Source organism: Geomonas oryzae (assembly GCF_004117875.1).
Classification (GTDB): domain Bacteria; phylum Desulfobacterota; class Desulfuromonadia; order Geobacterales; family Geobacteraceae; genus Geomonas; species Geomonas oryzae.
On the sequence record NZ_RAHW01000001.1, the window covers coordinates 626,527 to 741,869 of the forward strand.

Below are 115,343 nucleotides of genomic sequence, written 5' to 3' on the forward strand. Positions count from 1 at the left end.
TGGTGTACGCCTGGCTGAAATCAGAGCTCAGGGCCTACCGGCTCGTCTGATTCATGAACGCTGGGCAACACGCACTTTCATAGTAGAATGTGCTGCATGGCCGCCACCATGCCGACATCATTTGCCGTTTCTCCTTCCCCCCTCCCCGAGCGGACGCCGCACTCTCGCCTGCGGGACTCACCGCGCCTCTTTTCGCTCCGCCTGATTCTTTGCCTCGCACTGCTATGCATGGTTTCCCTTACCTGCCGCTTCGCCTGGGCTGCTCCCGGCGCCACGCTGTACTACTTCTGGGGCGTCGGCTGCCCGCACTGCGCGCAGGCAAAGCCTTTCCTCGAGGAGCTGAAGCGCAAGTACCCCGACCTCAAGGTCGAGGCGACCGAGGTGCTGCAGCATAGGGAGAACATCCCGCGCCTCATGCTCATGGCGAAGGAAAGGGGCCGGGAAGCAACCGGGGTGCCGGTCTTCATCATCGGACCGCACTACCTGAGCGGCTTTTCGGAGCAGACCCGCGCGCAGTTGGAAAACGCGGTCCGCGAGGCTCTCACCCCGGCTGGGGGAGCGTCGTCCAAAGCACCCCGGGCCGCAGCGCCGCAGCCGCCGCTTGCCTTCCCGGGACTTGGTGAGCTCGACCCGCAGCGCTACTCGCTTCCCGTCTTCACCCTGGTGATCGCGGCGCTCGACAGCTTCAACCCCTGCGCCTTCTTCGTTCTCTTCTTCCTCCTGAGTCTCCTGATCCACGCCCGGTCGCGGCGCCGCATGCTCCTCATCGGCGGGGTCTTCGTCGGCGCCTCCGGCGTCCTCTACTTCCTTTTCCTCGCGGCATGGCTGAACCTCTTCCTGATCGTCGGTTCGCTTCCGGCCATCACCGCGGCTGCCGGACTCCTCGCGCTCTTCATCGCCCTCGTCAACATCAAGGACTTCTTCCTGTTCCACAAGGGGATCTCCCTTTCCATCCCCGAAGACAAGAAGCCCAGGCTCTTCGCCCGCATGAGGCGGCTTTTGAAGGCGGAATCGCTCCCTTCCCTGCTCGCCGGAAGCACCGTGCTAGCCGTGGCGGCGAACAGCTACGAGCTTCTCTGCACGGCAGGGTTCCCCATGGTCTTCACCCGCGCGCTCACGCTGCACGAGATGGGCAGGCTCGCGTATTACGGATACCTCGCCCTGTACTGCGCCGTCTACGTCGTGCCTCTGGCGGTGATCGTCGTGATCTTCACGGTGACGCTCGGGGGGAGGAAGCTGAGCGAATGGCAAGGGAGGGTGCTGAAGCTGGTATCGGGGGTGATGATGCTCGGGCTTGGGGGGGTGCTCCTCACGCGGCCGGCGCTTCTGAACGACCCGACGACCTCGCTGTTCCTTCTGCTGGCGACCCTGGCGCTCGCCGCGGGTGCCGCCTGGCTGTTCCGGGAGGCGGGGGGGGGAGAGGACCGGGAGGACCGGGATTAGCCTATCGCGAAGCTTTCTGAGAGTACGGATTTTATCGTCGCGTTGAGACTCGCCATGTCGAAAGGCTTCTGCAGGAAGTTGACCCGCGCGCTGTCCACCCCTTTTTGGAGCAGGGTCTCCGCCGCGTAACCGGACATGTAGATGATCTTGAGCCCCGGACGCAGCGCGAGGATCCTTTCCACCGCCTCCCTGCCGCTCGCCCCGGGGAGCATCACGTCGGAGAGCACCAGGTCGATTGCGGTCCCGCGGTCGCGGCAGAGTTCGATCGCCTGGGCCGAGTTCTCCGCCATGAGCACGCGATACCCCATGTGCTCGAGCATCTTCTCCGTCATCCTCCCCACGATCTCGTCATCCTCGATCACCAGCACGGTCCCCGAGCCGTGCGCCGCCGGGAGCGCCCGGTGCTCAGCCGCGCGATCCACGAAGCTCGGGAGGTAGATCCTGAAGGTCGTGCCCGCCTCGGGCGCGCTGGCAACGGTCACGAAGCCGCCGTTTTGGGTGACCATGCCGTAGACCGTGGCGAGCCCCAACCCGCTGCCGCTCCCCACCTCGCGCGTGGTGAAAAATGGTTCGAAAATATGCCGGCTGGTCTCGGCGTCCATGCCGTGGCCGGTATCGGCGATGGCAAGCTCGACGTAATCCCCCGGGAGGGCGTCGAGATGGCTGCTGCAGTCATCCTCGCTGAGGGTTACGTTGCGGGTGACGATGGTGAGATCCCCTCCGTCCGGCATGGCCGCGACGGCGTTGCGCACGATGTTCGACAGCACCTGCTCCATCTGGGCCGGATCGATCTTCACCTTCCACAGGCTCTCGTCCAGGGATAGGGAGACCCGGACCCCGGCGCCCCACACGGCGGACCACCTGGCCGCCAGCGCGGACACCGCATCGTTTATGTCGAGGGTCTTGGGCGAGATCAGCTGCTGTCGTGAAAAGGAGAGAAGTTGCGCGGTGACGTCGCGGGAGTGCTCCGCCGCCTTGCATATCTCGCGCAGACACTCCGTGATGCGCCGGTTGCCTTGGAATTCCATGAGGAGCAGCTCGGCGTACCCGATGATCACCGAGAGCATGTTGTTGTAGTCGTGCGCCACCCCCCCTGCCAGCCGGCCCACCGACTCCATTTTGACGGACTCCCTGAGCTTGTCCTCGAGGAGCTTCTGCTTCGTGATGTCGTTGATGATCAGGCCGCAGTAACCCGGCTTCGCCCTGAAGAGCCAGACCTGGCAGCACCTGGCGTCTATCGTGTAGCGCTCCAGCGCGATCGGTTTTCCTTCCTGCACCAGCCGCCCCAGGCTCTCCAACTGCGCCGTGTCGAACCCGGGGAACACGTCCAGCAGGGTGCGCCCCACCAGCTCCTGCGCCTTCTTGCCGGTGAAGGACTCGAAGGCGGGGTTCACCTCCACGAAACGGAAGTCCGCCGCCCTCTCCCCGGGTCCCAGGAGCATCTGCAGGAGCGCGAAGCCGTTACCCATGTTCTCGAAGAGCAGACGGTACTTCTCCTCGCGCTCCTTCAGGTCCCGGTGTACCGACCGGGCCGAGGCGATGGCCATGGCGCACACGTCGGCCGCCGTGACGGCGAGGTCCAGGTAGCTGCGCGTGTGCTCGGGGGTCGCGAAGCCGCCGAACCAGAGCCAGCCGACGACGTCGTCGTGGGAAAGGCGCACCATGAAGCAGCGCGCGGCCTCCTCGATGTGGAAGGGGGCATCGATGATGCGTTGCGCCAGCGCGCGCAGGGTCTCCTCCCCGGTCGCGCGTGCCCCGTAACGCCTGAGCGCTTTCTCCTTGGCGGCGGGGATGTAGGCGAGTTCCTCTGCCCCGAAGAGAAGCGAGAAGAAGGCCAGCATGTCGTCGACGACCCGCTCCTCGCCGGCCGATTTGGCGACCCGGGAAAGCATGTCGAGAAGGAGCGCGTAGTCGGAGGCGGGGGCGCCCCCCCCGGCCTCAGCCTCCAGCCGCTGCAGTTCTCCCCGCGCCTTCTCCAACTGCAGGGCGAGAAGCTCCGGGGGCACCGGCAGCACCTCTACCGGGCGCTGCACGAAAGTACCGAACGCCCGGACCGCTTCCTCCCCCTCCGGGTTGCATCCGGTGTCGAGAAGGGTTATTCCGGCGCAGCTTTCGGCGAAGAAATCGACGGCCGTGGTGCGGTCGAAGCCCCACCCGTCGAGGAAGCCGCGCCAGTTCGCGGCCCACCCGGAGGTAACCACGAAACTCCCGGCAGCGGTGAGGCGGTCGAAGGTGCGCTCGCCGCAGACAAGTGCGGCACAGTGCGGCTTCTTCAGGACGAAAACCCGGTGGAGGTCGTCCGGAACGGAGCCGAGGGAGGCAAGGCACTCGCCGCCGACGAGGATGGCGGGCTGGCCGTCGCAGATGCGCCGGACGTCTTCCCAGTTGAGGGGGGGACGACCGCAGCAGCCGTGGAAGGTCCGGCAGTCGAACCCGGCGAGGCGCCCCTGCACGATGGCGCCCTTCACCTCGGGTCCGAGGGTTTCGCAGCAGCAGACCAAAGTCGTCTCCATGCTCACCCCCTTCCGCCTTGGAGCGGGTAGCGCCCGTATTCCCGCGCCGCCTGTGCTACCTGCTCCAGGGTCCGTTCCGGCACCTGCCAGGGGATCTCTCCGTGCTGGTCGGACAGGATGAAGCCACCCCCTTGCGCGGCGGCGTCGATGGCGCCCTTCACCTCGGCTATCGCAGCCGCTTCGTCCCAGGAGCGCATGGCGATACCGTTCAGATTCCCGAAAACGGTCAGCCTGCCGCAGCAGCGTTTCTTGACCGCGGCGAGATCCTCCTCCCCGCCGACGCCTACCATCACGGTGCCGCTACCCGCCAGGTCCTCTACCACACCGAGACACGGTCCGGAGGCGAGGTGGGTGGCGGTGGGGCCCTTGATGGCATTGAGAGCCCTGCGCGCTGCAGGCCAGCCGAAGCGACGATAAAGGGAGGGGTCTATCATCTTCGGAGAGGCGAGCGGATCGAAATAACAGATGGCGTGGGCCCCGGCGGCGAGCTGTTCGTTGCCCCATGCGGCGCAAAAGGCGGCGTTCACCTCCATGAGACGTTGCATGAGGTCGGGGCGGTCGAACATGAGGTCCAGGTACGCGTCGAAACCAAGTTGCATGACCGGGAGGGAGAACGGCGACATGACGACCCCGATGATCGGTACGGAATCCCCCACCGCCTGCCTCAATCCGCGCTGCGCCTCGAGGACCCGGACGAGACCGGGGACATCGGTCACCCGCGGCGGGGCGAGCGACTCGATGGCGTCCGCCTTCAGCGGAGGGGCGCCCGCGTTGGGTGGTCCGTCGTCCCTGAAAATGGTGCTCCCCCCCCAGGCTTCCGCCTCGAGCGAGGCATGGAAGAAGGCATAGATGCAGTCGTGTCCGTAACGCCGGAGCATGGCGAGCTGCCCGCGCACCACGTTTTGCGAGCTGGAGAAGTATTCCTCGATGGAAAGCCCGAGCTCCCTGGCGCCATGCAGGGTGAGGAGCAGGAAGAGCGGGACCCGGTCCGGTTCACGGTGCGACAAGGCGGTAAGGACGCGTTCCATGCTGGTCACGGCTCACCTCCGGATACCCGTTTGAGTGCCGGGAGCACCTGAGAGGCGGCGGCGCAGCAGAAATCGGCGCCTACCTCGTCGCAAAGCGACGGGTCGAGCCGGAAAGGAGCCCCTCCGACGATGATACGGCAGCTGACTCCTGCCCGGTCCAGCTTGTCGCGCACCTCGCGCACCTTGAGGGCCGAGGGGAGCATGAGCGCCGAGATGAGGAGCACCCGGACCGAGTCCTCCTGCACCCGCCGCACCAGTTCCGCGGCGGTCACCGTGCCGTAGTCGAGGTAATCGACGCCGCCCCCCCTGAGCACGAACCCTACGAGACGCTTGCCGAGGAGGTGGTAGTCCTCCAAAACCGCGAGGGCGACGCGGTCCTCACTTTTACGGTTCGGGGGAGCGCCGCGGAAGGATTGTTCCATGAAATCCTCGCACAGCCGCCCGCTCATGTACACGTGGGACAGCGAGAGTTCGCCGCGATCCCATTTCTCGCCGATGCCGGCAAGGGCCGGGGTGATGAACTGTTCGCAGAAAAAAAGGGGGGTAAGACCGGAGGCCGAGTAGATCCGCTGCAGGGCGAGCCGGTCCATGTTGACCAGGGCGAGCTCAAGGAGATCGGCGGATGGACGGGCAGATACGTCAGATAGGTGGCCGGTGGGGTACGACACAATCATGTATCACTCCGGATAGCAAGTTGCGCAGTAAGAACTCAGTCAACATCTGTCAAAACGTAGGAAGAACGGAAAGCTGTGTAGGATTTTGTAACAAGGTACACCCGCCTCTACCAATAGTCCATCTAAAAATCGTCCAATGTTCCAATAATCGCCGGTGCTTATCGTGGCTCTGTCACTTTTTTTCATTTCCTGTGAGTGGAATCACGATTCAGAGACAGTGACTTCGGGCCTAGGCCTCCCTTTCAGGTCGCGTCGAAGCCGAGACGGGCAGAACCATAGGTGGAAATTCCCCCAGGGAGTGCGGGAAAACCTATCCAAAACATTAAAGATCACGGTGCAATGTCCGATAGGAAAAGAACAGGCACCGGTTTTGGTCATTCCGAGCGGGCGCCAACTGAAGCGGCGTCGGGTTCCGGCGCGAAGGGAGCTTATTACATGAAACTCTTCGGCAATTCCTGCAAGACGCAGGTCGACGATCAGGCTGCGGAAATCGCGAAGCTCACACAGATGCTCGACAACGTCGACAACATCGTCATGCTCTGCGACACCACCAACGACAACAACATCTTCTACATGAACCGGCAGGCGCGGGCCCTCATGCAGCAGCACCGCACGGCTCTGAACGCGGGGTTACGCGGGGCCGACGTGGCCAACGCGGAAGGGAAGAGCATCCACCAGTACCACAAGGACCCGGGGCGCATCCGCAACATCTTCGCCAACGCCCGCGCCAAGATGCCGCACAAGGCGGAGATCCCCATCGGGGATGTGACGCTGCGCACCACTACCTATCCCATCTGGGACAGCAAGGACCCCTCGAAGGTGCTCTGTTTCATGGCGTGCTGGAACGACATCACCGCGGAGAAGGCGGTGGAGCAGCACCAGCGCGATTCCATAGAGCGCAAGGAGTACCTGGAAAACCGGGTTACCCAGATCGCCACCGCCATGGAAGAGATGAGCATGACGGTGAACGAGGTGGCGCGCAGCACGGTCGACGCCGCCGATTCGGCCACCAAAGTGCTGACTAACGCACGGGAGGGGCAGGACGTGGTGAATCGTGCCGTCACCGAGATGCGCAAGGTGGCTGAGATCGTACGGAGTTCGGCGGGGATCGTGGGAAACCTGGGGGACAAGTCGGCGCGCATCGGCGAGTTCGTCGCGGTGATCAACGACATCGCGGACCAGACGAACCTCCTTGCGTTGAATGCAGCCATCGAGGCGGCACGCGCCGGCGAACAGGGGCGCGGCTTCGCGGTGGTGGCCGACGAGGTGCGCAGTCTGGCCGACCGCACCGTGGCCTCGACGAAGCAGATCCGGCTCATGGTCGACGAGATACAGAAGGAGACCGCCCTGGCGGTCGATTCGATCGAGAAGGGTAAGAACGAGGCGGAGGTAAGCGAGGCGCTCTCGCACCAGGTGGACGCCTCGCTGACGAACATCGTGCTCTCCATAGAGGAGATCGAACACGTTATCGCGCAGATCGCCACGGCGAGCGAGGAGCAGGCGGCAACCTCCACCACCATCGCCAGCAACCTCGAGGAGATCGTGCGCGGCTAGAACCCACTCCCGCCTCTAACCTCCTTGAGACGGGCTTGGGGAACCCCCGCCGGACCCGGTATCCGGCGGGGGTTCTTTGTCTTTTACTCGCCCCCTTGGTAGAAACAGCAGCCTTCAGCCCCACGAAGTGCCGCACATGACCTCGCGCTCCCCCCTTCGCAAAGGGGGGGACGTGCGGCCTACTGCTCCTCTTAATGGGATCGGTCGCCCTGTATACCCGAAATTTCCTGATGAACCTTCGCAAAGGGGGAACCTGCCCCACGTAGCCTTGGCGAATGGGGGAACGTAAGGGCCTTATCTCTACCGCTGGGCGTCGCGCAAAAGGGTTAGGAGGCGCTCCAGGTCTGCCGGTTCGAGGGGGACCGGGCGCATCGGGGTGAAGGGACGCTCCCGCCTCGGGTTTTCGAGCCACTTTTTCAGCGACCGCTCCTCCCATGCTGCTCCATTTGGGGCCGTCTTCGGGTAGTAACGGGTGAAAAGCCCGGAAAGGTTCGGCGCCACGCTGCCGCGCCCCAGCCCCCCATGGGTCGCGGTGAGGGCACGGTGGCAGGGTCCGCACCGCTTGCCGAAGATGTCCTCCTCTTCCCGCTCCCGCTTGAAATGCACCACCTGGGGCGGCTCTCCCCTCTTTTCTCCATTTACCCCCGCCCGGCGCGCTCCCGCGAGTATCGCACTCACCAACGCCGCTCTTTGCGCCTCGTCGAACTGGAACTGCGGCATCATGAGCGCCGGCACCCTGATCGCCTCGGAGATCTCCTGCGCCGTGGTCCCTTCCGGAAGCCGGTCCAGGTTGCCGGCCAGGCGGTTCCCGTCTCCCGCCGAGGTATGACAGCGACGGCAGGCGAAGGTGTCCATGAGCCGGCGCCCCTTTTCCAGCGGCGCGGACCCCGGCACGGCAAACCAGGCGAAGCGTCCCTGAATCAGACCGTGGTGCGCGATGCGCGCGCGATCGGATCGGGGGTCGCCACGGTGACAGTCGACGCATTTACCGAGCTTCTGGTAGTGGGGACGATGGCACTTGAGACAGGAGATCCCCGCACCCTGGGCAGCACCGCACAGGCACAGAAGCAGTGCGAGCGTGATCAGAAGGGGGCGACGAACTGCCAATTGGCACCTCGGAAGTACATGGCGACTGCGGTAAGTGCGAGAACGGCGGCAAAGACGGTAAGGGCGAGGAGATCGAGGGCGCGCCGCTTTCTCGCAAACCAGGAGGCTCCCTCGGTCGGGGCACCGGGGACGAGCCAGGGAAGGGCAACGAAGGAGGCGGCGAGGAGCACGACGAGGTAGATCAGGTATTTCGAGTAGCTGACCAGTTCCTGAATCCAGAGGAGAAACCATGCGGACTTCACCGGATTCGGAACCCGGGCGAGGTTCGCCTGCTCCTGGAGGGGAGCCGGTACCAGAAAGGCGAGCGCCAGGAGCAGCAGGACGGTGAGCGCGAAGGCTGCCTTGACCGGCCTGAAAAAATGCGGTGATGACTTTAGGTAGCCTCGTTTCATAGGTAGGGGAGCACCCCCTTGTTTTTCCTGATCCGGTAGAAGTGCAGGGCACTCAAAAGGAAGAGCGCGCCCGGGATCATGAGGATGTGCAGCACGTAAAAGCGCAAAAGCGACATGGCCTCACCCACCCCGTCGGGCACGAGCACCGAGCGGAGCGCGCCCCCAAGCGGCATGATGTGCAAAAGCTCCATGCCGGTCTGCGTGGCCCAGAGGGCTAGTTGGTCCATCGGGAGGAGGTACCCGGTGTACCCCTCGAACACCGCCAGGAAAAAGAGCGCGCAACCGATCACCCAGTTCATCTGGCGCGGCTTTTCGTAGGCACCGGTCAACACGACGCGCAGCGTGTGCAGCATGATGAGCACCAAAAAGGTGTGGCTCGCAAGGCGGTGCAGGCTCCTGAGGTAGCGCCCCCCCCACACGGACGACTCCAAAAGGAGAATGGACGGGTAGGCCGCGGGGGGCGTCGGCTGGTAATAGAACAGAAGAAGCCCTCCCGAGGCGACCAGTAGGACGAGGCAGGTGAAGGCGAGCCCTCCCAGGCAAAAGGTGTAGGAAAGGGTCAGGTTCCTCTCGAGCACCGCACGCGGGAATAGATGTTTGATGAAATCCTTGATCACGTGTAGCTGCTCCAATTCCGTGATTTTACTCCGCTGCTCACTTGGATGCCGTGGCTACCTCGGCTAAATCCCCCCTGCCCCCCCTTCGCAAAGGGGGGAACGTAAGGGCCTCATTGTTTGGAGACTGTTCGCCTCTACACCTTTACGTGGTAGCTGTCTCCCACTTGCGTCACCTCGTAGCGTTTGAGCGCCCGATCGGCGGGGCCTTTCAGCACCCTCCCCTCCCGGTCGAAGGCCGAGCCGTGGCAGGGACAGACGAGTCCGGTGGGAGTCACGTTCACCGTGCACCCGAGATGGGTGCAGACGAGGTCCAGGGCGTAGACCCTCCCGCCGTCGCGCATCAGAGCGATACGTGCCTCGCGGAAAACGAGCGCTCCGTCCTGCGGCAGCTCTTCCCGCGTCACGGTGAGGATGGTCTGCTTGCGCTTTACCCGCGGCGTGAGGAACCTGGAAAGGCCCCATCCCCCGACGGCGAGCGCGATCAGGGCGCCGAGGAAGTTTCGACGTGATTGACGAGGCTCTGCCATTTCTCCAGGTATCCCCTTTGGTACGCGGTCGTCTTCCTGCTCATCTCCCGGTAGCGCGCCTGCGGGTAGAAAGCGCCGTTTGCCACCTCTTGTCCCGTCGCATCCCAGAAGGAGGGAAGGGTCATCCCCTCGGCGGCCGGACGGTAGATCCGCTCCTCCTCGCGCTCGAGCACGAAACGGCGCGGGTTGTCGTGGCACCCCTCGCACATGACGCTCCCGCGCCGCACGGTGTGCGGGAAGAACGCCTTCCACTGCGCCGCGAGGAGGCGGTTTTCATCCCAGATGGCCCGGTCGTGTCGGATATCGGTGAAGTACGCGATGAACTGCGGCCGGATCGGGCTCACCCTCCCCTGCCGGTTCAGACCGAGCGGCGGCGCGTCCTGCCTTCTCAGGTAGGTGCTCTTCACGTACTCCTCGGCGGCCTGGTCCCGGCGCACCCGGTACCGCTCTTTCGACGGGCTGTCGCTGTCGAAGCGCAGGTAAAAGGTGCCGTACTCCTGGGGCGACCAGGCGGAGTGGCAGGCGTAACACTCCATCTTCTCCAGGTGGGCCGCGATGCGGTGCTCCGGGATGTTTCGCTTCGGCTCGTGGCACTCCCGGCATCCCTTGGCGCTCTTTTTACCCGCGGCGAGGCTCGCCATGGTGTGACAGGCGGCGCAGGCAAGCCCCGCCTCGGCGTGCACGTCCGGGGTCATCTTCAGGTACGCCTCGCCGTAGGCCACCTCGCCGCGCTGGTAGCGCATGCTGTCCTCGCGCGGCGCCATGCCGTAGTAGTCGGTCCCGACGAAGTACCCTTTGTGGCAGGTAAAGCAGTCGCGGTCCTTCGGTTTCGCGATCTCGTGCCCCTTGGCGCCGTGGCAGTCGGTACACCCTTTCAGGTGGCAGGCGTTGCAGTTCTTGGCGAAGAAGTCGGGGTCGGCTTTGCCCCAGCTCCGGGCGACGAAGTCGCGCTCCCCCTTGCGGCTCCCCATGGCCTTGCCGAAGAGCGCCGCGTATCCCTTGTGGCAGCCGACGCAGCCGGCGGCACCGCTCTCGCGGGAGGCGGGGTCGGCAAGGGTCTTAGCCTCGTCCAGATGACAGGATAGGCAGGGAAGACCGCGGTGCGCCCCCTTCACCGTCTTCTTGTGGCAGACGGTGCAGTTCTCGGCAGCGAGCGCGGGGAGCGCGCTAAGGAGCAGAGAGAAGGCGACGATGCAGCGCATCATGAAGCGCACCATGGTCCAGCTCCTTTTTATAGATGGGATCGGCCGCCTTGTCGTGACAGACGAGGCAGAGGTTCACCGCCAGGGCGCGCCGCACCTCGACGCCGTTCAAGGGGCGGGAGCGCTCACGGGTGATCGCCGAGTAGGCGCGCACCTTGCCGTCCTGCAGGGTGAGAAAGCCGTCCAGCGGCTTGTCCGCCGACTGCTCGCAGATCATGGTCCCCTCGATGCTGCGGCCGGAGACGACGTGCTGGCCGAAACCGAGGAAGGCGGGGTTGCCGTGGCACTCGCCGCACCGTATCGCTTTCTTGCCGGTGTTGTGGGAGTAAAAGGGGGCGAAGCGGAGCTGCTGCTTCCCCTTGAAGCGCGCCACGTACTCGTTTTTCGAGACGCTGCCGTCCGGCTCCACCACAGAGACGAAGGTCTGGCACCCCGGCGTCACCGTCGAGATCTTGCCGCGCTGGTTCAGGGCGAGCGGGAAGGGGTAAAGCATCCGGTAGTCCTCCTTCTCGCTGAAGCGCCCCTGGGTTTCAACCCCCTTCACGAAGTCCATGGCGGTGCCGGACCTGTCGTAGGTCGTGTGGCAGCCGTAGCACTGGACCACGGTGCGGGAGTGGCACGAGTAGCACTCAAGCCGCCCGTGCCCTACGACGGTATGCTCCGGCGTTCCGGTGACGACCCGGCTTTTGAACAGCTTGCCGCTGCGCTTGCCCAGCACCCATACCGCACCGTCGCGGTAGAAGACGTTCGAGTAGCTCCTCCCCTTCGCGGTGACGATCATCTTCATCCCGGGGCGCATCGGCATCCGGTACCCGGCGGACTCGCGCAGCGCCTCGTCGTGCTCGGAGACGATCTCCCTGTAACGCGGCGGTTTCGCCCCGCCGTGGCAGTCCTCGCAGGCGATCTCGGTCTGCAGGTACATGTTGCGGTAGGAGTAGCCGTCCCCCATCAGATCGCGCGAGGTGTGGCAGTCGATGCAGTCCATCCCCGCCGTAAAATGCACGTCCTGTGCGATGTGGGTCAGGTTCCTGTTGCCGCTCGCCATGACCGGGCCGGGGCGCCCTCCCCTGGTAGGCACGAGCGAATTGTTGCCGTCGTTCAGCCCCTGGTAGGAATAGGCGATGCGACCGCTTCGGTTGTGGCAGCGCGAGCAGACCTCGTTGCCGGGCAGCCGCTCCATGGCGTGGCTCGCCGCGTAAGGTCCCCTACCCCGCACCGTGGCGTCCTTCCCTTCGTACTGCGCCCGCTCGTTGTACGGGAAGTGGCAGGCGGCGCATCCCGAGGCGTGGCTTGCACCGTAGACGTCGCCGCTCTCGCGTGCCACGTGGCACTGGGAGCAGAACTTCCGGTAGAGCTCGCCCGATACGTGGTTAAGCTCGGCGACCGGCTTCAAGCGCTGCGCCTTTCCTTCCGGGTCGTAGACCTCGCCGCCGCGGCTGCTGAAGAGTTCCCCGTCCGGTCCTTCCCAGGTGAGGTTTATGTTCCGGATCATCCCGGTCGTGGTGTACATGAGGTTCGACTTGACCCGGTCGAGCTGGTAGAGGTGGCAGGAGCCGCAGGTCCCGTCCCAGTGCTCGGGTGCTGAGGGGTTGCTCCGCCCGTGCATGCCGCGGTGCGCCGCCTCCTTCTCCCGGGCGAGCGGGTCGCCGCCGTGACACGGGACGCAATCGGGGTGCGCGGCAGAGACATGCTCGATCTTCGCGTGGCAGGAGAGGCAGTTCTCCCGTTGCGTCCCCTTTCCGGCGCAGCCGGCGGCGGTAAGAACGAGGAACGCAAGGAGCAGTTTGCCGAACCTCCCCCCTCCCGACCTCCCCCCGGAGGGGGGAGTCCGATATTTTCCGCTCTCTGTCACCTTCATGTCGCCCGCTGTTTCTTTCCCTGGAGTCCCGCGCATTATAGTCAACTAGGCCCGGTTCTCCAAAACCTTTCATGAGGCCAAGGATAAAAAAAAGCCGGCATCGCGGGGATGCCGGCAATCACAACCAGGATCTTTTTTAACCCCCTGCCCTATTTGCCGCTCTGGCTGATGCTCACCCTCTTGGTGAACTCCTTCCAGACGAAGGGATCGCTGTTCGGGGTGCCGAACGGGAGGTAGGTAAGTTTCACTTCGATATCGAGGTCGTAGGCCGAAGGCTTCTCGACCGTCTTGCCGTTCACTTCAACCTCTTCGAGCGGATAGAAGATTTCGAAACGCTCCTTCACGAGCTTGCCCGGCGGCAGGCCGGTGTCCTCGATGAGACCGCTCTTCTCGTAGGGGCCGCGCCCCATCCTGTCGCCGCGGGCCAACTGCTGCGGGACCGGCATGTAGATCTTTTCCTGATTGAACACTTCCTTGCCGTCTTTCGTCTTTCCGATTACCGACAGAACCAGTCGGTTGGGGGTCGGTCAGCCGTCGGGTATGGAATGGCCGGCCTTGTTCACCATCTCGACCTTGACCACGGCCCTCGGCCTGATCTTCGCGCCGTCGCGCCAGTAGTAGCCGAACGCCTCGGCCTTGAACTCGACCGCCTTCTCGGTCATGGCCGCGTCACGATAGGACTGGATGTTATGCCCGAGCTTGGAGTTCTTCATGTGGCAGTCCTGGCAGTTTTCCTGCCCTACCTCGGCCTTGTAGGCCCAGAGGTAGCTGCCGTACGAGGTGCAGCACTGGGTCGGCTCGTCGAGTTCGAGGTTCGGCCCGAGACCGTGGCACTGCCCGCACTGGATCGCCTCCTTCATGATCGGCGAAACGGCCATCTTGGGGAACTTCTGCGAGTCGTGCGCCCCTTCCTTGGAGCCGTACACCACACCGGCCTTGGGATAGCCGTCCTGCCATTTATGGGTGATGGCGTTACGGTTGTGGCAGATAAGACAGTTGATGGAGACGCTTTTCAGCTTTTCCTCCATCTTCTTGGCGGTCTCCTTGTCCTTCTTCTTGAGGGCGTCCTTCCAGCCGTAGAGGGTATCGACCAGTTCCTGCGCCACCGAGTCCTCGGCGTCGGCAAGCTGCGGGAGGTGGCACTTCGCGCACCCCATCAGGTGCTCGACCTTGACGTCCTTCCTGCTTTTCACCCCGGAATAGGGCTCCTCCATCAGGCCGTTCTCGATAGTGGTCATTATGGTCATCGCCGTGCGCCCGGTACCGAAGACGGAGCGCGAGTGAATTGATTTCTGAGCCTGGTCATGCTGCTCCTGGTGGCACTCAACGCAGGAGCTCGAGTCGTACATCTTGGCCAGCTCGGCCATGGTCTTAGCCTTGCCCGATTTGGCAACAATGGTGTCCTGCCAGCCGATACCCGCCTTCCCCGCGAACGCCGGCACCGCCAGCACCCCGAGGAGCAGGGCAGCCGCCAGGCTTCCTTGCACTGTCAGTTTTTTCATGGGTTCCTCTTCTCGTTACGGTTGACGATACAGGCGGGCGCCCCGCGCAGGCGGGACGCCCTTTGCAAATCAGCAGCCCTGCAGTTCATCCCCTTCGCACTCGGTGAGGGAGATGGGGGAGTCGACCTTGATCTTCTCCGCCTTGGCCTTGCCGAACTTCAGGGTCACTTCGTTCCCCTGCACGGCGACAACCTTGGGGCTGCCGCCAAGGGCGGACACCATGCCCCCCTTTTTCACGAAGGCGGGTGCCGCGGCTTCCAGGGTCACCGTCACCTGCTCCCCTTCCACCTTGGTTACCTTCCCTTTGGCGGGACCGGCCGCGAAGGCCGTCGCCGCGAGGGCGATCGTCATCACGGCGGCAGCCGCGATCTTCATAGCTTTACGAAACATCTTCATCCTCCTTTGTCATGCCGGCTTTGCTGCTTATGCAGCCAGGCTGCGTCTTGTCAGGCCGTCGAAAAGCCTCCCCCCGGAGGGGGGAGGTTGGGAGGGGGGGAAACTCGCAAGCCCCTCCCTGTCCCTCCCCCTCCGGGGGCGGGGACGCCTCGACGACTCAAACGATCGGTACCACCTGTCATCACCTCTCCCGGAGGGAGAAGGGATGACAGGCTGTGGTTTGCGGGGTTAGAAGATGACCTGCAGCTGGGTCACGTAGGTCATGAAGTCTTCCGTCTTGTCGGTCGAGGTCCCGGTCCCCTTGTTGAAGGAGGTGGAGTTCGCCTCGAAGGTGAGCTTCAGGTTCTGGTCGCGCAGGTAGTAGTTCACACCGCCGCCGTACCAGTCGATTTTCTGGTCGTAGATGCCGTTCAGGTTGGCGAAGCGCCATTTCTCGTAACGCACGAAGAACTGCAGCGGCATGTTGGGAAGCATGTAGCCCCCCTTGAAGTAGTAGCCGTTCTTCTGGCCGTTGATCCCGATCACGTCCGCGTCCGGGTTGTCCCCGAGGTACGCGTCGTCCAGATCGATCTTCTCGTAAGCGCCGGAAGCGGTGAAGGTGCCGACCCCTTCCACCGGGTACTCGAAGAAGCCGTCAAAGGTGTACGCCTTGTAGTCCTTCGCGTCGGTTTTGAGAACGGTGTTGCCGTAGGCGACGTCGGGCTCGAACTGGTAGGCGGCGCCGATGGTGGCGACTTTCTTCTTGCCGAGGTAGGTTCCCTTGTAGCCGTAGTCGTTCTCAGGATCGAGCAGCGTCACGTGGGCGCGTGCCGAGTAGCGGAACTTGGAGCCGGGCGTAGTGTCGCCGGAGAGGGCCTTGCGTCCTTCCATGGCGTCCAGGCGGTACTGGAACATGTCGTTGAAGAGGTTGCCCCAGACCGCGACACCGGTGTCGCGGGTCGTGGTGAAGGGGGCGCGGATGAAGAGCGAGCGGTCCAGGGTGAGCGGCATCTCGCACGCCTCGAGGTTCTCACGGGAGAGGTTGTACTTGAACTTACCGACGTTCACGCGGAAGGCGTTGTCCAGCTTGAAGCGCACCACCGCATCCAGGAGCTGGAAGTTCGATCCCTGGTTCTCGGCGGCGACGTCCAGCGGCGTCAGGTTCTGGTCGTCGGTGTACTCGGTCTGCACGTAGATCGACATCATGTCGCCGTACTTGCCCATGAGGGCGAGACGGTTGCGGCGGAAGTTGAAGTTGGCCGTGGTGTCATCGTTGTTGTCGCCCGAGCCGGTGTCACGGAAGGTCATCTGGAACTGTCCCTTGTAGTCCAGTTGCAGCGCCCCTTCGTCGTTAGGACCAAACGTCATTCGCGGGCCGGCGAAAGCGGTGCCGGCCATCAGTACGGTACCCAGGGTCAAAACAGAGAGGGTCGGTATTTTGAGCATTTTCAGCATAAGTTCACTCCTTTTGTTGTAGGTCAGCCCCCGCAAGGGCGCGAAGCGTCTCCAGCCTAGCAACCGCCGCCACCAGCGGAACCGCCGCCGCTCGTGCCGCTGACTGCGCTGCGATACGCCTTGTCTTCCTTCTCGATCTGGTTGCCGTCAGCGAAGGAAGGTTCGACACCGTAGACGCGCGATGCGTAGTTGACGATGGTGCGCTGGGCGAGGTTGGTTGCGCTGACCGTACGGCTCACGTTCCAGGTGAGGTTGTCCATGAGCGAGGTGGTGTCCCAGATGGAGCCGACCGCAAGTTTGCCGCCTGCGTTGACCGTGGCGCCGGTCGTGTCCACCGCGGTGTGGTCGGAACTTGCCAGGAGGTTCCACTGCCCGAGGGAGCCGTCGTACCATTTGACGTCCACGTTCGGGTCATCGTAGTAGGCGATGCCGTCGAGCGCGAAGAAGCCGACCGAGGCGTAGTTGCCGGCGCGGCAGAAGGAGATGAAGGTCTTGGTGGCGTTACGTGTGGTGTCACCCATGGCGGTGGTGCCGTCGGTGCCGAGGGCCGCGCTCAGGTCGGCCTTGATGGTGGCGGCGTCCTTGAAGTAGAGGGTCGAAGCCGGCGAGGTCATGCTGGTGGCCACGTAGGAGTACGACCCCTTGATGGCGCCGTCGAAGGGGGTGTAACCGGTTGCAAGCAGGTCGGTGGTCGAGGAGATATTGGAGGCGCCGCGCACGGTGTCCACCAGGGTCACCTTGGCGGTGTTGCCCGCTACGATCCCATTCACATAGGCGATCATCTCAGGAAGCGATACGCGCATGTCCGTGTTGACGTTGCTGACACCGTTTTGTGCCACGCCGTAGGTAGACTTTTTGATGGTCGGGGCAACGGTTGTCAGGTCGTAGGCGGCGTCCCAGGCTGCGTTGCCGCCGTTCAGCACCTTGAGGCGGGTTTTCGGGAAGCCCCAGTAGCGGAAGGTCGTGTAGGCACGCGCCACGTTGACAAACCCGGCAGGGTTCGCGCTGGTAAGGACGATGGTCGTGTTCTGGTCGATGCCCGCGTTCTGGACGATGCCGTCGATGGTTGCGCCGTTGCAGACCATGCTGCCGGTGACGCTGAAGGGACCTTCAGGGCGCGTGTTGTCCATGAAGGCGGCGGAGCCGCCGGAAATCAGCTGCGCTCCCGGGATGTGCCCGACCGTGTTGTACTTGTTCGAGCCGTCGGTCTCATTTGCGTTTACGTCGAGGATGACCACGCGGTCGTATCCCCCCGACTTGTTGACCAGACCGGCATCCATCCAGCCTTTCAGCTCGCCCGCGGTGATGAGCGCGCTCGTAGTCTTAGTCGTCACCGCCTTCTCGGCCGGGGTATCGTAGGTGGTCGACCCGCAGCCCCAGATGGTGAGGACCGTGAGGGCAATGCTCAGCAGCCCTACAAGCATCAGTTTGCTTTTCTTCATCATCTTTTCCGACATACAACCTCCTTTGGCTGGTTAGTTTGCGACGCAACAAGGCTTAGCTACTACTAATCCTCCTTTCCGAATAGTTAACCCGGACATATGTTTCTACGGTTGAAATTAAAATATTTTCTTGGATTGTCAAGAATGTGACTTCTTGAGCTGGAGGTCCACTGAGATTGGAACGCGAGGAGGTTCAAACTCTGAGAGAGATGTAGCAACATCTGTGTGAAGCTTCGTATTCGCATGATACTTATAGGTTTTTCCTTCATACAATATTTTGACGCGCTGGACCGCTGCAATGAGTTCCCTTTCGGACACTGGGGTGAACTACTCAAGTGAAAGATACTCATAGCGTCATGCGCAACACGCATGGTAATTAACATCCGCCAATGCAACTCGTTTCGAAGTACAGCCACTGCGTCACTCCAGGAACAGCTCAAAGCCGGAACCTATGATTTTTAAATCATATATTTGCGCTAATACATTTCGTAGTTGCAATGTATAAATGTTTTTTGCAATATGCACAAACGACATATTCTCACACAGCCTATGCGTTTTTCGCATAGCACACGTATGCGAGCCTTACATGGATTTCGTCACTCTAAAAACCCTCATCGTGTCAGTTGAGTGCGGCAGCTTTTCCAAAGCGGCCGAGATTCTCTGTGTGACGCAGTCAGCGGTATCGAGAAGGATCAAGCTCCTCGAGGACCACTATGAGCAGTTACTCCTGGACCGCACCGGAATGTCCCTGCGCCCCACGGCGGCGGGGCAGTTGCTCCTCGACAGAGCCCGTCAGGTCCTTAAGATCGAACAGGACTTCATGCACGACCTCGAGGTCCTTGCCAGCAAGCGGAAGATATCCTTCTGCTGCACGCCCCCCTTCGGCATGTCGTACCTTCCCGACGTCTTCACCCGTTTCATGTCCCGCAACTCCGGCACTAGCGATCTGAGCTTCGTGTTCGACATGCCTGAGGGTGCCCTCAAAGGGCTGACGGGAAACGTCTACGATCTGGTGCTGATCGAATTCTGCGAGGACCTGAACCTCGATGACTTCGACACCTACGTTCTTCCGGATGACGAGATGGTTTTCGTGAGCGCCCCCGGATTCGGCATAGAGGACAAGGTGGTGGGGATTGAGAGGATATTGAGCGAACGGCTTTACTGCAAGAAGAGCGGCTGCTGCGCACGCCGCTTCCTGGAAAAGAGCATGACCGACCTCGGCAGGGATGCCGGTGAATTCAACAATACGATATTTTTCGACGATATCCCATTCATCATCAGGGCGGTCATGTCGGGAGAGGGGATCACTTTCATCTCGCGCAGCCTGGTGGCCGAGCACCTCGCCAACGGCTCACTCATCAGCCACCACGTCGAAGGATTCGCCACATCGCGCCCACGACGCCTGGTATTGCAGAAGAACAAGAACCTCGACCCGTCCATGTTCGACCTGATCGCGGGGATCTTCCTCAGGTTCTCGATCACCCCTCCAGCGTCGCTCGTCTCCCGCTAGATTCCACAAGCCCGGGGGCTTCGCCGCCTCCTCTTCACTTCCGCGTCCTTTTCCGGTTCTCCCCCTCTTTTGGCCGGAGGGGATGGGTGAACTTCGCGAGGCTAAATCCCCCCCAAAAGCACATCCCGCTCCTTCCCTTGAAACGAAACGGTGGTAGCATATTAAACTTCGTTAAGACAGCCCGGCGCCGGCTCACATTGGTACGGCGAGTGCCGCCGGGCGCGGGTTTCCATATCTCGGGAAGGGGGACAGTTCACATGAGCGGAACCAGGAAAACGATGGACGGCAACACGGCGGCGGCGCACGTAGCCTACGCGCTGAGCGAGACGGCGGCAATTTACCCCATCACCCCTTCGTCGACGATGGGGGAAGTGGCGGACGAATGGGCCGCGCAGGGGCGCAGGAACATCTTCGGGCAGGTGCTGAACATCAAGGAGCTGCAGTCGGAGGCGGGCGCCGCCGGGGCCGTGCACGGCTCGCTCGCCGCGGGGGCCCTCACCACCACCTTCACCGCGTCCCAGGGGCTTTTGCTCATGCTCCCCAACATGTACAAGATCGCCGGCGAGCAGCTCCCCGGCGTGTTCCACGTCTCGGCGCGCGCCATTGCGACGCACGCTCTCTCCATCTTCGGCGACCACCAGGATGTCATGGCGGCCCGGCCGACCGGTTTCGCCATGCTCTGCTCCTCCTCGGTGCAGGAGGTGATGGACCTGGCCCTCGTGGCGCACTTAGCAGCCCTGGAGGGAAGCATCCCCTTCCTGCACTTTTTCGACGGCTTCCGTACCTCGCACGAGGTGCAGAAGATCGAGGTGATCCCCTACGAGGAGATGGCGCGCCTGGTGAACTACGAAAAGCTCGCCCTCTTCCGCAAGAAGGCGATGAACCCGGAGCACCCGGACCTGCGCGGCACGGCGCAGAACCCCGATATCTACTTCCAGGGCCGCGAGCGGGCAAACCCCTTCTACCAGGCCCTCCCCGAGATCGTCACCGCCACCATGGAACGGGTCGGACAGCTCACCGGGCGCCGTTACCGGCTCTTCGACTACGTGGGGCACGCCGAGGCGGACCGGGTCGTCATCACCATGGGTTCTTCCTGCGAGTGCGCCGAGGAGGTGGTGCGCCACCTGAACGGCTCGGGCGAGCGGGTGGGGCTTGTGAAGGTACGCCTGTACCGCCCCTTCGACGCCGGCGCGCTTCTTTCCGTCATCCCGGAAAGCGCTCGGAAGATCACCGTGCTCGACCGCACCAAGGAGCCAGGCGCCCAGGGGGACCCGCTCTACCAGGATGTCTGCACCGCTTTCATGGAGCGCGGCGGCAGCGTCCCCGAACTCTACGCCGGACGCTACGGCCTGGGCTCGAAGGAGTTCCGCCCGGTGCACGTGAAGGGCGTCTTCGACAACATGAACGGCAATCCCGGCAAGCGCCACTTCACCGTGGGCATCGAGGACGACGTGACAGGCTCCTCGCTCCCGGCACAGGGGACCCTCTCCACCACGCCGGAGGGGACCATCCAGTGCCGCTTCTGGGGGATGGGGGCCGACGGCACCGTCGGGGCGAACAAGGCGGCGATCAAGATCATCGGCGACAACACGGATCTCTACGTCCAGGCCTACTTCTCCTACGATTCGAAGAAATCCGGGGGGATCACCGTCTCGCACCTGCGCTTCGGCAAAAGCCCGATCCAGTCCACCTATCTCGTCGACGCGGCAGACTTCATCTCCTGCCAAAAGGCGCCGTACGTGCAGATCTACGACCTTTTGGAGGGGATCAAGGAGGGTGGGACCTTCCTGCTGAACTCTCCGTGGAACACGGTCGAGGCGATGAAGGAGCACCTGCCTGCGACGATGCGCCGGGCCATCGCGGCGAAGAAGATCCGGTTCTACAACGTCGACGCGATCAGCATCGCGCAGTCGGCCGGGCTTGGCGGACGCATCAACATGATCATGCAGACCGCCTTCTTCAAGCTGTCGGGGGTGCTCCCCTTCGAGCGGGCCGTGGAACTGCTGAAGGACTCCATCCGCAAGGAGTACGGCAGGAAGGGAGAGCAGGTGGTGGATATGAACCTCGCCGCGGTCGATCTGGCGGTGCAAAGCCTCGTTGAGGTCGGTTATCCCGACTCCTGGCGCGAAGCGGACGACGAGCGCGGCACGGACTTCCGTCTGCACCAGGAGATGCCGGGCTACATGCGCGACATGGTCTTCCCGATCCTGCGCCAAAAGGGTGACGAGCTGCCGGTCTCCTCCTTCACCCCGGACGGCGTCTTCCCCTTCTCCACCGCGCGCTACGAGAAGCGCGGCGTCGCGATCAACGTGCCGGAGTGGATCAAGGAGAACTGCATCCAGTGCAACCAATGCTCCTACATCTGCCCGCACGCAACGATCCGCCCCTTCCTCGCCACCGACGAGGAGATGGCCGGGGCGCCGGAAAGCTTCGAGACGATTCCCGCCCAGGCCCGCGAGGTGAAGGGGCACCGCTTCCGCATCCAGGTCTACACCATGGACTGCATGGGGTGCGGCAACTGCGCCGACATCTGCCCCGCCAAGGTTCCGGCCCTCGTCATGAAGCCGATCGACACCCAGTCCGCGGTGCAGGAGGAAAACCGCAAGTTCGCCGAGACCCTCGCGCCGAAGGGGCACCTGATGAAGCGCACCACGGTGCTCGGAAGCCAGTTTCAAAAGCCGCTTCTCGAGTTTTCCGGGGCCTGCTCCGGCTGCGGCGAAACGCCGTACGCGAGGATCATCACCCAGCTCTTCGGCGAGCGGATGATGATCGCCAACGCCACCGGCTGCAGCTCGATCTGGGGCGCCTCGGCACCGGTTTCCCCTTACTGCGCCAACGCCGACGGGCACGGCCCGGCCTGGAACAACTCGCTTTTCGAGGACGCCGCCGAGTTCGGTTTCGGCTACCACATGGCGGTCACGCAGAGAAGGGAGCTTCTGGCGGACCAGGTGCGCCACGCCGTGCAGAGCCTGCCGGAAGGGGAGTTGAGGGGCGAGCTCGAGGCATGGCTTGAGGGCATGATGGATCCGGAGCTCTCCCGGCGCCACGGCGACCGGCTGAGGGAGCTTTTGCCGCAAGCGGGCAACAACGAGCTTTTGCAGCAGATCGCCGGCTGCGCCGATCTCTTCACCAAGAAGTCGATCTGGATCTACGGCGGTGACGGCTGGGCCTACGACATAGGCTTTGGCGGCCTGGACCACGTGATCGCCGCGGGGGAGGACGTGAACCTGCTGGTCATGGACACGGAGCTCTACTCGAACACGGGGGGGCAGTGCTCCAAGGCGACCCAGTTGGGCGCCATCGCGCGCTTCGCCGCCGCCGGGAAGCGGACCTCGAAGAAGGACCTCGGGCGCATGGCGATGACCTACGGCTACGTCTACGTAGCCTCGGTCGCCATCGGGGCCGACAAGAACCAGACCATGAGGGCGATCGCCGAGGCGGAGGCGTACCCGGGGCCGTCGCTCATCATCGCCTACTCCACCTGCATCAACCAGGGGATCAGGAAGGGGATGGGGAAATCGATAGAGGAGAGCCAGCTGGCGGTCAAGTCCGGCTACTGGCCGCTTTACCGCTACAACCCGCTTTTGAAGCGGGAAGGGAAGAACCCGTTCATCCTGGAGTCCAAGAAGCCGGACGGCTCGCTCGCCGAGTTTCTCTCAGGGGAGGTCCGTTTCCAGGCACTCGAGAAGCAGAACCCGGAGGTGGCGAAGCTGTTGCGCGAACAGATGGAACAGGAGGCGCTGGAGCGCTTCCGCACGCTGCGCGACATGGCCGACTGGCAGCCCACCAAGGGGGACGTGCCGAAAGACGGGGGGAGAACTCACGACCGCGTCCCGGCCGCCGCGGGTGCCGTCGAGGAACCGTCGCCGGTCTGCGTGAGCGCCACCAGCGACCCGCGCTACAGCCGTCCCGGCGAGCCCGAGGAGGAGTGCGACGACGGCCGCGCGGGGATCGACAAGAAGATCGAGGAGTAGGCATCACGTCCCACCGACTGCCAAATCCCCCCTGCCCCCCCTTCGCAAAAGGGGGGACGCGAGGCCACCTGCGGCGCTTCGTGGATAAAATCTCGATGCTGCCGGCATTCCCCGAACCCCTAGGGGGACAGGCACCTGGCGGAGCCTGTCCCCTCCTTCTTCAGGGTGCTCGCGGCGAAGAGGACCGCCGCGGCAAGGCCTATCCAGCCGGCGGCGTAGAAGACGGAGGTAAGCCCGAATCGGCTCTGCAGCCACCCCCCGAAGAGCGGTCCCACCAGGAAACCGAGGTTCAACGCCGCATTGAAAATCCCGACGGCGAGCCCCGTCCCGTGACGTTCCCCCTGCTCGAGAAGAAGTGCGGTGCTGGCAGGCTGCGAAAGCACGCTGCAGAACCCGATCCCGCCACCCAGCATAAGCACCTGGTGGAACCCGTGTGCCGCGGGAATCATGAAGTAGAGCAGCGACACCGAGATGCCCCCCAGGAGCACCAGGGCCTTTCGTGAGCGGCAGTCGGACAGCCTGCCGACCGGGCGCAGCAGCGTCGTGATGACCAGGGTGCTGGAGGCGAGCACGAGACCGGTCTGGGTGCCGGTAAGCCCGAGCCTGGCGTTCAAGAGGATGGGAAGAAACCCCGCCAGAAGCGAGATGCCGCACCCCCTTCCGAAAATGAAGACGAGAAGCCCTCCCATGGCGCCGTGGCGCGCCACTTCGATGGCCGCGGGAAGCGTCAGTGAGGCCTTGTCTTTTCCGGACGAAGTCCCGCCGCACAGGGCGGAAGGGATGCACCGCAGCGCTACGGCGAGCGCCAGCAGGCACAAAAGGGCAAGGCTCGCGAAGATGCCGTAGAAGCCCCACAGGTCGTGCAGCACTCCCCCCAGGACCGGCCCCACCCCGATGGCAAGGTAGAAGGAAATGTCGAAGGTCCCGGCCGCCCGCCCCTCCCCCTTCGTACCGCTCGCCGCACCGAGCAGGGAGAGCATCACCGGGCGAAACATCGCGCAGGCAACCCCCTGGATCAGGCGCAGCGCCGTAATGAGCATCAGGTCGGAACTGAAAAGGTAGCCAAGGGATACCAGGAGGTACAGGGCGAGGCTGAAAGTTACGGCGGCCCTCGGGCCGAAGCGGTCCACGCAGGCGCCCATCACCGGGCTGAAGAGGATCTTCGAGAGTGAGAAAAGAAGCAGAGGCAGCCCCAGCAGGATGCCGCGCCCCCCGAGGCTGAAGAGGTAGGTGGAGAAGAAGGCGTCGGCGATGCCGAAGCCGAGGCTCGTTGCGAAGTTGATCAGAAACAGCGACTTGAAAAGTTTTCCGTTCTTCATGCCGGGTTCCCTGCGGCACGCCCTTTCGGGGGGCGCACCAGCCTGCGCCGAAGGCGGAGGCCTTGTACCTAAGTTGAGCGCCCTGCGGATACGGTCACGCAGGGCGCTCCTTTTCAAGCTGTCACCTTACTTGGCTGCCTTGACGAACTGCGCCGCGTTGGCACCGGCGATCCGGCCGAAGACGACCGTGTCGGTGATGGCGTTACCGCCCAGGCGGTTCCAGCCGTGCACCCCGCCGGTTACTTCGCCGGCAGCGTAGAAGCCGGTCAGCGGTTTCCCGTCCTTGCCGATCACCTGGGCCTCGGTGTTGATCTTCACGCCTCCCATGGTGTGATGGCGCCCCGGTTTCACCCAGATGGCGTAGTATTTCGGCCCGCTTACCGGCCTCGGGATATCCTGACGCTGGAACTCAGGGTCCTTCTTCGCGGCGAACGCCTTGTTGTAGTTCTCCACGGTAGCAGCTAACGCATCGGCGGGGACCCCCATCTTGGCCGCGAGGGCAGCAACGCTGTCGGCCTGCTGGACAAGCCCGAGCTCGATGTAGCCGTCGATCTGCACGTTACTCTTGCGGATTTCCTCGCCGAGCACCAAGAAGGCCGACTTCTCGGGCTGCGCCAGGATGGCCGCGGAGGCCTTGTCGCGGGTGGTCAGCTCGTTCACGAAGCGCTTGCCGGCATGGTTCACCAGGATCGCGCCGCTGCCGCGCACGGTCTCGGAGATGAGGACCTTGGTCTCTCCACCCATGGTCGGGTGGATCTGGATCTGCTCCATGTCGATGAGCTTCGCCCCTGCCTTTTCGGCGAGGAACATCCCTTCACCGGTTGCGCCGGGCTGATTCGAGGAGGCGGTTTCCTTGAACTGCGGCTTGTAGGAACCGACCAGCTCGTTGTTGGCGGCGAAACCGCCGGCCGTGTCGATCACCGCCTTGGACTTGATGGTATAGACGCCGCTGTGCTTGCCCTTCACCTGGACGCCGGTGACGCGCCCGTTGCCGTCGGAGAGGATCTGCACGACCTCGGAGTTCACCCTGACGTCGATGTTGCGCTTGGCTGCGTTCTCACGATACACCTTGATGAGATGCGGCCCTACCGCCGCGCCGCCTACCGGACGGTGGGTACGGTCCACGGCTACCCCGCCGGAACGGACCAGGTCGGTCATGTCGGCACCAAGCGAGACGAGGAAGTCGACCGCGTCGGCGGATTTGTAGGCGAGCACCTTCACGAGTTCCGGGTCGTTCTTCTCCCTTCCCCCCTTCATGGTCTCCTTCACCATCTCGGCCGGGTCGTCATGCATCCCGAGCCTCTCCTGGTAACGAGTCCTGGCCGCATTGATCCCGCCGGCCGCTAGCATGCTGTTGCCGCCGGTGATGGGCATCTTCTCCAGGAGGATCACCTTCGCCCCCGCGTCATGTGCGGTGATGGCCGCCACGTACCCGGAGCCACCCGCACCGATCACGACGACATCGGCGGATTCCGTCCGCACCGACTTCTGGTCCTTCGCCCCCTTGGAGGTTTCCTGCACCCACTTCTTGTCCGTCGACTCCTTTTCCGTGCCCATCGCCGGGATCTTCATGGCGAAGCTGTGGCAGTAGTTACAGTACGCCTTGGAGGCGACGTGCCCCTTGTGGCAGGCGGTGCAGTTGGTTTCGCCGAGGTGCGACCTGTGCGGGTTGATGTGCTCCTTCGTTTTCGCCGCCAGATCGGCAAAGCCGCCGTGGCACCCCTTGCAGTTCTTGTTGAGCGCGGTCTCGTTGTCATCGACCGCGATCGATTTCCCGTGGCAATCGGCACAGGTCACGTTGTTTTTCTTGTGAATCCCCGAAAGAAACGCGCTCTTGGAGGAGTCCGCTCCCCACCCCAGCGAGGCCCCGACCAGCAGGGCTGCCGACATCATCAGCGCCAGTACGATTTTTTTGTTTCTCATTTTTTCTCTCCTGTAACTTCGTCGTCAACGCCGCCCTAGAAGAGCAGCTGCACCTGGGCGCGCGCCATGAGGTCGTCCGTCTTGTCCTTGTAGGTGTGGCGGTTGCCGACGTCGCCCTGGATCTTCAGGTTGTTGCCGTAGAGGAAGTAGTTGACCGCTCCCTGGATTTCGGAGATGGAGTCGTTGGAAATGTTGCGGTTCGGGTCCATCCAGGCGTAGCGGACGGCAAGCTCAAGACGCTTCGGGATCACGAAGTAGCCGGCCTGCAGGTAACCGCCCCTGGCGATCAGCTCCTTGTCCGAGATCTCGCCCACCGCCTTGCCCCAGAAGTACTCGCCCTGCATCGAGGCGCCCAGCCACTTGCACGCGAAATCCGCTTCCCAGGAGTCGATGCTGATGTCCTCGGCGGCCGCGGTCCCGAAGTATTTGCCCTTCACCGCCTTGCCGAGCCAGCCGTTGGTGTCGGTAACGAAGTTGGAATTGTTGTTGTCGATGGCCGAGGTCGCCGAGGTGCCGGTGCCGGAAACGGTCTTCTTCACGGTGTTCAGGTAGTAGCTGCTCCCAACCGAGACCAGGGGCTTGGCGGAATATTCGAGGTCCCCCTCGCCGTACTTCATGTCGCCAAGCGGGTTGACGGCAACCCTGAAGTTGTACGCGTTGTCGTTGGTCTTGTTCTTGGTGTTCTGGCCGGCGCCGCCGAACAGGCCCGCGTCGTACTTGACCACGCCGGACCAGAGGTCGCCGTGCAGGTTGATGCCGGTATCGTACCCCTGCATGAAGGCGTTCCTTACGAAGGAGCCGTCCACGAACTGCTGCGCGGTGTTGGAGGTGATCCACTGCCTGGAGTACTGGATCTTCTCCTGTCCCAGCATGATCTGAAGCTCGTCGGCGACGCGGTACTTCATGTTCACCTCTTCCATCGCCTTGGAATTCTCCTTCACCACGTTGGCCCAGTTGTACGTCGCCTTGTAGGTGAGGTCCTTGGTGAACGCGTAGCCGCTCAGGAGGGTCTTGACGCGCCGCAGGTTGAACTGGCTCACGTCCTGTTTGCTCGCGAGATCGTAGTCGTCGAATTCATACTGCGCCTGGATCTGCCCGCCGATCTGCAACTGGAACTTCTGGTCCGGCGAGGTGAGCACGAACCCTTTGCCGAGTTTGTAGTCGAAAGGGTTGGCTTTGGATGCTTCCTTGTACTCCGCCTCAGTAATGACACCTTTTTCCTTCAGGATGTCTTCAAGGCTCTTAGCCTGGACATCGTGCCCTGCAGCCATCACCGCCAGAAAACCTGCCATTACCACCGCCGTCTGCTGTTTCATGATCCTCTCCTTCAGAGTGTTGGGACGCGAGGCCCCGTGATTGCTTTTGGTCTTACCTAGAGCAGGATCGATACCAAAGTTTGTCGAAGGAGATAAGCAGCCTGTTTCGTTAGGTTTTTCGGTGCAGCTGAGCTTGAAGCAGGCTGCATCCGCTATAGCCGCAGGCTATTGGAGTTTTGAGGCGGGTTTTAAAACCATCGGGGATTCGGCAGGTTAGGCAGGTATTGCCGGAATCTATAGCTATAGACTCCGGCAATAGGGGTTCAGCCGCGGGCCAGTTTCAGGCGCTTCCAGAGGGAGGGTTGGGATATGCCGAGCAGCCTGGCAGCCAGCGTCTGGTTGCCGCCGGCGCGGTCCATCGCCTCCTCGAGGAGGTAGTTCGCGGCGTTGGCGAAGGTGGGGAGAGGCTCGAAACCGGCAAAGGGATTCTGGTCCGGCACCCGCTCGGAAACGCCTCCCCCGGCGCTGATCGCTTTCACGAAGCTCTCCATGGAGAGCATGCGCTCCTTATGGGTGCTGACGGCATCGAAGACCATCGCTTTCAGCTCTCTCACGTTCCCCGGGAAGCTGTAGGTGGAGAGAAGCTGCACGAGGCCGGGGGGAGGAGTCGGCTTTTTCTTACCCAGCATGCCGGCCGCCTCCTCGAGGAACAGGTCGAGCAGGTACGGGATGTCCCCCTTGCGGCTTCTCAGCGGCGGCACCTCGACGTGATGGGTGCGCAGCCGGTAGAACAGGTCGCACCGGAAGGTTCCCTGCGCCACCTTTGCTTCGAGGTTCTGATGCGTCGCCACCACGATGCGCGCCTTGAGGCGCCTGGGCTGGTCGCTGCCGAGCGCGAAATATTCCCCCTCCTGCAAGAGCCGCAACAGTTTCACCTGCGAGGCGATGCTCAGGTCCCCGATTTCATCGAGGAAAAGGGTGCCGTTGGCGGCCGCCTCGATCATGCCGCGGCGCACCCCTTCCGCGCCGGTGAAGGCACCGCGTACGTGCCCGAAAAGGGTGTCGGAGAAGACGGTATCGTCGAGCCCCGCGACGTTCACGGCGACGAGTTCGCCCCGGCAGCCGCTCAGCCGGTGCGTCGCCTGGGCGAGGAGTTCCTTCCCCGAGCCGCTCTCGCCGGTGATCAGGAGGGGAAGCGGACTTACCGCCACCGCCTCGATGTAGGCGAAAATCGCCTGCATGGCGCGGTCGGCGGTGCAGATGGCGGAAAAGGCCTCCGGGTGCTGCAGCTCGCACGAGACGAAGCGCCGGGTCATCTCCTTGTTGTCGCGCTGCAGCTCCAGGTGTTTGATGGCGCGCTGTACGCCGCAGACGATGCGCTCTTCGTCATCGGTCTTAACGTAGTAGTCGTAGGCGCCGAGCTTCATGCAGTTGACGACCTTCCCTACCTGGTTCAGCCCGCTGACCACGATGACCGCCACACCCGGATGGCTCTCCGCGATCCGGACCAGGAGGTCTTCGCCGGAGACGTGGGGCATGGTGAGGTCGAGCAGCACGAGGCCTACCTCCCCCTGCGCCATGATATCCATGACCTTCCGGCTGTCGCTGCAAAGCTCCACGTTGGTGATGCCGCAGCTGCTCTCGAGCGCCAGCGACAGCGAGCGCAGCCAGGCCGGTTCGTCGTCCACCAGGAGGACCCTGAAAGACGGGTAGAGCTCACTGTCCATTTTTTCTCCCTGCCACTGCGGCCGGCAAGGCGAGGGTGACCGTGGTCCCCTCTCCCAGGCCGGACTCGAAGACGATTTCGCCGCCGTGGTCCTTGATGATGTTGGCGGATATGGAGAGCCCGAGTCCGGTCCCCCCGCTCTCGCGCTTGGTGGTGAAGAAAGGGTCCGTCAGGTGCTTCAGGTGCTCCGGCGAAATCCCGGCACCCTCGTCATGCACGGACAGCATCACCCTGCCGGTCGCGGCGTCATGCCAGGTCCGCAAGGCTATCGCTTTGCTCGGGTCGGTGAGGGCCTGCCCCGCATTCATGACGAGGTTCACCACCACCTGCTCCAACCGCTGCTCGTTGCCGAATACCGGGGGGAGCCCGTCCTCATACGATGCGGTGAAATCGCTGGTGAACTTGCGCGTCGCCACGTCCACGAGGCGTACCGCCGTCCGCACCACATGGTTGAAATCGAGCATCTCCTTGCGGGCCTCGTCGTCCTTCCTCGCGAAGTTCTTGAGATCCTCCACCGTTTTCTTGATGCGCTGGGCGCCGTCCTGGATCTCGTCCAGCATGAGCGGCACCTCCTTGCGCACCCTCTGGTACCGGATCCCTCCGAGGGCGAAGTCACCTTCTTCCTCCTGGTAACGGTCCAGGATCCGCTCCGCGTCCCGGAATATCTTTTTCAGGGTGGGCATGTTCATCAGGATGATACCGGTGGGGTTGTTGATCTCATGGGCCACCCCGGAGACCAGGATGCCGAGCGCCGCCATCTTGTCGGCCTGCACCAGTTGCTGCTGGTTTCTCTGCAGCTCCGCCAGTGCGTTCGAGAGCGATTCGGTGCGCTGAGCCACCTGCCTGCGCAGCGAGTAGGACCAGAGCACGGTGCCGAGCAGGACGAGTGAAAGCGGTATGACGACCAGTGCCGCGTATTTGGCCACGACAAGCCATGAGGTGCGCTGCGGTTCGAGGACGCCGATCCACTTATCGTAGATCCGGTTGAACTCCCCGGTCTTCTTGAGGATGGAAAGCCCTTCGTTCATCTGGGCCACCAGTTCGGCGTTCCCCTTTTTGGCCGCGTAGCAGTAGTAGCGCTGCGGGGCGACGTTGGTGGCAACCGGTACCAGGTTTGCGAGCTTCTCTTCCCGGATGATGTACATCGCAGGGAGCAGGGCCACGATGGCGTAATCGCAGCGCCCGGCTGCCAGCTCTTGCAGGGTTTCACGCGGGCTGTCGGTCAGCACGAGGTCCGCGTCGAAATGCTTTTCATGCAGGTAGCCGTGCATGCCGCCGCCTCTGTGCACCAGCACCTTTTTCCCCCTGAGCTGTTCCAGGCTCTTGACCGCCGGCGTTCCTTTCCGGGCAAAGATGGCCTGCACGATGATGGAGTGCGGCGTAGAGAACTCGTACTCGCGGGCCCGCGCCTCGGAATAGGAGAGCCCTTCCAGGATGTCGATGTCGCCGCTGTCGAGCCCCTTGAGGATATTCCCGAAATCGTCTAGCTTGATCTCGACCTTCATCCCCATGACGCGGGCGATGGCCCTGGTGAGGTCGACGATGTAACCGGCCGGCTGGCCGTTTTTGTCCAGGAACTGATATGGAGGGTAGTTGCTGTTACCGCCAACGACGATGACACTCAGGTCGCGGCCCGCTACCGGCTCGGCTTGTACCTCCGATACGGTGAGGCTTATGGCAAGCAACAGCAAAAGGAATCTGGTAAGCATAGTGGGGCTCCTGGACGCAACATGCCGGTGTAATGCCAGGAAGGAGCACGGAAAACGAGGGAGTTCGCGGCACTTATAGCACCAGCGGCAAGCCCCCGTCAAAGCAAATATCCTTTCCCACCCTTCCGGCGCGCGCTCTCAGGCCGTTTCCCGGCAACATTCCCGCATTGATCGTGCGAGAAAATGGCATCTTTCCTTTAAAACCTGTTGACATATTGTTTTCTGAATGTTAGTTGTGCCGTGTGCATATACACAATATCGCCCGGAGGTAAGGATGAAGATCTGTTTCCCCGTCGAATGCAACGAAGGTCTTTCCAGCTCAGTTTTCGGCCATTTCGGCTCCGCTCCCGGGTTTCTCGTGGTGGACAGCAACACCGACGAATGCACCGCCATCAACAACGGTGACCGCGTGCATCAGCACGGCGCCTGCAACCCGGTGGCCGGGCTTGGCGGCCATGAAGTCGACGCGATCGTGGTAGGCGGGATCGGCGGCGGCGCACTGTACAAGCTGAACGCCGCAGGGATGCGCGTATTCCAGGCCCGTCCGGGAACGGTTGCCGAAAACATGGCCCTTTTCAAGGCGAACGAACTGCCGGAGTACCTTCCCGGCCACACCTGCGGCGGGCACGGTCACAGCCACGGCTGCTCGCACTGATCATGCCGCGTCCCCGCAAGCCGAGAACCTGTATCTGCCCGCACCGCGCAGGTTTCGCCGCTGTCTTCAAGCCTGCCGGCACGCCGCTCAAGGAGCTTGAACTTTTGCGGCTCGCCCACGACGAACTGGACGCCCTCCACCTGTGCGACGGGCAGGGGAAGACCCAGGAAGAGGCCGGAGAGTGCATGGGGATATCGCGCGGCACGGTGCAACGTCTGCTGGCCTCCGCCCGCGCCAAGGTGGCCGAAGCGCTGGTCCACCAGAAAGCACTCGCCATCGCCGGCGCCCCCGCAGAGTTGGCCCCCCTCCCCTGCGGAGACCTTTCCTAGAGGAGCATGCATGGAAGTGGTGGAGAGACTGGCTGAGGCGGCTCGGCGGCAGCATGAGGAGGCCGACCTCCCCGCGTCGCTTCTCAATGAGATCCTGGAGATCGCAAAAGGTCAGACGCCAGGTTGCGACGTGGCACTGATCGAGCTCCTGCTGGAGCAGGTCGAGGCGTTCGACAGCTATGCCGGGGCGGGATGTTTTGGTGACGCCGTGAGTGCCGCCACGATCCAGGCGACGCTTGACCGGGTGCGCGGAAAAGTTTGACCGGATCCCTCCCCGTCGCCGTACGGCGGGTCCGACATTTAAACCGTAATCCTGCAATTTGATGATATTTAATTTTCGAGGTGAGTCATGGCGTGTGAACTCGTCGAGTGCTGTCAGTTCTTCAAGGACAACATGAAGGACCTTCCCAAGGCGGCCGAGTACATCCAGAGCAAGCTCTGCTTTGGAGACTATAAAAGCTGCAACAGGTACCGGATCTACAAGGAAAGCGGCGGGGAAAACGTTCCTTTCGCGCTTTACCCCGACGACCAGGAAGCGGTCAGGAAGGTAAAGCAGTGCATGCTCAAGAAGCAGCACTGTCAGGAAGGGCCGGCGGACGACAAAGAAGAATGATGCAACACCACTGAAATGTTCCACATGGAGGGCACCGTGCTGGTCAAAGGAAAAGCCGCGTTCATCCTCGCCACAGCGCTTGCATTCGCCACGCTGGCCGGCTCCGCCATAGCCGCGTCACCGGTCTTCGACGTCGACCGCGAGTTCTACCCCTACTACCCCTCGCTCATCAAATGGAACAAGTCCACCCTCGATTTCACCCCGCCGAGCGTCTGCCAGGGTTGCCATGAGAAACAGTACAAGGAGTGGAGCGCGTCCGTGCATCAGCTCGCCTTTCAGGACCCGGTCTACCAGGGGGAGCTGAACAAGGCGGTGAAAGCGGTCGGCCACGAGATCTCGCGCCAGTGCGAGGGGTGCCACTCCCCCGCGGGCGTGGTCACCGGCGAGATAAAGGGTCCCGGCAACGCGGGGCTGAGCGAGATGGCGCTGGCCGGAGTCTCCTGCGACATCTGCCACTCGGTAAGCGGCGTAACGCACTGGCAGACGCCGTCCCACGAGCCCGAGAACGGCTCCTTCATCCTCACCCCCGGCGTGGAGACCAAGGACGGCCCCCGGTTCGTCAAGCGCGGCCCCTTCAAACCGAGCGAGGAGTGCGGCGGCGGCTTCCACGACTGCGCCGAGAGCTCGCTGCACCTGCAGGCCGACCTCTGCGCCTCCTGTCACCAGGTCTACCACTACGATGCGCACTTCCCGCTCGAGGCGACCTACCTGGAGTGGAAGCACGGGCCGTACGCCCAGAAAAACGTCCTCTGCCAGGACTGCCACATGGTCGACACCGCCTCTTTCAAGAAGGCGGCGGATCAGTTCGTGAAGCCCGACCGCAAGGAGTACCGTCATTACTTCAACGGCGCGAACTACCTGTTGAGCTACCTCGCCGCCGGCGCCGCGAAGAAGGCGGGAAACCAGGAGCAGGCCGATCTTTTCATGAAGCAGTACCAGATGGCCGTCGACCGGCTGAAGTCCGCCGCGGACATCGAGATCACCCCGAGCTACCAGAAAGGGGAGCTGAAAGAGCTGCAGGTCCGGGTAAGAAACGTGCGCGCCGGGCACAACCTCCCCACCTCGCTCACCAACGTGCGCCAGATGTGGCTTGAGATCGTGGCGAAGGACGAGGCGGGCAAGACCGTGCTGACGAGCGGCCAGGTCGGCCCGGAGGGGTCACTACCCTCCGATGCGCGGCTCTTCAACTCGGACGGCATGGGGGACAACTTCCATTTCGCCATCGACCCATGGGTGGTGACCTCGTTCTCGCGGCACGACACCATCCCTCCCCGGGGGTACAAGGACGTGTACTACGGCATTCCCGCCCTCAAAGGGGTCAAGAAGTTGAACGTCGAGGTGAAGCTGCGCTACCGGCAGGCGGACCAGAAAGTCGCCGAGGCGCTGCTGAAAGCGGTCCCCAAAGACATCGATCTCGAAAAGATTTACGGCCTTAAGGCCGTCCCACCGTTGCCGGTCGTCGACATGGCGCTGAAGAAGGCGTCGCTCTCCACCCGTCAGGCCAGCCGCTAATCCCTTCATCAACCTCTCCGTAAGTCTCTTGCCCCCGCACTCCGGGGGCTTTTTTTTGCGTTCATCAGGAAATTCCGGGGAGCAGGCGCCTTTAGTCCCCCTCCCCTTGCGGGAGGGGGTTAGGGGGTGGGGGAAGGTGCCATCATTTACGTACCTTGCGGCTTCACCCACCCCCCGGCCCCCTCCCGTCAAGGGAGGGGGAGGACTTAAGGGCGATTCTCCCGGAATTCCCTGAATAGCCTTCGCGAAGGGGGGAGCGCCAGGGCACCTGCGGCGCTTCACAGCCGCCAGACATGCTATCGACACAAGCGATAACTTCGACAGTTTGTATCGAAACTATCGGTTTGACTTATTTTCCCTCTGCACATATACAGATATTCATACCTTTGTCTTTTTCTAATCGGGAGGGAATGCGATGAGTGATGAATTTGTGGTGAAATCCGACCCGGAACTCTGGGAAAAACTCGGCATGGACGTGGCGCGCTTTTCGGGCATGCCCCCCATGCTGACCAACGCCTACCGGAACATCTTCCTTTCACAACAAAACCGGCCGGAGCGGATGGCCTACTTCGACGACATGGTCGCCAACATCCACACCGGGCGCATCCGGGAGATCTGCGACGCGAAGGACGGGGGAAAGCCGGTGATCGGCACGTTCTGCGTCTATGTCCCCGAGGAGTTGGTGGTGGCGGCGGGCGGCATCTGCATCGGCCTTTGCGGCGGCGCCCAAGGCTCCATCGCGGACGCCGAAAAGATCCTGCCGCGCAACATCTGCCCGATGGTCAAATCCGCCTTCGGCTTCAAGGTCGGCAAGATCTGCCCGTACTTCCAGGTAGTGGACCTCGTGTACGGGGAGACCACCTGCGACGCCAAGAAGAAAACCTGGGAGCTGCTGGACCGCTACGTCCCGACCCACGTCATGGAAATACCCCAGATGAAGCGCGAGCGCGACAAGCAGCTCTGGAAGGAAGAGGTGAAGGACTTCAAGGTTGCCGTCGACCGCATCACCGGCAACGAGACCGATTTCGAGGCAGTTGCGGACGGCATCAGGACCATCAACGCGAAACGCGCCGCGCTGCAGCGCCTTAACTCCCTGCGCCACCACAACCCCTCTCCGATCAGCGGCAAGGACATGCTCATCATCCAGCAGATCGCCTTCTACGACGAACCGGTGCGCTTCACCCAGAAGGTCCACGACCTCTGCGACGAACTCGAGAAACGGGTGCAAGCCGGTATCGCCGTGGCTCCCAAGTCCGCGCCGCGCATCCTGGTCTCGGGAACGCCGATGGCGCTTCCGAACTGGAAGCTGCACAGCATCATCGAAGGAGCCGGGGCCCTAGTGGTCAACGAGGAGAGCTGCATCGGCACCCGTTATTACAAGGACCTGATCGACGAGGGATCGTCGGATATGGACCAGCAGTTGGAGCGGCTGACCGAGCGCTACATGAAGATAGACTGTTCCTGCTTCACTCCCAACGACGACCGCATCGAGCAGGTGCTCAAAGAGTACGAGGCTTCCGGTGCCGAGGGGATCATCGACTACTGCCTGCAGTTCTGCCACACCTACAACATCGAGGCGGTGAAGCTGCGCGAGGCATGCGAAGCGCGCGGCATCCCCTTCATGGCCATCGAGACGGACTACTCACCCGATGACGTCGGGCAGTTGCAGACACGCGTCGAGGCGTTCATCGAGCAGATCAAGGGGTAAGCGATGCAGGTAGGGATCGATCTAGGTTCGCGCACCATCAAGACCGTCGCCCTCATGGGGGGAACCGTTCTGCATCGCCGCGTCGTGGAAAGCGGCTTCGAGCCGCACCGTCAGGCGTTGCAGATGCTCGGCGAACACCCCGGCGCGCGTGCCGTCGCAACGGGTTACGGGCGGCATCTCATGCAGCAGCAGGCGGGTCTCGACATCATCACGGAAATCAAGGCGCATGCCCTCGGTGCCCGGCATCTCTTCCCCTACTGCAGGGCGATCCTCGACGTCGGGGGGCAGGACAGCAAGGTAATCCACCTGAGCGCGGACGGGCGCATCGTCAATTTCCAGATGAACGACAAGTGTGCCGCAGGCACCGGGCGTTTCCTCGAGATGATGGCCGTTTCGCTGGGATACGACTTGCGTGGATTCGGCGAAGCCGCGGCTGTGGCCGAAGGCAGCACCCCGATAAACAGCATGTGCGCCGTGTTCGCCGAATCCGAGGTGGTGTCGCTGAAAAACCGCGGCGTGCCGCCGGAGGAGATTGCCCGTTCCGTGCACCTAGCCGTCGCCTCGCGCCTTGCTGCGATGGTATCGAAGACCTGCCAGTGCCAGCACCTCGTCTTTACCGGCGGGGTCGCCAACAACAAGACGCTCGTTTCCCTGCTCGAGACGACGCTTGGGGTGCCGGTACTGGTTCCGGAGGATCCTTCGGTCATTGGGGCCCTGGGTGCTGCGCTGCACGCGGGGAACTCCTGAAAGGATCCCCCTCCCCCACCCTCCCCCTCCAGGGGAGGGAGTGTCTGACACGAAGAGAGGAAAGTTCACGCTTCCGTTGAAGCGGACTACATCAACAATTTGAAACAGGAGAAGCAAAGCATGAAGAGAATTATCGCCCTCGTCCTCGCAATGGTGACCATCCTCGCCGCGTCCGCGGCCCTGGCCGTCCCCTTTTTCGGCGGCAACTACCAGTACGTGGCTCCCGAGGATTTCAAGAAGTGGCTTGAGACGAGCAAGAAGGTGCAGATCGTCGACATCCAGGTCCCGGCCGAGTTCCAGCAGCACCATTTCAAGGGTGCGCTGCAAACCAACGCCTTTCCGGTGAAATCGGCCGAGGAGAAGTCAAAGCTCGACCGGGTGCTTCCCCAACTGAAGGCAACCCGCGAGGAGATCGTCATCGTCTGCCCGCGCGGTGGCGGCGGCGCCAAGAACACCTACGATCACCTGAAGAGCAAGGGGATCGCAGAGGCGCGCCTGCACATCCTGGAGGACGGCATGCAGGGGTGGCCTTACAAGGAGCTGGTGGTGCAGGGGAAATAATCGAAAAGGATGACGAATCAGGAAGCCGCTTCTCTCAATTTTGGGGGGAGCGGCTTTTTTATTGAAGGATTGTGGAAGAGCGACAAGAGCGCCCGTTTAGCGCCACACGTGAATTATGGCTCCCCCTTCGCAAAGGGGGGAACGTTCGGGCTCATGCTGCGCTTCGTGAACAGCTGTACTCCTTAGAACCGAACATTTGTATTTTTACCCGCCCCCCTGCGGCTGCGCCCAGAAATCGCCGATATCCTTCAAAATGGCTCCGGAAACGAGCTCCGTCGCCTGCGTTTCGAACCAGTCGGCCGGCATGGCGGCGCTGTACTCGTTCTCCAGGAAGCGGTCGTCCATCAGGACGATGACGCCGCGGTCGGTCTCCGATCGAATCACCCTTCCCGCCGACTGGATCGCCTTCGCCATCGCCGGTATGGTGTAGGCGTACTCGAACCCCTTGCCGTAGTGACGCTGGTAGTAGCCCCGCATCTCCTCACGCTCGAGATCGAAATTCGGCAGCGGCGGCCCGATCACGAAGGCGCCGATCACCATCTCCCCCGCGTAATCCACCCCTTCGGAAAGCGATCCTCCCTGCACCGCGAAGACCACGGTCGGCGTCCCCCCCTGGCGGAGGTGTTCGAGCATCTCCGCGGTGCGCGCTCCCTTCATGTTGCGCTCCTGCCGCAGCACCTCGAAACCCTCCGGCGCCCTGAAGAGTTCGGCCACCCGCTCCTGAAAGACGAAGCTCGGGAAGAAGGCCAGGTAGTTGCCAGGGCGCAGGGCCACGATGCGGGCGAGCGCATCGGCTATTCGCCCGTAGTTCCGCTCGCGCCTGGAATACCGGGTCGATACCTGCGGGATGATGAGGAGTTTGCGCCGCTCTTGCGGGAAGGGGCTCTGGAACTCCGCGGTGTGCACCTCCTGCGGGTCGAGGCCGGAAAGCCGGGCGTAATACTCGAACGGTTTCAGCGTCGCCGAGAATCCGACCACCTGCTGGTATTCCGCGTACCGCTCGGCGATGAGGTCGGAGGCGTCGCAGCAGGTGACCTTGATGCTGCCGCCGCTCCCCAGCGGCTGGTACAAGGTGAAGAATTCCTGCCGCTGCGAGCGCACCGCAAGTTCCAGCATCTCCGTGAAACCGGTCCAGTAATAGCAAAGACGCAGTACCGGGTCTTCCTGGCGGATTTCGACGTCCGCCTCGAGGTAACGCGACAAAAGGGAGCGCAGCCTGCCGTCCAGTTCCAGGAACGCGGCCATCGGAGGCTCGATCCGCGCGGCGCTCTCCCCCTTCCCCGCACGGCAGGAAAGGACCGCCGCCACGCAGTCGTCCAAAAGGGAGGCGGCCTCGCGCCTGAAGAGATGCGGCACGTTCGCGAGCTCCTCCCGCATCCCCTCCAGCACATGGCTCGAGAGGCTCGGCGAGTAGTAGTCCATGGCGCGCGACGGTAGGTTGTGGGCCTCGTCGATCACGAGGTTCGGCTTGCCGCTTTGTTCCACCGCGAGCCCCCCCGCCCTTCCCAGCGCCGAGCGGGGCGCGAAGACGTAGTTGTAGTCGCAGATAACGACATCGGCGAGCTTCGCGCAGTCGATCTGCAGCTCGAAGGGGCAGACCTCGTACTTTTCCCCGAACTCGCGGAAGGTCCTTGCCTTCAGCGTCCTCTTCCTCTCCAAAAGCTCGACGACGCCATGGCGGGCGAGCTTGCCGTAGTAGTCCTTCGCGTAGTCGCAGTACTCCGGCGTGCAGATCGGCTCGTTCTGGAAGCAGATCTTCCCTTTGGCGGTGACGGTGAGGGAACGAAGCTTCGCCCCCGCCTCGCGAAACCTCGCCACGGCATCCTCGGCCACCTCGTGCTGACTGTTCTTCGGGGTCACGTAGCAAACCGTCTGCCCCCGCGCGAGCCCCTCTTTCAGCACCGGATGCAGCACCCCCACCGTCTTGCCGAGCCCGGTCGGCGCCTGGATCAGCATGCGCCGGCCGAGGGCCATCCCCTGCTCGATCTCCGCCATCAGCTCCACCTGCCCGCTGCGCGGCTTGGTAAATGGAAAGGGAAAATCCGCCGCCATCGCACGCCTGCGCACGGCGCGCTTTTTGGCACGGCCCGCCTCCGCGGCCAGCTCTTCCAGCCTCGCCTCGAGCCAAATCTCGTAGCGTTCCACGTCGAGGCCGATTTCAAGGTCCGCCGAGTGGCCGTTTCGTGATGAAACCAGGTGGAAGGTGAGGCGCGGCACCCGACCGTGCTCGAGCCAGTGGAAGTAACCGTAGGTGAGAAGCTGCAGGCAGTACGGCTCCAGGAAGGGATCGCCCGCCAGGCGGCGCTTCAGCTCGCCCAGGGCGAAGCAGCTCTTGATCTCCTCGATGCAGGCGTAGTCGTCCCCGGAGATGCCGTCCATGCGCCCGTTGACCTGGAAGAGGAAGCCTCCCCGTTCGAGAAGGCGCCCCACAGGCACCTCCGCGCGGTAAGACGGGTCCACTTCGGCACGCCTTTTCTGCACGCGCTGGTGGATTTCCCGCCCGTCGGCGGTGGAGCGGTCATAGCCGGAGCGGGGCTCGATGTGCCCCGAGCGCGGGACCGGGAGGGCGAAGTACCCGACCGGTACGTTGATGATGTCGTTTGCTGGTTTCATGTGGCCTTAGTCCGTTGATTCTCCGCCACTTTCTAATGACAGCGTCTTCTTTGTCAAGCTAAGAATCCCCACCGCGTTGCAATGCCTCGCATAACCGGTATCCTCTTGTCTGTGTTTTTTCATTACATGCATAAAGGAGAAGAGAACATGAGAAGAGTCGTAGCTGCCGCGGTACTGTCCCTTTTCTGTGCCGGTTTCGCCTTTGCCGCCGATGAGGCCGTGGTTGTGCTCCCGGCAAAGAACGGCAACGTCACCTTCCCGCACAAACAACACAAAGACATGCCGGAGATGAAGTGCACCAACTGCCACGAAACGGACAAAGGGGGGAAGATCGCCGACCTCGGCAAGGACTGGGCGCACAAGACCTGCAAAGGGTGCCACACGGAGAAGGGTAAAGGCCCTGCCAAGTGCAACGAGTGCCACAAGAAGTAGTGACCGACGCACCTCACCTGCCGGCGGAGGCAGCCGCCTCCGCCTCTTTCGCCCCCCCCTCCTGAAACCGGCCAATCCAATTAAAGCCCCGCGCACAAGATTGACATTTTTTAATTTCCCGCAATAATGAAGTCGGCGTCTCGCCCCCGCTTATCTTTCGCGCGGCTTGAATCCCCGTATCCACAATGTGTTGGCTGATCCGTAGAGGGGAAAGAGTCCTTCTCTCCACCTCAAATTAAAGGACCGGGGCAAGGAGATTCACACATGAGGGACCCCTTCCACGACCTGCACCACCACGAGACGGGAAGCACCTCGCACATAAGATTGATCTCCGAGGGAGGTGGAACACAGGCCCGCAGTCCGGAGATGGTCTGCATCGATTCACTTCAAGCCACCCACCCGTGCGCCACGGAGGCACAGCACGCGGTGTATCGCCCAACCACGAGCACCGTCGCTCCCGGAAACGCCCTTTGTTCCATTCCGGCAGAGTACGCCACGGAACTGGACCGGGAGTCATTGCCCGGCCTCTTGCGCCAGCGGCTGCAGCTGGTCGGAATCGAGCTCGGTCCCGCGGCGAGCCTCACCGTATCCGAAACCGGAAAGTTTTGGCATCTCCAGGACGGGCAGCAATGCTATGCGGTCAGGAGGATCGCGGCGCGTATCGCCGTCTTTTGCGAAACATGTTGAACCTGTTATGCGAACTCACCTTGTTACCGCACGGGATCCCGCTTGCGGCGTGTCCCGTGCGGATGTCATTTCCTGACTGATTGATTGATCTTTCGCTGCACTACGTCCACATCCCCTCTCCCTCCGGGAGAGGGTCAGGGTGAGGGCGTCGGCCGTTGCAAATACTCACTTCGCAGCAACGCCCTCACCCGCCCTACGGGCACCCTCTCCCGGAGGGAGAGGGGGACTGGCGGAAGATCATCGCTAATCATGTTTCCTGAAAGGAGAGCGCAATGGCCGAAAAGAAAATGGAGGGGAAAGACAATGGCGGTATACATGTGAAGCTCGTCTCCGAGGGGGGTGGCGAGGCGGAGGCGCAGCGGGCTCAGTGCTGGTCTCCCGACCAGATCGTGGCAAGCTGCATAACGCCGCAACAGATGGAGAACTTCAGGGCCTACAACAACGTCTGCATGACCCTCCCCACCAACGACATGTACGTATTCTCGCTCCCCCTCGAACACGCAGGGGAATTGGACCAGGGGGTGATCCCCCCCGCAGTGCACCGTGAATTCGAGGCGCAGGGGGCACCGCTCTCCATGGCGGCGCGCCTGACCGTCCAGCATTCCGGGCGCGTCTGGTTCATCATCGATCTGGACAGGAAGTACTCCGTCCGCATGGTACCGACCGGGCTCCTCGTCTACAGCGAAAGGCTGTAGGGTGAGGCCCTTGCCAGGGATCCAGTCATGACCGACTATCACACCTTCGAGCAGGCCGGTGAACACTACCTCTTCTTCACCCGCTCCGCGAGGCTCTACCAGATCAGCCGGCTTGCCTTCGGGATGCTCGCGGAGTTCTTCCCGCCGACCTGCGATCCCGCGGACTTCCCGCCCGAGCCGCCTCGCCCGCTTGCCGCGGAAGAGCGCTCCCTTTACGGCGAGTTGCGCGATCTCGTCGGCCGGGAGATAAAGGCACCGGTTCCCGTCCCGCAGCCGCAGCACGACATGCTTCAGGGCAACAGCTACCAGACCTTCTCCATCTACCTAGCCCAGACCTGCAACATGGCCTGTTGCTACTGCTGGAACCGCGGCGGTACCTTCGGAAAACCGGGACATCTCATGGGATGGGACACGGCACAGCGCGCCACCCGCCTGATCCTCTCCCTTGTCGAGTGCTCCAGCGCAGACAAGATCTTCATAAACTTTTACGGGGGCGAGCCGCTGCTCGATTTCCCGGTGCTGCAGCAGGTCACCCAGGAACTGTTGCAACACGAGGCACGGCTTGAGAAGAACTTCCACCTCACCCTGGACACGAACGGCACCATGCTCGACGGGCCTGCCGCCCAATTCCTCGCGCGCTACTTCACCCAGGTCGGCGTGAGCCTCGACGGCAGCCAGAGGATCCATGACCTGCAGCGACCCGGGAAGTACGGCGAGGAGACCTGGCAGCGCATCGTGAACAACATCAAGGCCTTCCCGAACCAGAAGCTTTTGGGGATCCGCGCCACCCTCACCACCTTTTCCGACAGCTACCTGGAAACCTTCCGTCACTTAACCACCCTCGGCATCAAGAGGATACAGCTCGAATACTGCCATGAACCTGGTTACCATCAAAACCCCATCTATGAGAAGCTGATCGTCCCCCCCGAGCGGCAAATCGCCGAATTGCGCGAGTTCGTAGACTACTACGTCGACTACATAAGCGAGTACAACGACACCCGCGACATCCCATTCGTATCCAACGTCCTGGACAACATCACCAGGATCCGGCGCGGCAACCGCTTCACGAGGCCCTGCGGCGCAGGCGCCAACACCCTCGCCATCAACAGCCATGGCAAGGTCTTCCCCTGTATCGCCTTCGTCGAACGCGACGAGTTCGCCATGGGGCAGGCCGACGGCACGCTGCGCTTGAACCTGCACCAAAGCCTCGAAGGGTTCGAGGTGGACGGACAGCACCAGTGCCAAGCCTGCTGGCTGCGCTACGACTGCGCCGGAGGCTGCTACGCCACCCATTACGACATGACCGGCCATCCGCGACGGCCCCACCCCGAATACTGCCGAGGCATGCAGGGACGCGCCGAAGTGTATTTCTACGCCCTCACGAAGATGCTGAACAAGTGTCCATGGCACCTGGAAAAGGTCCACGCTCCGGCTTAAGGAAGGTGCCGCTTAGGCAGGTTGCTTCTTCAAGAATTGCGTGCCGTTACGTAGTAGAAGATTGCGGCGTAGTGGCAGGCGCTCCCCGCCAGCACGAAGAGATGCCAGATGGCGTGGTTGTAAGGGAGGCGGTCCCAGAGGTAGAAGACGACCCCGAGGGTGTAGGCAGCCCCGCCGGCGAAGAGGAGCACCAGTCCGTTCAGCGCCAGTCCCGCGGCGAGAGGTTTTATCGCGATGACCGCCAGCCACCCGAGCCCCAGGTAGAGCAGCGGGCCGATGTAAGGGAGACGGTGCGTCGTGAAGAGCTTCATGAAGGCCCCGACCATCCCCAGCCCCCACACCGTGACCAGCAGCCAGTATCCCCATGCCCCCTTGAGGGTCACCATGGCGAACGGCGTATAGCTTCCTGCGATGACCAGGTAGACGCAGGCATGGTCGAGGATGCGGAAGAGGTAGCGCAGGCGCGGCCTGCGGACGCTGTGGTATATGGTCGAGATGCAGTAGAAGATGAGCAGGGTGGCGGTGTAGATCGATGCCGAGACGATGCGCGGGGTGTCTCCCATCCGCACGGCGAGGTTCACCAGTGCGAACGCTCCCGCCGCGCTCAGCAGGATGCCCGGAGCATGGGTCCAGCGGTTCGCCAGCTCTTCCGCCTCGCTGTAGTGGAACAGCCGCTGTTGCAGATCGTCGTCGTCCATCGTTCGCTCCGTCCGGCTGAAAAACACCTGCTTAAGATACACCCCCGCCCCCTGCCCCGCAACGTGCCCCGCCTCCCCTTTCGGCTTGACAAGCCGCCCCTTCGATACGATCATGTGGACCTCGTATACAGCATTGTCATGCATGTCTGAGCGGAGGACACCCTTGGCAAGAAAAATCTTTGTAGCCGCATCGGGGCAGAACATAGGGAAGACCACCATCAGCCTTTCACTTCTGCACCTCGCGCAGAAGAAGTACGGCCGGGTCGGCTTCATGAAACCATTGGGGCCCAAGCCTACCGTCCTGCACGGGATCCCTATGGACAAGGACGCCGCGCTCATGGCCCAGGTCTTCGGACTCACCAGGGATTTGCGCTACATGTCCCCGGTGGTGGTATATCCGGACACCACGAGGCAGGCAATAGATGGCAAGATAAACCTCCCGGAACTGGGCGAGCGCATCCTCACCAGCTTTGCGGAACTGGAGAAGCACTGCGACTTCATCGTGATCGAGGGGTCCGGGCATCCAGGCGTCGGCAGCGTCTTGAACCTCTCGAATGCTCGGATTGCGAAGATGCTCGACGCGCCGGTGTTGATGCTCAGCGGCGGCGGACTCGGAAACGTCATAGACACGCTTGCCATGAACACCGCGCTGTTCAAGCTGGAAGGGGCCGACGTGCGCGGCGTGCTGGTGAACAAACTCTTTTCCGAAAAACGCGACGTCACGCTCGACTACCTGAACCGTGCCTTCGCCGGGCAACCCTTTTCCGTCATCGGCGGCTTCGATTACAAACCCGTACTCGCCAACCCTTCCTTGGGGCGCGTCGCGCGCCTGCTCGATCTTCCCTTGAACGGCAACCGCCGCGAGGTGAAGAGGATCATCCATCACGTGCAGATCGGCGCCGCTTCCACGCAGAGGGTCACCGAGATGCTGCGCGCTTCCTCGCTGCTGCTGGTGACGAGCAGCCGAGACGAACTGCTGGTTACCATCGCCAACCTGTACCAGATGCCCGAGTTTCACCCGCTCATCGCCGGTCTGGTCATCTCCGGGGTCGCCCCCGTCAGCAACATCACCCAGCGCATCATAGATCGGAGCAGGATTCCTTATTTTCGGGCCGATCAGACCACGACCGATCTCTATAAGATGATCACCGAAGACGTTTCGAAGATCACTGCGAAGGACACGGAGAAGCTGGCTCTGATCCGGTCCCTGGCTGAGGAGCGCCTCGACTTCGACGCCGTCGACGAGCTTTTCGCGCAGTAAATCAAAAAAGGCGGCCTCCTCTCGGATGGCCGCCTGTACGTTCCGGGTCACGGAACGGCGCGTCTTCTGCTTCCCTACTTCTTGTGGCAGTCGGCACACTTGGTCGGGCCGGCGCCCTTGTCCCCGTGGCATCCCTTGCAGGTCTTGTGCGCCCAGTCCTTGCCGAACCCTTCGATCTTGCCGGGGCCCTTTTCGTGGCACACCTTACAGTCCTTCAGGGTCTCCTGGTGCTTCTTGTGATTGAAGGTCACGTTGCCGTTTTTGGCCTGGAGGGTGATGACATCGGCGGCCAGTACCGCTCCTGCGCTGAAGACGACGAGGGCTGCTGCGGCGATTACCTTTTTCATGGGTCTGCTCCTTTTCTTCTTGGTTTTTTGCTGCGGAACTGTGGTAAAAATAGCACCTGTCCTGCGGTCCCGTAACCGACATCTATAGCGATGCGACCCGATGTCGGGTCCTTTTTAGCCCATGTCGGGTCCCGATCGCCCTTTTTTTCCCCCTCGGAGAGCACTGGAGATGGTGGACAGCACCGACAAAACTGAGAAGGGAGCTTCCGCCGGCGTCGCCATCGACGGCAACAGGGCGAGGAACATCCGGGAGGCGAAGAAGCTCACCCAACTCTACGTCGCAAACGTGGTCGGCGTCACCACCGACACCATTTCGCGCTGGGAGAACAACCGCTACCCCTCCATAAAGAAGGACAACGCCCAGAAGCTCGCCGACGCACTCGAAGTCGCCCTCGAAGAGATCCTGCGCGCGGAGGACCCGGAAGAGCCGGACACGCAGACGATTGCCCCGCAGGCCCCTTCCCGCAAGAGGGTGCTCTTGCCCCTTTCCGTACTCGCGCTGCTTATCCTCGGCACCCTGCTCTATTTTATGCTGCGCCAGCCCGCTCCTGCTCCGCGCGCCATACGCTGGGCACCACGCTTTGCCGCCCCCGGCGAGGTGATTCCGGTCCAGGTAAAAGTCGCCCGCCAGCCCGCTTCCCCTTTCGGCTTCATCCTCAGAGAACGGCTTCCCGCCGGGGCGCGTCTCGTCTCCGCCCTACCCGTCACCTCTTCGACCGAGTCCGAGGGGAAATGGCTTGTTCCGACCGGCGGCGCCCCTGCCACCGTCTCCTATTCCTTGAAGGTCCCCGCCAACTTCCCATCCGGCAAGGATGCCGCGTTGAAAGGGGAGCTCGTGGTCCACGGCGGAGAGGGAACCAACCGCACCGAAAGCGTCGGCGGCAGCGCCTCGATCCACATCGGCGCCTACCACTGGGCCGACAGCAACGGCGACGGCCGCATCGACGACGACGAGATCATGCCCGCCTACTACATCTGCGAAGAGATGAAAGGTCTGGGCCTGGACTGGAAGACCATCGAGGCGATCTGGAGCGGCAAGGGGTACCGCTGGGACGCCAAGAGCGGATACACCGTGCTGAAATAGGCGTTGCCCCCTTAGCGCCAAGTTCTTCAGGGAATTCCGGGAGCCAATGGTGTTACCAGTTCAACGGGCTCATCCCCGGAGCAAAAGGCAAATCCCCCCCGCCCCCCCTTCGCCAACACCTTTTATTAGTTTTTTCTTTCCATTTGCATACAGCGGCCCAAAGGCATGGTAAACTGGAGGGCGTCGATTTCACAGCGTTTTCCCCCCGTGAACCCGGCGATCCTACGCCTTATTAACCATAGAGATGGGAGGAATCATGAAAGCATTGATCCTAAGCGCAGACAACTTCGAAGATAGCGAACTGCTCGTCCCCCTGTATCGCTTGCGTGAGGTCGGCTACTCCGTCGTAGTCGCCTCCGAGAAAAGCGGCTCCATCCACGGCAAACACGGCTACGAGGTACCGGTGGACCGGGTCTTCACCGACCTGAACCCCGCCGACTACGCGGTACTCGTGCTGCCGGGCGGAAAGGCCCCTGCCGCCATCAGAAACACCCCCGCGGTCCAGGAGATCGTCCGCGCCTTCATGTCGTCCAACAAGCCGGTTGCCGCCATCTGCCACGGCCCCCAGATCCTCATTTCCGCCGGGCTTCTCAAGGGGCGCAAGGCCACCTGCTACGAGTCGGTGGCCCCGGAACTGCGCGACGCCGGCGCTTCCTACGAGGACATCGAGGTACTGGTGGACGGCAACCTGATCACCTCCAGAAAGCCGGACGATCTCCCCGCCTTTTGCCGCGAACTCACCAGGATGCTGAAGGCGCAGGGTTAACTACCCCTCTCCCTCCGGGAGAGGGTGGCCGAAGGCCGGGTGAGGGCGCTGCCTTAGGCGCATCCTTTCCTTTTCAGCTGCTCCCTCACCCCGACCCTCTCCCGGAGGGAGAGGGAGGGTGAACGAGAATAACGAAGACGAAAAAAGGCGGCTCCCGATGGGGGGCCGCCTTTTTTGTCGTTGCTTGATGCCGCTGTTACTTCAGGTTCTTCTTGATCCGCTCCACCGCTTCGATGACGTTGTCGCGGTTGCCGAAGGCGGAGAGGCGGAAGTACCCTTCGCCGGAGGGACCAAAGCCGCTCCCCGGCGTGCCTACCACGTTGCACTCGGTGAGGAGCTTGTCGAAGAAGTCCCAGGAGGAGAGCCCGGCCGGGGTCTTCAGCCAGATGTAGGGGGCGTTCACGCCGCCGTACACGGTGAGACCGGCGTCGGCCAGACCTTCACGGATGATGCGGGCGTTCTCCATGTAGTAGTCGATGATTTCCTTGTTCTGCTTCCACCCCTCTTCGGAGTAGACCGCGGCAGCGGCCTTCTGCACCGGGTAGGAGGCGCCGTTGAACTTGGTGGTGGTGCGGCGCAGCCAGAGCTTGTTGAAGGAGTATTTCTCGCCGGTCGCCGTGGTACCCGTCACCTCTTCCGGCACGACCACAAGGCCGCAACGCACGCCGGTGAAACCGGCGGTCTTGGAGAAGGAACGGAACTCGATGGCGCACTTCTTAGCACCTTCCACCTCGTAGATGGAGTGCGGGATGCTCGGATCGGTGATGAAGGCCTCGTAAGCCGCGTCGTAGAAGATGACGGCGTCGTTGGCGAGGGCGTAGTCGACCCACTTCTTCAGCTCGGCCTTGCTTGCCACGGTACCGGTCGGGTTGTTCGGGAAGCAGAGGTAGATGATGTCGACCTTCTCGGTCGGCAGCGACGGGATGAACCCGTTTTCTTCGGTGCAGGGAAGGTAGACGATCCCCTTGTAGTAGCCCTTCTCGTCCGCCTCGCCGGTGCGCCCGATCATGACGTTGGTGTCGTTATAAACCGGGTAGACGGGGTCGCCGATGGCGACCACGTTGTCGAGGGCGAAGATGTCGAGGATGTTGGCGCAGTCGCACTTGGAGCCGTCGGAGACGAACATCTCCTCGGTCTTCAGGTCGACGCCGAGCGGCTTGTAGGACTTCTCGATGATGGCGTTGATGAGCCAGTCATACCCCTGCTCGGGGCCGTAGCCCGCGAAGTTTTCCACGGTGGCGAGGTCGTCCACCGCATCGTGGAACGCCTTGATTACGGCCGGGGCCAGCGGACGGGTCACGTCGCCGATGCCGAGACGGATCACTTTCGCGTCCGGGTTGGCGGCGGCGAAGGCGCGCACGCGGCGCCCGATCTCCGGGAAAAGGTAACCTGCTTTCAGTTTCAGGTAGTTATCGTTTATCTTTGCCATAACTTCTCCTTCCTTCTCTAGTTCAAATTCATCTTTTCTAAAATTTGGGTTCTTATTGCATTTGCCGTCTCGTATGCCTTAACTGCTTCCTCAAGTGATGGCTCGGGGAAACCGTTAGGGTACCGAACCGCAACACCGTATTCCGTTATTTCCTCAAGGAGTTCCTCATACGATGACAGTTCCGGCATAAATTCGAGCGTTTCTGTCAGCAGCCTTACCAAATCATGCGTCTTGCCGGCGTTCTTTCCTTCAGCCACCAGCAGTCCTTTTAAGCTTTTTTCTATGGCCTGTTGTGCATGGAAGCAGATGGTATCCGTCGGGATTTCACCGGCTGCCAAGTTGTTCCGGATGTTTTGCAAGTCATTGTCGGCTTTGTGGAACCACATCCGGACTATTTCGGTTTGCACCTCATCCATAAAGCAACCTGCCTTCATGAGCAGCAGTGTAGATTATGGTACCCGGAACATCTTTGTACCTTTCAAATTCCTGAGGCGTAAAGACGAAGGCGTCCAGAGAGAAGCTCCTGCGCGGGAAAAGTCTTTTCAGCGTGACGTTACGCTGGTGTGGATCGAGGTCTGAATCCATCACAACAACGAGATCGATATCGCTGTCTTCCGTCTGATGGCCGTTGGCGTAGGATCCGAATAGGAAGATCCTTTTCGGATGCAGCCTATCCACGATCGTCTCACACACCTGATCTATGTCTGTGGAAGTCAGCACGCCAATGCCTCTCCTTGAGGTTTCTGGCCAGTCGTTCTTATCTAAGCCCGAGCACGTCCTGCATGTCCCAGACGCCGGGCTTCGCGGTCACCACCCACTTGGCGGCACGCACGGAGCCGCGGGAGAACATGTCGCGGGTGTGGGCGCGGTGGGTAAGCTCGATGCGCTCACCCATTCCGATGAAGTACACGGTGTGCTCGCCGACGATGTCGCCACCGCGCACGGTCTGCATGCCGATCTCGTCGTGGGTCCGCTCGCCGCAGATCCCCTCGCGGTGGTAGTTGGCGACCTTGTTGTAGTCGCGCCCGAGGGCGTTGGCCACGACCTCGCCCATCCTCACGGCGGTCCCGGAGGGTGAGTCCTTCTTCAGGCGATGGTGCGCCTCGACGATCTCCACGTCGAAGTCGTCGCCGAGGATCTTGGCGACATCGGCAAGGACCTTGAAGCAGACGTTCACGCCGACGGACATGTTCGGGGCGATGATCACCGGAATCTCACGGGCGAGTTCCGCCGCCAGGGCGCGCTCTTCCGGGGTGAAGCCGGTCGAGCCGATGACGATGGATTTCTTGTAAAGGGCGCAGACTTCCAGGTTTTTCAGGGACACCTTCGGCGCGGTGAAGTCGATCAGCACGTCACAACCCTGCACTACGGCATTCAGATCGTCGCTGATGGTGACGCCGATGGCGCCAAGCCCCGCATTGTAACCGGCGTCCTGTCCGACCATCGGGTGGCCGGGACGCTCCAGGGCGCCCGAGAGCTCCACGCCTTCCGATTCCTTGATGGCGGCGATGATACGGCCGCCCATGCGGCCGGCAGCCCCGCAAACAGCTATTTTAACCATTGGTTTCTCCATTATGTTGATTCATGCGGGGAGACCCATGCCTTCCCAACATGCACGTCCTCCCTTCTAACTGTCCCTCCCCCGGAGGGGGAGGGTCAGGGAGGGGGCGCGAAGCGGCTCGTCCAGGCAAGAAATCCCCCCTCCCAACCTCCCCCCTCCAGGGGGAGGAGCTAGTCGGGCGATAGTCCTTGCTCTTTAGATGAGCTTGTATTCCTTCATGATGGCCACGAGCTTCGCCTTGTTGGCCTCCATGAGCGGGGCGAGCGGCAGGCGTACTTCGTCGCTGCACTTGCCCATCAGGGAAACCGCGGTCTTGACCGGCACCGGGTTGCTCTCGATGAACATCGCGTTGGAGATCTTCAGCAGGTACAGGTGCAGCCTCCTCGCCTCTTCCATGTTCCCGGCGTTGAAGGCGTCCACCAGCGCTGCGACTTCCTTCGGCATGATGTTGGCGGTCACCGAGATAACCCCCTTGCCGCCTGCAGCCATCATGGGGAGGGTGATGAAGTCGTCACCGGAGAGGACGTCGAGCTTGTCGCCGCAAAGTGCCAGCACCTCGGAAGCCTGCTGCAGCGAGCCGGTAGCCTCCTTGATGGCGACGATGTTGGAGTGCTCGGCAAGGCGAGCAACGGTCTCCGGGAGGAGGTTCACGCCGGTGCGGCCCGGTACGTTGTAAAGGATCTGCGGCAGCGCCACGGCGTCGGCCACCGCCTTGTAGTGGCGGTAGAGACCTTCCTGGGAAGGCTTGTTGTAGTAAGGGGTTACCAGCAGCGCACCATCGGCGCCCAGTTCCTTGGCGTGCTTGGTGATCTCGATGGCTTCGTGGGTGGAGTTGGAACCGGTGCCGGCGATGACCGGGACCCTCTTGTTCACCTGCTCCACGACGATCTGGATGACCCTGTCGTGCTCTTCATAGCTCAGGGTGGAGGACTCGCCGGTGGTGCCGCAGGGCACGATGGCGTCGGTTCCGTTGGCAATCTGGAACTCGACAAGTTCCCTCAGTTTTTCTTCGTCCACCGCGTGGTTGTTGAACGGTGTTACGATCGCTACGATACTTCCGTGAAACATTGGCTACCTCCTTATGGTAACTATCCGATTGATTTATGAATTTAAAGGAAAGTGGGGACGCTCTCGCCCTTGACCAGGTCAGCCAGGGTCTCTCGCTCTCGCACCACTTCGAATCTCTTTCCGTCGACCATCACTTCGGCCACCCGCGGGCGGCTGTTGTAGTTGCTGCTCATGGTGAAGCCGTAAGCGCCTGCGGACATGAAGGCGATCAGGTCACCGGGCTGGAAATCCGGGATCTCACGGTCCTTGACCAGGAAGTCGCCGGACTCGCAGATCGGGCCGACGATGTCCCCTTCGATGACCCCGCTTTGGTTTCTCACCACCGGACGGACGCCGTGGAAGGAACCGTACAGCGCCGGTCGGGCCAGGTCGTTCATGCCTGCGTCGACGATGACGAAGTTCTTTTCCTCGCCCTGTTTAGTGTAGAGGCATCTGCCGACTAAAATGCCGGCGTTGCCTACTAGGTTCCTCCCTGGCTCGAAGAGCAGATGCAACCCGAGGTCCTTGGTCTCCTCGATTATCGAGGAGCCGTAGTCGGCGGGAAGCGGCGGCGCTTCATCGTTGTACTGGATGCCGAGGCCGCCACCCAGGTCAAGGTACTTCACGTCGATGCCCATGTCCCTGACGCCGTTTAAAAGGCGCTTCAGCTTCTTGATGGCGTCGACAAAGGGAGAAACCTTGGTGAGCTGGCTGCCGATGTGGCAGTCGACGCCGAGGATCTCCAGGTTATTCATGCTCTTGGCGCGCTGGTACTGCCCGAGGGCGCGCTCGATATTGATGCCGAACTTGGCCTTCTTCAGGCCCGTGGTGATATAGGGGTGGGTTTCCGGGTCGACGTCCGGGTTGACGCGGATTGCGATGCCGGCCTTTTTGTTCAGGCGCCCCGCCACCTCGTTGATCCGATCGAGTTCCTGCTCCGACTCCACGTTGAACATCAGGATGCCGGTTTTCAAAGCGTAGGCGATCTCGTCGTCTCTTTTCCCCACGCCGGAATAAACCACTTTTTTAGGATCGACGCCGACGGCCAGCGCCCGGTACAGTTCCCCGCCCGAGACGATATCCACACCACCGCCGAGATTTACGAAGGTCTTGAGGACGGCAAGATTGGAGTTGGCCTTCACCGAGTAGCAGATCGTGTGAGGCGCACCGGCAAAGGCGTCGTCCATCGCCTTGAAATGACGCTCCAGAGTTGCCCTGGAGTAGATGTAGACGGGGCTTCCTACTTCAGCAACGATATCTTTGATCGCGACCTCTTCAGCGAAGAGCTCGTCACCTTTGTACTGAAAGTGATGCATAAGTCATCCCCCTTCTGTTGAGGTGAAGTTGCCGTCGTAAACAAAAAAAGTTTTTATTTCTAACATATAAACCGGCAAAAAGTCAAAATAATGCTTTGGCGTATTCCCTTGTTGTCAGTGGGACTTTTTACTCGTTTCGTCGAGCCGACATCGGTTCGAAGAGATCATATCTTCTTCGAAAGAACTCTCTCACAATCCCATCTTCCAGCTTCACTCACTCAGTACTGTTGTGTCCCTCTTCTCTCACACCACTCACTCTCTTAGTGTGAGACCGCCCTAATCGTATGGTTTCGGTCCGGGTTGGAGGGGTGGCTCGAGGTGAGGGTATCGCAACGGCACATGGTAAGACGCCGGTTCTGGCCAAATTGCACAAAATTTAGGCTTTCAATTTGGCACCAAAAACCGGCGTTCTCACAACAGGACAAGCACTGGCCTTTCTCTACGAACAAAACCGCCAAAACACCGGTTTTTGGTCGCGTGCGAAGAAAACAGTTAAAATTAACTATTTCTTAACAATTATAACCAGAGATCTGGCGTCTCCGGAGCAAGGGAGATTGAAATCGAGCACCGACTCGACCCTGGCTCCGAGTTTCTGCAGTTCCTCTTCCGCAGCCGACACCTCTTCGGCAGCATTCTTTCCCTTCATGGCAACGATGCGTCCCTCCGGCTTCAAGACCGGCAGCGCCATGGCAACGAAGGAAGGTATATCCGAAAAGGCGCGGGAGACAACCCAGTCGAAATAGTCAGGGTAATCGGCGGCGAGCGTTTCCGCCCGGACGTGCAGCGCGTCGAAATCTTGGAAACCCAACAAACGAACCGCCTGTTTCTGAAAGCTGATCTTTTTAACCACCGCATCAACGGAGACGATGGCTAGATCAGGCTGCACCACTTTCACCGGGATACCAGGGAATCCTCCGCCGGAACCGATATCAAGCAGGCGTGCGGGCCCGCGCACCACCTTCAAAAGGCTGAGCGAGTCGACGAGGTGCTTCACCGCGATCCCTTCGTCATCGGTTATCGCGGTCAGGTTGATCTTGCGATTCCACTTTTTCAGCTCTTCAGCGAAAAGATCCAGGCTCTTCAATTGCGCTGCAGTGAGCTCGATGCCCAGCTCCGCAGCCCCTTTCTTCAGGAAATCCCTGGCGCGCTCGTTCATCTGCCGTACCTCGCCTTCAGAGCAATAGAAAGAATGGTGATGCCGGCAGGAGTGATGCCGGGAATGCGGGATGCCTGCCCAAGCGTATCCGGCTGGAACTTGATCAGCTTCTCGCGCACCTCGGTGGAGAGCCCGGAAACGCTGCTGTAGTCCATGTCTGCCGGTATCTTCGTGCTCTCAAGTCGTGCAGAGCGATCCACCTGCTCAAGCTGCCGCTGAATATAGCCCTGGTACTTGATCTGGATTTCGATCTGCTCACGTACCTGTTCAGGCAGCTCCATGACCTCGGGGTAGATGCGGGACAGGTCCTGGCAGGTGAATTCGGGACGCCGCAGCAACTGTTCGTAGCTGATGGCGTTCTGCATGCCGACCAGACCCCACTCCTCCAGCAGTTCCTCGCCTGCGGCAGACGGCGCCAGCCTTTCCCTTGAGAAATGGGCCAACTGCGAGTCGATCAGTTCCTTCTTTGCCACGAAGGCCTGATAGAGAGACTCCGGTACCAAGCCGATCTCGTGCCCCTTTTCCCTCAGGCGCAAATCGGCGTTGTCCTCGCGCAGCAGGAGACGATATTCGGCTCGGGAGGTGAACATGCGGTAGGGTTCCTTGGTGCCCAAGGTGACCAGATCATCGATCATCACCCCGATGTACGCTTCGCTACGGCCTAACACCAGCGGTTCTTTCGCCTGGACCCGCAGAGCCGCGTTGATGCCGGCCATGAGTCCCTGGGCCGCCGCCTCCTCGTAACCGGACGTCCCGTTGATCTGTCCGGCATGGTAGAGGTTACGCACCAGCTTCGTCTCCAGCGAGGCATGCAACTGGATGGGGTTGACGTAGTCGTACTCGATGGCGTAGGCCGGACGCATTATCTCGACGCGCTCGAGCCCTTCGATACTCCTGTAGAAGGCCCACTGAATATCAATAGGCAGGGAAGTGGACATGCCGCTCGGGTAGACCTCCACCGTCTCACGCCCCTCTGGCTCGATGAAGGTCTGGTGACGGTCCTTTTCAGGGAAGCGCACCACCTTGTCCTCTATGGACGGGCAGTAGCGCGGACCGATACCTTCGATGATCCCTGCGTAGAGCGGTGAACGATCGAGACCGCTGCGGATGATTTCATGGGAGCGCGGGTTGGTGTAGGCGATGTGGCAGGGCACCTGGCTCTGCTCGATCCGGTCCGAAGAGAAAGAAAAGGGTATGGGATTTTCATCGCCGTACTGCTTTTCAAGCCGATCGAAGTCGATGGTTCTGCCGTCAAGGCGCGCCGGAGTTCCGGTCTTCAGACGGCCCACATCGAAACCGTAATCTTTCAGTCCGTCGGACAGACCGATGGAAGGAAGGTCCCCTGCCCTGCCGCCCGGGTAATGCACCAGGCCGATGTGGATCAGGCCGCGCATGAAGGTGCCGGTGGTGAGGACGACGGTCTTGCCCATGAAGCGAACACCGCCCTTGGTATCGACCCCGACGACCTCGCCTCCCTCGATGACGAGTCCGGTAACTTCGACCTGCTTCAGGTCCAGGTTGTCCTGCTGCTCCATCACGTGCTTCATGCGCAGGCGGTACATCTGCTTGTCCGCCTGGGCACGGGAGGCACGAACGGCCGGCCCCTTCTTGGTATTGAGTACCCGGAACTGGATACCGGTCGCATCGATGTTCCGCCCCATCTCACCGCCAAGAGCATCGATCTCCTTGACCAGGTGACCCTTTGCCAAGCCGCCGATAGCCGGGTTGCAAGACATAAGGGCGATGGCGTCCAGGTTGATGGTGAGCATAAGGGTCGACTGTCCCATGCGAGCAGACGCAAGCGCGGCCTCACACCCGGCATGTCCGGCACCGACGACGATGACATCATATTTCTTGTCGTAAACTATCAAGCCTTACTCCATTCCCAGTTTGGACTTAAATGCTCCGTAAGGGCCGCATTAAGGGACTCCGTGACCGGGTTATTTCATTTCTGATGCGTTGTTCCACGTGAAACAACGCTAAAAACACCTTATAATTCAAACCATTGTCCACCACAACCCCAACCAAACTCAAGCCGAAACCAGTCACCTCCTCGTCGGAAGTGCTCAATGAGCCACCGGCAAATCTCAACGGCTCTTCGACATTGTGTGAGGGTTCTTCGACGGCGTGCAAATTCGGATTGAGTTCTAATAAACTCGGATTGAGTTCTAATAAACTCCGATTTATTTCTAATCAACCCCGGTTGAGTTCTTATCAACTCGAGTTTACTTCATACAATCTCGAGTTTACTTCGTGTCAACTCGGGTTTACTTCGTGTCAACTCGGGTTTACTTCATGCAAACTCGGGTTTACTTCGTACAAACTCGGATTTACTTCGTACAAATTCGGATTTACTTCGTGCAAACTCGAGTTTACTTCGTACAAATTCGAGTTTGCTTCGTACCAATTCGGATTTACTTCGTGTCAACTCCGGTTGGGTTCGTATCAACTCCGGTTGCCTTCACATCGACATCGGTTGGCTTCGCATAAATTGCAGCTGGCTTCGAGTATATTTAGGTTGAGTCCATGCGAACTTTCGTCGCTAACACGTAGAATCCGGTTGAGTTCGTGCAAACGTCCTTTGATGTCGTACAAACGATCGTTGATAACAGCAAAATTGGCCGCTATAGTACAACTGCAGTTACTTGTCAAGCAGAGAGCATGCCCTAACGTACCGCGAGGTCACCAGGGTCGCGTAGTGAGCAAGCGGTTAAAACTGCAGAGGAAAGCAAAATTGTTTCACGTGAAACAGGAGCCGTTCAAACTAAACTGCTGACAATTTGGGCCCTACTTTCCTATACAGAAGCTGGAGAAAATCCTGTCCAGCACGTCGTCGGCCGTGGTCTCACCGGTGACCTCCCCGACAGCATCCAAAGCGTCACGGAGATCTACGGGAAGCAATTCCATGTTCACACCAGCCTCAAGATTCCCAACAAACGACTGTAACGAAGTGCGCGCCTTGAGCAGAGCATCGCGGTGCCGCGCTTTGGAAACAGCCACAAACTCCCTTCCGTCTATCGCGTGACCGTGCATGAAGGCATTGGTGATGGCATCGCGCAGTTCAGGAACGCCTTCGCCGGTAAGCGTTGAAATGGCGACTATGGAACCGGCGCATGCTTCTGGCAGCACAGCGTTAACGGGAAGATCACATTTGTTGCGAACAACGATGAAGCTTTTGGAACCGATAGCCTGAAGGATAGCAGCGTCCTCCGGACTGAAAGCGGACGACCCGTCCACGACGAAGAGGACGAGATCGGCTTTCGGTATGCGATCCAGGGAAAGACGCACACCTTCCTGTTCCACCTGGTCGTCGGACTCACGGATACCGGCGGTATCCAGCAGCTTCACCGGAAGGCCGTTGATGTTGACCACTTCCTCGATAAGGTCCCTCGTGGTTCCAGGCACAGAGGTGACGATGGCGCGCTTTTCCTTCAAAAGGGTGTTGAGAAGGCTGGACTTGCCTACGTTTGGTTTGCCGGCGATTACGACCGACACACCATCACGCAACACCCTCCCCTCGTCAAACCCGTCAATCAAAGCATCAAGTTCGGCCAGTGCGGGAGAAACCTTGCCCAGAACGTCGGTCTCAACGGCAACGTCGACATCGTCTTCAGGAAAGTCTATGAGGGCCTCGACATACGCCAGGGCATAGACTATCCCATCCTTAACCGTGGCAATCCGCCTGGAGAGGAGACCTTCGCGCTGGTGCTGGGCAAGAGTCAGGGCTGCATCGGTACGGCTGGATATGACATCCATCACGGCTTCAGCCTGTACCAGGTCGATCCGCCCGTTCAGGAAAGCACGCTTCGTAAACTCACCTGGTTCGGCCAGACGCGCACCTTCGCTGAGAACAAGGCTGAGAATCCTGGAGACTACGAGAGTGCCTCCGTGACACTGGATCTCGACCACGTCCTCCCTGGTGTATGAGTTCGGTCCCTTCATATAAACGATCATGGCCTCGTCGACCAGTTCGTCGCTTTCCGGAGTTACCACGGCGCCATAAGAAAAACGGTGGCTTTTTAGGCCACCGTTCGACTTAGCTTTGAAGATGCTTTCGGCGATCGGCAGGGAGGCGGGGCCGCTGATCCTTACGATCCCGATGCCCCCCTCCCCTACCGGAGTGCTTATTGCCGCAATTGTGTCGCGTACATACATTGTCGTATCCGTTTCTTGCTAATCCGTTACCGTCTTGTTGATGTACATCTGCTGAGCGATGGTGAGCACGTTGTTCACCAGCCAGTAGATGACGAGGCCGGACGGGAAGTTCAGGAACATGAAGGTGAACACCACGGGAAGCATCAGCATCATCTTCGCCTGGACCGGGTCCATGTTGGACGGGGTCATCTTCTGCTGGATGAACATGGTGGCGCCCATGATGAGCGGCGTCACGTAGTACGGGTCTTTTGCAGAAAGGTCGGTGATCCAGAGGTAGAACGGCGCGTGCCTGAGCTCGATGGAGTACATGAGCGCGCGGTACAGGCCGAAGAAGACCGGGATCTGAACCAGCATCGGGAGGCAGCCACCCAGCGGGTTGACCTTGTGGGTCTTGTACAGTTCCATCACGGCGCGGTTCATCGCGTCGCGATCGTTCTTGTACTTCTCCTTCAGCTCGTTCATCTTGGGCTGAATCTTCTGCATGTCCTTCATGGACTTGTAGCTCTTGTGAGTGAGCGGGAAGAACAGTGCCTTCAGGATGCAGGTGATGATGATGATGGCTATGCCGTAGTTGCCGGTGTACTTGTAAAGGAACTTGAGGAAGACCACGAGCGGCTTCGCGATGGCGGCGAACCAGCCGTAATCGATCACCTCTTCGAGCCTGCTCCCCTGCGCCTTCAGGATGTCGAGATCCTTGGGTCCGTAGTAGAGCGCGTAGCTTACGGCAGCGGTCTGCCCGGGGGCTACGCTGACGGCGGGAGAGACGATATCCCTCTGCATGGAATCGGTGCCGGGCCTTGAGAGACGCACCTGGGCGATGCTCCCCTTCTCGGCGATGACGCTGTCCATGAAGTACTTGTCGGCGAAGGCGGACCAGAGAATCCCCTTGTCGTACTGCACCGGAGCCTTGAGCAGGTTGTCGAGCTTCTCGCTCTTCACGGCGTTGTCGGTAAGGGTAGAGGGACCGTACACCTCGTACCTGCCACCGGGACCCTTGTGGTCGACGACGCGGGCAGTCTGCAGCAGGTGGAGAGCACCGGCGACCGGGGCTGCGCCGGCGTTTTGTACCTGCTCGACGAGATCGATGCGGTAGGAATCGCCGGAGAAGGTGTAGCTCTTCTTGAACACGACACCCTGCGGCGTCGTGGTGCTGAACTCGAGGGTACCCTTGCTGCCGTTGGTCAGCTTGAGGTCGTTCCCGGCCACACCGTAAAGAGCGGTCGGGTTAAGACCGAGTTCGCGGGCGTCGCTCAGAAGGTTAAAACGATTGGCTGCAGTCTCGTCGACAAGCACGATGTCCTTGCCGTTATGGCCGGCGACATCCTTGTACTTCTTGAGCACGAACTTCTTGAGCGCTCCGCCCTGGGTTGAGAAGACGGCGCTGTAGAAATCCGTGTCGACTGTGATGTCACGCGCAGTGGAAGCAGGCTGCGCGGGAACCGCTATGGGAGCAGCCGGTGCGGCTTGCGGTGCTGCGGCAGTAGCTGCGGTCGCTACCGTAGCGGAGCTCACGGCCCCCTGCTTGGCTACGTTACCGGTGGGTGCAGGCTTCGCGGGAGGAAAGACAAAGGTATAAGCGTACAGGACCCCGATGGAGAGCAGTATCGCTACGATAAGACGTTTTTCCATTATATGCTCCTGGAGAGACTAGACTATTTGACCGGATCGTAACCGCCCGGGTGAAACGGGTGGCATTTCAAAATGCGCACTGCCGTCAGCCACAACCCTTTCAGAGGGCCGTATTTTTCCAATGCTTGTAAGGAGTAATGCGAACAGGTGGGGTAAAAACGGCAGGATGGGGCCTTGAGCGGAGATATGAATCTCTGATAGAGAACGACAAGGCCTTTGAGTATGCTAGTGACCATGTTTTTTACGCAGCCGCCCGAAGGCGGCTGCGAGCTCGGTTGAGATCTGGTGAAAGTCAAGCAAGTCCGCCCCTTTCTTGGCGACGATGTTGAGATCGGCCAAGATGAAAAGAGACTTGTTCTGCCTGTAAAACTCCCGCAGCCTTCGCTTGATGAAGTTTCTGGCTACGGCGTTACCCACCTTCTTGCTAACGGTAAACCCGACCCGTGTGACGCCCCCTTCCTTCACTTTCCATAGCAGCAAAAAATGAGGCGTGTGCATCTTAGATGCGCCGTCATTGAACTGCAGGAACTCGGGGCGCCTGCGCAGGCGTTCAGCCTTGGGAAAATCCGAGCAGGACAAAAAGTAGATTACTTGGTGGCGATGCCTACGGAAAGACGCTTGCGCCCTTTAGCCCTTCTCCTCTTGATGACGAGACGGCCGTTCTTGGTGGACTGACGAACGAGGAAACCGTGGGTCCTCTTCCTGGAGGTATTGCTCGGCTGGTAGGTTCTTTTCATCTTTATCTACTCCTTAAGTCTTGAGGTAACAATGCTTTTAAAGGCAAGTGTCGAACTTAAACATAAACGCCAATTCTTGTCAAGGGCTTTTTCCTGAGCCATTAGCTGCGTCAAGTTTTGCCTTGCCAACAAAGGGGACAGCATGTTAGTCTGACACGCTAAAAAAATTAACATAGGCTTAGACTGTTTAAAATTCGATAAGCCGTTGAAATTCCCAATCTTATTTCTTATCAACAGTTGTTGATAAAGCTGTTTAAAAACAGTGAAAAAAAAGGCCTCTCTCCATGGAAAACATTTGGCTGGAAGCCCAGGCAAATCTTAAACAAGTATTAACGGAACAGACTTACACGACCTGGATCGAGCCGTTGAAGTTTCTCGGCGCCACAGCCGACACCGTTGTCATCGAAGTACCGAGCGTTTTCTTTCAGAAATGGGTAACCGAAAAGTACCTATCCATGATCAAGGAAGTTCTCTCCGCGATCACCTCGAAAAGCTACCATATAGAATTCCACGTCGCCGAGCCCCAACCGGAGTCCGCCGAACCTAAGGTGGAAAAGGAGCCAAAGGCAAAGGGGAAGGAAAAGGATAAAGAGAAGGAACCGGAAAAAGAGAAGGAAAAGGAGAAGGACAAGAAGAACGAACTCGTCCCTAACCTCAACTCCAAGTACACTTTCGAGTCCTTCGTTTCGGGGCCCAGCAACCAGTTCGCCTACGCCGCTTCCCAGGCGGTTGCGAACAAGCCGGCCACGAACTACAACCCCCTCTTCATCTACGGTGGCGTGGGTCTGGGGAAGACGCACCTCGTGAACGCGATCGGAAATCAGATCCTTGCCAAGAACCCGAAGGCCAAGATCTGCTATTACTCGTCCGAGAAGTTCATGAACGAGATGATCAACTCGCTGCGCTACAAGAAGATGGACGAGTTCCGCAACAAGTTCAGGAAGATGGACCTGCTGCTCATCGACGACATCCAGTTCATGGCGGGAAAAGAAGCGACCCAGGAAGAGTTCTTCCACACCTTCAACGCGCTGTACGAGTCGCACAAGCAGATCGTGGTGACCTCGGACAAGTTCCCGAAGGACATCCCCGGTCTGGAAGAACGCCTCAGATCGCGTTTCGAGTGGGGCCTCATCGCCGATATCCAGCCGCCGGGGGTGGAGACCAAGGTCGCCATCCTCAAGAAGAAGTCCGACATGCACGCGGTCAACCTCCCGGACGACGTGGCGCTCTTCCTCGCTGAAGGGGCGACGAGCAACATCCGCGAGCTCGAGGGGATGCTGATCCGCCTGGAGGCCTTCGCAAGCCTCACCGGCCAAGAGATAACCCTCGCCATGGCCAAAGAGGTGATGAAGGACATCATCGTCGAGAAGACCCGCGACATATCCGTCGAGATGATCCAGAAGACGGTGGCGGAACACTTCCGCATCAAGCTCTCGGAGCTCAAATCGGACAAACGCATCAAGACGCTCGTGGTGCCGCGCCAGATCGCCATATACATATGCCGGGAGCTCACCAAGGCGTCCTACCCGGAGATCGGCGAGAAGTTCGGGGGCAAGGACCACTCTACCATCATCCACTCGGTGAAGAAGATCGAGAAGCAGCTGGCGGCCGACGCTGACCTGAAAGCGACTGTGGAAGACATCAAGAAAAGGCTGTTCACATAGTGGGGATAACTGTGCATAACCCGGCCGGATAAAGCCCTGTCAAAAAAAGCTGTGCAGAAACGGGAAAAAAGGCGGAAGTTTTCCAGCACGATTTCCAGAGACGAAAACGCAGCACTTTCAAAGGGTAAGCAGGGTTGTCCACAGTATCAACAGGCCACTATCTACTACTACGATCATTATTTATAAACATAATAATAAAAACAGAACCGGAGAGAAGACATGGAATTCAGAATCAGCAAAGAGATTTTTATGAAAGCCCTCCAGAGAATCCAGGGGATCGTAGAAAAGCGCAACACCATGCCCATTCTCTCCAATGCCCTGCTCGAGGTTCAGAACGACCAGCTCTTCATCACGGCGACTGACCTCGAGGTCGGCATGAAGAGCTCCTACCCGACCAAGGTCATCCGCGAAGGGAAGATCACCGTCTCCGCCAAGAAGCTTTACGAGATCGTCAAGGAGATGCCGGACGAAGAGATCCTCTTCACCACCAAGGACAACGACTGGGTGGAGATCACCTGCGGCAAGGCGCGCTTCAACATCGTCGGTCTTTCCTCGGAAGAGTTCCCCTATTTCCCGAAAGTGAAGGAAGAGAGCTTCCTGGTTTTCAAGAACGAGATCCTTGCGGACATGATCGAGAAGACCTCCTATGCCATCTGCTACGACGAAACCAAGTACAACCTGAACGGTGTCTTCATCAAGGCGTTCGAGGAGAACGGCTCCAACGTCCTCAAGATGGTCGCCACCGACGGCCACCGTCTTTCCGTTTCCCAGAAGGTGATCAACGGCAACATCACCGCCGAGCTCTCCAAGGGGGTCATCTTCCCGAGGAAGGGTATCTTCGAGTTGAAGAAGATGGTCGAAGAGGAAGACGGGGAGATCATGCTCGGCTTCATGGACAACAGCGCGGTGATCAAGAAGGGGAACACCGTGGTTGTGATGCGCCTCATCGACGGCGAGTTCCCGGACTACACCAAGGTCATTCCGATGAGCAACGACCGCATCGTCCAGATCAGCCGGGACAAGTTCCTCCATTCCCTGAAGAGGATGTCGATCCTCTCCAGCGAGAAGTTCAAGGGGGTGAAGATCGACGTGAGCCCCGAGCAGGTGATCATCTCCTCCAGCAACCCGGAGCTCGGCGAGGCGCGCGAGGAGATCGAGATCGATTACGACGGCAACGGCATCTCCGCACGTTTCAACGCCAAGTACCTGATCGACGTCCTCTCCGTCATGGAGCAGCGCGAGGTAGAGCTGAAGCTAAAGGACGAGCTCTCGCCGGTGATCATGAAAGCGGTGGAGAGCGAGGAGTTCCTGGCCGTCATCATGCCGATGCGGCTTTAGAAGCAGGTTGAGGTGGAGGTTAAGGTCAAGAATTAAAGGCATAGGCATGTTTTCCGTGTGTTTTCTCTCAACCTCGACCTGTTCCTGAATGAAACTGATAAAACTCAAACTTGCTTCATTCCGTAACCTGCAAAACTTGGAACTTGCTCCGGGCAAGAAGTTCAACGTTTTTTACGGCAACAACGGCCAGGGCAAGACCAACCTGCTGGAATCGATCTACCTCCTTGCGACGATGAAGTCATTCAAGCAGGCGAAGAACGTCGAGCTGATCGCGTTCGGTTCCGAGTTCGCTCTGGTGAAAGGATCGGTCGAGCGGGACCGCGTCACGCGGGAGATCGCGGTCCTTTTGGAGAAGCAGGGCAAAAAGGCGAAGATCGACAGCAAGCTCGCGACACGCCTGGATGATTTCTTCGGCAACCTGAACGTGGTCCTCTTCACGCCGGAGGAGATCTCCATGGTGCGCGGGGGACCCGATCTGCGGCGCAGGTATCTGGACCGGGCGGTCTTCACCTGCGATCTCAGTTACCTGTCGGCGTTTCACGATTACTCGAAGATCCTTAAGAACCGAAATGCCCTTCTGAAGATAGGTGAAGGTTCCGGGATCGAGGTCTGGACCGAGCAGTTGATCCAGGCGGCGCAGCTCGTGATCGAGAGAAGAAAGGCGTATCTCTCTGAGATCGGAAAGCTTCTACAGGGCTTTTACAGCGAGATCTCCGGCAACGAAGAGACGGTGCAGATCGAGTACCGGCTGCACGGGGTGAATGAAGAAGCATTCCTTCGCGATCCCGCGGCGGCACTCGCCGATGCCCTGAAGGCACACGCGGCCGAGGAGAAGCGGCGCATGACCACGGCGATCGGACCGCACCGCGACGACCTCTACTTCGGTCTCAACGGACGCTCGGCACGTCACTTCGCCTCGCAGGGACAGCAGCGCTCCTTCGTACTGGCCCTGAAGATGGCGGAGATCGAGTACATCACGAGGTGCTTCGAGGCGCCTCCGGTGCTCCTTTTGGACGACATGACGAGCGAACTCGACCGGGAGCGTAACAGGAACCTGATGGATTTCCTGAAAAAGAGGGAGATGCAGGTCTTCATCACCACGACGTCGCTTGCCAACGTGGCGATCGAGGAGATGGAAGAGAACAGGACCTTCCGGATCAAGGAAGGCTGCATTTTGCATTAGATGTCCCACCCAAGTCCTTAAACTCCTACCCTGGAGGGGGGAGGTCGGGTGGGGGGATAGTCCGGCTGATACAAAAGCATCCCCCTCCCTCACCCTCCCCTTCCGGGGGAGGGGATTAGTTAACTGAATTTTCTTGAAAGAGGTAACGATGAGCTCAGAAGAACAAAGCGATTACGGGGCGGATAAGATCCAGATTCTCGAAGGACTGGAAGCGGTAAGAAAGCGTCCGGCCATGTACATCGGTTCCACCGCTGCTCAGGGTCTGCACCACCTGGTTTACGAACTTGTGGACAATGCCATCGACGAGGCGCTGGCCGGCTACTGCGATGCCGTCCAGGTCACCATTCACCTGGATGGGTCCGTTACCGTCGAGGACAACGGCCGCGGCATCCCGACCGACATGCATCCGACCGAAGGAAGAAGTGCGGCGGAGGTCGTCCTCACCGTGCTGCACGCCGGCGGCAAGTTCGACAACTCCTCTTACAAGGTTTCCGGCGGCCTGCACGGCGTGGGTAGCTCGGTCGTCAACGCGCTTTCCACGAAGCTCGAGCTGGAGATCCGTCGAAACGGCAACATCTACACCCAAAGCTACCGCAAAGGGGTGCCCCAGGCGCCGCTCGCCATCACCGGCGAGACGAAGAAACGGGGCACCAAGATCACCTTCCTTCCCGACGGTGAGATCTTCGAGACCACCGAGTTCTCCTTCGACGTCCTTTCGAAAAGGCTCAGGGAACTCGCCTTCCTGAACGCGGGCGTGCGCATCAAGATCCACGACGAGCGCACCGAGAAGGATCACGACTTCTTCTACGAGGGTGGCATCAGGAGCTTCGTCGAGTACCTGAACAAGAACAAGAACCTGGTCAACCCTGACCCGATCTACATCAAGGGTGAGAGAAGCGGCGTCGATATCGAGATCGCCATGCAGTACAACGACTCGTACGACGAGAAGGTCTTTACCTTCGCCAACAACATCAACACCCACGAGGGTGGTACGCACCTGGTCGGCTTCAAGGCGTCGCTCACCCGCACCATGAACAACTACGCGACCGCCAACAACCTCTTGAAGAACGTGAAGGTGGCGATCTCCGGCGACGACCTGCGCGAAGGTCTTACCGCGGTCATCTCGGTGAAGATCTCCCAGCCACAGTTCGAAGGGCAGACGAAGACGAAGCTCGGCAACTCCGAGGTGAAGGGGTACGTCGAGACCTTGATGAACGAGAAGCTGGCGGTCTACCTGGAAGAGAACCCGGCGATGGCGAGAAAGATCCTGGAAAAATCCATCGACGCGGCCAGAGCCCGCGAAGCGGCCAGAAAGGCGCGCGAGCTGACGCGCAGGAAAGGGGCGCTCGAGGTGGGAACGCTCCCGGGCAAGCTTGCCGACTGCCAGGAGAAGGACCCGGCGCTTTGCGAACTGTTCCTGGTCGAGGGTGACTCCGCAGGGGGCTCGGCGAAGCAGGGGCGCGACCGCAAGTACCAGGCGATTCTCCCCTTGAAGGGCAAGATCCTCAACGTCGAGAAGGCGCGCTTCGACAAGATGCTCGCCTCCCAGGAGATCAGGACCCTGATCTCGGCCCTGGGCACCTCGATAGGCAAGGAAGACTTCGACATTGCAAAGCTTCGCTACCACCGCATCATCGTCATGACCGATGCGGACGTCGACGGTTCGCACATCCTCACGCTTTTGCTCACCTTCTTCTTCCGCCAGATGATGGAACTGATCGAGCGCGGCTACCTCTACATCGCCCAGCCGCCTCTGTACAAGATCAAGCGCGGCAGGAAGGAGCAGTACCTGAAGAACGAGGCGGCGCTCCAGGCGTATCTCCTCGAGGAAGGGACCGAGGACATGACGCTGAAACTCGGCTCCGGGGACGACGAGCGCGTCTATCGCGGCAGGCAGATCATCCCGATCCTGACCCAGCTCATCGATTTCAACGATCTTCTGGACAAAGTGGTCAAGAAGGGGATCAACGACCAGTTGCTGCGCGTGTTCCTGAGGTCCGGCGTGAAGCAGGGGCTGGAGGAAATGGCGGACCTCGCGGCACTTTTGCCGAAGATGAAGGAGGCCTGCCCCGAGACCGACGCGCAGGTGTACACCGACAGCATCATCTTCGCCTTCGGGAACCTGCGCGTGAAGATCGACTCACAGATATTCGAGGTGCTCGACTCCTACGAGTACGGCATGCTGGTGGACAACTACAAGAGGGTGCGCTCCCTCATGGGGACGGGCCCCGGCAGCATCCTGGGACCGGAAGACAAGGTCATGTTCGAGAGCGAGAGCCAGGGCGAGATCCTTTCCTGGTTCATGGAGAGCGCGAAGAAGGGCCTTTACATCCAGCGCTACAAAGGTCTCGGCGAGATGAACCCGGAGCAGCTCTGGGAGACCACCATGCACCAGGAAAACAGGGTGCTCCTGCAGGTGAAGATCGAGGATGCGGTCGCCGCCGAGGAGATCTTCACCGTGCTCATGGGCGACCAGGTCGAGCCGCGCCGCGACTTCATCGAGCAGAACGCCTTGAACGTGAGCAACCTGGACGTCTAGCATCTACTCTCCCCTTCCAACTTCCTCCTCCCCCTGGAGGGGGGAGGTCGGGAGGGGGGAAGCAGGTCAAGGACGGGAGAATCTTCCCCCTCCCTGACCCTCCCCCTCCGGGGGCGGGGACCCCTGCTTAAATAAAAAAAATTTTCCCTCCCGCCGGGAGGGATAGCGTTTTGCATATATTCACTGCATATCAATTGTGAGGGCATATTTCGGGGCATTTCACCCAAATCTGCCGCCTTTTGACCGGAAAGGGTTCCTTAAATGCTGAATCAACTGAACAAGGTATCGGTAAACATCGAAGACGAGATGAAGCGCTCCTACATGGACTACGCCATGTCGGTCATCGTCGGCCGCGCGCTTCCGGACGTACGCGACGGCTTGAAACCGGTGCACAGGCGCTGCCTCTACGCCATGTACGACATGTCCAACGACTGGAACAAGCCGTACAAGAAATCGGCCCGCGTCGTAGGCGACGTCATCGGTAAGTACCACCCGCACGGCGACACCGCCGTCTATGACACCCTGGTCAGGATGGCCCAGGACTTCTCGCTCAGGTACCCGCTGGTAGACGGCCAGGGGAACTTCGGCTCCATCGACGGCGACTCCCCCGCGGCGATGCGTTACACCGAGATCAGGATGGAGCAGCTGGCCCATGAGCTTCTGAACGACCTCGACAAGGAAACGGTCGCTTTCGGCCCGAACTACGACGACTCCCTCAAGGAGCCGCTCGTACTTCCCTCCAAGTTCCCGAACCTGCTGGTAAACGGAAGCGCCGGCATCGCGGTCGGCATGGCGACGAACATCCCGCCGCACAACCTCTCCGAGGTGATCGACGGCATCGTCGCCATCATCGAAAACCCGCAGCTCTCCTTCGAGGAGCTGGTGGAACTGATCCCGGGCCCGGACTTCCCGACCGGCGGCTTCATCTACGGCCGTGAAGGGATCATGAAGGCGTATTCGACCGGCCGCGGCATCATCCAGATGCGCGCCAAGGTGCAGATCGAGACCCAGAAGAAGACCGAGCGCCAGTCCATCGTGGTCACCGAGATTCCGTACCAGGTGAACAAGGCGAGGCTGGTCGAGAAGATCGCCGAGCTGGTCAAGGAGAAGAAGATAGAGGGGATCTCGGACCTACGTGACGAGAGCGACCGCGAGGGTATGCGCGTCGTCATCGAGCTCAAGAAGGACGAGAACCCGACCATCATCCTGAACCACCTGTACAAGCAGACCCAGATGCAGTCCTCCTTCGGCATCATCATGCTGGCCATCGTGCACAACCGGCCGCGCGTCCTGACGCTCAGGGAAACCATCGACTTCTTCATCGAGCACAGAAAAGAGATCGTCACCCGCCGCACCATCTTCGACCTGAAAAAGGCCGAGGCGAGGGCCCACATCCTGGAAGGCTTGAAGATCGCCCTCGACAACCTGGACGAGGTGATCGCTCTCATCAAGGCGAGCGCATCGCCCGCCGAGGCGAAGGTAGGGCTCATGGAGAAGTTCGGGCTCTCCGACCTGCAGGCCCAGGCGATCCTCGACATGAGGCTGCACCGCCTGACCGGGCTCGAGCGCGAGAAGATCCTCGAGGAACTGCGCGAGATCCTGAAGTACATCGCCCGCCTGAAAGAGATCCTCGCCTCCGAGGCCGAGATCCTGAAGATCATCGTAGGCGAACTGCTCGAGTTGAAAGACAAGTTCGGCGACAAGCGCCGCTCCGAGATCGTCATGCAGACCGCCGACATCTCGCTCGAGGACACCATCGTCGAGGAAGACATGGTGGTCACCATCTCCCACACCGGCTACATCAAGCGCAACGCGGTCACCCTGTACCGCGCCCAGCGCCGCGGCGGCAAAGGGAAGACCGGGATGAAGACCAAAGAGGAGGATTTCGTGGAGCAGCTGTTCATCGCCTCCACCAAGGACTACCTCATGTTCTTCACCGATGCCGGCAAGGTGTACTGGCTCAAGGTGTACGAGATCCCCGAGGCGGGTCGCGCCGCGCGCGGCAAGGCGATCGTGAACCTTCTGAATCTCGCCAACAACGAGAAGATCACCACCATCCTCCCGGTGAAAGAGTTCGTGGACGACAAGTTCATCATGATGGCGACCAGAAACGGCGTCGTGAAGAAGACGAACCTGATGGAGTACTCGCACCCGAGGGTGGGCGGCATCATCGCCGTCAACCTGGACGAGGGGGACAAGCTCATCTCCGTGGCGCTCACCGACGGCAAGCAGGACGTGCTTCTCGCCACCGCCACCGGCAAGGCGATCCGCTTCAAGGAAGACGACGTCCGCACCGTCGGTCGCGTCTCCCGCGGCGTGCGCGGCATGACCCTCGAGGACGACGACGTGGTGATCGGCATGGAGATCCTGAACGAGAACTTCACCGACTCCACCATCTTCACCGTCACCGAGAACGGCTACGGCAAGCGTACCGAGATCAGCGAGTACCGGACCCAGACCCGCGGCGGCAAGGGGGTCATCACCATCAAGACCACCGAAAGAAACGGTCAGGTGGTGGACATCAAGCAGGTGGTGGACGACAACGACCTCATGCTGATCACAGATCAGGGCAAGATCCTGCGCGTGTCGGTGGCGGGCTTCTCCATCATCGGCAGGAACACCCAGGGTGTGCGCCTGATGGTGAAGGAAGAGAACGAGCGCGTGGTCGCCGTGGCGCGCCTCGCCGAGAAAGAGGATCAGGACGAGAACGAGGACGGCTCCGAGATCGACGATATCGTGGAACTCGAAGCGGAGGGTGGCGAGGGGGAGGAGTAAAGCCCTACCCCACTCGGTAGAGAGCCGTCCGACAGAACCACAAAGCAGCAGCAAGTAGCAGCAGCCTAACATGCAATTTTTGCCCTCCATTCCGGAGGGGTGCCATGCAGTGACAAAAGGTAGGACCCATGCAACAGAGCGAGAAGGTGGATAACTCCTTGAAGGAGCGCCGCGACATTCTGGATCTTCTGGGGCGGCTCAAAGGGGACGGCATCTCCATCGAGGAGATGGAACAGATCGGACGCAGGTTCCAGGACGCCGGGAAAAGGGCGCTGCGCCCGCTCGTGCGCGAACTCTGGCGCGAAAATTCCGGCGAACTCATCGCTAAGTACGCCTATATCCTGGACTTCTTCGACTCGGAGCACTGGCTCGACCAGCTGATCCAGATAGCCCTGAAACGCCAGGACCTCGCCGCGGACGGCAAGGCGGCCCTCATGATCGCCCTGGAAGGGTACGGCGTGGATGTCAGCTCGGCACCCTTCAGCCAAGAGAAGTCCGGTTCCGGCGCAAGCTCGCTGGGCCAGCAGGTGCAGGGAGCGATGCAACTGGGCGAGGAGGGGATGGTTACCTTCCTTGACGATTTTCTCTCGCACCCTCCCGAGGTGCAGCAGATCGTCATTCGCGAGCTGTACCGCTCCGGGGACCGCCACGCCCCGCTCATGCTCGAGGCGATGCTCTGGCATCCGGAGCGTGAAGTGGTGCACGCGGCACTGCAGGCGCTCGGCCGCATCAGGGACCCGCAGGCCGCCGGGGTGCTGCAGGACTTCATCGCACAGTGCGACCAGGACCTCCTTCCCGTTGCCGACAAGGCGCTGCGCCGCCTGCGTTTCCTGGGCGTCGCCGTGCCGCCTCAGCGCGAACACCTCCCCTTCCACGCCGGTTACGCGACTCCTCCGGACGGCGACGGCTACCGTTCTCTGCTCCTGTCACGCTGGGCGGGTGCCGACACGGTGAGCGTCCTTTACATGCAGGTACACGAGCGGCGCGGGGTACTGGCGGCCTGGGGCGCCGGGGAACTGACGGTCGAGAATTTTCTCGCCGAGGTGGAAGGGTTCCGCCTGCAGGACGACCTGATCGAGGTCGCTCCCGAATATCTCATCGATCTGATCCGCGATGCCCTGCACTGGAGCCGCGATCTCTGCTACCTTCCCGCCGACTTCTACATGAGGCGCGGCATCTTCGCAGGCGTCGACCTCTCCCCTGCCCCGCTCGCCGAGCGGCTGACCGGTCTTCCCGCGCCGCGTCCCCTGAGCTTCCAGGAGGGAGAGCGGCTGGCCCAGCGCCTGTTCGAGGATCCCTTCTTCTCAGGATGGTACATGGCGGCCCAGCGGGTCTACGACTTCGCCGAGGATTACCGGAAGGGGAAGGATTCCGAGCAGGTCCTGGAGCGCTTCTGCGCCGAACTGATCACGCCGGAGCTGGAGCTGATCCGGGAACGCCTCCTTATCAGCGCGGACCTCATGCTCCATTGCGGCAGGGACGTAGTCGAGGTTGCCAAAGTCGTGGGGCTCGCGGACAGTATGGTGGATAACCCGCTGCCGGCATACCTGCATCCTTTCCTGCGCCGCTTCGCCCTTGAAAGCATGGAGATCGCGCGCGAGTCCCTCGAGCGGGGCGACGAGTTGCCGCTCAGAGCGGTCGAATAGAGACCGGAGCGCCGCTGACCACGGTAACTTCACGCAAAATCGCTTCCCCCTCCTTGACGGGAGGGGGAATTTTCATTATATGTGCTACGGTAAAAGTCCTCATGAAGGGCTACGGATACGACGAGAGGGCTTGAAGACATGCTGGAAAAAATCGCCGTCATAGGAGCGGGAAGCTGGGGCACCACCCTTGCCGACCTCTTGGCCAAGAAGGGACACCAGGTAACCCTGTGGGCGTACGAGCCGGAGCTGGTGCAGACCATGCGCGACACCCGGGAGAACGACCTCTTTCTCCCCGGCATCACCCTCCATGAAAAGCTCGCCTACACCAACGACCTCGTGGAGGCCTACCGCGACTGCACCATGGTGCTGAGCGTGGTGCCGTCGCAACTGGTGCGCCGGGTCATGGGGCGCTCCGTTCCCTTCATCCCGAGCGATGCGGTGATCGTTTCCGCATCCAAGGGGATCGAGGTCGACACGCTCGCCACCGTGTCCGAGATCTACCGGGACATCCTTCCCGAAGCCATGTACGAAAGGTTCGCGGCGCTCTCCGGTCCGAGCTTCGCCCGCGAGGTCGCGCAGGAGATGCCGACCGCGGTGACCGCCGCCGCGGCATCCGAAGAGATCGCGCGCCGCGTGCAGGAGGCCTTCACCACCAACTTCTTCCGGGTCTACCGCAACAGCGACGTGGTGGGGGTCGAGCTCGGCGGGGCGATCAAGAACGTCATCGCCATCGCCGCGGGTATCTCCGACGGTCTCGGCTTCGGCAGCAACACCCGCGCCGCCCTGATCACCCGGGGCCTTGCCGAGATGACGCGCCTGGGTGTGGCCATGGGGGCGCAGCCCGCCACCTTTGCGGGGCTTGCCGGCATGGGCGACCTCGTGCTCACCTGCACCGGCGATCTCTCCCGAAACCGCAGCGTCGGCATCCAGATCGGCCAGGGGCGCCGCCTCGAGGAGATCCTGGGCGAGATGCGCATGGTGGCCGAAGGGGTGAAGACCACGGAATCCGCCTACAACCTGGCCAAGAAGCTCGGGGTGGAGATGCCGATCATCGAGCAGATGTACCAGATGCTCTACCAGGACAAGCCGGCCCGCGAAGCGGTTCTTGAACTCATGACCAGGAACCTGAAGGCCGAAGGAGCTTAGCCACAGATCAAGATCGAGACCCGGATCGGGAACCGTTTCCCAACCCCGATCCGGGTCTTGGTCCGCCTTTCAAGGATGGGTTGATGCAACCACGCTTTGGCATAAGATCCAAACTGCTCCTCTCCATCCTCGCCATCCTGCTCATCTCGTATTCCACCCTGATCTACTCCACGATGAAGACCATGAGCGCCTCGCTGCGCTCGGAAGTCGACCGTAACCTCGAGACCTACCTCACCTACGCCCGCAGCCAGTTTTCCGACCGCGCCAAGATCGTGAAGTATTCCCTGCTGCAGCCGGCCACTTCCAGGGTCGTTCACGAGCACATGAAGAACGAGGACCGGGTCTGGCTGACGGACCGGTTGCGGGGCATTCACAAGGTGCTTCCCTACCTCGAATTCGTCGTGCTCCTCGATGCGGACAAGCGGGTGATGGCGAGCCTTAAGGACGACCAGTCCGGCGAGAGGCTGGAAGTGCCGGGGGTGGTGGAACAGGCCTTGGCGGGCAAACGCGTCGTCATCTCAACCGAAATCCTGCAGGGGGCGCTCTTGTGCAGGACGGGTGTGGAGCGCTACTGCGCGCGGGACGGTGAGAGTGAGGCGCTCGTCATGACGGTGGCGGTTCCCATCCTGGCCGAGGACGGCCGGGTGCTTGGGTGCATCGTGGCCGGAGAGGTGCTGAACGACCGCCCTACCCTGCCCGACGAGCTACAGGAGGTCTCGGGCCGGGACGTCGAGATCACCGTCACCCAGCGCGACCTGCGCATCGCGAGCAGCTTACCGAGCAGCTTGCGCGATTCTTCCACGCTGGCGCCGGCCGTCGTCGACGTCCTGGAACGCGGCGAGGTGTACCGCGGTGAGGCCATGATCGGGTCCAGATCGTTCGAAACCGTCATCGACCCCATCCTGAACAGTCGGGGCGAGTTCGTCGGTTCGCTCTCCGTTGCGGTCGCCACGGAAAGGTTCAAGCAGAACAGGAGGCAGAACCTCGAGAACATCCTTGCCGCCGCAGCGGTCGGGATATTCTGCTCCTTCGGCCTTGCCTTCCTCGCCTCCAGGCACCTGACCCGCCCGCTCAGGGAGCTCGCCTCCAGCGCGAGCAGGATCGAGGAGGGGGATCTCGACCAGAGGGTCGAGGGGCACCAGGACGACGAGGTCGGCATGCTCGCCTCCTCCTTCAACCAGATGGTGCAGGCCCTCAAGGAGCGCGACGCCATCATCAACAGGAAGACCTCCGATCTCCAGGAGTTGAACGAGCAACTGGAGCGGATGGTCGACGAGAGGACCTCCGCCCTCGCCATGGAGATGGGAAGGCTCGAGGCGGTGCTCACGAGCCTTGCCGAAGGGGTCGTGGTTACCGACCTCGACAACAAGGTGGTCCTCTTCAACCCGGCGGCCCAGCAGCTCTTCGAGATGGTGCCGCACAGGGTGGTCGGAAAGCCGATCGAGCAGGTCTGCGAGCTGGTGGGCTTCACCCCCCTTCTCGCGCACATCAGGGAGTTCACCCAGGCGGGAGCCGGAGGGTGCAGGGAAGAGTTGACCGTCAAGGGGAAAAGGCTCCACGTCTACCTCTCCTCGCTCACCGACGAGAAGGGGAACTTCGCCGGCATCGTCTTCTCCATACGCGACGTCACCGTGGAACAGCAGGTGGACAAGATGAAGACCGAATTCATCTCCACGGTGTCTCACGAGCTGAAGACGCCGCTCACCTCGATCAAGGGGTCGCTGCAGCTCCTTTTGACCCGCAGCAAGTGGCTCACCGACACGGAGAGGCAGCTCTTAACCGTCTGTTTCCGCAACACCCAGCGTCTGATCCGGCTCATCGGCGAGATCCTCGACATCTCCGGCATCGAATCCGGCGGCATGGTCTTCAAGTTCAAGCCGGTGTCGATCGGCGAACTCGCCGTCTACGCGGTCGAGGAGATCAAGTCCTACGCCATGGGGCGCGACATCACCATCGTCAACACGGTCGGGGAGCACCTCCCCATGGTGTACGGCGACAGCGACCGCCTGATCCAGGTGCTCACGAACCTCCTCTCCAACGCGGTGAAGTTCTCGCCGGAGGGGAAGGTGGTTATGATCAGCGCCGAGCAGGAAGGAAACTACGTGGTGGTCTCGGTCGCGGACAAGGGGCGCGTGATCCAGTGGTCCGATCGCGACAAACTTTTCAAAAAATTCCAGCAGATAGAGTGCCAGGAGCGCGGGAAAGTGGGGGGGACCGGCCTTGGGCTCGCCATCTGCAAGGAGATCGTCGAGCGCCACCACGGCCGGATCTTCTATACCGCGGCGCAGGAGCGCGGCAACACCTTCAGCTTCACTGTTCCAATCATAGGGGAGACCGATGGAAAAAAATAAGATACTGATCGTCGACGACGAGGCGGACATCGCCCTCATCCTCAAGCTGCAACTGGAGGATGCCGGGTTCGAGACGGTCCGCGCCCGCGACGGCGTGGAGGCCCTGGAGGCGGTTGCCGCTGAGCGCTTCGCCCTGATCATGCTCGACATCAAGATGCCGCGCATGGACGGCCTCGAGGTGCTGAGCCGGATAAGGACCGACGAGACGCCGGTGGTGATGATGACCGCCCACGGCAGCGAGGACATCGCGGTGGAGGCGATGAAAAACGGCGCCCTCGACTACATCTCAAAGCCCTTTTCCGCCGACGACATGCTGCAAAAGGTGGAGCGTGCCATAGGCATCGACAGGACCCGCAAGGAGAACGCGAGGCTGCAGCGCCAACTCGACGAGGAGCGCCTGAAAATGGCGGCGGTGCTGCAGGGTATGGCCGATCTCCTGCTGGCGGTCGACCTCGAAGGGCGCATCATCACCGCAAGCCGGGAGGCGGAACGCGTCCTGGGGGCCGAGGGTACCATCGGCGGGAAACCGATCGAGGAGGTGCTGAAGGCCGAGGTGCCCGGAGGCGAACTGCCGGCGCGGACGGTTCTCAGGACAGGGGAATCGTGCCTCTACGTCTCCTACACGTTGCACGTCGGCGGCCGGGCCGTTCCGGTGCTTTCCTCGGCGGCGCCGCTCACAAACGCCGAGGGGGATCTGGTGGGAAGCGTCGAGATCATCAGGGACATCTCCAAGCTGAAGGAACTCGAGCAGGAGAAGGAAGATTTCGTCAGCATGCTCTCCCACGACCTCAAGTCACCGATCACCGCGGTGGTCGGCTCCATCGACCTCGTACGGGAAGGAAAACTCGGCACGGTGACCGCGGACCAGCGCGAGTACCTGAACGCCGCCATCGAGAGCTGCGAAGAGATGGTGGAGATGATCGATACCTTGCTCGGCATCCACAAGTTCGAAGCGGGCAAGATGAAGCTTGCCTTCAGGGACGAGGAGCCCGGCGCACTGGTGGCCCGCAGCGTCAGCAAGTTCCAGACCGTCGCCGAGCGGGGCGGCATCCGGCTCTTCACCACCGTCGTCCCGGATCTCCCGTCGGTTTCGGCGGACCGCTCCTCCTTCAACCGCATCATAGGAAACCTCCTCTCCAACGCGGTGAAGTTCACTCCCGAAGAGGGAGAAATCGAGGTCTCAGCCGATCTTGTTAGGGATCCCTCCTCCATCATCGGTACGGTTCCAGAGGAGAACTACGCGGACGACCAGCTCCCGAAAGAGGGGGACTTCGTCAGGATCCGCGTGCGCGACAGCGGCGTCGGCATCCCTCAGGAGTCCATCGGCTCCATCTTCGACCGTTTCGTGCAGGCAAGAAACCGGCGCCAGGGAAAGACTCGCGGCACCGGCTTGGGCCTCGCCTTCTGCCGCAAGGCGGTGGACGCCCACGGAGGTTTCATCTGGGCCGAGAGCGAACCCGGAAAGGGAAGCGTCTTCACCATCCTTCTTCCGGCGCTTCCCGAGGAGCCCGAAGAACAGGTTTAATTAGCCACGCATCCCCCAAACCCTCATAGGGTTTTTCGAAGGTACTTTTAATTATTCTATTTTTTGTTTTGTGATTTGTAGTAAAGTATGTCTTCGTTCGAGAGGGGGTACCTTCTCATGGGAAAACCCGGCACTATGCAGATGATCCTGGGAGGATGGGGGGGCAAGTGGCGCTGCGAGAAAGCGACGCGGGGTACCGCGAATTGTTCGAGGAAAATCCCGAGCCGATGTGGGTGTGCCGTCGGGAGGACGGCCGGATCCTTGCGGTGAACGAGGCGGCGCTCCGCCTGTACGGCTACGCGCGCGGCGAGTTCCTTGCCCTGGGTCTGTCGGGGCTTTCCGTCGATCCCTGCTTCTCCCCGGCCGGCGATGGGGATGTGGAGCTTACCTGCCGGCAGCGGCACCGGGACGGGAGCAAGCTGGAACTGAAGCTCACCTGGCGCCCCTTGGGTTTTCAGGGGGAACCGGCGCACCTGGTGCTGGCGCGCAGCAATCCCGCCGTTTCACCCGGCGAGGAGTCGCTGCGTCGGCAGTTGGCGGAGAGGCTCGCGCAACTGGAGGCGGCCCAGCGGGAGATGGAAGCCTTCAGCTATTCCATCTCGCACGACTTGAGGGCGCCGCTCAGGCACATAGACGGCTTCAGCCGCGCCGTTTTGGACGACTTCGGCGCTACGCTGGGAGACCAAGGGCGGGAGTACCTGACCCGCATCTGCCAAGCCACGGGAAAGATGGCCCAACTCATCGACGCCATCCTGCAGTTCGTCAGGGTGGGTAGGTGCGAGCTGACCCGCCAGCCCATCGACCTGAGCGTGAAAGCCCAGGTCATCTCCCTGGAGCTGAAGCACAACGATCCGGCGCGGCAGGCGGAATTCGAGATCCCGGAGGGGATCAAGGGGGAGGCGGACCCGAAACTCGCCAGGCAGCTCCTCGAGGTGCTGATCGGCAATGCCTGGAAGTTCACCTCGAAGGTGGGCTCGGCACGCATTCGCCTCGGGGTCAAGGAGGAGAACGGAGAGAGGGTCTACTTCGTTGCCGACAACGGCGCCGGCTTCGACATGGCGTACGCCGGCAAGCTCTTCACCCTGTTCAACAGGCTGCACCGCGCCGACGAATTCGAGGGGAGCGGCGTGGGGCTCGCCATCGCGCAGCGCATCGTGACGCGGCACGGCGGCAGGATCTGGGCGGAGAGCGCGCCCGGCAAGGGAACTACCATCTTCTTCACCCTGGCTTCGAGTGGCGATTGACGACGGGTACTAACGGTGACGCGGCTGATTGACAATTGACGATTGACAATTGACAATGTAAGGCCCGGAACTGAATCGAACAGCTTTTATTGGCGGTACGAAGGCGGGGATGAAGTCATGGTGATGGGCAATTGACAGTGGAGGCCTTTGGGGCTGCCATCGTCAATGAACCATTACCAGCTGTCAATTGCTGGAGGTAGTACATTGTCAATCGTCGATCGTCAATCATCAATTGCCTTGAAGGTTCTGCTTGTCGAGGATTCCCTGGAAGACAGCCTGCTTCTGGTACGCGAGCTGGTGCGCGGAGGCTATCAGCTGGAGCACCGGCGCGTCGAGACCGCGGAAGGGATGCGCCAGGCGCTGCAGGATAACCAGTGGGACGTGGTGATCTCCGACTACCGGATGCCGGCCTTCGACGCGCTCGGCGCCCTGCAGATCCTGCACGAAAGCGGGGAGGACATCCCGTTCATCATCGTCTCCGGCAAGATCGGCGAAGACCTGGCGGTCGCCGCCATGAAGTCGGGGGCGAACGATTACCTCATGAAGGGAAACCTGGCGCGCCTCGTGCCGGTCGTGGAGCGCGAGCTGCGCGAGGCGGAGGAGCGCAAGGCGCACCGGCTCACCCAGGACAAGGTGAGCCGCGGCAAGGCGGAATGGGAATCCGTCTTCGACGCGGTCTCCGACCTCATCATCATCACCGACAACGAGGGGATCATCTCGCGCTGCAACGGCCGGGTCTTCTCCTACTTCCCCGGCGGCTACGACGCCATCCTCGGCAAGCGCATCGACGAGGTTTTCTTCGGATCGGAACAGCCGGAGGGAAAGGTCTTCCGTTTCCTGCACATGGGGGGGGAAACCGAAGAGGACATCCGCTTCCCCAACCTGAGCGGCTGGTACAACGTGGCGAGCTACCCCATGCGTATCGAGGGGAACGACCGCGCCGGCTTCGTGCACATCATAAAAGACATCACCAAAAGGCGCGAAGTGGAGGAAGAGAAGCGGACGAGCGACCGCGAGCTCCTCACCCTCTACGCGGTGGCCTTCCGCCTGCAGTACACCAAAGGGGTGGAGAAGGTGATGGGCGACCTCCTCTTCCAACTGCACAACATGCTGCAGATGGACTTTTCCTGCATCCATCTCTTCGAGGGGGGCGAGCGGCTCAAGATGCGCGCCTCCCTCGGGCTCTCCGCCCCCTTCGAAAAAGCGATGCAGACGCTTCCCGCCGATGCGCAATGGACCAAACTCGCCCAAGGGGGGCGTCCCTTCCTGGGCGAGGAGCCCGACTCGCGCTTTCCGGAAAAGGCGAAGAAGGCGGCCGTCGCCATGGGGCTGCGCTCCTGGTGCACGGTGCCTTTGAAGATCGGGCAGGAAGTGATGGGGGTGATGACGGTGGGGACCATCTCCGGGCGCAACTACAGCGACCGCGACGTCTTCCTGCTCTGCTCCATCGCCGGTCAGCTCGCCGTTCTCATCGACAACTACAGCCTCTACGACAAGATGAAGGAGAAGGCGGAGGAGCTCTACAAGAGCAAGATGGAGCTCAAGGAGAACCTGCAGAAGGTCAAGCGGGCGAACATCGAGCTCGGGCGCCTCAACACCGCCAAGAACAACTTCATCGGCATCGCGTCCCACGAACTCAAAACACCGATCACCTCGATCATGGGTGGGGTCGAGTTCCTCCTGAAGTACTCGGGGATCCCGATGACCCCCGAACAGCACAACATCTTCACCTCGGTTTACGAGGGAACGGTGCAGCTCAGAAAGCTGGTCGAGGATCTTCTCTCCATCTCGAGGATCGAGGCCCAGGGGCCGCTGGCGCAGAAAAAGCCGGCAAACCTGATCCAGCTCTGCCGCGAGGTGCACGACCTCTTTGCGCTGCCGCTTTCCGAGCGGCACATCGCCGTGAAGATCACCGGCGAGGAGAGCGCGGTTCCGGTGGACGAAGGGTTCGTCACCCTGGCGGTGCGAAACCTCATGGAGAACGCCATCAAGTTCACGCGCGACGGCGGCGAGGTGCGGCTCACCGGGCGGACGCTCAAGCATGCGCGCCTGAAGGAGTTGACCCCTTTGGTGCGCCAGTTCTACTCCTCCTTCCCCAACAACATCGCCGCGGTGAAAAGTTACTACCTGCTGCAGGTGAGCGACAACGGCATCGGCATCCCCGCCGACGAGCGCGTGCGCGTGTTCGACAAGTTCTACGGCGTCGGAGACATCGCCCACCACTCGAGCGGCGACACCGCATTCATGTCCAAGGGGAGCGGGCTCGGGCTCTCCATCGTGCGGGGCATCATGGACGCGCACGAGGGTGTGGTGTGGGTGGAAGAGGCCGAAGGAGGCGGGAGCACCTTCTCCCTGCTTTTCCCGCTGGAGTAACGAAAGGACCGGGGCAACCATGAGCCACGCCATCACGCTCCACGAGATCACCAAAAGTTACGACGGGTTCACCGCGGTGGACCGCTTCTCGCTCGAGGTCGCGCGCGGCACCGTCTTCGGCCTTCTCGGCCCGAACGGCGCCGGCAAGACCACCCTCATCAAGATCCTCACCACCCTCATGCGTCCGAGCCTGGGCGACGCCTTCGTAGAGGGGCACAGCGTGCTGACGGCAGGCAAGGAGGTCAGGCGCCTGATCGGCGTGGTCCCCCAGGAGAACAACCTGGACCGTTACCTGACCGCGCGCGAGAACCTCACCCTGCACGCGAGGCTGCACGGCATGCGCCCCGCTTCCTACAACCCCCGCATCGACGAGCTTTTGGAGATGACCGGGCTCGCCTCGCGCGGCAACGACTTCCCCGACACCTTTTCCGGCGGCATGCAGCGCAGGCTCGTGGTGGCGCGCGCCCTGGTTCACGAGCCGCGGGTGCTTTTTCTCGACGAGCCGACCACCGGGCTCGATCCCCAGTCACGGCGTGCGCTTTGGGACTACATCCGCGGTCTGCGCCGCAAGATGACCGTGTTTCTCACCACCCACTACATGGACGAGGCCGACGCGCTTTGCGACCGGATCATGATAATGGATCACGGCGCGTGTCTCGCCGACGGGACCGCCGCGCATTTGAAGGACGCCTATTCGAGGGCGCACACCTACCAGGTGGAGTTTAAGCGTGATGCCGAGCGGTACGAGGGGGTGTTGGCCGGTTTATCGTTCGTGAAAGCGGTGGAGCGGGAGGGAGCCGTTTTCCAGATCACCCTGGCCGACGAGGAATCGATCAAGCCGCTCATGGATCACCTGGGCGGCGCCGACATCCGCCGCATCTGTCTGAAGGAGCCCTCCCTGGAGGACGTGTTCATCGCGCTGACCGGGGAAAAGGTCAGAGAGTAGCGTCGGACGTCGGACCTGTCAGACTGGTCTGACTGGTCCGACGTCAGACCAAGAAGAGGGAGCCCAATGTTCAAAGGCGCGTTTTCCATCTGGGGCAGGGACATGCTGGTGCTGCGGCGCAGCATCGTGTCCGAGCTCGTCTCGGTGGTGGCATACCCCCTCACCCTCTACCTCGCCTTCGGCTTCGGACTCAAAGGGTACATAACCGCCGTGAACGGGGTCCCCTACCCTCTCTTCATCGCCCCCGGCCTCATCTCGATGACCGCGGTGAACGCGGCCTTCGACGAGAGCTCCTGGAGCATGTGGTTCCACCGCCGCGTGCAGCGCACCATCGAGGAGTACCGCGTCACCCCGGTGACCGTCTACGACATCGTAATCGGCAAGATCTTCTCCGGCTTCTCGCAAGGGGCGGTAAAGGGTTCGGTGGTCTTCCTGGTGATCCTCGCCCTCACCCCGTTCCGCATCGACTACACGCACCTCCCAAGCTACCTCGGCTGCATCGCTCTCTCTTCCATGACCTTCTCCTGCCTCGGCACCATCTGCGGCACTGTCATAGACAAGCCGGAAAACATAGGTCGGGTGCAGTCCGTGATCATCGTCCCGCTCATCTTCATGGCGGGCATCTTCTTTCCCCTCTCATCCTACCCTTCATCAATACTGCCACTGATTGAGCTCCTTCCCACCACGGCTGTTTTCGAGGGGGCTCGCGACGCTCTCCTCACTGGTGCCGTCCCCACTCACTACCTGGTCAACCTGGTTCTGAGTGCGGCAGTATCTTTCGCCGTCGCCGTATACGTCTTCAATCGTAAAATGGCGGAATAAGCGATTCTTCTTGAGTTCGTCTCACCTTTCATAGTAAAGTTCGCAGTAAACTTTTTACCTCCTGGATGCCCCTTGCGACACCGTGTCGGGAAGGAGGCAGCCGAAGCGTTCCTTGTCGCAGAGCCGACCGTTTTTGGCGCGAATTCGTTCCCTGCCCGAGTCGATTCCCCCCGCCGCACTGCACGCTTTCCAGGGTCACATTGGAGATACCATGGCCGAAGAGTTCGTACCGAAATGGATCGCCTGGGAGACCACCCAGCGCTGCAACCTCAAATGCGTGCACTGCCGTTGTTCGTCTGAGCTGACCTCGTCGGAAGGTGACTTCACCACCGAGGAAGGGAAGAAGCTCCTCAAGGAGATCGCCGATTTCTCGAAGCCGGTCGTGGTCCTCTCCGGCGGCGAGCCGCTCATGAGACCGGACATCTTTGAACTCGCCGAGTACGGCACCTCGCTCGGCCTCAGGATGTGCATGGCGACCAACGGCTCCCTCGTGACGGACGAGGTGTGCGAGAAGATGAAGAAGGCGGACATCAAGATGGTGTCGCTCTCCCTGGACGGCTCCACCGCCGCCGTGCACGACGACTTCCGCCAGTGCCCGGGCGCCTTCGAAGGCGTGATGAAGGCCGCCGAGCTCTTCAGAAAGCACGGCCAGAAGTTCCTGGTCAACTCCTCCTTCACCAAAAGGAACCAGACCGACATCGCCAACACCTTCAAGGTCGCCAAGTCCATCGGCGCCACCGCCTGGTACATGTTCATGATCGTTCCGACCGGGCGCGGCGAGGAGATCATGAGCGAGCTGATTTCCAAGGAAGACTACGAAGAGATCCTCGACTGGCACTACCACCAGGAGAAAAACGAGGACGACATCCTCATGCGCCCGACCTGCGCACCGCACTACTACCGCATCGTGCCGCAGAAGGCGAAGGCGGAGGGGGAGAAGTTCGAGCGTCGCTCCCTCACCTTCTCCACCGGCGGCGGCAAAGGGTGCATCGCGGCCCAGACCATCTGCCTCATCGACTGCTTCGGCAACCTGAAGCCCTGCTCCTACTTCCACCGCACCGCCGGCAACGTGAAGGAGACCCCGTTCAAGGAGCTCTGGGAAAACTCGGAGATCTTCAAGGACCTGCGCGACTTCAAAGCCTACAAGGGTAAGTGCGGTGAGTGCGAGTACCTGAACGTCTGCGGCGGCTGCCGCGCCCGCGCCGATGCGGTGTACGGCGACTACATGGAAGAGGAACCGTTCTGCAACTACGTGCCGATCAAGGTGCAGAGAAAGCAGAAGGACTAAATTCCGTTCTACGTTCTATGTTCTAAGTTCTACGTTGAAAAACTGAGTCACCCTACCCTTTCGTCCCCTCTCCCTCCGGGAGAGGGACAGGGTGAGGGCTGCACCATCCGAAATATTTTTTTGCCCGGCTCTTCAACCAAGTTGACAGATTTCATCAACCAAATGGAAAACGGGGCGGTTGCACGCTGTAATGTTGTGGTTTCGAGATCCCTCAAAATTTCACCCAGGAGGATTTACTATGAATACTCGATTTTTAGACGCATGTTGGGGTAAGCCGGTCGACGTCGTACCGGTATGGCTTATGCGTCAGGCCGGCCGTTACCTCCCCGATTACATGCGCGTCCGCTCCAAATGCACCTTCCTGGAACTCTGCAAGACGCCGGAACTCGCCGCTGAAGTCACCATCCAGCCGGTGGACATCCTGGGCGTCGACGCCGCGATCCTCTTCTCCGACATCCTCACCCCGATCGAGCCGATGGGCATGGAGCTCGACTTCACCCCGGGTCCGGTCTTCACCAAGCCGGTGCGCACCATGGCCGACGTGGAGGCGCTCAAGATCCCGAAGATGGAGACCGACGTCCCCTACGTACTCGACGCCGTCAAACTCCTCAGGAAAGAGCTCGCCGCCAAGGTACCGCTGATCGGCTTCGGCGGCGCCCCCTTCACCCTCGCCTGCTACATGGTCGAGGGCAAAGGCTCCAAGGACTTCGCAGCACTCAAGAAGATGATGTACGCCGAGCCGGAAGTCTACGCGGCGCTCATGGAAAAGATCACCACCATGGACATGGAGTACCTGAACGCCCAGATCAAGGCCGGCGCGCAGGCGATCCAGATCTTCGACACCTGGGGCGGCATGCTCTCCCCCGCCGACTACGAGCGCTACGTCCTCCCGTACACCCAGCGCCTCATCAACGGCCTGAACCGCACCAACGTTCCGGTGATCCATTTCGTGAAGGGCGCCGGCACCATGCTCGAGATCGTGAAAGAGGCGGGCGGCGACGTCATGGGCCTCGACTGGCACGTGAACCTCGGCAAGGCCCGCGACATCCTGGGCGACATGGCGGTGCAGGGCAACCTCGATCCGACCGTGCTCTTCGCACCGAAAGAGGTCATCGAGCGCGAGGTGAAGCGCGTGCTGGACGAGAACGCCGGCAGGCCCGGTCTCATCTTCAACCTGGGGCACGGCATCCTCCCCACGGTACCGCCGGAAAACGCGATCTTCATGGTCGACTGCGTGCACAGGCTGTCGCAGAAATAATTCAGGACCACAGACTGGGGCGGCCGATAAGGCCGCCCTTCTTGTTTCAACCGGGCAAGGGGTCCGGTCCCCGCAGTGCCACGGCCGGCACCGAGGGGGTGGACCAGGCAGGAGCGCATCATGCTGAGGCTTTTCAAGATAGAAAGCGGACTCATCAAAGAGATGGAGTTCGAGCGGGAGGACCTACCCAACCAGATCCTAAAGGCCGACTGGATCGACGCCCACGAACCGGACGACGAAGAGAGGGAGCTGCTGGAGCTCCTCCTGCATACCGATATCCCCGAGTACGACGAGGTCGACGAGATCGAGATCTCCGCCCGATGCTTCGTCGATTCCGCCGGGATCCACGTCCACCCGCTCTTCCTCTCCCAGAGCGAGGGGCGTCACATGACGCTCACCGTCGCCTGCATTCTGCAGACGAACCACCTGATCACCATCCGCGAGGGAGACCTGGCCGATTTCCGCCTGCTGCGCATGCGCGCCCGCCGCGGTCACGTCGAGTGCCGTTCCGCAGCGGAGCTTCTAGTCATCCTGCTGGATCAGAAGGTGGAGAACCACGCAGACACCCTGGAGGACATCCACCGTCAGCTCGAGGGGGTGAGCCACATGGTGCTCGAAGACGAGGAGGCGGAACTGGAGGACGCCATCGACAAGCTGGCGCGGCTCGAGGACAGCAACGGAAAGATCCGCCTCTGCCTCATGGATACCCAGCGCGACATCTCCTTTTTGCTGCGCCACTTGAGGGATCGCACCGACCAGGCCGAAACGCTCCGGGAGATCGCACGCGACGTCGAGACCCTCATGTCGCACACCACCTTCCTGTTCGACAAGATCAACTTCCTGATGGACTCGACCCAGGGCTTCATCAACATCGAGCAAAACCAGATCATTAAGATCTTTTCCATTGCCGCGGTGGTTTTCCTCCCCCCTACCCTTGTCGCCAGCATCTACGGCATGAACTTCGACTACATGCCCGAACTGAAGATGGGACTCGGATACCCTTGGGCCCTGGCCCTGATGATCCTCTCCGGCATCGCACCTTACTGGTATTTCAAGCGGAAGGGGTGGCTGTAGACTTTTCCCTCACCGCTAGTGGTTTTAAGTTGTGTATACGGAAAAATGGATTATTTACACTCTGTAAGAAAAATGCTATAAGGTCCGCTTGAAATTCATTAATTGAGGCGGACTTATGGCAAAGAAGGCGGTACTTGCGGCAGCAGCACTGTTACTTTCTGTTTCCTCACCCGAAGCCTGGGCAACCAACGGCGATACCCTGATCGGGGTGGCGCCTGCGTCGCGCGCCATGGGGGGGGCTGGCGTCGCCGCCCCGCAGGATGCCATAAGCGCCATCTTCGCGAACCCAGCCGCGGTCTGCATGGGGCCCTACTGCCCCGGCACCGAGGTCGTCTTCGCCTCGACCATCTACAACCCGACCGTCAAGGCCACGGTCACGGCCGGCCCCGAGGTCTTCAGCGCCAAGAGCGACATGAAGCCCTTCATCATACCGGCCGTGGGGATGGTGACGCCGATCAGCGACCGGCTCCGCTTCGGTCTCGGCATGTTCGGGATCACGGGGATGGGGGTCGACTACCGGAACAAGGGGATCGACCTGAACCCCAACTCCCCCCGTGCCGAGGGTGACATCTACACCCAGCTCCAGATCCTGAAGTTCGCCCCCAACCTGGCTTTCCTGGTCACCCCCAATTTCTCCATAGGAACGTCGCTGCACCTTTTGTACGGCTCCCTCGACCTCGGCGAAGGGACCTCGCACAACTACGGCGTCGGTGCGCAGGTGGGCGCCATCTACCGCATGGGTCCCTGTTCCGTCGGGGCAAGCTATACGACTGCGGAGAAGCTGACCCACGAGAGGGTGGCCGATTTCGGCACCACGGAGCAGAAGAAACTGGAGATGGAGTCGCCGCAGACCGCTTCGGCGGGGGTCGCCTGGCACGCCACCGATGAGCTGCTCCTCGAGGCCGACGCGAAGTGGCTCAACTGGAGCGATGCCGACGGTTATCGGGATTTCGACTGGAAGGACCAGTGGGTCTACGCGGTGGGGATGCAGTACAAGGACCCGGACGGCCTCACCCTGCGCCTGGGCTACAACTACGGGAAGAACCCGGTGCGGCTGCACAATAACTACGACCTCATGGGGACGACGCAGATCCAGGGGAACACGGTCTCCAACGTCGGGTACGAATACCTGCGCATCATAGGCTTCCCGGCGATAGCCGAACACCACTTTTCCTTCGGGGTCGGCTACCAGTTCACCGGCTCGTTCGAAGCGCACCTGGGCGGGATGTGCGCCCTCAGCAACAACGTGAGCGAGAGCGACTCGAGCGGGACTTACACCTTCTCTTCCAAGGTACGGGAAACCTCGTACGATATCGGGCTCATATGGCATTTCATGTAGCGTGATAGCACTTTGCAACAGAAGCCCCCTCGGCCGGAGGGGGCTTTTTTTTTGCCTGCCAAAGACGTCCCCCCTACCCCGCAAAAACAATGAACTCAAGAAAGTGCCGTATATGCCGATAAATTCGGTGGAAAAGATCCGAAATCGTCACACGTTGCCCCTACGGTACGCAGCCTCTTGTCCTCCCCTGCCCCGCCAGGCTGCCTGACCGGGCGAACGGCGCACTGCAGATCCGGCCGCCGTAAATGCGGAGCCGCCGGGTTCCGACCACCGACCATGACCGTAAAAGAAAAACCATACCCCGCCTCGTGCGGCATGCGCGAACGGATCATCGCCTACTTCAGCGTCATCTCGCTTGCCGGCTCGGCGGCGTTGATCCTCGTTCTCGTGTACGGCTCGGCCCGACTGGGGATCGAAGGGATCTACCCGCTCAAACAGGGCGAGATCGTGCGTCAGCTGGAGGACGCGGCTGACTTGAAGGTGGAGTCGGTGGTGACCTGGCTTGCCTCCAGGCGTGCCGAGCTTACCGTTGTCGCCAACTCGCGCGACTTCGTGAGGACGACCGAGTCGGCCCTGGCGGGAGGCGACGAGCCCGACGCGGCGGGTATCCAGTCACTCTCCCAGAATCTGCGCACACTGAAGATCATCTCTCCGGACACTTATACATCCGTCGTGCTGGTCAGCCCGGCAGGAAAGGTTCTGGCGGCGAGCGAGATGAACCTTGTCGGCGCCCGCTACCGCAACAAGGCGTTCGTGGAGGCCGCCCTCGCCGCCGGTGCAGCCGAGCACATCGACGTCGTCGGCGAAAGCGGCGGTCCGATGATCCTCATCGGCCGGAAGGTGCTGGTCCGGGACCGGGCGGGGAAGGTGACCGGAGACGTCGCCGGGGTGGTGGTTGCCGAGGCCGGCCCGCGGCCCAGTTTCGAAGCTCTTACGCTGCTTCCCGGCACGGCCGGTGCGCAAAGCGTCATGATTCTCGTGGGCCCGCGCGGCGAGCTGCTCGCATCGGTTCCGGAACAGAGACGGACCCCGACAAGCAGGGATGCTCTCACGGAAAAACTGACCGGGCGGGTTCTCGGGAAGACGGCTTCGTCGCAATTGGAGACGCTTCGTGACGGCAGAAGGTTCTTCGCCACCTACCGTTACCTCGAGGTCGGGGGGGGCGGGAGGTGGGGCATCGCCGTCGCGGTCGACGAGGAGACGGCCTTCGCCCCCCTGGCGGCGACGAGGAGCCGGGCGGCCCTCTTCGGACTCGCCATGATTTCCGGTGCACTGCTCTTCGTGTGGTGGGGAGCCGGCAGGATTGCGAGCCCGATCAGGGAGTTGCGCAGAAGCGTCGCCGCACTCGAGGGGGGGGATTTCTCCGCCCGTACCGCCGCGGCTAACGGTGCCACCAAAGAGATCGCCGAGCTTGGCGCGGCTTTCAACAGCATGGCCGAACGCATCGCCAACTGGCACGAGGAGCTGGAGCGGCAAGTCGCCGAAAGGACCAGGGAGCTGGAACGGGAGAAGGAGAACGCGCGCCGCTACCTCGATGTCGCCGCGGTTATGCTGCTCCTCGTGGATACCGGCGGGCGCATAGCGATGATCAACCGCACCGGGGCCGTGCTGCTGGGGGGGACCGTGGAGGAGCTCCGCGGCATGGACTGGTGCGAAAACTTCGTCCCGGCGGAGGAGAAGAGGGAAGTCCGCGAGATCTTTGACGGCCTGGTGCGCGGCGAGCACGAGTTCCTCGAGTTCTTCGAAAACCGCATCGTCACCAGGGACAAGGGGATGCGTCTCATCTCGTGGCACAACATCCTGCTGCGCGACGATCAAGGCAAGGTGCAGGGGGTGCTGAGTTCCGGAACCGACATCACGGAGAAGCGCCAGGGAGACCTGCAGCGACGGGAACTGGAGCGACAGCTGCTGCACACCCAGAAGCTGGAGAGTTTGGGCGTGCTGGCGGGCGGGGTGGCCCACGACTTCAACAACCTGCTCATGGTTATCGGCGGGAACCTCGAGCTGGTCCGTCACGTGGTGGAACCAGAGAGCCCGGCGATAAAGTACCTGGACAACGCCTACCAGGCGGCCAAGCGCGCGGGCGATCTCACCCGCCAGATGCTGGCGTACTCGGGCAAGGGGGGATACACCCTGCAGGTGGTCGACCTGAACCGGCTTGTAGGTGAGAACGTGGACCTGATGAAGGCGTCGGTGCGCAAGGGAGCGGTCCTCACCGCGCAGTTGCAGCCGGGTGTTCCTTCGTTCGAAGCCGACCCGGGGCAGATGCAGCAGGTGATCGTGAACCTGATCACCAACGCCCTCGAAGCGGTAGGGGAGGGGGGTATCGTCACGGTGAGCACCGGCGTGGCCGAGGTGGGTGCTGCGGAGCTTGCTATCAGCAGGCTGGACGAGAAGCCGGTGGCGGGGAGCTTCATCGTCCTCGAGGTCGCCGACAACGGTGCCGGCATGGACCGCGCCACCTGCGACCGTATGTTCGATCCATTCTTCTCTACGAAGTTTACCGGGCGCGGGCTGGGACTCTGCGCCGTGCAGGGGATCGTACGCGGGCACGGCGGAGCCATCCTGGTGCGCTCTGAAACAGGGGAGGGGACCAGCGTCAAGGTGCTGTTACCCGTTCCCGAACCGCAACCGGTTGAGAAGAGCGTTGCGGAAAAGCTCGAACCGACGACCATCGTCGAGAGAGCGGTGGCGCGCGAGGACGCGGCGAAGAGCTCACCCGGCGCCGAGGCGGGGATACCGCTCCCGGAGGATGCGGGGGAAGAGGGGACGGTGCTCATTGTCGACGACGAGGAGATGGTGCGACTGGTCTGCCGGGCCATGGTGCGGGGGCTTGGCTACCCGACCTTGATCGCAGGTGACGGTGCGGAAGCGGTCGCCCTGTTCCGGGAGCACGCTGAAAAAATCGCCGCGGTGATCATGGATCTCTCCATGCCAGGGATGGATGGGATCACCGCGGCGGATGAGTTGCGCCGCATTCGGCCGGGGGTGAAAATCGTGCTCTCAAGCGGTTACAGCGCGGCGGAGGAGGCAAGAAGGCTCTCCGGCCAGAAGGGGGCGCAGTTCATACAGAAACCGTACGACCTGGAATCCCTGAGGAAGGCCTTGGGCGCACTGTCCGGGGGTACCGCTGCTACTTGAGCTTTGGCTGTGGCGTCGTGTCGGAGCTCGGCGGAAGGAGCGGGTATCCGATCCTCGGCTCCTTGCCGGTCAGCGCATGCAGGAAGGCCACGGTATCGTCCACCTCATGTTCGGATAATTTGATGCCGAGTTGAGCCGAAGCCATGACCGCCACCGCGTCGCGCAGCTTCCAGACCTTCCCTGAATGGAAGTAGGGCTGGGTGAAGGCGACGTTGCGCAGGGAAGGGGCCTTGAAGACGTAGCGGTCGCTCTCGGTGTTGGTGACCATGAAGCGGCCGGTATCGCCGGCCGGGCGGATCTCGGTGGCGGGAGCCTCCCGCACGCCGAAGGGGTAGTAATCGGCCCCGCCGACGTTGATCCCGGCGTGACAGGGGGCGCACCCCTTGTTCATGAAGACCTTGAGCCCCCTTTTCTGCGCGGCGCTCAGGGCCTTGGCGTCCCCTTCCAGGAAGCGGTCAAACGGGGCGTTCGGGGTGGTCAGGGTCGCCTCGAAGACCTCGATTGCCCTCGCCATGTTGTCGAAGCTGACGGGGTCTTTCTGCTTTGGAAAGGCCGCCCGGAAAAGAGGTCCATACCCCGGGATACTCTTCAGCGTCTTCACCACGAGCTCCGGGTTGCTGTTCATCTCGACGTTGGCTTGGACCGGCCCCTTCGCCTGCGTCTGCAGGTCCTTCGCCCTCCCGTCCCAAAACTGTGCAGCATCGAACACCGCGTTGAAGACGGTGGGAGAGTTGCGCGGCCCTTTCTGCCAGCCGTGCCCCACTGCAGTTTCCTGCAGATCCGCCCCGAAAAGCCCTACGTTATGGCAAGTGTTACAGCTGATGAGCTGCGAGCTGGAAAGCCGCGGATCGAAGAAAAGTTTCTTTCCAAGTTCGATTTTCGCGGCGGTGGCAGGGTTCTCCTTCAGCGATGGAGCCTTGGACGGGATCGGTTTGAAGAGCTTCTTCGCCTGCGTCGTCAGTTCATCGGCGGCGAACGCGGAGTTGCCAAGGCAAAGTAGTGCGAGCAACAATGACGCCCTCTTTTTCATGACTGCCTCCTATTAGAAAGGTGAGATGGGCAAAACCATTAAAAGGTACCCCCAGGGGGCGATGTGTCAACTGCGGGCCTGTCCCAACCAAGGCAAAATCCCCCCTGTCCCCCCTTCGCCAAGGCTACGGCGGGCAAGCTCCCCCTTCGCAAAGGGGGGAACGTGCCGCCTACTGCTCTGCTTAATGGAACCGTCGCTCTCCCCAGAATTTCCTGAAGACCTTGGGGCAGTGGGATCTGCTTTTCGTTCTTGTAGGGGGGCTGCTGTAACAGCAATGGGATAAAAGAAAAGGGGGAGGGCCGTAGGCCCTCCCCCTCTTTGCGCGGATGTTACTGCTTAAATTATCGTTTCAGGTAGGCATCGATGGAAGCGGCTGCCTGCTTGCCGTCGCCCATGGCGAGGATGACGGTGGCGCCGCCCCTGACGATGTCGCCTCCGGCGAAGACGCCGGGAATGCTGGTCTCGCCGTTCTCGTCGGCGACGACGTTGCCCCACTTGTTCAGCTTGAGGTCCGGTGCGGTGGCGGTCAAGAGCGGGTTCGCGTTGGTGCCGACCGCGTTGATCACGATTCCCGCCGGGATGTCGTACTCGGAGCCGGGAATCGCCTGCGGACGACGGCGACCGGAGTCGTCGGCGGGTCCAAGCTCCATGCGCTGGCAGCGCAGCGCCTTAACCCAGCCGTCCTCGGTGGCGACGATCTCGAGAGGGGCGGTGAGCATGATGAACTCGACCCCTTCTTCCTTGGCGTGCTTGATCTCCTCTACCCTCGCCGGCATCTCCGCTTCGCCGCGGCGGTAGATGATCATGGCGCGCTTGGCGCCGAGCCTTTTCGCCGTTCTGACGCAGTCCATCGCCGTGTTGCCGCCGCCGATGACGGCGACCTCGTCGCGCTGCAGGATCGGCGTGGCGCTGTCCTCTCTGCGCCCCGCCTCCATGAGGTTTACGCGGGTGAGGAACTCGTTGGCGGCGTACACCCCCTTGAGGTTCTCCCCCGGGATGTTGAGCATGGTGGGGAGCCCGGCGCCGTTGGCGATGAAGACCGCATCGAACTCGCTGCGCAGCTCGGCGATGGTGAGGGTCTTGCCGATGATCACGTTGCACTCGATGGTGACGCCCAACTGTGCGAGCACGGCGACCTCGCGGTCGATGATCTCCTTGGGTAGGCGGAACTCCGGGATTCCGTAGCGGAGCACGCCGCCGGTGTCGTGGAGCGCCTCAAAAATGGTCACCTTGTGACCCTGGCGTGCAAGCTCTCCGGCGGCGGTCAGCCCGGCGGGGCCGCAGCCGACCACGGCCACCGACTTGCCGGTCGGCTCAGGCGTGGGCTCGGAGAGAAGGCGGTCCGGGTGCTGCATGGCCCAGTCGGCCACGTAGCGCTCGAGGTAGCCGATGGCGACCGCGTCACCCTTCTTGCCGCGGATGCAGAGCGCCTCGCACTGGGTCTCCTGGGGGCAGACCCTGCCGCAAACGGCCGGGAGCGCGTTGTCGCCGCGCAGTATCTGGGCAGCACGCGGCATGTCCTCGCAGGCGAGCGCGTCGATGAATTCCGGGATGGAAACGCCCACCGGACAGCCCGCGACGCAGTTTCTCGTCTTGCATTGCAGGCAGCGCTTCGCCTCGGAGAGCGCCTGATCCTCGGAGAGACCCAGGTTGACCTCCTCGAAGTTCTTGTTCCGCTCGTCCGCCGGCAGCTCCGGCATGTGTACCCTGTCTATCGCCATCCTCTCTTTGGGGGAAAGGTCGTTGCTCACTTTGCCACCTCCTTAGCCAGTTTGCAGCCCTCGGCTGCGTGCCTTGCCGCCTCTTCCTTGCGATAGCTGGTGAGGCGGTCGGAAAGGCCGTCGAAGTCAACCAGGTGCGCGTCGAATTCGGGGCCGTCCACGCAGGCGAATTTGGTCTGGTTGCCCACCTGTACGCGGCAGCCGCCACACATACCGGTGCCGTCGATCATGATCGGGTTGAGGCTCACGATGGTCTCGATCCCCGGCTCGCGGGTGATGTTCGCCACCGCCTTCATCATCGGAACCGGGCCGACCGCGAAAACCGCCTGCGGCACGCGCTCTGGGTCGGCGAGCATCTCGGAAAGAGGACCGGTCACGAACCCCTTGTACCCCTGGCTGCCGTCCTCGGTGGTGATGATCAGGTTTTTCGAGAGGGCGCCCAGCTCGTCGGCCAGGATGACGTACTTCTCGGAACGACCGCCGATGATGGTGGTGATCTCGTTCCCCGCCTCGGCGAGCGCCTTCACGAGCGGGAAGAGGACTGCGGTGCCGACCCCGCCACCGACGCAGACGACTCTGCCCCAGTTAGTGATGTGGGTTTCCTTGCCCAGGGGGCCTGCGACGTCGCGGATGAAGCCGCCTGCGGGCGTTGCCACGATCTTCCGGGTCGAGGCGCCGATGGCCTGGATGAAGAGGGTGATGGTCCCGGCGGCCTGATCGGCGTCGCCGATGGTGAGCGGGATGCGTTCCTCGCCCTGGTCGAGGCGGACGATGACGAACTGTCCAGCCTTTCTTGCACGCGCGATGCGGGGGGCGACCAGCACCATCTTGTGGAGGTTTTCCGCGAGAATCTCGTTGCTTACAACTTCGAACATTGGGGTCACCTTCTTGGAAAAGGATATGCTGCAGCTGTTTTAGCGTAGTGAATACGATATCAGCAGCGAGGGGGGGAGGGCAAGGAAGTATACGGAAAAGCAGGGGTAATGAACAATTGACAATGGAGGATCAACAATGGACGGCTAGGTTGCCTCAAACGCCATGCCGTCCATCCCCTCTCCCCCCGGGAGAGGGTGGCCGAAGGCCGGGTGAGGGAGGTGCCACGAAGGGATACTTTGACGAGTGGTGGGAAGCTACCTGGGCGGCCATTACAACGCCCTCACCCCGGCCCTCTCCCGATGGGCGAGGGAGAAGTCGGCAGGAGTGGGAGGAGCAGGGGAGGGGGACTAAGCCTTCACCTTGTAGGTCGCGCAGACGATGCCGGCGAAGATGAGCACGATGCCCGTGATGTGGAAGCCCTGCAGCGTTTCGCCTAAGAACATAACCGCCATGATGGTGGAAAAGGCGGGCATCAGGTGCACGAACTGCCCGCCGACGTGCGGCCCGACCTTACGCAGGCCGTGGTTCCAGGCGGTGAAGGCGACCACCGACGCGAGGACGCCGACGTACAGAACGCTCAGCACGGTAGGGAGGTTGATGGTCATGTGATGACCGGCCGAGATCTCCCAGGCGTAGAACGGGGCGAGGAGCACGAGGCCGACCACGGTCATGGAAAAGAGGAACACGAACGGGTTCAGTCCCTGGGGGTAGCGCTTGATGGCCACCGAGTAGAGCGCCCACGCGATTGCCGCGAGGAGCACCAGGAGGTCGCCGCGGTTGAAGGTGAGCGTGAGGATGCGGGCCGGGTCGCCGCGCAGGATGATGGCGGCGACGCCGATGAGCGACAGGAAGACCCCGGCGTGCTGGCGCAGCATGACGCGCTGCCCGTAGAAGATGCGCGCGAACATGATGATGAAGATGGGGATGGCCGAGTTGACGAGGGCCGCGTTGATGGCGGTGGTCCAGTGCATCGCCATGTAGATCAGATAGTTGAAGAGGGTGACGGCGAAGAGGCCGGATATGGCGACAAGGGGCAGGTTGGCGCGCAGGATGGGCCATTCCTTACGCAGGCGCGGCAGCGCGATCGGGAGGAGCACGACGAGGGCGACGACCCAGCGCCAGAAGACGAAGCCCGCGGGAGGGATGACGTTGTTCATCGCCCGGCTGATCACGAAGTTACCGGACCAGATGAGGGCGCTCAGGGTAAGAAGGAGGTACGGCATGGTGACACCTGCTATGGCGAACCTGCGCGCCAAGCGCTACGGTCCGTAAACTGGAGATTGCCCGTGAGGGCGGCGCCAAAGCGCAAAGACTCTCTCATTTCGCACGGTTGGTCAAGCAAATTGAACAGGGATGAAGGGGATAAAGGCGATAGAGGCGAGGGGGACTGGCTCCAAAGGTGCCAGTCCCCTTCCATTCGGAAGATGAAATAAGGATTTATGAGTAAAGAGACAGGCACCTGGCGGAGCCAGTCCCCTTCGTACAGTTAGAACTCCTGCGACATAGCCTTCACTTCGCGTGCGGTGAAAACCGGGCCGTCCTTGCAGACGTAGACGTTACCCACGTTACAGCGGCCGCACTTGCCGACGCCGCACTTCATCCTGTTCTCGAGGGTCGTGTAGATGTTGTCGTCGGAGAACCCGAGACGCTCCAGAACCGGCAGCGTGAACTTGATCATGATCGGGGGACCGCAAACAAGGGCGATGGTGTTCTCGGAACTCGGCGCAGTCTCTTCGAGGACGGTCGGGACGAAACCCACCTTGCCGTCGAAGTCGGGCCCCGCACCGCCGGGGTCGACGCATTTCACCAGGCGCACGTCGTCGCGCTCCTGCCATTCCTTCAGTTCGTGCTTGTAGACCAGGTCCGCCTCGGAGCGGGCGCCGTAGACGATGGTGATGTCCTTGAACTTGTCGCGCAGGTCGAGACAGTTCCAGATCACGGTCCGAAGCGGCGGAAGCGCGATGCCGCCGGCGATGAAGACGAGGCTCTTGCCGTAGAACTGCTCGATCGGGAAGGAGTTGCCGTAGGGGCCGCGCACCCCGACCGTATCGCCGACCTCGAGCCTTCTGAGCGACTCGGTCACGCGGCCGACGCTCCGGAAGCAGCACTCGATGTAACCCTTGCGGGTCGGGGCCGAGGCGATGCAGAAGGTAGACTCGCCGAAGCCGAAGGATGAGTACTCGGCGAACTGGCCCGCCCTGAAGGCGAATTTCTCCCGGACCTCTTCGTCCTGGAAGACCAGGCGCAGCGTCCTGACATCCGGGGTCTCGTCGACGATGGCCTCGATGGTGGCGAGGTTGGGGAGGTAGATGTTATTAGATTGGCACATAGCTTTACTCTCTCGTACCCCCACCCCCCTTGCGGGGGAGGGCCGGGGTGGGGGGGAAGTGGCCATCGGCGTTGTCGTCGGCACCTTCACCCACCCCCCGACCCCCTCCCGTCAAGGGAGGGGGAGAGATGTGGTTAGTCCTGCTTGGCGTTTATGGTCTCCAGGATCTCGGCGATGTCGATGCCGACGGGGCAGGCGCGGATGCAGCGGCCGCAGCCGGTGCAAAGGGTCTTGCCGAACTTGTCGTCGTAGTACTTGAACTTGTGCATGATGCGGTTTCTGTAGCGCTTGTTCTGCACGTCGCGCGGGTTGTGCCCCGAGGCGTGGTTGGTGAACTTCGCGAAGCCGCAGGCGTCCCAGTGCTTGCGCCGCACGCCGTCGTCGGTGCTCCCCTCGTCGTTGATGTCGAAACAGTGGCAGGCCGGACAGATGAAGGCGCAGGCGCCGCACCCGACACAGATGTCCGCGATTCTCTCCCAGAGCGGGTCCTCGAAGTGCTCTTCGAGCCACTTCTTGATCTTGACGAGATCGAGCTTCTGGACTGCCTGATCCACGAACGGCACGGGCTCGGCCCCGGCCCCTTCCGCGAAAAGGTTCTTGTGCGCGGCGACCAGGGCCTGTCCCTTCTCGGTCACGGCGTTGCATGCGTAGGAGCCGTCCTTGAGCGGGGTCAGGAAAAGATCGCTGCCGTTCTCGGCGTCCGGAGAGAGGCCTACCGCGCGGCAGAAGCAGGCGTCGTCACCCTTGGTGCAGGCGATCCCGACTATGGTGCTCTTGCGGCGGCGCTCCAGGTAGAACTCGTCCTTGTAGTCCCAGGACATGACGGCATCCAGGATGGAGGGGGAGCCGGCATCGCAGGGGGGCGCGCCGATCAGCACCGTTTCCGGGAATTTGGAACGGTCCACGTCGGTCACCTTCATGGCGCCGCCTTCCCGCTTGTAGGAGAGGATGTCCTCGCAGACGGGGAAGAACAGCTCCTTGGAGGAGCGGCGCGGCAGCGCGTCGAGGGTCAGCTCGGTCCCCGCCGTGAGCGGTTCGTAGAGGACGACCGATCCCGACAGCTTCGGCCCGACGACGAGTTTGGCCTCCTTGACCAGGAGGTCGATCAGATTGCGAAGGTTCTGTTCCGTAATGATCTGCATAGGGTTCTCTTTGCTTGCGCCGGTTCCCCCTCTCCCTCCGGGAGAGGGGCAGGGGTGAGGGCGCTGCCGGCTTATGTAATGGTGCGGTGGGCGGAGCGATAGCGATGCATAATCAAGCTGCTGCAATCATTTCTGCCAGTTGCCGTCGCCCTCACCCCGGCCCTCTCCCGGTGGGCGAGGGGGATGTCTGGGGGCGTTGGAAAGGGCAGGCTAGCTACTTGATGAACGACTGGTCGTCGTCCTCCTTGTACTGGTTGAGCGGCCCCTTTTCCACCGGGGCGAGACCCGCCTCGAAGTCATAGAGCTCCTTCAGTTCCTTTGCCATGCGGCGGTTCAACAGGTTCAACGGGATGTCCATCGGGCAGACGCGCTCGCATTCGGCGCAGCCGCCGCAACGTCCGGCGAGATGCATGGCGCGCACGAGGTGCCAAGCCATGTTGCCGGCGGGACGCGGCGAACTCTCCACCGCCTGCGGCCGATTCTTGTCGCACAGGCACTGTTCACAGTAGCAGAAGGGGCAGACCTGGCGGCAAGCCATGCAGCGGATGCAGCGCGAGAAATGTTCCTTCCAGAAAGCCCAGCGCTCCGCCTGCGGCATCGCCTCGATGCGGGCCATCTCCTCCGCCTCTTCCGGGGTCAGGTCGGCAAGCTCGGCATGGGTTCCGGCGGCGACGTCGGCCCCCTCCGGCATGTGCACGGTGCACTCACGGCACTTGCGGGCGATGTTGGCCTCGGTCAAGGTCCCGGTCCGCTCGACGCCGAAACCGTACACGCCTGGGCAGACCACGCCGATGATGAAGAGGTCCTCTCGCTGGAGCTGCGATTCCGTCATCAGGCCGGCTAGGGCGCGCATGTCGCAACCCTTGGCGACGATGCCGACCTTGCCCTGCTTCAGCACGCCCTTCTTCGCCTTGGTGAGGTAGACCGAGAGGTTGTTGACGCAGGCGGGCGAGAAGATGAGTTTTTCCGCTTCTTCCACCGAGGTCACCAACGCCGGGGTGGCGGTTCCTTTGCGGCGGCCGGGGAGGTAGCCGACCACGCCGACCACCGTCTCCTCTTTAAGGATCTTCACCGCTTCCTTGCGGATCGCCTCGGTGACCGCCTCGTAGTAGGCCGGTTCGATGCTGGTCAGATGGTTCTTGTTTGCTCTAGCGTTCATGTCGTTGTCCGTTGGCGCCGTGGTGATTGCCGCAGCGCTGGTTTATCGGGGGGAGCTTCATCTAACATTCCTACCCTATGCTGTCATACGCCTCTTTCAGCTCCGGCGAGTTGAGGACCGCTGACTTGCCACCCGCAGCTCCGGCGAAGGTGGACCACAACTCCTCGTGCTCGAGCTCCTTGAACTCCGGCATCGGCCCCATGGTGCGGACCCGCTCGGTCAGCTCGGTCACCACCTCGACCCACTTACCCCCCTCCGCGGCGGAGACCCAGGAGAACTGGAGCCGGTTCAGGTCGACACCCACGAAGTCGAGCAGGGCGCGGAAGGCGGCGAAGCGGCGCCGGGCGTGGAAGTTGCCGGCCATGTAGTGGCAGTCGCCCGGGTGGCAGCCGGAAACGAGCACCCCGTCCGCCCCCTTCTGGAAGGCGCGCAGGATGAAGACCGGGTCGATCCTCCCGGTGCAGGGGAACTTGAGCACCCTGACGTTGGGCGGGTACTGCATCCGGCTCGTGCCGGCAAGGTCCGCCCCCGCGTAGGTGCACCAGGTGCAGACAAAGGCGACTATCTTCGGTTCAAAATCGGGCATGGAAACCTCAGAGGCCGTTCAACGTTCGGCGTTCGACGTTCGATAACGTGCTCGCCCTGGCGGAACGGAAATTAGACTGACTTGCTTCATTACTGTTGATCGACTTGTCACCGCAAAGAAGCCATTCACCTGAAGGCTTGCTGAACGTCGAACGTTGAACGCTGAACGGCCTCTGGTCGTTACAGCGATTCGATCATCGCCATGATCTGCTCGTCCGTGTAGCCGTCGAGCTCGATGGACTTGGAGGGGCAGGTGGCCTGGCAGGTGCCGCAGCCGCCGCACACGCCGGGATTCACGTACGCTACCTTCTTCACCAGATTCCCCTGGCGGTCCCTGATCTCCTTCTCCTCGATCGCTCCGTAGGCACAAACCTTCTTGCAGGCGAAACAGCCGACGCAGTACTTCTCGTTCACCTTGGCGACCACCGGGTCGCGCTCCAGCTGGTCCTTCGCGAACAGGGTCATCACCTTCGCCGCGGCCGCGGATGCCTGGGAGACGGTGTCGGGGATGTCCTTCGGCCCCTGGCACGCACCGGCCAAGTAGATCCCGGCGGTGGCGCACTCGACCGGCTTCAGCTTCGCGTGGGCCTCGGAGTAGAAGTTGTACTTGTCGTAGGAGATGCCGAGCTTCTGGGCCAGGAGATCCGCGCCGTCCTGGGCCTGCACCGCGGTGGCTAGCACGACGAGATCCGCCTCGATCTCCACCTGGACGCCGACCTGGATGTCGCTCCCCATCACGACGATCTTGTCTCCCTTTTGATACATGCGGGAGACCATCCCCCTGATGTAGACCGCTTCCTCTTCCTCGACGGCGCGGCGCCAGAACTCGTCGTAACCCTTGCCCGGGGTACGCGCGTCCATGAAGAAGACGTAGGCCTGCCCGTCGTGCACCTTGTGGTGGTAGAGCATGGTGTGCTTGGCGGTGTACATGCAGCAGACCTTGGAACAGTAGGAGATCCCTTTTTCCCTGGCGCGCGAGCCGACGCACTGGATGAAGACCACCTGCTTCGGTTCCTTGCCGTCGGAGGGGCGCAGGATCTTCCCGCCGGTCGGGCCGGAGGCGGAGGCGAGCCTCTCGAAGGTAAGGCCGTCGATGACGTCGGGAATGGTGCCGTAGCCGAACTCGCCGTAACCCTGGATCGGGCTGTCGTCGGGCTTCCTGTCGATGGTGTAGAGCTTGAAACCGGTGGCGACCACGATGGCCCCCACGTCCTCGACGGTGAAGCTGTCCTGCTGCTCGTAATCGACCGCGCCGGGACCGCACACCTTGGCACAGACGCCGCACTTGCCGCTTTGGAACATGGTGCAGTTCTCCCGGTCGATGACCGGCGTGTTGGGTACCGCCTGCGGGAAGGGAACGTAGATGGCGGGGCGCATGCCGTGCCCCTGGTCGAACTCGTTGGGGATCTTCTTCTTCGGGCACTTGGTCATGCAGACGCCGCAGCCGGTGCACTTGGACTGGTCCACGGAGCGCGCCTTGTGCTTCACCGTGACCTGGAAGTTGCCGATGTAGCCGTCGACCTTTTCTATCTCGGCGTAGGTGTAGAGGGTTATGTTCGGGTGGTTCGCCACGTCGACCATCTTGGGCGTCATGATGCACTGGGAACAGTCGAGCGTCGGGAAGGTCTCGGAGAGCTGGGCCATGTGCCCGCCGATGGAGGGATCGCGCTCGACCAGCACCACGCGGTGCCCGGCGTCGGCGATGTCGAGCGCCGCCTGGATCCCGGCGATGCCGCCGCCGATGACGAGCGCCCGCTTGGTGACCGGGACGGTGATCGGGGCGAGGGATTTACCCTTGCGCACCCGCTCCACCATGAGCTTCACGATGTCGGTCGCCTTCTCGGTCGCCTTCTCCCGGTCCTCGTGGACCCAGGAACAGTGCTCGCGGATGTTCGCCATCTCGCACAGGTACGGGTTGAGCCCGGCGGACTCGGTCGCCTTCCGGAAGGTCTTCTCGTGCATGCGCGGGCTGCAGGCCGCGACGAGCACGCCGTCCAGCTTGTGCTCGGCGACCGCCTTCTTCAGAAGGCTCTGTCCCGGGTCCGAGCACATGTACTTGTAATCGCAGGAGAACGCCACACCCGGGATTTCTCCCGCGGCCTTGGCGACCCGCTCCACATCCACGGTGCGGGAGATGTTCTCGCCGCAGTGGCAAACAAAAACGCCGATTCTGGACATAAGCTCCTCAATCCATTGCTGCCGCCGGGGGCTAGAGCAGCTGTTTATCTCTCAACAGCGGTTTCGGGTCGATGATGACGCTCTCGAAACCGAGGCTTTGCGAGGCGACGCCCATGGCGAGGGCCGCAAGCTGGGTGATGTAGAAGATGGGGAGGTCGCGCCGGTCCTCGCTGGTGTTGGCAATGGGCAGGTCGGAGCCGAAGATGCTGCCGAACAGCGTCGAGTCGGGAGCGCCGAAGGCCTCCTTGATCTCCTTCTGGCGGATGTCGAGGTTGCCGTGGCACAGGGGGCAGGCGACCATGATGCAGTCCGCCCCGGCGAGGCGCGCCGATTCCAGTATGGCGTTGGAGAGCTTCAGCACGACGCCCGGACGGGAGAGGGTGAAGTTGGCGCCGCAGCACTCCATCCTGTGCGACCATTTGACCGGCTCGGCGCCGAGCGCGCGCAGGATGTCCTCCATGATGCTCGGGTCCTCGCAGTCGTCGAGTTCCGGTACCTCGGGGGGGCGGGTGAGGAGGCAACCGTAGTAGGCCGCGACCTTGAGCCCCATGAGCGGCTTCTTCACGCTCTCCTCGAGCTTCGCGAGGCCATACTCGCGGGCGAGGATCTCGAGGATGTGCTTCACCGGCTTGTTGAGCGACGCGGGGCCGTCGATGGCGTATTCGACCTGCTTTCTCTTGGTAGCGTCCTCTTTCAGGTGGTGTTGCGTGGTCTTCAGGCGCGAAAAGCAGGCGGCGCAGGCGACCGCCAGGTCACCCTCGACCTGGTCGGCGAGGGAGAGGTTCTTCGCGCAAAGCGAAAGGGACAGGAGCTCGTCCACGTTGTGGGCCGGGGTCGCGCCGCAGCAGAACCAGTCCGGCACTTCTTTGAGCCCGACGTTGAGCGCCTTGAAAAGGGCACGGGTGGAGATGTCGTACTCGCGGCCGGAGGCGTGCAGCGAACAGCCGGGATAGTAGGAATAACTGAGTTTTTTCTTGCCGGGCGTCACAGTGCCTCCCCCTTCTTGCGCATCTCCTCGATTCTCTTGAAGATCCCCTCGATCTCACCGATGTTGCGGTTCTTGGAATGGAACATCTTCAGCTTTCCCTTGGAGATGAGCTTCGGTCCGAGCATGAGGTCCTTCAGGAACTGGCCGCTCTTCATGTTGAAGATGGCGCCCAGGCGCAGTTCATACTGGCGGCCGTAGGTGCGGATGTTCTCGATGAAGAGCCGGTTGGCGAGCTGCACGTAGCTTTCCTTGGAGGGGCCGTCGGCGTCCCAGGAGAGTTTTCTGAGCGCGTCCATGATGGCGGCGAGGTCGACCTTGTTCGGACAGCGGGTGGTGCAGGTCTCGCAGGAGGCGCAGTACCAGATGGAGCGGCCGGCGAGGACGCGCTGCCCCTGGCCTAACTGCAGCAGGCGCACGATCCGGTTGGGCGGGTGCTCCATGAAGGTCGACATGGGACAGCCGGCGGAACACTTGCCGCACTGGAAGCAGCGCCGGACCGAGCTGCCGGAGAGCGCTTCCACCTTTTTAACGAAACCGACGTTCATGGTCTCGTTGGAGAGGTGCATCAACTTGTTTTTCACTGCGGACCTCGTGACTGGTTAATGGCCAGCGACCATCTTGTTAATAAACAGTTCGAAATCATACGCCCATGGAAAGGGAAAAGGCAAGCCCTTAAGGGACGGTTTTTCTGTTTTGCGAGAACAGTGTTTTAAAGTGAGCGATTATTTTGTCATACAGGAAATTGGGGAGGACTATACGCCATTTTAAAACAAAAAAGCAAGCATTTGTTTGCTTCGGAAAGGTTTGAAAAACAATGATATTTATGAAAATGGCTGCAGAAACGACCTTTCTTTGGCTGAATTTCGGTCGCGAATTTGTACAAAAATGCGCCATTTTAAAACAACAAGGGTTGTGCGGGAATTTGACGTGGAAGTCACTGAAGTTCCGTTGAAATTGGTTAGAAGACGCCTATCCGGCGGCCGGCGTGGATGAGGCTGGCTTAAGAGGAGACTTCGGGCGTGTTTACAATTTTTTAAAACAATCAAACAGCGAGATTGGAATTCGCAAATACTTTGACAGAAAATGCCAAATGTAATAAGAGTACCGGGGCGTTATCCGTGCGAGGTGAACCATCGGCGAGTTGAGAAGAGTATACCGCTACATGCGCGATTGCCGGGGGGCTTACCTGTTGGGAGCGCTCCTTCTGGTGGGGACCAACCTGTGCGGCCTCGCAATTCCCTGGCTCATGAAGCTCGCCATCGAGGCGCTGCAGGCCCCGGCGAAAGCGGGATATTCCCCGGCGCAGTTCGGCGGCATGATCGCGGCCGCCGCGGTGGGGCAGGGAGTGATCCGCGTATTCTCCCGCACGACGCTTCTGAACGCGGGGCGGCGCATCGAGTACCGGCTGCGCGAAGACCTCTACGCGAGGCTGCTTACCCTCGACCGTACCTATTTCTCGAACTGGCGCACCGGTGACATCCTCTCCCGCCTCTCCAACGACCTCACCAACGTCAGGATGCTCCTGGGCTTCGGCGTGCTGAGTTCGCTCAACACCGTCATCATCTACACCGCATCACTCATCCTGTTGACCCGCATCTCCCCTTTCCTCACCCTTTGCGCCGTCGGTCCGTTCCCGATCATGGTGCTCATCGTGAAGCGGCTCAGTTCCTCCATGTTCCGCACCTCGAAACTCATGCAGGAAGCGCTCGCGCGGCTCACCACCCGGGTCGAGGAGAACGTCTCCGCCGCCGCCGTGGTGCGTGCCTACAGCCGCGAGGACGGGGAGATCGCGAGCTTCGGGGCCGCGTGCGACAGCTACAGCGAGGCGAGCATGGCCGTCGCCAAGATCAGGGGGCTCATGCTGCCGGTGATGGCGGCGACCGGCGCGCTCGGGACGCTGGTGGTGCTCTTCGTCGGCGGAAACCTGGTAATCAGCGGCGGCTTGACGCTCGGCGGTTTCGTTGCCTTCAACGGCTACCTCGCCATGCTGGTCTGGCCGACCATCATGTTCGGCTGGATCCTGAACCTGATGCAGAGGGGCGCGGCCTCCATGGGGCGCCTGGGAGAGATCCTGAACGCCCGCCCCGAGGTGGTCGAATCGGACGATCCGGTGGACCCCGGGCACATCGGGGGGCATATCGAGTACCGGGGGCTCTCCTTCTCCTACGGCGGCACCGACATGCTGCGCGGCATCGATCTGAAGATCAGGAAGGGGTCCCGCATCGGCATCGTGGGGGTGGTCGGTAGCGGCAAGTCGACCCTGGTGCGGCTCATCCCGCGGCTTTTCCCCGTTGCCGACGGGACGCTCTTCATCGACGGCATCGATGTGAACCGCCTTCCCCTGCAGGGCATCCGCTCCGCGGTCGGCTTCGTGCCGCAGGAGACCTTTCTCTTTTCCCGCACCATCGCCGACAACATAGGCTACGGCAAACCGGGTGCAACCCGCGAGGAGATCGAGCGCGCGGCGCGCATCGCGGGGCTTGCCGGGGACATCGCGCGTTTCCCTCAGGGGCTCGACACCCTGGTGGGGGAGCGGGGCGTAACGCTATCCGGCGGGCAGAAGCAGCGCGTTTCCATCGCCCGGGCGCTGATCAAGGAGCCGAGCATACTGATACTGGACGATCCACTCTCCGCCGTCGATGCCGATACCGAGGAGGAGATCCTCTCCGCCCTGTCCGGTTATTACGGAGAGCGGACCGTGCTCATCGTTTCGCATCGCCTCTCCCCACTGCGCGGCTGCGACGAGATCATCGTGCTGGAGCAGGGGAGCATAGTAGAGCAGGGGAGCCATGCGGAACTTCTGGAGCTCGGCGGCCGCTACGCCGCGATCCACCGGGAAGAGCAGTTGAAGGCGGAGATAGAAAGGCTTTAAAGACAAAGGCTTTCAAGGCAAATTTCTTAACGCAAAGACGCAAAGACGCAAAGAAAAAAAACATAATGCCCACATCCCCTCTCCCTCTGGGAGAGGGACAGGGTGAGGGCGTCGGCAGCGGCAACATCTCACTTTGGGGCAATGCCCTCACCCGCCCTCCGGGCACCCTCTCCCGGCGGGAGAGGGGACTAGCGGAAGCTGATCGCTGAATGGGATGGGGTCGTAAACCTTCAAAGATTCTCTTTGCGCCTTTGCGTCTTTGCGTTAGGTGTTCGGTTTTTAATGGTTTAAAGGGAGAAACATGCACTTCGGCGGCATATACGAGGACGAAGTAGTCGGCAAGATGTACGATCGGCGCCTGATGGGGCGCTTCTTCGCCTACATCCTGCCGTACCGGCGCACGCTGGTGTCGGCGCTCGCCCTCCTTCCTTTCATCGCCGTAACTAAGCTCTCCCAGCCTTGGATCCTCAAGATGGCCATCGACGGCCATATCGTTAAGGGGCAGATGGAAGGACTTCCCGCCCTTGCCGCCGCCTTCCTCGGCATCATCTTCGCCGAATCCCTCCTCATGTTCGCGCAGGTCTACATGCTGACCTGGGTTGGACAGCGGGTCATGTACGACATCCGCGTGCAGCTCTTCACCCACATCCAGCGCCTCTCCGCCCGCTTCTTCGACCAGACCCCGGTGGGGAGCCTCGTCTCGCGCCTCACCAGCGACATAGAGGTGCTGGGGGAGATGTTCGCGGCGGGGATCGTCACCGTGGTCGGGGACATCCTCGTGCTGGCGGGGATCGTCGGCATCATGCTCTGGATGAACGTGAAGCTCTCGCTGGTCACCTTCTCGGTGCTGCCGCTGCTCATCTGGGTCGCCTTCTCCTTCCGCAACTGGATGCGCGTCGCCTTCCGGCAGGTGCGCTCCCGCCAGGCGAACCTCTCCGCCTTCCTCACCGAGAGCCTCGGCGGCATGGCGGTGGTGCAGCTCTTCAACCGCGAGCGGGACGAGGCCAGGGAATTCCAGCGGCTGAACAAGTCCTACGTGGAGGCGAACCTCCCGGTCATCACATGGGACGCCGCCCTCTACGCCGTCGTCGAATCGCTCTCATCGGTGGCGGTTGCGCTGATCATCTGGTACGGCGGCGGGGAGATCATCAGGGGGACGCTCTCCTTCGGTGCGCTCGTCGCCTTCATTCAGTACATAGAGAAGTTCTTCTCACCGATCCGCGACCTCTCGGCGAAGTACTCGGTGATGCAGGGGGCGATGGCGTCGCTCGAGCGCATCTTCACCCTCCTCGACAACAAGGAGTGGGAGCCGGGGGCGGCGCCTGCGCCCAGCAAGGATGAACCCGCTGTACCGGCCTGCGCAGTGACGCCGCAGGATGCGCTGCGGAGCATCTGCTTCAACGACGTCTGGTTTGCCTACAACGGCGAAGACTATGTGCTCAAAGGGGTCTCGCTGCAGATGAAACGCGGCGAGAAGGTGGCGCTCGTCGGGGAAACCGGCGGCGGCAAGACTACGGTAACCCGGCTTTTATCCCGGCTCTACGACGTGCAGCGCGGCTCGATCACCATAGACGGGACCGACCTGCGCGACATGCCGCTGCAGCAGCTGCGCCGCAGGATCGGCGTCGTGCTCCAGGACCCGTACCTCTTTTCCGGGACCATCGCTTACAACATCTCGCTCGGCGACCCGGAAGCGATGAAAAGGGTGGAACAGGCGGCGGCGGTGGTCGGCGCGGACCGTTTCATACGGGAACTTCCGAAGGGGTACGACGAGGAGGTGCGTGAGCGCGGTGTGAACTTCTCCGCAGGGGAGCGCCAGCTCATCTCCTTTGCCAGGGCGGTCGCCTTCGACCCGGAGATCCTGGTACTGGACGAGGCGACGGCGAGCGTCGACACCGCGAGCGAGCGGCTTATCCAGCAGGGACTTGAGGGGCTGATGCAGGGGCGGACCACGCTCGTCGTGGCGCACCGTCTCTCTACGATCCGGGATGCCGACCGCATCGCCGTCATCCACCGCGGAGAGAAGGCGGAGGAAGGCACCCACGCGGAGCTCATGGCCGCGCGCGGGCTCTACTACCGGCTTTACCAGCTGCAGTTCAAGGATTAGGTCCCCCTCGCCCTCCGGGAGAGGGGCGGGGGCGGGGGCGAGGGCGCTGGTAGCTGCACCTTTTATCCCTTTGTGGCAAAGCCCTCACCCGGCCTACGGCCGCCCTCTCCCGGAGGGCGAGGGCTGGGGCTTCCTTCCGATCAATGAGAAAGATTGACCTTTGATAGAAAAATTGCGATATAGGAAAGAATTTTTTCACGGAGCACCCTGATGAAGCATCTGATACTCGGCACCGCCGGACACATTGACCATGGTAAGACCTCGCTGGTAAAGGCGTTGACGGGCGTCGACACGGACCGCCTCAAAGAGGAGAAGGCCCGCGGCATCACCATCGAACTTGGTTTCGCACACCTCGAGCTCGCGAACGACCTCCGCTTCGGCATCGTCGACGTACCGGGACACGAGCGTTTCGTCCGTACCATGGTTGCCGGGGTGGGGGGGATGGACCTCGTTCTTCTCGTCATCGCGGCAGACGAGGGGATCATGCCCCAGACCCGCGAGCACTTGGAGATCTGCCAGCTCCTCGGTGTGAAGCGCGGCATCGTCGTCTTGACCAAGAAGGACATGGTGGACTCGGATTGGCTCGACCTGGTGACCGAGGAGGTGCGCGATTATCTCGCCGACAGCTTCCTGGCCGGAGCCCCGGTCGTGGCGGTTTCCTCCCGTACCGGCGACGGTATCGACGCTTTGAAGGCTGAACTTATCAAAATGGCGAAGGAGATCGAGCAAAAGCGGGTCGACTCGCCCTTCCGCCTCCCGGTCGACCGCGTCTTCACCGTGACCGGCTTCGGCACCGTGGTAACCGGCACCCTCCTTGCCGGTGCCGTGACCGTCGGCGACGAGGTGGAGATCCTCCCCTCCGGCATCGCCTGCCGCGTGCGCGGCGTGCAGTCCTTCGGCTCCAAGGTCGAGAAGGGTGGGGCGGGTGAGCGACTCGCGGTCAACCTGCAGGGGGTGGATCACACCGACGTGCAGCGCGGGGATGTCGTCGTCCCGAAGGGGCTTTACAAGCCGACCTCCGCCGTCGACGTCCGGCTCAACTACCTCGCCTCGGCGCAGAAGGAACTGAAGCATCGCGCTTCGATCCGACTCCATTCGGCCACTTACGAGGTCCCGGCTAAGATCATCCTCTTCGACCGCGACTCGCTGCAGCCCGGCGAGAGCGCCTACGTGCAGTTGCGTCTCGAGCACCCGGTACTCCTGCTCCCGGGCGACCCCTTCGTGCTCCGTACTTATTCTCCGCAGGCGACCCTCGGGGGTGGCACCGTACTAGATCCCGCACCGCCGCGCCGCCGTCGCCGTTCCGCCGAGGCCCTCGAGCTTTTGGCCGCCGCAGAGTCCGGCGTGGATCAGGACAGGATCAAGCTCCTCGTTGACTCCTCGCTCCTCTCCGGCATCTCCATCCAGGAGATGGTGAACCGTTCCGGCATGTCGGGCAAAAGGATCGAGGGAGCCCTCGCACCGCTTCTTTCCAGCGGCGCCGTGCTGCAGGTGGTCAAAGAACCGCGCATCTTCCTGAGCAAGGATGCCTTTGCGACGCTGAAGAAAAAGCTTTCCGACGAGCTGGCGGAATACCTGCAGGAGAACCCGATGCAGGAGGGTATCGGCAAGGAGGAACTGAAGTCGCGCATCCCGAGGCGCAGCGACGCGCGCTTCTTCGGGCCGGTGCTCGCGAGCCTCGAGAAGGACGGCCTTGCCCTTTCGGACCGCGAGCTCGTGAAGCTCCCCGGGCGCAAGGTGGGGGTCACCCAGGACCAGGCCAGCGTGCAGCGGACCTTGGAAGAGGCACTGACCAAGGGGTGGTTCGAGCCGCCGACCCTGAAGGAGCTTTGCGATTTGGTCGGCGCCACCGAGAAGCAGGTGCTTGATCACGCCAACATGATGTTTCGCGAGGGGAGGGTGGCGAAGATCAAGGGAGACATCTTCTACGCCCCCGGTGCGGTTTCCGAGCTGCGCGAAAAACTGGTCGCCCTTCTCAAGGAGAAGAAGGAGATCACCCCTCCCGAATTCCGCGACGTCACGGGGCTTTCCCGGAAGTTCATGATTCCGCTCCTGGAGTATTTCGACTCCGAGAAGCTCACCATCCGCATGGGTGACAAGAGGATCCTCAGGAAGGGTTAGACAGAAGGGAAAAGCATTACCACAGAGGACACCGAGGAGCACAGAGGGCACTGAGGACAGCGGCAAGGTCTTCCCCCCTGTGAACCTCTGTGTCCTCTGTGTTTAAGGCCTTGTTTTTACCAGATGTAATCCTTCGCGATGTCGCGTTTGTCGCGGCCGTAGAGGATATGAAAGGCGCGGAGCTTTTTAAGCGCGACCGGGGAAAGGCTACCGAGCGGCAGGTAGATGATCCTCTTGTTAAGCCGCGCGGCGTGCTGCTTCAGGAAACTCCTCGGGGGCTTCGCCGCCGCATAGACCACGTCCTTCTCCAGCGAATAGTCGAGTCCGGCCATCAGGAGGAGTTCGCCTTTACCCAGGGCACCCCGGTAGTCCGGGTCGTGCCATACGTCGACCATGCGGCGCGGCGGGTAGCTCAGGAGAAACCCACCGTACTCGCAGCGTGAGATCCCGGGACCGACGATGTTGTCGGTGGGCGGGGTGGCGTAGAAGGCCATGTCGGACTCCTGGGCGTGCTCGCCAAGCCAGGTCATGCAGTACGGGTACCTGCTCCCCTCCTTGTCCTCGTCGAACACCACCACAACACATCCCACGCCGCTCTTCAGGCGCTTGTTCTCCTTGACGTAAATCTTCCCCTCGTGCAGGTTCCGGAGCGTCTCCCGCATGTCGACCCCGTCCAGAAGGGACGACGTGAAGGGCTCGCTTTTGCTCCCCTCTTCGCTCAGCTGCCGCGCTCCGATCCGTTTCAGGTTCCGCCCGTACTCCTCGATGCTCAGGTCCTCGGGAGGATAGGAGCAGATGTACGGATCGTCGAATCCCTCCAGCCAGTCCCCCGGGCGCTTCTCCTTTTTCCGGTTCATCATCTTCAGGTGCGAGAACCCCTTCGCCCGCACCCGCTCGCGCGGCCGGAAACGGATGCGCTTGGTGGAGGACCAGAGCTCGTCGGCGGAAAGCCGGATCGTCGGGAGATCACTCGTCTCGCGCTGCCAGGGATAACGGGCGGCGAGCCGGAAAAAGGCATAGGCGAAGTTGTCGTCCAGGCAGCCGCGGGCGGCGGCAAGCATCTGGAACAGGTCGGGAAGAAGCATGCGCGTCATGAGCGCGTAGTTGCGGGCGAAGCGGAAGAAGGCGCGCTTCTGCCAGAAATGCACCTTGTCGCCGGTCTCCTGGCGGTAGTGCCGGGCGGCCTCGAGGAACAGGCGCAGCATGATCATTTGCCGGTCGGGAAACTCTCCTTCCGCTCCGATCCGGTGGGCGCTCCTTTGCACCGATTCCGCCAGGGCCTCTTCCTCGGGAATGCTCTCTTTACCACCCAGGATCAGCTCGAAGGCGTTGAAGCTCTTGCGAAGCGACGGCCCGTTCGCGGCGGGCTCGGGACCAAGCGGCGTCCGGCGCGTCTCGTAGACCGCTGAGAGAAAGGGGTACTCGGCGAGCACCTCGTGCAGGCATTCCGGGTGCAGGTTGAGGATGGTGATCCCTTCGCGCCTGGTTCGGGTGAGCGGCTGGGCAAGCGGCGCGTCGAAGGAGTGCCGGATCCGCTCCAGGTGCGACATGCCGCAGATGAAGAGGACGCGTTCGTGCTGCGCCGAGAGCTGCTTCAGGCGGTAGGCCATGCCGCGCTCGCGGCGGCGGTCCTCTTCGCAAGGGGGGATATCCCGGTAGAGCTTCGCCACCTCGCGGTAGAAGGGCTCGAGGCCTATGCGCTGCACCGAGTAGGAATCCGGGAGGTGTTCCGGGTGCGACGGGTAGGAATCGACATCGATGTCGACGAGGTGCAGCGGGACCTTACGCTCCAGGGCGAGCCGCGCCCCCTCGATAAGCGGGTCGGCGGGTTCGATGAGCAGGAATACGGACTGGGCGGCGACATGGTAGGCGAGGACCGATACCTCGGGGAGGCGCCGGATGCCGCGCAGGAACTGCTCTTCCAGCGTCTGCGGGAGCTCCAGGGCGACGCAGTCGGGCTTCACGCGGTCGAACGCCTCGCGCACCAGGTGGGCGAACTCCATCCTGTAGTGCAGGACGGGGAGGGCGTGGACGTTGCCGAATTGTTCCAGGTAGAGTCGGTCGGGCATAGTAGTTTGTTTTGTTGTAATGTCCGTCGTCCACCCCCTCGCCCTCCGGGAGAGGGGTAGGGGTGAGGGAGATGCTTAAGACGTTGCTGACGGAATCTCTTTACCTTTGTGGCGCCGCCCTCACCCGGCCTGCGGCCACCCTCTCCCGGGGGGAGAGGGTAATGTCCCGAAGTCTATTTCAAGTACCGCAGCGCCTCTTCGCCGAGTATGCGCTCGACGGCGAGGGGCAGGAGCTCGTGCGGGTCCTTGTTGGTCGCCGACATCATCTTCAGGGCGTAGCGGGCTATGTTGATGCCGTCGCGCACCGAGTACGGCTCGTCGGCGGCGTGGCCGCGCTGCAGGAACTGCACGACGTAGTTGAGGATCGAGCTTCCGGCGAAGGGGAGGTTCTCCTTCAGGATCGCCAGCTCCTCGTCCGCCTCGGGGAAGTCGATGAAGAGCTGGGGCTGCAGGCGGGAGTGGATGTACTCGGGGACCTCGAAGGTGGAGGAATCCTCGTTCATGGTGACGACGATACGGAAGTCGGGATGGGCCTTGATCCTGAGCCCGGTGATGATCGACTCGACGTAGCGGCGGTCGTCCAGAAGCGGCGCGAGTGAGGCCCATGCCTTCTCGCTCATCCGGTTTCCCTCGTCGAGAATGAGGACGCCGCCGGAGATCATGGCGGAGACGAGCGAGGATGCGGCGTACTGTATCGCCCCCTCGGGACCGATCACCGGCGTCACGATCAGGTCCTCGGGACGGGTGTCCATGGTGGCCTGGAACAGGTAGACCTGGCGCCCGAGCCTCTTCGCGGCGGCGTAGGCGAGCGTCGTCTTGCCCACGCCCGGCTTGCCGATCAGTCGTGGGTTGAAGGGGATGTCGCGCTCGTCTATCACCATCCAGGCCGCCAGAAGCTGCCGGAGCAGTTCCTCGTCCCCCACCCAGCGCAACGGGAGCTCGATGGGGTTGGCGAGGGTCAGGTTTATGCCGTCAATCGTGATCCGGTCCATAAAAACTCCAAATAACTAAACCATTTGCCACGGAGAACTTCGGAGAAAATCTGAGAGGACCAAAACCAAAGCTTTACGTTTTAGGTTTTCTCAGATGTCCTCAGATTTTCTCCGTGGCAACCTGTTTCAGGTTTAGGTGTTCATCTCGTGTCCGTACATCATCACCAGCCGGGCGCGGTTCTCCCGGCAGGTGCGGCAGAGTTCGCCCGCGTCCTTCCAGAACTCCTCGGCCAGCCACTCGCCCGCCTCGCCGTACAGGGACTCGGGCTCGTTCTCGTCGAATTTTATCTTACAGATGCTGCAGGTCTTCATGCCTTCGCCGTTCTCACCAGGTCCGCCAGGCAGTCCAGGAATATCGGGTCGGAGTTCAGCGACTCGATCCGCTCGAAGCGCTCGATGCCGTACCCCTTCGCCTCCTCGCCGTACTGTATGTCGATTTCGTAAAGCGTCTCGATGTGATCCGAGACAAAGGAGAGGGGCACCATCAAAAGGTTGCGCCTCCCTTCCTTCGCGAGCTTCTCGATGGTCGCCTCCGTAGAGGGCTCGAGCCACTTGACCCGGCTCGCCTTCGACTGGAAGCACAAGAGATGTTCCGCCTCGCCGACCTGCTCCATCACCAGGCGCCTTGTTTCCTGGATGTGGTCGAGGTACGGGTCCCCCTCGTCGATGAAGGATTGCGGCAGCGAGTGGGCGGAGAAGACGATCTGCACGTCCTTTCGGTCCGGGAAAGCCTGCAGCCCGCGCATGACCTTGCCCGCGAGTGCCTTGATGTAGAGGGGGTGGTCGTAGAAACGGTCGATGAAGGTCAACTCGAAGTCTGCCTTCGCCTCCTTGAGGACGCGCTGCAGTTCGTTAACGCTGGAGCCGGTGGTCGCCTTGGAGTAGTGCGGGTAGAGCGACAGCACCACGATGCGCCGGATACCCTCGCGCTTGATGGCGGCTAAGGCGTCGATGGTCGAGGGGCGGGAGTAGCGCATCGCCACGAAGCAGCGGTACTGGTCACCCAAAAGCGCCTGCAGTCCCTCCCTCTGGGCCTCGGTCAGTTCCCGTATCGGGGACTTGCCGCCTATCTGGCGGTAGTACTCCGCGACGTGCGGGGCGCGCTTGTTTACGATGCGCCGGGCGATGAAGGGCTGCAGGAAGGCCGGCCCGATCTTGATGATGTCGCGGTCCGTGAACAGGTTCATGAGGAAAGGGTGCACGGCGTCGAGCGAGTCGGGGCCACCCATTTGCAGCAAAAGGACTGCGGTTTTTTCTGACATGACGACCTCTTCTGGGGAGTTGGCAGCCCGAGAAATGTAGCAGAAAACGTGAGGAAGGAGAACTGGTTTAATTCATTGGAAGGGGAAGCTGCGATGCGGAGGGGTTTCTTTAGTGGCAGGCGTCTGAGAGCCTCCCCCCGGAGGGGGGAGGTTGGAGGGGGGAAGGCGGACTACTGTCGCTACGCTCCCCCTCCGGGCCTTCGCCCATCGCAGGGCTACGGCCCGCAGGCAGGGGAGGGGATCGAAGGTGCGGCGGCTTACCGGATGCCGGCTTTGCTGAGGTGTGGGCCGTAGCGCTTGTCGGTCCCCTTGATGTGGTTCACGAGCCAGTTCTGCAGGAACTCGATGACGTCGTGGGTAAGAACGGTCTCGCCCGACTTGAACTTCTCCTGAAGCTCGAGCACCTGGCGCACCAGGTCCCTATGTTGCTGAACGTGTGCCGTCTCCTCGGGGTAGCCCGCCTTGCGGAAGGCCTCCTCCTCGGCGGCGAAATGGCTGCCGGTGTACTCGATGAGACGCTGCAGCACGGATCCGATCGCGTCCTTGCTCCGCTTGTGCTGCATCGCCTGGGCAAGTTCGTTCACCATGGCGAAGAGCTTCTTGTGCTGATCGTCGAAGGTATTGATGGTGGTGGCGTAGCTCGGGTCCCAGACCATGGCGTCGGAGAGCTGGAAGTGGGACACCAGTTCGTGCAATTCGTCAACCTGCTGCACCAGTTTACCGGTGGCCGCCCGCGTGTTCCGGGCGCTCTCCACGTTGCTGTTCACCACGCTGGTGATCATCTGGATGTTGCTGGTGATCTCGTGGGTGGTGGCGGTCTGCTCCTCGGCGGCGGTCGCGATCTGGGAGAGCTGCATGGTGAGGTCGTTGATCATGGCGAGGATTCCGGAGAGGGCCTCCCCGGAGCGGCAGGTTTCCGCGGTTCCCTGGTTCACCTGTTCCACCCCTTCGCTCATGGCGCCGACGGCCTCGCGGGTCTCGCTCTGGATCGACTTGATCATGGCGTCGATCTCTTTCGTGGCCCTCGTGGTCCGTTCCGCGAGCGCCCTGACCTCGTCGGCAACTACGGCGAAGCCGCGGCCGGTCTCGCCGGCGCGCGCGGCCTCGATGGCGGCGTTCAGGGCGAGGAGGTTGGTTTGGTCGGCGATGTCCTCGATGGTGCCGGCGATGGCGCCGATCTGGTCGGAGCGCTCGCCGAGGCCCGCAACCGAGGTCGAGGTGGCGGTGACGCGCTGGGCGATGTTCTCCATGAGCTGCGCGCTGTTTCTGACGATGGCGGCACCGGCGTTGGTCTCGTCGGTGGCCCGGTGGGCGTTTTCGGCGGCCATGAGGCAGTTGCGGGCGATGTCTCCCGAGGTGGCCGACATCTCCTCGCTGGCCGTGGCGATCGTCGAGGCCTGCATGGCGACGTCTTCCGCCGCGGACGCCATGGCGTCGTTGGTGGCGCTCACCAGCGCAACGGAGTCGCGCACCAGGTCGGTCACCGTGAAGAACTGGTGCATGGTCTTGTTCCAGTCCCCCATCATGTTGTTGAAGGAGGCGCCGATGCGACCGATTTCGCCGCTGGCGATGTGTTCCACCCGGCAGGAGAGGTCGCCAGCCGCGGCAGCCTCGATCGCTTCCGCAACATCACGCAGGGCGCGGGTTTCGCTGCGGGCAACCTGCCAGCACAGGAGCGCTGAGAGTAGGAATATGATGACGCCGGCAACTACCATCCCGGCGATGTTGCCGCAACTGCCGATGAAGATGGTTGAGGCGAGCGTCGCACAAATGGCAACCAAGTTGATCGTGATGAGGCGGGCGCTGAAAGACATGGACGATCTCCTTTGCAAACACGACTTTTGGGAGTTTCAAGGAGTGTATCGTCTGACCGGGCAGAAACTTTAACTATTCATGAGTTTTATATACGGGAATGCGGAGGGTGCCCGGCAGGATGTGGTGGGGGATCGCGTGGCGCGCCCCTTGTTCCGCCTATCGCC

The 115,343-nt window shown here is 61.6% G+C and carries 92 protein-coding genes (2 of these 92 only partly in view); 41 read left to right on the forward strand and 51 right to left on the reverse strand.

What is annotated here, in order from left to right:
- On the forward strand, window positions 1–50 hold the end of the coding sequence (locus D6Z24_RS02835) for an AI-2E family transporter (RefSeq protein ID WP_246014543.1). It extends 940 nt beyond the left edge of the window; 50 of the gene's 990 nt are visible here — the last part of the coding sequence; its start codon lies beyond the left edge, outside the window; its stop codon occupies window positions 48–50.
- Window positions 51–228: 178 nt separating this feature from the next.
- The gene (locus D6Z24_RS02840; RefSeq protein WP_246014544.1) at window positions 229–1,443 is read left to right on the forward strand and encodes a glutaredoxin family protein; all 1,215 of its coding nucleotides are present in this window, start codon (window positions 229–231) and stop codon (window positions 1,441–1,443) included.
- Here the strand turns inward: D6Z24_RS02840 and D6Z24_RS02845 are convergent.
- Genes D6Z24_RS02845 through D6Z24_RS02855 form a run of 3 tightly spaced genes read right to left on the reverse strand, consistent with a single transcriptional unit; the run spans window position 1,440 to window position 5,658 of the window.
- Window positions 1,440–3,956 (reverse strand): ATP-binding protein, encoded by a 2,517-nt coding sequence (locus tag D6Z24_RS02845; protein ID WP_129125023.1) that lies wholly within the window; start codon window positions 3,954–3,956, stop codon window positions 1,440–1,442. The two genes, D6Z24_RS02840 and D6Z24_RS02845, sit on opposite strands and share 4 nt — an antisense overlap.
- A gap of 2 nt (window positions 3,957–3,958) precedes the next feature.
- Window positions 3,959–4,984, reverse strand: coding sequence for a uroporphyrinogen decarboxylase family protein (locus D6Z24_RS02850; protein ID WP_129125412.1), 1,026 nt, complete (start codon window positions 4,982–4,984; stop codon window positions 3,959–3,961).
- Window positions 4,985–4,989: 5 nt separating this feature from the next.
- Window positions 4,990–5,658, reverse strand: coding sequence for a cobalamin B12-binding domain-containing protein (locus tag D6Z24_RS02855; protein WP_129125024.1), 669 nt, complete (start codon window positions 5,656–5,658; stop codon window positions 4,990–4,992).
- Window positions 5,659–6,093: 435 nt separating this feature from the next.
- On the opposite strand from D6Z24_RS02855, the gene D6Z24_RS02860 reads away from it, so the two are divergent.
- Window positions 6,094–7,212 (forward strand): methyl-accepting chemotaxis protein, encoded by a 1,119-nt coding sequence (locus D6Z24_RS02860; RefSeq protein ID WP_129125025.1) that lies wholly within the window; start codon window positions 6,094–6,096, stop codon window positions 7,210–7,212.
- Between the two features lie 300 nt (window positions 7,213–7,512).
- Here the strand turns inward: D6Z24_RS02860 and extS are convergent, their stop codons facing one another.
- The 10 genes from extS to extH form a co-directional block, all read right to left on the reverse strand.
- Window positions 7,513–8,319: a selenite/tellurite reduction operon c-type cytochrome lipoprotein ExtS gene (gene extS, locus D6Z24_RS02865; RefSeq protein ID WP_129125026.1), complete on the reverse strand. Its 807-nt coding sequence runs from the start codon at window positions 8,317–8,319 to the stop codon at window positions 7,513–7,515.
- Complete coding sequence (extQ, locus tag D6Z24_RS02870) at window positions 8,295–8,711, reverse strand: selenite/tellurite reduction operon b-type cytochrome membrane protein ExtQ (protein ID WP_129125027.1); 417 nt, start codon at window positions 8,709–8,711, stop codon at window positions 8,295–8,297. The genes extS and extQ overlap by 25 nt, the downstream gene beginning before the upstream one ends.
- On the reverse strand, window positions 8,708–9,328 hold the full coding sequence (locus tag D6Z24_RS02875; protein ID WP_129125028.1) for a cytochrome b N-terminal domain-containing protein: 621 nt from the start codon (window positions 9,326–9,328) through the stop codon (window positions 8,708–8,710). Before D6Z24_RS02875 ends, extQ begins: the two co-directional genes overlap by 4 nt.
- Window positions 9,329–9,462: 134 nt before the next feature.
- Window positions 9,463–9,855, reverse strand: coding sequence for a QcrA and Rieske domain-containing protein (locus D6Z24_RS02880; protein ID WP_129125029.1), 393 nt, complete (start codon window positions 9,853–9,855; stop codon window positions 9,463–9,465).
- Window positions 9,810–11,069, reverse strand: coding sequence for a selenite/tellurite reduction operon b-type cytochrome iron-sulfur cluster-binding subunit ExtO (gene extO / locus D6Z24_RS02885; RefSeq protein WP_129125413.1), 1,260 nt, complete (start codon window positions 11,067–11,069; stop codon window positions 9,810–9,812). The genes D6Z24_RS02880 and extO overlap by 46 nt, the downstream gene beginning before the upstream one ends.
- Entirely contained in the window at window positions 11,023–12,915 is a 1,893-nt protein-coding gene (gene extM, locus D6Z24_RS02890) for a selenite/tellurite reduction operon c-type cytochrome ExtM (protein ID WP_246014545.1), read from the reverse strand. The genes extO and extM overlap by 47 nt, the downstream gene beginning before the upstream one ends.
- A 149-nt stretch (window positions 12,916–13,064) precedes the next feature.
- Window positions 13,065–14,417, reverse strand: coding sequence for a multiheme c-type cytochrome (seleno)protein ExtKL (gene extKL, locus D6Z24_RS02900; RefSeq protein ID WP_281275007.1), 1,353 nt, complete (start codon window positions 14,415–14,417; stop codon window positions 13,065–13,067).
- A gap of 69 nt (window positions 14,418–14,486) precedes the next feature.
- On the reverse strand, window positions 14,487–14,807 hold the full coding sequence (gene extJ, locus D6Z24_RS02905) for a selenite/tellurite reduction operon protein ExtJ (RefSeq protein ID WP_129125031.1): 321 nt from the start codon (window positions 14,805–14,807) through the stop codon (window positions 14,487–14,489).
- A 234-nt stretch (window positions 14,808–15,041) separates the two neighbouring features.
- Window positions 15,042–16,247: a selenite/tellurite reduction operon porin ExtI gene (gene extI, locus D6Z24_RS02910; RefSeq protein ID WP_129125032.1), complete on the reverse strand. Its 1,206-nt coding sequence runs from the start codon at window positions 16,245–16,247 to the stop codon at window positions 15,042–15,044.
- 56 nt (window positions 16,248–16,303) lie between these two features.
- On the reverse strand, window positions 16,304–17,704 hold the full coding sequence (gene extH, locus D6Z24_RS02915) for a selenite/tellurite reduction operon rhodanese-like protein ExtH (RefSeq protein ID WP_129125033.1): 1,401 nt from the start codon (window positions 17,702–17,704) through the stop codon (window positions 16,304–16,306).
- 571 nt (window positions 17,705–18,275) lie between these two features.
- Here extH and D6Z24_RS02920 point away from each other — a divergent pair.
- Entirely contained in the window at window positions 18,276–19,199 is a 924-nt protein-coding gene (locus D6Z24_RS02920) for a LysR family transcriptional regulator (protein WP_129125034.1), read from the forward strand.
- A 257-nt stretch (window positions 19,200–19,456) separates the two neighbouring features.
- Window positions 19,457–23,173: a pyruvate:ferredoxin (flavodoxin) oxidoreductase gene (gene nifJ / locus D6Z24_RS02925; protein ID WP_129125035.1), complete on the forward strand. Its 3,717-nt coding sequence runs from the start codon at window positions 19,457–19,459 to the stop codon at window positions 23,171–23,173.
- 119 nt (window positions 23,174–23,292) lie between these two features.
- On the opposite strand, the gene D6Z24_RS02930 is transcribed toward nifJ, so the two are convergent.
- From D6Z24_RS02930 to D6Z24_RS02950, 5 genes are all read right to left on the reverse strand, one after another.
- Complete coding sequence (locus tag D6Z24_RS02930; RefSeq protein WP_129125036.1) at window positions 23,293–24,492, reverse strand: MFS transporter; 1,200 nt, start codon at window positions 24,490–24,492, stop codon at window positions 23,293–23,295.
- 126 nt (window positions 24,493–24,618) lie between these two features.
- Window positions 24,619–26,415, reverse strand: a complete 1,797-nt coding sequence (locus D6Z24_RS02935; RefSeq protein ID WP_129125037.1) for a flavocytochrome c — start codon at window positions 26,413–26,415, stop codon at window positions 24,619–24,621.
- Window positions 26,416–26,450: 35 nt separating this feature from the next.
- Window positions 26,451–27,731: a porin gene (locus D6Z24_RS02940; RefSeq protein ID WP_129125038.1), complete on the reverse strand. Its 1,281-nt coding sequence runs from the start codon at window positions 27,729–27,731 to the stop codon at window positions 26,451–26,453.
- Window positions 27,732–27,994: 263 nt separating this feature from the next.
- Window positions 27,995–29,398 carry a sigma-54-dependent transcriptional regulator gene (locus tag D6Z24_RS02945; RefSeq protein ID WP_129125039.1) on the reverse strand — a complete coding sequence of 468 codons (1,404 nt, stop codon included), beginning with the start codon at window positions 29,396–29,398 and terminating at the stop codon, window positions 27,995–27,997.
- Window positions 29,388–31,106 (reverse strand): transporter substrate-binding domain-containing protein, encoded by a 1,719-nt coding sequence (locus D6Z24_RS02950; protein ID WP_129125040.1) that lies wholly within the window; start codon window positions 31,104–31,106, stop codon window positions 29,388–29,390. The genes D6Z24_RS02945 and D6Z24_RS02950 overlap by 11 nt, the downstream gene beginning before the upstream one ends.
- A gap of 274 nt (window positions 31,107–31,380) precedes the next feature.
- Between D6Z24_RS02950 and D6Z24_RS02955 the strand changes: the two genes are divergently transcribed.
- The 8 genes from D6Z24_RS02955 to D6Z24_RS02990 all read left to right on the forward strand — a co-directional run bounded on the left by D6Z24_RS02955 (window position 31,381) and on the right by D6Z24_RS02990 (window position 37,231).
- A complete protein-coding gene (locus tag D6Z24_RS02955) occupies window positions 31,381–31,761 on the forward strand; it encodes a NifB/NifX family molybdenum-iron cluster-binding protein (RefSeq protein ID WP_129125041.1) in 381 nt (126 codons plus the stop codon).
- 2 nt (window positions 31,762–31,763) lie between these two features.
- On the forward strand, window positions 31,764–32,090 hold the full coding sequence (locus D6Z24_RS02960; RefSeq protein WP_129125042.1) for a DUF134 domain-containing protein: 327 nt from the start codon (window positions 31,764–31,766) through the stop codon (window positions 32,088–32,090).
- Window positions 32,091–32,106: 16 nt separating this feature from the next.
- Window positions 32,107–32,352, forward strand: coding sequence for a GSU3529 family protein (locus D6Z24_RS02965; RefSeq protein WP_129125043.1), 246 nt, complete (start codon window positions 32,107–32,109; stop codon window positions 32,350–32,352).
- 87 nt (window positions 32,353–32,439) lie between these two features.
- Window positions 32,440–32,703, forward strand: a complete 264-nt coding sequence (locus D6Z24_RS02970; RefSeq protein ID WP_129125044.1) for a hypothetical protein — start codon at window positions 32,440–32,442, stop codon at window positions 32,701–32,703.
- 36 nt (window positions 32,704–32,739) lie between these two features.
- The gene (locus D6Z24_RS02975) at window positions 32,740–34,215 is read left to right on the forward strand and encodes a cytochrome c family protein (RefSeq protein WP_246014546.1); all 1,476 of its coding nucleotides are present in this window, start codon (window positions 32,740–32,742) and stop codon (window positions 34,213–34,215) included.
- 415 nt (window positions 34,216–34,630) lie between these two features.
- The gene (locus tag D6Z24_RS02980) at window positions 34,631–35,923 is read left to right on the forward strand and encodes a double-cubane-cluster-containing anaerobic reductase (RefSeq protein WP_129125045.1); all 1,293 of its coding nucleotides are present in this window, start codon (window positions 34,631–34,633) and stop codon (window positions 35,921–35,923) included.
- A gap of 3 nt (window positions 35,924–35,926) precedes the next feature.
- Window positions 35,927–36,670 carry an acyl-CoA dehydratase activase gene (locus D6Z24_RS02985; protein WP_129125046.1) on the forward strand — a complete coding sequence of 248 codons (744 nt, stop codon included), beginning with the start codon at window positions 35,927–35,929 and terminating at the stop codon, window positions 36,668–36,670.
- A 120-nt stretch (window positions 36,671–36,790) separates the two neighbouring features.
- Window positions 36,791–37,231: a rhodanese-like domain-containing protein gene (locus D6Z24_RS02990; protein ID WP_129125047.1), complete on the forward strand. Its 441-nt coding sequence runs from the start codon at window positions 36,791–36,793 to the stop codon at window positions 37,229–37,231.
- Between the two features lie 204 nt (window positions 37,232–37,435).
- Here D6Z24_RS02990 and D6Z24_RS02995 read toward each other — a convergent pair whose 3' ends face one another.
- On the reverse strand, window positions 37,436–39,844 hold the full coding sequence (locus tag D6Z24_RS02995; protein WP_129125048.1) for an ATP-dependent DNA helicase: 2,409 nt from the start codon (window positions 39,842–39,844) through the stop codon (window positions 37,436–37,438).
- A gap of 147 nt (window positions 39,845–39,991) precedes the next feature.
- On the opposite strand from D6Z24_RS02995, the gene D6Z24_RS03000 reads away from it, so the two are divergent.
- The 4 genes from D6Z24_RS03000 to D6Z24_RS03015 all read left to right on the forward strand — a co-directional run bounded on the left by D6Z24_RS03000 (window position 39,992) and on the right by D6Z24_RS03015 (window position 43,095).
- The gene (locus D6Z24_RS03000; protein ID WP_129125049.1) at window positions 39,992–40,276 is read left to right on the forward strand and encodes a cytochrome c7; all 285 of its coding nucleotides are present in this window, start codon (window positions 39,992–39,994) and stop codon (window positions 40,274–40,276) included.
- 264 nt (window positions 40,277–40,540) lie between these two features.
- Window positions 40,541–40,963 carry a hypothetical protein gene (locus tag D6Z24_RS03005; protein ID WP_129125050.1) on the forward strand — a complete coding sequence of 141 codons (423 nt, stop codon included), beginning with the start codon at window positions 40,541–40,543 and terminating at the stop codon, window positions 40,961–40,963.
- Window positions 40,964–41,235: 272 nt separating this feature from the next.
- Entirely contained in the window at window positions 41,236–41,658 is a 423-nt protein-coding gene (locus D6Z24_RS03010) for a hypothetical protein (protein ID WP_129125051.1), read from the forward strand.
- A 27-nt stretch (window positions 41,659–41,685) separates the two neighbouring features.
- Window positions 41,686–43,095: a radical SAM/SPASM domain-containing protein gene (locus D6Z24_RS03015; protein ID WP_129125052.1), complete on the forward strand. Its 1,410-nt coding sequence runs from the start codon at window positions 41,686–41,688 to the stop codon at window positions 43,093–43,095.
- Between the two features lie 29 nt (window positions 43,096–43,124).
- On the opposite strand, the gene trhA is transcribed toward D6Z24_RS03015, so the two are convergent.
- Window positions 43,125–43,907 carry a PAQR family membrane homeostasis protein TrhA gene (trhA, locus tag D6Z24_RS03020; RefSeq protein ID WP_246014547.1) on the reverse strand — a complete coding sequence of 261 codons (783 nt, stop codon included), beginning with the start codon at window positions 43,905–43,907 and terminating at the stop codon, window positions 43,125–43,127.
- 49 nt (window positions 43,908–43,956) lie between these two features.
- Between trhA and D6Z24_RS03025 the strand changes: the two genes are divergently transcribed.
- Window positions 43,957–45,054 carry a phosphotransacetylase family protein gene (locus tag D6Z24_RS03025; RefSeq protein ID WP_129125053.1) on the forward strand — a complete coding sequence of 366 codons (1,098 nt, stop codon included), beginning with the start codon at window positions 43,957–43,959 and terminating at the stop codon, window positions 45,052–45,054.
- A 74-nt stretch (window positions 45,055–45,128) separates the two neighbouring features.
- Here the strand turns inward: D6Z24_RS03025 and D6Z24_RS03030 are convergent, their stop codons facing one another.
- On the reverse strand, window positions 45,129–45,401 hold the full coding sequence (locus D6Z24_RS03030; RefSeq protein WP_129125054.1) for a cytochrome c7: 273 nt from the start codon (window positions 45,399–45,401) through the stop codon (window positions 45,129–45,131).
- 169 nt (window positions 45,402–45,570) lie between these two features.
- Between D6Z24_RS03030 and D6Z24_RS03035 the strand changes: the two genes are divergently transcribed.
- Together D6Z24_RS03035 and D6Z24_RS03040 are read left to right on the forward strand one after the other, a co-directional pair.
- Complete coding sequence (locus D6Z24_RS03035; protein ID WP_129125055.1) at window positions 45,571–46,485, forward strand: helix-turn-helix transcriptional regulator; 915 nt, start codon at window positions 45,571–45,573, stop codon at window positions 46,483–46,485.
- Window positions 46,486–46,741: 256 nt separating this feature from the next.
- Complete coding sequence (locus D6Z24_RS03040; protein WP_129125056.1) at window positions 46,742–47,251, forward strand: type 1 glutamine amidotransferase domain-containing protein; 510 nt, start codon at window positions 46,742–46,744, stop codon at window positions 47,249–47,251.
- Window positions 47,252–47,447: 196 nt separating this feature from the next.
- Here the strand turns inward: D6Z24_RS03040 and D6Z24_RS03045 are convergent, their stop codons facing one another.
- From D6Z24_RS03045 to rpmH, 13 genes are all read right to left on the reverse strand, one after another.
- Window positions 47,448–48,680, reverse strand: a complete 1,233-nt coding sequence (locus D6Z24_RS03045) for an LL-diaminopimelate aminotransferase (protein ID WP_129125057.1) — start codon at window positions 48,678–48,680, stop codon at window positions 47,448–47,450.
- Window positions 48,681–48,697: 17 nt separating this feature from the next.
- Window positions 48,698–49,096 carry a HEPN domain-containing protein gene (locus tag D6Z24_RS03050; protein ID WP_129125058.1) on the reverse strand — a complete coding sequence of 133 codons (399 nt, stop codon included), beginning with the start codon at window positions 49,094–49,096 and terminating at the stop codon, window positions 48,698–48,700.
- Entirely contained in the window at window positions 49,089–49,400 is a 312-nt protein-coding gene (locus D6Z24_RS03055) for a nucleotidyltransferase domain-containing protein (protein ID WP_129125059.1), read from the reverse strand. The genes D6Z24_RS03050 and D6Z24_RS03055 overlap by 8 nt, the downstream gene beginning before the upstream one ends.
- Window positions 49,401–49,437: 37 nt before the next feature.
- On the reverse strand, window positions 49,438–50,241 hold the full coding sequence (gene dapB / locus D6Z24_RS03060; RefSeq protein WP_129125060.1) for a 4-hydroxy-tetrahydrodipicolinate reductase: 804 nt from the start codon (window positions 50,239–50,241) through the stop codon (window positions 49,438–49,440).
- A gap of 195 nt (window positions 50,242–50,436) precedes the next feature.
- The gene (gene dapA / locus D6Z24_RS03065; RefSeq protein ID WP_129125061.1) at window positions 50,437–51,309 is read right to left on the reverse strand and encodes a 4-hydroxy-tetrahydrodipicolinate synthase; all 873 of its coding nucleotides are present in this window, start codon (window positions 51,307–51,309) and stop codon (window positions 50,437–50,439) included.
- 41 nt (window positions 51,310–51,350) lie between these two features.
- Entirely contained in the window at window positions 51,351–52,604 is a 1,254-nt protein-coding gene (lysA, locus tag D6Z24_RS03070) for a diaminopimelate decarboxylase (protein ID WP_129125062.1), read from the reverse strand.
- A gap of 502 nt (window positions 52,605–53,106) precedes the next feature.
- Window positions 53,107–53,760, reverse strand: a complete 654-nt coding sequence (gene rsmG, locus D6Z24_RS03075) for a 16S rRNA (guanine(527)-N(7))-methyltransferase RsmG (protein ID WP_129125063.1) — start codon at window positions 53,758–53,760, stop codon at window positions 53,107–53,109.
- Entirely contained in the window at window positions 53,757–55,631 is a 1,875-nt protein-coding gene (mnmG, locus tag D6Z24_RS03080) for a tRNA uridine-5-carboxymethylaminomethyl(34) synthesis enzyme MnmG (protein WP_129125064.1), read from the reverse strand. Before mnmG ends, rsmG begins: the two co-directional genes overlap by 4 nt.
- A 916-nt stretch (window positions 55,632–56,547) precedes the next feature.
- Window positions 56,548–57,915, reverse strand: coding sequence for a tRNA uridine-5-carboxymethylaminomethyl(34) synthesis GTPase MnmE (gene mnmE, locus D6Z24_RS03085; protein ID WP_129125065.1), 1,368 nt, complete (start codon window positions 57,913–57,915; stop codon window positions 56,548–56,550).
- Between the two features lie 18 nt (window positions 57,916–57,933).
- Complete coding sequence (gene yidC / locus D6Z24_RS03090; RefSeq protein WP_129125066.1) at window positions 57,934–59,544, reverse strand: membrane protein insertase YidC; 1,611 nt, start codon at window positions 59,542–59,544, stop codon at window positions 57,934–57,936.
- A 23-nt stretch (window positions 59,545–59,567) separates the two neighbouring features.
- Window positions 59,568–59,768 carry a membrane protein insertion efficiency factor YidD gene (yidD, locus tag D6Z24_RS03095; protein WP_216629319.1) on the reverse strand — a complete coding sequence of 67 codons (201 nt, stop codon included), beginning with the start codon at window positions 59,766–59,768 and terminating at the stop codon, window positions 59,568–59,570.
- A gap of 1 nt (window position 59,769) precedes the next feature.
- Window positions 59,770–60,123, reverse strand: coding sequence for a ribonuclease P protein component (gene rnpA, locus D6Z24_RS03100; protein WP_129125068.1), 354 nt, complete (start codon window positions 60,121–60,123; stop codon window positions 59,770–59,772).
- Window positions 60,124–60,131: 8 nt separating this feature from the next.
- Window positions 60,132–60,281, reverse strand: coding sequence for a 50S ribosomal protein L34 (gene rpmH, locus D6Z24_RS03105; protein ID WP_129125069.1), 150 nt, complete (start codon window positions 60,279–60,281; stop codon window positions 60,132–60,134).
- A 284-nt stretch (window positions 60,282–60,565) separates the two neighbouring features.
- On the opposite strand from rpmH, the gene dnaA reads away from it, so the two are divergent.
- The 18 genes from dnaA to D6Z24_RS03195 all read left to right on the forward strand — a co-directional run bounded on the left by dnaA (window position 60,566) and on the right by D6Z24_RS03195 (window position 89,933).
- A complete protein-coding gene (dnaA, locus tag D6Z24_RS03110) occupies window positions 60,566–61,945 on the forward strand; it encodes a chromosomal replication initiator protein DnaA (protein WP_129125070.1) in 1,380 nt (459 codons plus the stop codon).
- 219 nt (window positions 61,946–62,164) lie between these two features.
- Window positions 62,165–63,283, forward strand: coding sequence for a DNA polymerase III subunit beta (gene dnaN / locus D6Z24_RS03115; RefSeq protein WP_129125071.1), 1,119 nt, complete (start codon window positions 62,165–62,167; stop codon window positions 63,281–63,283).
- A gap of 88 nt (window positions 63,284–63,371) precedes the next feature.
- On the forward strand, window positions 63,372–64,466 hold the full coding sequence (recF, locus tag D6Z24_RS03120; RefSeq protein WP_129125072.1) for a DNA replication/repair protein RecF: 1,095 nt from the start codon (window positions 63,372–63,374) through the stop codon (window positions 64,464–64,466).
- A 148-nt stretch (window positions 64,467–64,614) separates the two neighbouring features.
- Window positions 64,615–67,005: a DNA topoisomerase (ATP-hydrolyzing) subunit B gene (gene gyrB, locus D6Z24_RS03125; RefSeq protein ID WP_129125073.1), complete on the forward strand. Its 2,391-nt coding sequence runs from the start codon at window positions 64,615–64,617 to the stop codon at window positions 67,003–67,005.
- Between the two features lie 261 nt (window positions 67,006–67,266).
- Window positions 67,267–69,780, forward strand: coding sequence for a DNA gyrase subunit A (gene gyrA, locus D6Z24_RS03130; protein ID WP_129125074.1), 2,514 nt, complete (start codon window positions 67,267–67,269; stop codon window positions 69,778–69,780).
- A 128-nt stretch (window positions 69,781–69,908) separates the two neighbouring features.
- Entirely contained in the window at window positions 69,909–71,426 is a 1,518-nt protein-coding gene (locus D6Z24_RS03135; protein ID WP_129125075.1) for a HEAT repeat domain-containing protein, read from the forward strand.
- A gap of 138 nt (window positions 71,427–71,564) precedes the next feature.
- The gene (locus tag D6Z24_RS03140; protein WP_129125076.1) at window positions 71,565–72,572 is read left to right on the forward strand and encodes an NAD(P)H-dependent glycerol-3-phosphate dehydrogenase; all 1,008 of its coding nucleotides are present in this window, start codon (window positions 71,565–71,567) and stop codon (window positions 72,570–72,572) included.
- A gap of 83 nt (window positions 72,573–72,655) precedes the next feature.
- Entirely contained in the window at window positions 72,656–74,923 is a 2,268-nt protein-coding gene (locus tag D6Z24_RS03145; protein ID WP_129125077.1) for an ATP-binding protein, read from the forward strand.
- Window positions 74,910–76,448 carry an ATP-binding response regulator gene (locus D6Z24_RS03150; protein WP_129125078.1) on the forward strand — a complete coding sequence of 513 codons (1,539 nt, stop codon included), beginning with the start codon at window positions 74,910–74,912 and terminating at the stop codon, window positions 76,446–76,448. The genes D6Z24_RS03145 and D6Z24_RS03150 overlap by 14 nt, the downstream gene beginning before the upstream one ends.
- A 167-nt stretch (window positions 76,449–76,615) precedes the next feature.
- Entirely contained in the window at window positions 76,616–77,692 is a 1,077-nt protein-coding gene (locus tag D6Z24_RS03155; RefSeq protein WP_129125079.1) for a PAS domain-containing sensor histidine kinase, read from the forward strand.
- A gap of 204 nt (window positions 77,693–77,896) precedes the next feature.
- Window positions 77,897–80,065 carry a hybrid sensor histidine kinase/response regulator gene (locus D6Z24_RS03160; RefSeq protein WP_246014549.1) on the forward strand — a complete coding sequence of 723 codons (2,169 nt, stop codon included), beginning with the start codon at window positions 77,897–77,899 and terminating at the stop codon, window positions 80,063–80,065.
- A gap of 19 nt (window positions 80,066–80,084) precedes the next feature.
- Window positions 80,085–81,011 carry an ABC transporter ATP-binding protein gene (locus tag D6Z24_RS03165; RefSeq protein ID WP_129125081.1) on the forward strand — a complete coding sequence of 309 codons (927 nt, stop codon included), beginning with the start codon at window positions 80,085–80,087 and terminating at the stop codon, window positions 81,009–81,011.
- Between the two features lie 66 nt (window positions 81,012–81,077).
- Entirely contained in the window at window positions 81,078–81,833 is a 756-nt protein-coding gene (locus D6Z24_RS03170; protein WP_129125082.1) for an ABC transporter permease, read from the forward strand.
- Between the two features lie 211 nt (window positions 81,834–82,044).
- Window positions 82,045–83,121, forward strand: coding sequence for a radical SAM/SPASM domain-containing protein (locus D6Z24_RS03175; protein ID WP_129125083.1), 1,077 nt, complete (start codon window positions 82,045–82,047; stop codon window positions 83,119–83,121).
- 238 nt (window positions 83,122–83,359) lie between these two features.
- Window positions 83,360–84,379: a uroporphyrinogen decarboxylase gene (hemE, locus tag D6Z24_RS03180; RefSeq protein ID WP_129125084.1), complete on the forward strand. Its 1,020-nt coding sequence runs from the start codon at window positions 83,360–83,362 to the stop codon at window positions 84,377–84,379.
- Window positions 84,380–84,499: 120 nt separating this feature from the next.
- Window positions 84,500–85,453, forward strand: a complete 954-nt coding sequence (gene corA, locus D6Z24_RS03185; protein ID WP_129125085.1) for a magnesium/cobalt transporter CorA — start codon at window positions 84,500–84,502, stop codon at window positions 85,451–85,453.
- 115 nt (window positions 85,454–85,568) lie between these two features.
- Complete coding sequence (locus tag D6Z24_RS03190; RefSeq protein WP_129125086.1) at window positions 85,569–86,792, forward strand: OmpP1/FadL family transporter; 1,224 nt, start codon at window positions 85,569–85,571, stop codon at window positions 86,790–86,792.
- Window positions 86,793–87,068: 276 nt separating this feature from the next.
- Window positions 87,069–89,933: a hybrid sensor histidine kinase/response regulator gene (locus tag D6Z24_RS03195; protein WP_129125087.1), complete on the forward strand. Its 2,865-nt coding sequence runs from the start codon at window positions 87,069–87,071 to the stop codon at window positions 89,931–89,933.
- Here D6Z24_RS03195 and D6Z24_RS03200 read toward each other — a convergent pair.
- From D6Z24_RS03200 to D6Z24_RS03250, 11 genes are all read right to left on the reverse strand, one after another.
- Window positions 89,926–90,963 (reverse strand): cytochrome-c peroxidase, encoded by a 1,038-nt coding sequence (locus D6Z24_RS03200; RefSeq protein WP_129125088.1) that lies wholly within the window; start codon window positions 90,961–90,963, stop codon window positions 89,926–89,928. The genes D6Z24_RS03195 and D6Z24_RS03200 overlap by 8 nt on opposite strands.
- 341 nt (window positions 90,964–91,304) lie before the next feature.
- Entirely contained in the window at window positions 91,305–92,714 is a 1,410-nt protein-coding gene (gene gltA, locus D6Z24_RS03205) for an NADPH-dependent glutamate synthase (protein ID WP_129125089.1), read from the reverse strand.
- Complete coding sequence (locus D6Z24_RS03210; RefSeq protein ID WP_129125090.1) at window positions 92,711–93,559, reverse strand: sulfide/dihydroorotate dehydrogenase-like FAD/NAD-binding protein; 849 nt, start codon at window positions 93,557–93,559, stop codon at window positions 92,711–92,713. Before D6Z24_RS03210 ends, gltA begins: the two co-directional genes overlap by 4 nt.
- A gap of 348 nt (window positions 93,560–93,907) precedes the next feature.
- Entirely contained in the window at window positions 93,908–94,816 is a 909-nt protein-coding gene (locus tag D6Z24_RS03215; RefSeq protein ID WP_246014550.1) for a DMT family transporter, read from the reverse strand.
- 230 nt (window positions 94,817–95,046) lie between these two features.
- Complete coding sequence (locus D6Z24_RS03220; RefSeq protein WP_129125091.1) at window positions 95,047–95,889, reverse strand: FAD/NAD(P)-binding protein; 843 nt, start codon at window positions 95,887–95,889, stop codon at window positions 95,047–95,049.
- Between the two features lie 134 nt (window positions 95,890–96,023).
- Window positions 96,024–97,031, reverse strand: a complete 1,008-nt coding sequence (locus tag D6Z24_RS03225) for a 4Fe-4S dicluster domain-containing protein (RefSeq protein ID WP_129125092.1) — start codon at window positions 97,029–97,031, stop codon at window positions 96,024–96,026.
- Window positions 97,032–97,245: 214 nt separating this feature from the next.
- Window positions 97,246–98,190, reverse strand: a complete 945-nt coding sequence (locus D6Z24_RS03230; RefSeq protein ID WP_129125093.1) for a 4Fe-4S dicluster domain-containing protein — start codon at window positions 98,188–98,190, stop codon at window positions 97,246–97,248.
- 70 nt (window positions 98,191–98,260) lie between these two features.
- Window positions 98,261–98,776 carry a hydrogenase iron-sulfur subunit gene (locus D6Z24_RS03235; RefSeq protein ID WP_129125094.1) on the reverse strand — a complete coding sequence of 172 codons (516 nt, stop codon included), beginning with the start codon at window positions 98,774–98,776 and terminating at the stop codon, window positions 98,261–98,263.
- A 179-nt stretch (window positions 98,777–98,955) separates the two neighbouring features.
- The gene (locus D6Z24_RS03240) at window positions 98,956–100,953 is read right to left on the reverse strand and encodes a CoB--CoM heterodisulfide reductase iron-sulfur subunit A family protein (protein WP_129125095.1); all 1,998 of its coding nucleotides are present in this window, start codon (window positions 100,951–100,953) and stop codon (window positions 98,956–98,958) included.
- A gap of 31 nt (window positions 100,954–100,984) precedes the next feature.
- On the reverse strand, window positions 100,985–101,941 hold the full coding sequence (locus tag D6Z24_RS03245) for a CoB--CoM heterodisulfide reductase iron-sulfur subunit B family protein (protein ID WP_129125096.1): 957 nt from the start codon (window positions 101,939–101,941) through the stop codon (window positions 100,985–100,987).
- Entirely contained in the window at window positions 101,938–102,522 is a 585-nt protein-coding gene (locus tag D6Z24_RS03250; RefSeq protein ID WP_129125097.1) for a 4Fe-4S dicluster domain-containing protein, read from the reverse strand. The genes D6Z24_RS03245 and D6Z24_RS03250 overlap by 4 nt, the downstream gene beginning before the upstream one ends.
- Window positions 102,523–103,103: 581 nt before the next feature.
- On the opposite strand from D6Z24_RS03250, the gene D6Z24_RS03255 reads away from it, so the two are divergent.
- From D6Z24_RS03255 to selB, 3 genes are all read left to right on the forward strand, one after another.
- Window positions 103,104–104,813, forward strand: a complete 1,710-nt coding sequence (locus D6Z24_RS03255; RefSeq protein WP_129125098.1) for an ABC transporter ATP-binding protein — start codon at window positions 103,104–103,106, stop codon at window positions 104,811–104,813.
- 301 nt (window positions 104,814–105,114) lie between these two features.
- Window positions 105,115–106,920 (forward strand): ABC transporter ATP-binding protein, encoded by a 1,806-nt coding sequence (locus tag D6Z24_RS03260; protein ID WP_129125099.1) that lies wholly within the window; start codon window positions 105,115–105,117, stop codon window positions 106,918–106,920.
- A 210-nt stretch (window positions 106,921–107,130) separates the two neighbouring features.
- On the forward strand, window positions 107,131–109,041 hold the full coding sequence (gene selB / locus D6Z24_RS03265) for a selenocysteine-specific translation elongation factor (protein ID WP_129125100.1): 1,911 nt from the start codon (window positions 107,131–107,133) through the stop codon (window positions 109,039–109,041).
- A 116-nt stretch (window positions 109,042–109,157) separates the two neighbouring features.
- Here the strand turns inward: selB and D6Z24_RS03270 are convergent, their stop codons facing one another.
- The 6 genes from D6Z24_RS03270 to D6Z24_RS03295 all read right to left on the reverse strand — a co-directional run.
- The gene (locus D6Z24_RS03270; RefSeq protein WP_129125101.1) at window positions 109,158–111,110 is read right to left on the reverse strand and encodes a TraB/GumN family protein; all 1,953 of its coding nucleotides are present in this window, start codon (window positions 111,108–111,110) and stop codon (window positions 109,158–109,160) included.
- Window positions 111,111–111,283: 173 nt separating this feature from the next.
- A complete protein-coding gene (locus D6Z24_RS03275; protein ID WP_129125102.1) occupies window positions 111,284–112,102 on the reverse strand; it encodes an AAA family ATPase in 819 nt (272 codons plus the stop codon).
- Between the two features lie 132 nt (window positions 112,103–112,234).
- The gene (locus D6Z24_RS03280) at window positions 112,235–112,414 is read right to left on the reverse strand and encodes a hypothetical protein (RefSeq protein WP_129125103.1); all 180 of its coding nucleotides are present in this window, start codon (window positions 112,412–112,414) and stop codon (window positions 112,235–112,237) included.
- On the reverse strand, window positions 112,411–113,364 hold the full coding sequence (hemH, locus tag D6Z24_RS03285) for a ferrochelatase (protein WP_129125104.1): 954 nt from the start codon (window positions 113,362–113,364) through the stop codon (window positions 112,411–112,413). The genes D6Z24_RS03280 and hemH overlap by 4 nt, the downstream gene beginning before the upstream one ends.
- Window positions 113,365–113,621: 257 nt before the next feature.
- Entirely contained in the window at window positions 113,622–115,178 is a 1,557-nt protein-coding gene (locus D6Z24_RS03290) for a bacteriohemerythrin (RefSeq protein WP_129125105.1), read from the reverse strand.
- Between the two features lie 157 nt (window positions 115,179–115,335).
- Window positions 115,336–115,343, reverse strand: partial view of a hypothetical protein gene (locus D6Z24_RS03295; protein ID WP_129125106.1) — the 3' portion only. 172 nt of this gene lie beyond the right edge of the window; only the last 8 of its 180 coding nucleotides appear in the window; its start codon lies off the right edge, out of view; it ends in the stop codon at window positions 115,336–115,338.

Coding starts and splice junctions, on each gene's coding strand:
- D6Z24_RS02840 (WP_246014544.1), top strand. CDS start 229: ATGGTTTCCCTTACCTGCCGCTTCGCCTGGGCTGCTCCCGGCGCCACG.
- D6Z24_RS02845 (WP_129125023.1), bottom strand. CDS start 3,956: ATGGAGACGACTTTGGTCTGCTGCTGCGAAACCCTCGGACCCGAGGTG.
- D6Z24_RS02850 (WP_129125412.1), bottom strand. CDS start 4,984: ATGGAACGCGTCCTTACCGCCTTGTCGCACCGTGAACCGGACCGGGTC.
- D6Z24_RS02855 (WP_129125024.1), bottom strand. CDS start 5,658: ATGATTGTGTCGTACCCCACCGGCCACCTATCTGACGTATCTGCCCGT.
- D6Z24_RS02860 (WP_129125025.1), top strand. CDS start 6,094: ATGAAACTCTTCGGCAATTCCTGCAAGACGCAGGTCGACGATCAGGCT.
- extQ (WP_129125027.1), bottom strand. CDS start 8,711: ATGAAACGAGGCTACCTAAAGTCATCACCGCATTTTTTCAGGCCGGTC.
- D6Z24_RS02880 (WP_129125029.1), bottom strand. CDS start 9,855: ATGGCAGAGCCTCGTCAATCACGTCGAAACTTCCTCGGCGCCCTGATC.
- extM (WP_246014545.1), bottom strand. CDS start 12,915: ATGAAGGTGACAGAGAGCGGAAAATATCGGACTCCCCCCTCCGGGGGG.
- extJ (WP_129125031.1), bottom strand. CDS start 14,807: ATGTTTCGTAAAGCTATGAAGATCGCGGCTGCCGCCGTGATGACGATC.
- extI (WP_129125032.1), bottom strand. CDS start 16,247: ATGCTGAAAATGCTCAAAATACCGACCCTCTCTGTTTTGACCCTGGGT.
- extH (WP_129125033.1), bottom strand. CDS start 17,704: ATGTCGGAAAAGATGATGAAGAAAAGCAAACTGATGCTTGTAGGGCTG.
- D6Z24_RS02920 (WP_129125034.1), top strand. CDS start 18,276: ATGGATTTCGTCACTCTAAAAACCCTCATCGTGTCAGTTGAGTGCGGC.
- nifJ (WP_129125035.1), top strand. CDS start 19,457: ATGAGCGGAACCAGGAAAACGATGGACGGCAACACGGCGGCGGCGCAC.
- D6Z24_RS02930 (WP_129125036.1), bottom strand. CDS start 24,492: ATGAAGAACGGAAAACTTTTCAAGTCGCTGTTTCTGATCAACTTCGCA.
- D6Z24_RS02935 (WP_129125037.1), bottom strand. CDS start 26,415: ATGAGAAACAAAAAAATCGTACTGGCGCTGATGATGTCGGCAGCCCTG.
- D6Z24_RS02940 (WP_129125038.1), bottom strand. CDS start 27,731: ATGAAACAGCAGACGGCGGTGGTAATGGCAGGTTTTCTGGCGGTGATG.
- D6Z24_RS02945 (WP_129125039.1), bottom strand. CDS start 29,398: ATGGACAGTGAGCTCTACCCGTCTTTCAGGGTCCTCCTGGTGGACGAC.
- D6Z24_RS02950 (WP_129125040.1), bottom strand. CDS start 31,106: ATGCTTACCAGATTCCTTTTGCTGTTGCTTGCCATAAGCCTCACCGTA.
- D6Z24_RS02955 (WP_129125041.1), top strand. CDS start 31,381: ATGAAGATCTGTTTCCCCGTCGAATGCAACGAAGGTCTTTCCAGCTCA.
- D6Z24_RS02960 (WP_129125042.1), top strand. CDS start 31,764: ATGCCGCGTCCCCGCAAGCCGAGAACCTGTATCTGCCCGCACCGCGCA.
- D6Z24_RS02970 (WP_129125044.1), top strand. CDS start 32,440: ATGGCGTGTGAACTCGTCGAGTGCTGTCAGTTCTTCAAGGACAACATG.
- D6Z24_RS02980 (WP_129125045.1), top strand. CDS start 34,631: ATGAGTGATGAATTTGTGGTGAAATCCGACCCGGAACTCTGGGAAAAA.
- D6Z24_RS02985 (WP_129125046.1), top strand. CDS start 35,927: ATGCAGGTAGGGATCGATCTAGGTTCGCGCACCATCAAGACCGTCGCC.
- D6Z24_RS02990 (WP_129125047.1), top strand. CDS start 36,791: ATGAAGAGAATTATCGCCCTCGTCCTCGCAATGGTGACCATCCTCGCC.
- D6Z24_RS02995 (WP_129125048.1), bottom strand. CDS start 39,844: ATGAAACCAGCAAACGACATCATCAACGTACCGGTCGGGTACTTCGCC.
- D6Z24_RS03000 (WP_129125049.1), top strand. CDS start 39,992: ATGAGAAGAGTCGTAGCTGCCGCGGTACTGTCCCTTTTCTGTGCCGGT.
- D6Z24_RS03005 (WP_129125050.1), top strand. CDS start 40,541: ATGAGGGACCCCTTCCACGACCTGCACCACCACGAGACGGGAAGCACC.
- D6Z24_RS03010 (WP_129125051.1), top strand. CDS start 41,236: ATGGCCGAAAAGAAAATGGAGGGGAAAGACAATGGCGGTATACATGTG.
- D6Z24_RS03015 (WP_129125052.1), top strand. CDS start 41,686: ATGACCGACTATCACACCTTCGAGCAGGCCGGTGAACACTACCTCTTC.
- trhA (WP_246014547.1), bottom strand. CDS start 43,907: ATGATCGTATCGAAGGGGCGGCTTGTCAAGCCGAAAGGGGAGGCGGGG.
- D6Z24_RS03030 (WP_129125054.1), bottom strand. CDS start 45,401: ATGAAAAAGGTAATCGCCGCAGCAGCCCTCGTCGTCTTCAGCGCAGGA.
- D6Z24_RS03035 (WP_129125055.1), top strand. CDS start 45,571: ATGGTGGACAGCACCGACAAAACTGAGAAGGGAGCTTCCGCCGGCGTC.
- D6Z24_RS03040 (WP_129125056.1), top strand. CDS start 46,742: ATGAAAGCATTGATCCTAAGCGCAGACAACTTCGAAGATAGCGAACTG.
- D6Z24_RS03045 (WP_129125057.1), bottom strand. CDS start 48,680: ATGGCAAAGATAAACGATAACTACCTGAAACTGAAAGCAGGTTACCTT.
- D6Z24_RS03050 (WP_129125058.1), bottom strand. CDS start 49,096: ATGGATGAGGTGCAAACCGAAATAGTCCGGATGTGGTTCCACAAAGCC.
- dapB (WP_129125060.1), bottom strand. CDS start 50,241: ATGGTTAAAATAGCTGTTTGCGGGGCTGCCGGCCGCATGGGCGGCCGT.
- dapA (WP_129125061.1), bottom strand. CDS start 51,309: ATGTTTCACGGAAGTATCGTAGCGATCGTAACACCGTTCAACAACCAC.
- lysA (WP_129125062.1), bottom strand. CDS start 52,604: ATGCATCACTTTCAGTACAAAGGTGACGAGCTCTTCGCTGAAGAGGTC.
- rsmG (WP_129125063.1), bottom strand. CDS start 53,760: ATGAACGAGCGCGCCAGGGATTTCCTGAAGAAAGGGGCTGCGGAGCTG.
- mnmE (WP_129125065.1), bottom strand. CDS start 57,915: ATGTATGTACGCGACACAATTGCGGCAATAAGCACTCCGGTAGGGGAG.
- yidC (WP_129125066.1), bottom strand. CDS start 59,544: ATGGAAAAACGTCTTATCGTAGCGATACTGCTCTCCATCGGGGTCCTG.
- rpmH (WP_129125069.1), bottom strand. CDS start 60,281: ATGAAAAGAACCTACCAGCCGAGCAATACCTCCAGGAAGAGGACCCAC.
- dnaA (WP_129125070.1), top strand. CDS start 60,566: ATGGAAAACATTTGGCTGGAAGCCCAGGCAAATCTTAAACAAGTATTA.
- dnaN (WP_129125071.1), top strand. CDS start 62,165: ATGGAATTCAGAATCAGCAAAGAGATTTTTATGAAAGCCCTCCAGAGA.
- recF (WP_129125072.1), top strand. CDS start 63,372: ATGAAACTGATAAAACTCAAACTTGCTTCATTCCGTAACCTGCAAAAC.
- gyrB (WP_129125073.1), top strand. CDS start 64,615: ATGAGCTCAGAAGAACAAAGCGATTACGGGGCGGATAAGATCCAGATT.
- gyrA (WP_129125074.1), top strand. CDS start 67,267: ATGCTGAATCAACTGAACAAGGTATCGGTAAACATCGAAGACGAGATG.
- D6Z24_RS03135 (WP_129125075.1), top strand. CDS start 69,909: ATGCAACAGAGCGAGAAGGTGGATAACTCCTTGAAGGAGCGCCGCGAC.
- D6Z24_RS03140 (WP_129125076.1), top strand. CDS start 71,565: ATGCTGGAAAAAATCGCCGTCATAGGAGCGGGAAGCTGGGGCACCACC.
- D6Z24_RS03145 (WP_129125077.1), top strand. CDS start 72,656: ATGCAACCACGCTTTGGCATAAGATCCAAACTGCTCCTCTCCATCCTC.
- D6Z24_RS03150 (WP_129125078.1), top strand. CDS start 74,910: ATGGAAAAAAATAAGATACTGATCGTCGACGACGAGGCGGACATCGCC.
- D6Z24_RS03165 (WP_129125081.1), top strand. CDS start 80,085: ATGAGCCACGCCATCACGCTCCACGAGATCACCAAAAGTTACGACGGG.
- D6Z24_RS03170 (WP_129125082.1), top strand. CDS start 81,078: ATGTTCAAAGGCGCGTTTTCCATCTGGGGCAGGGACATGCTGGTGCTG.
- D6Z24_RS03175 (WP_129125083.1), top strand. CDS start 82,045: ATGGCCGAAGAGTTCGTACCGAAATGGATCGCCTGGGAGACCACCCAG.
- hemE (WP_129125084.1), top strand. CDS start 83,360: ATGAATACTCGATTTTTAGACGCATGTTGGGGTAAGCCGGTCGACGTC.
- corA (WP_129125085.1), top strand. CDS start 84,500: ATGCTGAGGCTTTTCAAGATAGAAAGCGGACTCATCAAAGAGATGGAG.
- D6Z24_RS03190 (WP_129125086.1), top strand. CDS start 85,569: ATGGCAAAGAAGGCGGTACTTGCGGCAGCAGCACTGTTACTTTCTGTT.
- D6Z24_RS03195 (WP_129125087.1), top strand. CDS start 87,069: ATGACCGTAAAAGAAAAACCATACCCCGCCTCGTGCGGCATGCGCGAA.
- D6Z24_RS03200 (WP_129125088.1), bottom strand. CDS start 90,963: ATGAAAAAGAGGGCGTCATTGTTGCTCGCACTACTTTGCCTTGGCAAC.
- D6Z24_RS03210 (WP_129125090.1), bottom strand. CDS start 93,559: ATGTTCGAAGTTGTAAGCAACGAGATTCTCGCGGAAAACCTCCACAAG.
- D6Z24_RS03220 (WP_129125091.1), bottom strand. CDS start 95,889: ATGTGCCAATCTAATAACATCTACCTCCCCAACCTCGCCACCATCGAG.
- D6Z24_RS03225 (WP_129125092.1), bottom strand. CDS start 97,031: ATGCAGATCATTACGGAACAGAACCTTCGCAATCTGATCGACCTCCTG.
- D6Z24_RS03230 (WP_129125093.1), bottom strand. CDS start 98,190: ATGAACGCTAGAGCAAACAAGAACCATCTGACCAGCATCGAACCGGCC.
- D6Z24_RS03235 (WP_129125094.1), bottom strand. CDS start 98,776: ATGCCCGATTTTGAACCGAAGATAGTCGCCTTTGTCTGCACCTGGTGC.
- D6Z24_RS03240 (WP_129125095.1), bottom strand. CDS start 100,953: ATGTCCAGAATCGGCGTTTTTGTTTGCCACTGCGGCGAGAACATCTCC.
- D6Z24_RS03255 (WP_129125098.1), top strand. CDS start 103,104: ATGCGCGATTGCCGGGGGGCTTACCTGTTGGGAGCGCTCCTTCTGGTG.
- D6Z24_RS03260 (WP_129125099.1), top strand. CDS start 105,115: ATGCACTTCGGCGGCATATACGAGGACGAAGTAGTCGGCAAGATGTAC.
- selB (WP_129125100.1), top strand. CDS start 107,131: ATGAAGCATCTGATACTCGGCACCGCCGGACACATTGACCATGGTAAG.
- D6Z24_RS03270 (WP_129125101.1), bottom strand. CDS start 111,110: ATGCCCGACCGACTCTACCTGGAACAATTCGGCAACGTCCACGCCCTC.
- D6Z24_RS03275 (WP_129125102.1), bottom strand. CDS start 112,102: ATGGACCGGATCACGATTGACGGCATAAACCTGACCCTCGCCAACCCC.
- D6Z24_RS03280 (WP_129125103.1), bottom strand. CDS start 112,414: ATGAAGACCTGCAGCATCTGTAAGATAAAATTCGACGAGAACGAGCCC.
- hemH (WP_129125104.1), bottom strand. CDS start 113,364: ATGTCAGAAAAAACCGCAGTCCTTTTGCTGCAAATGGGTGGCCCCGAC.
- D6Z24_RS03290 (WP_129125105.1), bottom strand. CDS start 115,178: ATGTCTTTCAGCGCCCGCCTCATCACGATCAACTTGGTTGCCATTTGT.